A 115,343-nucleotide genomic window follows, 5' to 3' on the forward strand; every position below is an offset into this window, starting at 1 on the left:
ATCATAAAAAAGAAAAGCGAACCGAAGTTCGCTAAATTTTATGGCCAACATTTTGCTGGACATGTATTAACACAACTAATCTCACTTGGGCCTGGACAACCTCCTGTTGCTCCTCCTTTAACTTGCGTTAACCCTAATTTAGAAATAGATTTTTTGTGAAGTTTTAATGACTTCAGATTCTTTTTTTTCATGATATATATGTAAAGGTTAATAATCTAACCAAATTAAGAAAATATCTATATGCAAAAGTTAAAAAATGATTAAGAAAAAGAGAAAAAAGACTTAAAACACAAAAATCCATAGTTAAAAAGACTGTCTAAATTTGAGAGGAGTTAAAGTTACTCTCTTTTTAAAAACTCTGTTAAAAGCAGCTTCAGATTGATAACCAACTTCGTTGGCTATCTCCCCTACCGGCTTATTGCTCTCTATCAAAAGTTCTTTTGCCTGTAACATTCTCCATTGTGTGATATAATTCAATGGGGTTTCTCCCATTAAGTCCCTAAATTGATTACTAAAGCTTGTTCGCGACATTCCTGCGATTCGTGCTAGTGAAACCAGTCTCCAATTCATTTCTGGAGCACTATGAATAGCCTTTAGCACCTTACCTATCCGTTCGTCTTGCATAGCTGCTACAAACCCTTTTTTAGCTTTGTTTCTCTGAATATAAGCCCTTAACGTATGAATAAATAAAACCTCTCCTAGTTTATCTACAATGACCTGGCTTCCTGGTTGTTCATTTCCAGCTTCATGAATTACAAGATTAACAATATTTTCTAACCATGAGAATTCTTTTTTCTCTGCATCAGGTATATGGATAATTTTAGGCATTTCTTTTATAAAAGGATGCTCTATACTTCTATCAAACTCAAAATGACCACATAGTAATGTTGTAGCTATATTATCTCCTTCGAATAAAGGCTTTCCTTTTAAAATAGCTCGTACTACATCCTGCCCGTTTTGTCGTTTACTTGTCTCTAAATCTGCCAACCAATGATTTGTCCCTAAAGGAAAAACAACAATATCACCCGCAAATAGTTGAATAGATTTATCTTTTGTTTTAAGTATACATTGACCCCGTGTTACAATATGAAACTGCGCGAAAGGCCCCTTAGGAATATCCATTCCCCATGGAGAAGAAAAATTTGATTTAAAATATACAGCACTCGATAATTTTACTTTTTTTAAAACATCACTAAATACATCCATAACACAATTTTGTACTATTGAGCAAATATAATTGTTTTTTAAGCACTAAAAACACAAATTATGATTCTATTTTTGTACTAATTATTAATCTACAAAATTATTTTCAATGAAAAAAATGATCTTAACTCTAGTAATTGCTATACTTGGAACAAGTCTGGGAGTAGCTCAAAAAGTAAACGTGAACAAAAATAATGTTGCTAATAATGGATATGATGTGGTCAATTATTTCACAACCAATACAGCAATGAGAGGAAGTATCGAGTTTTCTACTACATACAATGAAGCTACTTATTATTTTGCAAATGCAGAACATCTAAAAGCTTTCAAAGCTAACCCATCACAGTATCTTCCTCAATTTGATGGTTATTGCGCATTTGCTGTAGCGAAAATGAATAAGAAGGTACCTGTTGACCCTAATACATTTAGAGTCGATAATGGAAAACTATACCTCTTCTACAATGATTACTGGGAGGGCAAACCTTTTAATACAATTATACCATGGATTGGGAATGAATCTGAAATGGAAAAATTGGCAAACACGAACTGGAAGTCTCTTAAGAACAAATAATTATGATTTCATAAGATGAGTTCGATCCATTGGTATAAATGCCTTATCGCAAAATGTTAATTGAGGTATTACCGTATATCATCGATATGTATTTTCCTTAATTTAGTGATGAAACTTAAAACTTAAACATCATGTTAAAAACCATCTTAAATTTAAAAGGAACAAAAAGTCTTAAAAAAAGTGAACAAAAAGGAATAAACGGTGGTCGTATTCCGGTGCTTCGAAAATGTTGTAATCCTGCATTACGATGCTGTACTACTTCTCATGTAGCATTAAACAATCCTAGTTGTGGCGCTACTTATATCCCAGGATGCTCATATCATCCATCAAATGGTTGCTGTATCTAGATTTTTTTAAACAGAATAATTCATTCTGTTTTAAGACATTTTGAATTCATTCTCTATTTAGAAAAAGAAAAGTCCTAAACATAAGTTTAGGACTTTTTTTTAAGAGCCGATAGAGGGACTCGAACCCACGACCTGCTGATTACAAATCAGCTGCTCTAGCCAGCTGAGCTATATCGGCAAAAACGGTTGCAAATATAATTTCTACAACCGTTTTTACAAATATTTTTTAAAGAAAATTACAATGCATTTACTTTTTCAACTAAAGCCTTAGCTGTTTTTTCTAAATCCTCACGAAGAGATTTGAAATGTTTTTTAGGGTTTTCAAGTTTTCGTTCATTAGCCCTAGCCATAAATCCATCAAAAGATGTAATTGCTTCATCAATGATTGCTTCTCCAGATTTACCATCTTTACCAGGATTTTCTAATTCCCACATATAAACTTCTTCTATAATATCTCCTAAAACGTAATTTATATCTTTTTTAAGGTCTCTCTTATTTGCCATATCTAATTTGTTTTGTGCAAAATTAGTGTTTTCAATTCAATAATGAGTATGTAAAAGGCGAACTCCTTCTCAAATTTTTATTTTCAGAAAGAGTTAGTTACTCATTTACCATTTCTTTTATTTTTTCTATTACTTTATCTAAATGTTCTGAAGCTTTCATACTATTAAATTTTAGTTGTATGATTCCTTTTTCATCTATCACATAGGTTTCTCTTCCTGGCAGTAATCCCAATAATTCTGATTTCACGCCAAAAAGTTTTCTTAATTCACCTTTAGGATCAGACAAGAACATAAAGGGAAGTGCATATTTACTTTTAAATCTCGCGTGTGATTTTATACTATCGGCACTTATACCTATCACTTCTACGCCTAGGGTTACAAAATCAACATAATTATCTCTAAAGCTGCAGGCTTCTTTTGTACAACCAGGAGTAAAGTTTTTAGGGTAAAAATAAAGTATCAGATTTTTTTTTCCGATAATATCAGAACTTAAAAATTGTTCTCCTTTATCATTCGTAGCGATAAACTCAGGAACCTTATCACCTACTTGCAACCCCATATTCTATTCTCCTTTATAGATTACAAAATTGCGAGGGGTTTCATATAGTGTAACTTCAATATCGTATTGTGAAGCTATCTTTTTACGCAATCTGTTCCATATTACAAAGGCTATATTTTCTACAGTAGGATTTAAACTCTCAAACTCTTCAACCTCTTCATTAAGATTTTTATGATCCATATAGTCTTCGACTTCGGTTTTAATGTACTCTTTTAAAATCTTAAGATCCATCAAAAACCCTGTTTCTGGGTCTGTCTCTCCTATTACTGCCACGATAAGTTCATAGTTATGGCCGTGATATTTTGGATTGCTACACTTGCCAAATATTTGAAGGTTTTTTTCATCACTCCAATCCTTTCTATACAATCGATGTGCTGCATTAAAATGAGCTTTTCTACAGGCTTTAATCCTCATAAGGTTATGTGTGAATAAAATTTTTCAAAAATGATTTTAAACCATTCTGTGTATTGTTCGGGATGCTCTAATATATCGTGTTTAACAGCTTCTATAGACATCCATTTCCAATCGACTACTTCTTCAGTATTAATGACAGGATCTTCTTCATATTCTCCTAATAATACATGATCGTACTCATGTTCTGTAAGTCCATTATCAAAAGGAGCTTTATATATAAACGAGACAGAATCTTTTAATGAGGTGGTAAATCCCATTTCTTCTTGTAATCTTCGTATTCCTGCTTCTACGTTAGTTTCTCCTTCTCTTTGGTGACTACAACATGTATTAGTCCATAAACCAGGTGAATGATATTTATGGTGCGCCCTTTGCTGAAGCATTAATTCGTTTTTACCATTAATAATAAATACCGAAAAGGCTCTATGTAATACAGCTTTTTGATGTGCTTCTAGTTTAGGCATCAACCCGATTTGCTCATCATTTTCATTAACCAGGATAACTTTTTCTTCTTCTTTCATTGCTTTTAGTTGCTCCAAAATTACAAAATCATAAGAGTAATTCATAATCCATCCAGTTTATAGATGTTAATTTAGCTGTATCTGTTCTTAGTGAAAACTTTACTATAAAATTTTTAAATAGTAAAGCAAAAAATCTGCCATATCTCAGAATTGGCTTTAATATTTATTTTAAACTTATTATCCTGTAGTTTTTCAAAAACAGAATTTCTTCAATAAAAAACGCCTCAACAGTATGAGGCGTTTTTTATATATGTATAGAATTTATCGCTATAAAAATTATTTAATGATGATAAATTCGCTTCGTCTATTTAATTGGTGTTTATCTTTTTTACAATTCGATTCATTACCACAGTCATTAACCAATTGTGTTTCTCCATATCCTTTTCCTGTTAATCGATCTGCAGATATGCCATTATTGATCATATAATTTACTGTAGCTTCAGCTCTTTTTTCAGATAAATACAAGTTATACTGATCTTCTCCATGACTATCAGTATGTGATCTAATTTCTAGTTTCATATCAGCATATTGATTCATCACTTCAATCACTTTTGCTAGTTCTACTTTTGCATCAGAACGTATTGTATATCCATTAAAATCAAAGTAAATTGGCTTAAGCGATAATATCTTTGTTAAGTCGTCTCCTACATCTGCAGATTTAATTTTCTTTTCTAATGCAAGTGGAGTATCTATCGTTTGAGATTTATCGGATGTATTCACGAGCTTCTCCAGAGTGCTATACTCTTCTTTCTCTGCTCTTACAAAGTAACTGGTTTCACATTCTACTAATTGTGAATAGGTAGCCTCATCACCCATAACAAAACTTTGTATTAGGTTATTATTGCTATCATATATAGATACTTTGGTTCCTGGCAGTAATTCGTTAGTATCCTTATCAGTAACCAATCCTGCAATTGTAGTTTCACAGAAATCTTTTAAATCTTCTAGCTCTACGAAGCTATAAATATCATCACTTCCTTTTCCTCCTTCACGATTAGATGAAAAGTATCCTTTCTTGGTGTTTTCATCAATTATAAACGCAAAATCATCTTTAGGCCCATTAATTGGTCTACCAACGTTAACTACTAATTTTTCTTTGTCTGTTTGCGGATTAATCTTTGTTACGTATACATCTAATCCTCCTAAACCTACATGTCCATTAGACGAAAAATATAATTCGTTGTCTGCTCCTATAAATGGGAATGTTTCTTTTCCTTCTGTATTAATTCTATCTCCTAAATTTTTTGGCTCTCCAAAACTACCATCTCCATTAATAGCTACTTCATACAAATCAGAAAGTCCTTTTCCCCCAGGCATATCTGATGAAAAATATAGTGTTTTTTCATCACTACTCAATGTAGGATGTGCTACAGAATATTCATCACTATTAAATGGTAAATTTTGCGGTGTTGTCCATCCCCCTTCAGGATTTTTATAGGAACGATATATTTTCAACTTATTTGTTCCTCTTTGATCACGACCTAGTTTTCCTTCTTCAAAATTATTTCTTGTAAAGTAGATAGTTCGTGTATCTTTTGTAAAAACAGGTGTTGACTCGTGAAATTTGGAATTTATTTTTCGATCAAACCTTCTTATTTTCGAAAAGTTATTATTTACAGAATCATATTTTGCTTCAAAAAGATTTAGGAAAGCCTCTCCATTCCATTGATGAATAGCCTTTTTAAATGTTAGTGTATCTCTAGAAGAGCTAAACACTATACTTTTTCCATAAAAAGCGGTTCCAAACTCAACAAAAGAAGAATTCACTGATGCATTTTCTATCTCAAATCTACCTGATTGAAAATCGATACGTTTTAGATAATCAGATCCGTCTAAAAATAACTTTGCACGTTGGTCATTTCCATTAGCTGCTGCAAATTTTTGCATGTACGTATCAGAATCCTGATACCTTTCTACTGTTTTTAGAGTCTGCGCATATCTAAAGTAGTACTCGGGCTCAACTTGATCAGGATAAGAATTCATTAATTCTTCATACCATTTTAGTGCCTCTTCAAACTGGCTATTAAAATAATAACTATCTCCCAGATTCATAAAAAGATCCGCACTTTTATATCCTTTTCTAGCTACTTTAAGATACGTTTCCTGTGCATCAATGTATTGATACTTATCGTATTGCTCTTTGGCTTTTTTGAGTTTTTTTTCTTGAGATAAAAGAGTATTGTTCCCGAAAAACAACAACATAAAAATCAATAATGATTTAAGTAAATATTTCCCCATTTTTTTACTATTACTTTTTAAATACTTAATTAAAAGAAACGCGGTGTCAGCATTCTATTATATTTTTTGAAAAGTTCGAATCGTAGCATTACCTCATAACTTCCATCATTAAATTGTGACTGTCCTAACTCCGTTGTTTCTCGATCATAGGCAAATCCAATCATCATTGAGTCTGATATCTGAAAACCTACCATACCACTTAGTGCTGCACTCCAACGATATGCTGCTCCTAAGGTTAAACGGTCATACAACAAAAAGTTTGCAGATACGTCTACTTGCAATGGCGCTCCAAATACTAGTTTGCTTAAAACGGCAGGTTTAAATTTTATATCATCACTCAAATCAAAAACATGACCAGCTATCAAATAATAGTTGATTCGTTCTTCTGCCAAAAAACTCACTGCCGTACTATTGACATCTGTAGTACTTTCATCAAAATGATCTGTTTCTAATAGATTAGGAGCACTTAGTCCCACATAAAAACGATCTGTATGATAATAGACTCCAACTCCTACATTAGGGCTAAATTTATTATCAATATTGTTTTCGAATAAAGCATCATTACTATTAAACCGGTTTAATTTTTGAAAATCTACATTTAACAAATGACCGCCCGCTTTTAATCCAAAACTTAGTTTTCCTTGTTCTGAAGTAGGAATAGAATAGGAAAAATCAATATCAAAATATGTCTCATCGGTAGGGCCAATCTCATCATTAACAATAGATACACCTAAACCAAGGCGTTCATTACCTCCTATAGGAGTATTAAGAGTAAGTGTTTGAGTACGTGGCGCACCATCTAAGCCAACCCATTGACTACGGTGAAGTCCCATAATACTTAATACTCCACGACTACCGGCATAGGCAGGATTAACACTAATCGTATTGTACATGTATTGGGTATATTGAGCTTCTTGTTGTGCGCAAATAGAAGTTGTAGCAAAACCTAAAACTACAAGCATAAACATTATTGACGATGTATTCATAAGTATTTAATTCGATTTAGGGAATAACAAATATATGATATTCCAGATACATTTATCTATTTATATACAAGTAACCAGCTTTGGACATGTTGATTCCACTAGCGTTTTCATATTCTAAAACATAAAAATAAGTCCCTACTGGCAGTTCTTTATTACGGCCTATTGTAGCTCTTCCTTCGCTAATCCCTTCAAAGAATCTAGTTCCGGATTGTTCATATCGATCCTGTTCAAATATCTTAACTCCCCAACGATTGAATATCTGTAATGTATTATTAGGAAAATTATCTAATCCTACTATTCTAAACTGATCATTAATACCATCTCCATTAGGAGAGATCCCAGTATATACAATAATTTGATCATCAACATCCGCAATTACAATAAATCCATTATTTTCTTCTATTGTTATTCCGGTTCCTATTACAGTTACTGTTGTTGGGTCGGTTCCTTCTGTTTGTAAACTCCCTAACGGAAGTGTTGTATTGTCGATATCTACTATAGTTGCTCCTACGGGAACATTCGCAATATAATCTCCGTTTAGGTCTGTAGTTACGATTTGCTCTACCCCATTAACATCGATAATATTAACATCTACTCCTTCTAAGTCTGGCTCACCAATATCCTGTGTGCTATTATCATTTAAGTCACTATACAAATGACCTGTTATAGTACCATTTGGAGCAGGAACTACTGTTATTGTAATCACTGCATCATCACAAGCTAGTGGGATCGCTATACTACATAGGGTATAGATAATGGTATAGTCACCCGGTGGAGTATTTGGTAAAACTGTAACTTCTCCTGTAGTTGGGTTTAGGCTAACACCATCTCCTGGATTGGGATCTGCGACTGTTGTTATCGTAACATCCACACCTAGTGTAACCCCATTTCCATCTAAAATATCATTGTCATTAACAACATTGATAGAATTACCTCCTGTATCACCATCTATAGTCACCGTATCATCATTTGCTATCAAGCATGATAAAGGTATATTAACGGATAGCATTCGTTTACAACCATTAACCGCTGTTGCTGTAACATCAATGTTTACTCCTGGGGTTATCCCTTCAATACTCCATACATTACCAGAAATATTGTTTACGGTCCCCGAAGTACTGGTCACTGTACCTGAGCTTACAGTTACCTCCAGGGAATATGTTGTTGAATCGGCTGAGCAAGTTGGAGCACTTGTCACGCTAATAGTTGGCGCAGCATTAACTGTAAGTATTCTTTCTTCTGAAGTTTTAGAATCACATGCATATGTCGAACTGGAGACAATTACTCGATATCGATTTCCATCATCAGATGCTGAAGCATTTGTAATTGTTAATGTATTGGTAGTTGTAGTGCTATGAATACCACTATTTGTTAAATCATCCCAGGAACTACCATTAAATAATTGCCATTGATATGTATCTGCATTAGAAGTTAATATGGTAAACGTAGTATCTGTTCCTTCACATATTGTAGAATTAGATGGCTGCGTAGTAATGGTCGGAGCAACTCCAACTGCAGTAAATATTAAAGGAATATTTACACCTCCAACAGACGCGGTGAAAGTAACATTATAATCAATATCATCTACCTTAAAATCATTGATCGTAACAGGCGTAGAAAAATCTATAGTAAGGCTTGCTTGATCTCCTACAGCTACATCTCTTATAGCCATTTTATATCGCTTATTGTCGATTTCTGTTCCACTAGTACTTAAAACATTATCAGGATCTTATAATGCTAATGTTGCAGGAGCCGAACACACCGAAATCGTATAAGTAGAGCTTAGAACTGTGGTTTCATCCCATGGATTAGGAGTCAAAAGACTCCAATCAAAAGTTTGAAAATTACCAAGACATTGTGCTTTAACACCTGTGAATGAAGTACTAAAAAAAAGAAATAATACAAATACTTTAATTCTGAATGTTGATCCAGAATTTCCCCAAAAAGTAATTTTTTTCATATGACGAACATTTATAATATCATTAGCAAAAACTCTACGAAATAAATTTTTACAAATTATTTATAAAACATAATTAATATCACACAATAAAACCGTAATAAAAATATGGTTTTACTATAATACGATTACAAAACTAAGAAAATAAATTTCTTAACTATTTAATAAAATTTATTTTCCAATTTTCTCGATGCAAATCACTTTTAACCGGTGAAATACACATGCTCGCCAAAGTTTATATATATATTTAAAAAAGGAATCCCCTCCTTGTTGTTTAATTCTAATTACGCTTAATATCTCTAATTCTATAAAGCCAAAATCTTCATTTTTCAAGCAAAACATAAGAAGTTTTACGTATATTCCATTAATCAATTCTCCCCAATAACATCTTAATAATTACGAAACTAGATATAAATCTAATCGTTTTAACATTTAACTTTATATCAAATTTTAAAATAATCGATAAAAAATTATTTTCATCGATTAAATACATACAGACAAATCTTCAAATCTATTTTTTCGTACCAGACATTTCAATGTTCCTACACTATGAAATCGTAAGAGCTTTATTGTCTATTTTAATATTATATTTGCATCCTCATTTAGATATAAGGGCAGATAATAAACATATCATCAAACTTATAGGAATCATAAAATGAATAGGCGGCTAAAAGCTTATTTTGATAAGAAATTTGGTGCTATTGAGAGTGTATCTAAATATTTAGAATAATAAACAAAATAAAATGAAATTTATAGACGAAATTGGGAGAAGAAGAACCTTTGGGATCATCTCTCACCCTGATGCAGGTAAGACTACATTGACCGAAAAATTATTACTTTTTGGAGGTGCTATTCAAGAAGCAGGGGCCGTAAAATCAAATAAAGTTAAAAAAGGAGCTACCAGTGATTTTATGGAAATCGAACGTCAAAGAGGTATATCTGTTGCTACCTCGGTATTAGCTTTTGAGTACAAAGGCATTAAGATTAATATTCTGGATACTCCCGGGCATAAAGATTTTGCCGAGGATACCTTTAGAACATTAACCGCTGTGGATAGTGTAATTGTTGTGATTGATGTTGCAAAAGGTGTTGAGGAACAAACCGAAAAGTTAGTTTCTGTTTGTAGAATGAGAAATATTCCTATGATTGTTTTTATTAACAAACTGGATCGTGAAGGAAAAGATGCCTTTGAACTTCTGGATGAAATAGAACAAAAATTAGGCCTTACCGTTACTCCATTAAGTTTTCCTATTGGAATGGGATATGATTTTAAAGGAATTTATAATATTTGGGAGAAAAATATTAATCTTTTTAGTGGAGATAGTAGAAAAAACATTGAAGAGACTATTGAAATATCTGATTTATCTTCTCAGGGTCTTAATGACATAATCGGGGATACTGCTGCAGACACATTACGTGAAGAATTAGAATTGGTAGAAGGTATATACCCAAAATTTGAAAAAGAACAGTATCAAAATGGTGATTTACAACCTGTATTTTTCGGATCGGCATTAAATAATTTTGGTGTTAGAGAATTATTAGATTGTTTTGTTACCATTGCTCCCCCACCAAGACCTAAGGAAAGTGATGTACGATTAGTGCATCCTGAAGAAAAAGATTTTACAGGGTTTGTGTTTAAAATCCATGCGAATATGGATCCAAAACACAGAGATAGACTGGCATTTATAAAAATTGTATCAGGAACCTTCGAAAGAAACGTTCCGTATCTTCATACAAGGCATAATAAAAAGCTTAAGTTTTCTAGTCCTAATGCTTTTTTTGCCGAAAAAAAGGAGATTGTAGATATATCATATCCAGGTGACATTGTTGGATTACACGATACCGGAAATTTTAAAATTGGGGATACTCTCACCAAAGGAGAAATTTTGCATTATAAAGGAGTCCCTAGTTTTTCTCCAGAACATTTTAGGTATATCAACAATGCAGATCCTATGAAGTCTAAACAACTGGCAAAGGGGATTGATCAATTAATGGACGAAGGAGTTGCTCAGCTTTTTACTTTAGAATTGAATGGAAGAAAAATTATAGGAACAGTTGGTGCTTTACAATATGAAGTAATTCAATATAGGTTAGAGCATGAATATGGTGCAAAATGTACTTATGAGAATCTTAATGTTCATAAGGCTTGTTGGGTAGAAGCTAAAGATCAGGACAATGATGAGTTTAAAGATTTTAAACGTGTAAAAAGTAAATTTCTGGCAAAAGATAAACACGATCAATTGGTATTTTTGGCTGATTCTTCTTTTAGCCTACAAATGACACAACAAAAATATCCGTCGATCGAGTTTCATTTTACCTCAGAGTTTTAATCGTCTCTATAGACTGTATCCGAAATTTTGTAACTTTTTTATGACTCTTCCTGGTATACTATATCTAAAATTAAGGCAATAATATACTGAACTCGGAGGATTGGCTAACTTTCTACATAAGTTATCAATTCATCCAAAGGTTTATTAAAATCCGAAAACATAGGATCATTTGGAGAGTTCCCCCAACCAGATTCATGGTTTAATAGCTGTCTAACAGTAATTAATTCTTTATTAGAATTGGCAGGTTATCGTTAGCTGCTTTTTTACTAATTATTTTATTAGATTAGCCAAAAGAATTCACATACACAGGCTTTTCATTTCTAATAACTGCGATACTGGCACCAGGAATATTATATGTAACCATTTGATTTTTTACAACACTATCCAATCCTTCAAAAATTGGATTTGAATTGACAGGTAAATCATCATCTTTTTGGCAGTTAACAAATAACATAAGACTAATTAATCTTAAAATCAACCGAATTGATAATAGCTAGACATTCATAGAAGTGTTTTATACTATGATTTCTATAGATCTAACCATTTATTTCTTAGGTGTTTTTCTGTAAAAAAGAAGCTGTACAACCAACGAATTATATTCTAATGAAGTATCCTAGAATTCAATTACCGTCTAAGCTTCTCCTGTAGGGCCAAAATTCATAGGAATAGGTGCTTGTTCATAATCTTTAATTTCTCCATGAGCAGCTTCAAATCGATTTACATTATCACTAAGCACTTTTAATAATCTTTTGGCATGCTGCGGAGTTAAAATAATTCTGCTTTTCACCTTACTTTTTGGTCTACCCGGCATAATGTTTACGAAATCAACTACAAATTCTGAAACTGAATGGTTAATAATTGCAAGATTACTATATACACCATCTGCAACATCTTCATCTAGCTCTATATTCAATTGATTTTGTTTCTGATTTTTATTATCTGCCATATCTAATTTTATTTTAGAATCGTTTGATCAAAAAAAAGCCTGCCTAAAAAGGCAGGCTATTTATATTAGTTATAATTAACTTCTTGTCGCTGTTCCATTCGTTCTTCAAACTCTTCGTTTGAACCAACAATGATACTTTCATAGTCTCTCATTCCTGTTCCTGCTGGTATTCTATGCCCAACAATCACATTCTCTTTAAGACCTTCAAGGTCATCAATTTTACCGCTTACAGCAGCTTCATTCAATACTTTTGTTGTTTCCTGGAATGATGCTGCAGAGATAAAGGACTTGGTTTGTAGCGAAGCTCTTGTAATACCTTGCAGTATTGGAGTTGCTGTAGCAGGAGAAACATCTCTTGCAGTAACTAAGTTTTTATCATCTCTACGTAAAGCAGAGTTTTCATCTCTTAAATCACGTGGAGAAATTATCTGTCCTTCTTTAAGGTTTTCGCTATCTCCAGAATCTTCAACAACCTTCATTCCGAAGATCTCATCATTTTCTTCGATAAAATCAGCTTTATGTACTAATTGATTCTCAAGGAAAATAGTATCTCCCGGATCCTGAATTCTTACTTTACGCATCATTTGACGTACTACTACTTCAAAATGCTTATCATTAATTTTCACACCTTGTAATCGATATACTTCTTGTACTTCATTAACCAAATACTGCTGTACTGCAGAAGGGCCTTTGATTTTAAGAATATCTTCTGGCGTAGTAGACCCATCTGATAATGGCATTCCTGCACGAACATAATCATTTTCCTGAACAAGAATTTGATTAGAAAGTTTCACAAGATACTTTTTAATTTCTCCTATTCTGGATTCTACGATAATCTCACGATTACCACGTTTGATTTTTCCAAATGATACTACACCATCAATTTCACTAACTACAGCTGGGTTAGAAGGATTACGCGCTTCGAATAATTCTGTTACTCTTGGAAGACCTCCTGTAATATCACCTGCCTTAGCAGATTTACGAGGAATCTTAACTAAGATTTTACCTACCTTAATCTTATCATTATCATCCACCATAAGGTGAGCTCCAACTGGTAAGTTATAAGAACGTAACACTTCATCTCCTTTTCCTAATACATGTAATGTTGGTATCTTTTTCTTATCACGAGATTCAGAAATTACTTTTTCCTGGAAACCGGTTTGTTCATCAATCTCTACTTGATAGGTAATACCTTGTTCAATATTCTCATATCGTACTTTACCAGCAAACTCAGAGATAATTACTCCATTATATGGATCCCACTGACAGATTACATGATCTTCACCTATTTTATCTCCGTCCTGAATAAATAATTGAGAACCGTAAGGAATTAAGTTTGTACTTAAGACAATTTTAGTTTTTGGATCAATGATCTTAACTTCTGATGTACGAGAAATTACTACATCTATCTCATTACCCTCGGTATCTTCTCCTTTAACAGTTTTAAGCTCTTCAATTTCAGCTTTACCGGCAAATTTAGATTTTAATTGATTTTCTTCTGAAATGTTACCTGCAATACCTCCCACGTGGAATGTACGCAATGTAAGCTGTGTACCAGGCTCTCCAATAGATTGAGCAGCTACAACACCAACGGCTTCACCACGCTGTACTGTTTTACCAGTAGCAAGGTTACGACCATAACATTTTACACAAATTCCTTTCTTTGCTTCACATGTAAGTGCAGAACGAACTTCTACAGATTCTACAGGAGAATTCTCAATAATCTTAGCAACTTCATCATTAATTTCTACACCAGCTTCTGCTAATACTTCTTGAGTTAATGGATTAATAACATCCTGCAACGAAGTTCTTCCCACTATTCTAGCAGCAAGTCCTTCTATGATTTCCTCATTTTTCTTTAACGGAGTTACTTCTACACCTCTAAGTGTACCACAATCTTCTATATTAACAATAACATCCTGAGCAACATCAACCAAACGACGTGTAAGATATCCTGCATCCGCAGTTTTAAGAGCGGTATCTGCAAGACCTTTACGAGCACCGTGAGTAGAAATAAAGTACTCAAGGATAGAAAGTCCTTCTTTAAAGTTAGAAAGAATTGGATTTTCAATAATTTCTCCACCAGCAGAACTTGCTTTCTTCGGTTTCGCCATCAATCCACGCATTCCGGTTAACTGACGAATCTGTTCTTTAGATCCCCTTGCACCAGAGTCAAGCATCATATACACCGAATTGAATCCTTGTTGATCTTCTCGAATACGCTTCATAGACAATTCTGTCAACTCAGCATTTGTAGATGTCCAGATATCAATTACCTGATTATAACGCTCATTATTGGTAATAAGACCCATATTATAGTTTGCTACAATATTGTCTACCTGAGCATTTGCATCAGCAATCATGGTATGTTTCTCTTTAGGAATAATAATATCTCCTAAACTGAATGATAATCCTCCCTGGAATGCAAAATTATATCCTAATGTTTTGATTTCATCTAAGAATTCTGCTGTTTCAGGAACACTTGTTACTTTCAAAATATCTCCGATAATATCCCTAAGTGATTTTTTCGTCAATACTTCATTAATATATCCAGCTTTTTCAGGAACTTTCTCATTAAATAAAACTCTACCTGTAGTAGTTTCTATTATTTTAGTTACTAATTCTCCTTCTTCAATATCTTGAGTTCTAACTTTGATATTAGCATTAATATCTAATCTCTTTTCATTATAAGCTATAACTACTTCTTCTGGAGAATAAAACGTTAAGTCTTCTCCTTTCATTTCTAATTCTGGAGTAGATCTACGAGACTTGGTCATATAATAAAGACCCAAAACCATATCCTGAGAAGGAACTGTTACTGGTGATCCATTAGCAGGGTTAAGAATATTGTGTGATGCTAGCATCAACAACTGAGATTCTAAAATTGCTTCTGGTCCTAATGGTAAGTGTACTGCCATTTGATCTCCATCAAAATCGGCATTAAATGCAGTACAAACCAATGGGTGTAACTGTATTGCTTTACCTTCAATAAGTTTAGGCTGAAATGCCTGAATACCCAGACGGTGAAGCGTAGGAGCACGGTTTAGTAATACGGGATGTCCTTTTAAAACATTCTCTAAGATATCCCAAACTACAGGCTCTTTTCTATCTATAATTTTCTTTGCAGATTTTACTGTCTTTACAATACCACGTTCGATCAGTTTTCTGATTACAAATGGTTTATAAAGTTCTGCAGCCATATTCTTTGGAAGACCACATTCGAATAATTTCAATTCTGGTCCAACGACAATCACAGAACGTGCTGAATAATCCACACGTTTACCAAGTAAGTTCTGACGGAAACGCCCTTGCTTACCTTTTAAAGAATCAGATAATGATTTTAACGGTCTGTTAGAATCGGTTTTAACAGCAGAAGCTTTACGTGTATTATCAAATAATGAATCCACAGACTCCTGAAGCATACGTTTTTCATTACGCAAAATAACTTCTGGAGCTTTGATTTCCATCAAACGCTTCAAACGATTATTACGAATAATCACACGACGATACAGATCATTTAAATCTGAAGTTGCAAAACGACCTCCATCAAGTGGTACCAAAGGACGTAATTCTGGTGGAATTACCGGTACAACTTTTAGAACCATCCATTCTGGATTGTTTTCTCTATTTTTATTTGCATCACGGAAAGACTCAACAACCTGAAGACGCTTTAATGCTTCTGTTTTACGTTGTTTAGACGTTTCGTTATTTGCTTTATGTCTTAGTTCATAAGATAGTGCATCAAGATCAATTCTTCTTAAGATCTCGATAAGGCACTCTGCTCCCATCTTTGCGATAAACTTATTAGGATCTGTATCATCAAGATATAGATTTTCCTGAGGAAGGCTATCTAAAATATTTAAATATTCTTCTTCTGTAAGGAAGTCCATTTTCTGAACAGCTTCACCTTCTTCGTTTTTGGCAATACCAGGTTGAATTACTACGTAACGTTCGTAGTAAATAATCATATCTAATTTCTTAGATGGAAGTCCTAATAAATATCCTATTTTATTTGGTAAAGAACGGAAATACCAGATGTGTGCCACAGGAACAACTAAGTTAATATGTCCCACACGATCTCTTCGTACTTTCTTTTCGGTAACCTCTACTCCACATCGATCACAAACAATACCTTTGTAACGAATTCTTTTATATTTACCACAAGCACATTCAAAGTCCTTTACAGGTCCAAAAATACGCTCACAGAACAAACCATCACGCTCGGGTTTGTGAGTACGATAATTGATAGTTTCGGGTTTTAACACTTCTCCCTGAGATGCCGCTAAAATTGACTCAGGAGATGCTAAACCTATAGAGATTTTATTAAATCTCTTTACTGTATTCTTATCATTATTTCTTGCCATAATATATGGTTGCTAAAGAATTATTGTAATTTAAAATTGAATAGTTTCATGTTTCATTCGTACCCTTCGACTTCGCTCAGGGTACGAATTAGCATTTACTATTCTTCTAACCTGATATCCAGACCCAGACCTTTTAATTCGTGCATTAATACATTAAAAGATTCTGGTAATCCTGGTTCTGGCATAGGCTCACCTTTAACAATACTTTCGTATGTCTTAGCTCTTCCTATAACATCATCAGATTTTACCGTCAATATCTCACGTAAGGTTGCAGAAGCACCATAAGCTTCTAACGCCCAAACTTCCATCTCTCCAAAACGCTGACCTCCAAATTGAGCCTTACCACCAAGTGGTTGTTGAGTAATCAACGAGTAAGGACCTATAGAACGTGCATGCATCTTATCATCTACCATGTGACCAAGCTTAAGCATGTAAATCACACCTACAGTAGCTGGCTGGTGGAAACGATCTCCCGTTCCTCCATCATAAAGATAGGTATGTCCAAATCTTGGAATTCCTGCTTCATCAGTAAATTCATTAATCTGATCTAAAGATGCTCCATCAAAAATCGGGGTAGCATATTTTCTACCTAATTTTTGTCCGGCCCATCCTAATACTGTTTCATAAATCTGACCAATGTTCATACGAGATGGTACCCCAAGTGGATTTAATACGATATCTACTGGTGTTCCATCTTCTAAGAATGGCATATCTTCTTCTCTTACAATACGAGCAACAATACCTTTGTTACCGTGACGACCTGCCATCTTATCACCTACTTTTAGCTTACGTTTCTTAGCAATATAAACTTTAGCAAGTTTTATAATTCCAGAAGGTAATTCATCTCCTACAGAGATTGTAAATTTCTCTCTTCGAAGATTACCTTGTAAATCATTTTCTTTAATCTTGTAGTTATGGATAAGATCCGCAACCATACTATTTAAAGCATCATCGGTAGTCCATGTTCCTTTGGTAAGGTGAGCATAATCATCAACACTATTAAGCATTTTTTGAGTATACTTTTTACCTTTAGGAAGTACTTCTTCTCCTAGGTCGTTCATAACTCCCTGAGAAGTTTTACCACCAACGATAGCAAATAGTTTGTCTACCAATTCAGATTTTAGTAATTCGAATTTTGTGTCGTATGATCTTTCTAAAATCTCAATATCTTCTTTATCCTGAGAACGTTTTCTCTTATCTTTTATAGCACGGGCGAATAATTTTTTATCAATTACCACACCATGTAAAGAAGGAGAAGCTTTTAAAGAAGCATCTTTAACATCTCCTGCTTTATCTCCAAAGATTGCTCTTAACAGTTTCTCTTCTGGAGTGGGATCACTTTCTCCTTTTGGAGTAATTTTCCCAATAAGAATATCCCCCGGTTTGATTTCTGCACCAACACGGATCATTCCGTTTTCGTCAAGATCTTTAGTAGCTTCTTCTGAAACGTTAGGAATATCATTAGTTAATTCTTCATTACCTAATTTAGTATCTCTAACCTCAAGAGAATATTCATCAATATGAATTGAAGTAAAGATATCTTCTCGTACTACTTTTTCAGAAATCACAATCGCATCCTCAAAGTTATACCCTTTCCAAGGCATAAAGGCTACTTTCATATTTCTACCAAGTGCAAGTTCTCCTTTTTCTGTAGCGTATCCTTGACATAATACTTGACCTTTTTTAACACGATCGCCAACATTAACGATTGGTTTAAGGTTTATATTAGTACCTTGATTCGTTTTACGGAATTTTATTAATTCATATGTTTTAGAATCACTATCAAAGCTTACCATTCTCTGCTCCTCTGTTCTATCGTATTTAATGGTAATCTTTTGTGCATCTACATATTCAACAACTCCTTCTCCTTCTGCATTAATCAATACTCTAGAATCTGAAGCTACCTGACGTTCTAGTCCTGTACCTACAATAGGAGCATCAACTCTTAATAATGGTACTGCCTGACGCATCATGTTTGATCCCATCAATGCACGGTTTGCATCATCATGTTCTAAGAACGGAATTAAAGATGCAGAAATAGATGCAATTTGATTAGGCGCAACATCGGCATAATTTACATTAGTTGGATCAATTACCGGGAAATCACCTTCCATACGAGCAATTACCTTATCCGCAGTAATATTTCCTTCATCCGTCATAGGGATGTTAGCTTGCGCTATCAATTTCTCCTCTTCCTCTTCTGCACTTAAGTATCTATATTCTGCTACATCAACCTTACCATCAGTAACTTTACGATATGGAGTTTCTAGGAATCCCATAGAGTTTACTTTAGCAAAAACGGCTAATGAGGATATTAAACCAATATTTGGTCCTTCAGGAGTTTCAATCGGACACAAACGACCATAATGCGTATAATGTACATCTCGAACCTCAAATCCAGCACGTTCTCTTGATAAACCTCCAGGTCCAAGAGCAGAAAGTCTACGCTTATGCGTAATCTCTGCTAATGGATTTGTTTGATCCATAAACTGAGACAGCTGATTTGTACCAAAGAACGAATTAATTACAGATGATAAGGTTTTAGCATTGATCAAATCAATTGGTGTAAATACCTCGTTATCTCTAACATTCATACGCTCACGGATGGTACGAGCCATACGTGCCAAACCAACACCAAACTGTTGTGATAATTGCTCTCCCACTGTTCTAACACGACGGTTAGAAAGGTGATCGATATCATCAATCTCAGCTTTAGAGTTAATTAACTCTATTAAGTATTTTATGATGGTAATAATATCTTCTTTGGTAAGCACTTGCTTATCCATTGCGATATCAAGTCCCAATTTCTTATTCATTCTATAACGACCTACTTCACCAAGGTTGTAACGTTGGTCAGAGAAGAATAACTTGTCAATAATACCTCTTGCAGTTTCTTCATCAGGCGGTTCTGCATTACGTAATTGACGGTATATATGTTCTACCGCTTCTTTTTCAGAGTTGGTAGGATCTTTTTGTAAAGTATTATGGATAATTGCATAATCTCCTTTTTGATTATCTTCTTTATGAAGCAAAATAGTTTTTGCTCCAGAATCTATAATCTCATCAAGGTGATCTTTATCCAAAATAGTATCACGGTCTAAAACGATCTCGTTACGCTCAATAGATACAACTTCTCCTGTATCTTCATCCACAAAATCTTCATGCCATGTATTCAATACACGAGCAGCTAACTTACGTCCTAAAACTTTTTTCAATCCGGATTTAGAAACTTTTACCTCTTCTGCAAGGTCAAATATTTCTAAAATATCTTTATCACGTTCAAAACCAATTGCACGGAAAAGTGTAGTTACCGGTAATTTTTTCTTTCTATCGATATAAGCGTACATTACACTATTGATATCGGTAGCAAATTCTATCCAAGAACCTTTAAAAGGAATTACTCTTGCAGAATATAATTTAGTTCCATTGGCATGGAATGATTGTCCAAAGAATACTCCTGGCGAACGGTGTAATTGAGATACGACTACTCGCTCTGCTCCATTAATACAAAAAGTACCGCTGGGTGTCATATAAGGAATTGTACCTAAGTACACATCCTGAACAATAGTCTCAAAATCTTCGTGTTCTGGGTCTGTACAGAATAATTTTAGACGGGCTTTTAAAGGTACACTATAGGTAAGACCTCTTTCTATACACTCCTGCAGATCATATCTAGGAGGGTCTACAAAGTAATCTAAAAATTCTAGTACAAATTGATTACGAGTATCCGTAATCGGGAAGTTTTCCATGAAGGTATTATATAAACCTTCGTTTCCTCTTTCTTCAGATTTTGTTTCTAGTTGAAAGAAATCCTGGAAGGACTTGATCTGAATATCTAGGAAGTCAGGATAATCAGGTCTATTCTTTACAGAAGAGAAATTCAATCTTTCAGTTTGCGTTGCTAACATCAATGGACGGAATTAAATTAAAATTTAAAAAAGGGTGCGTATTTTACAACTTAATGTTTATATACGCAAAATGGTTTAGACCTCATCAGGCATCATTGCATGATGGGTCTAAACCTATATGTCAATATATGGTAAGCTTACTTAAGCTCAACCTCAGCTCCAGCCTCTTCTAATTGTGCTTTAAGAGCTTCTGCTTCATCTTTAGATATTCCTTCTTTGATTGCTTTAGGAGCTTCATCAACTAATCCTTTAGCATCTTTAAGACCAAGACCAGTAAGTTCTTTTACAAGTTTCACAACAGCTAGTTTAGCACCACCTGCAGCCTTAAGGATTACATCAAATTCTGTTTTTTCTTCAGCAGCATCTCCTCCAGCAGCACCACCACCAGCAGCAACAGCTACTGCAGCAGCAGCAGGTTCGATACCGTATTCTTCTTTTAATATACCAGCTAATTCATTAACTTCTTTTACTGTTAAGTTAACTAATTGTTCTGCGAAATCTTTTAAATCTGCCATTTTCTATCGTTTTAAATAATTTTTTTTAATTGAAATATAATTGTTAAAAAGTGCGTACACTACTATTAATTATCCTTCTTTTTCGGATAATGTTTTAAGGATACCGGCTATAGTACCACCACTTGATTTTAATGCTGAAATAACATTCTTAGCAGGTGACTGTAATAGACCAATAATGTCTCCGATAACTTCTTCTTTAGATTTAATATTAACTAAAGCGTCTAAGTTTTCATCACCAACATATACTGCTTCTTCTATAAATGCTCCTTTTAATACAGGTTTTTCGGATTTCTTACGAAACTCCTTAATAACCTTTGCTGGTGCATTACCGGTTTCAGCAAACATAATGGATGTATTACCTTTTAATGTCGTTGGTAATTCTCCAAAATCTTTATCTGAATTCTCCATTGCTTTTGCAAGGAGTGTGTTCTTAACTACTTTTAATGATACATTAGCTTTAAAACAAGCTCTACGTAAATTTGAAGTTGTTCCTGCATCTAATCCTGAAATATCAGCTAAATAGATATTAGTATTATCAGCTAACTGAGCAGTTAAGTCATCAATTACTAGTGATTTTTCTTCTCTTGTCATAATTACCCAGCATAGTTTTTAGTATCAATCTCTACACCAGGACTCATTGTAGAAGATATATATATTGACTTAATATATATTCCTTTTGCAGTCTGTGGTTTCAACTTTACTAATGTTGTTAATAATTCTTTAGCATTTCCAGCTATTTTATCGGCGTCGAAAGAAGATTTACCTATTGCCGCATGAACAATACCTGTTTTATCTACTTTAAAATCAATTTTACCAGCCTTTACATCAGAAACTGCTTTTGCAACATCCATAGTTACTGTTCCTGTTTTTGGATTAGGCATTAATCCACGAGGTCCTAAGACTCTACCTAATGGTCCTAATTTACCCATAACACTAGGCATAGTGATGATTACATCAACATCTGTCCATCCGCCTTTGATTTTATCAAGATATTCATCAAGACCAACGAAATCAGCGCCAGCTTCTTTTGCTTCAGCTTCTTTATCTGGTGTTACTAATGCTAATACTTTAACATCTTTTCCTGTTCCGTGAGGTAATGTTACCACACCACGCACCATTTGATTTGCTTTACGTGGATCTACGTTCAGACGAACAGCAAGATCTACAGAAGCATCAAAATTTACGTTTGTTATTTCTTTTATTAAAGAAGAAGCTTCTTCTACCGAATATGCTTTGTTGCTATCAACCTTAGCTTTCGCTTCTTTTTGCTTTTTAGTTACTTTTGCCATTTTGTAAACGTTTTTGGATTAAAAAGGAGCTTGTCCTTTTACAGTTACACCCATTGAACGAGCGGTACCAGCAATCATTTTCATAGCAGACTCTACCGTAAATGCATTTAAATCTTGCATTTTATCTTCTGCGATTGTACGAACTTGATCCCAAGTAACACTAGCTACTTTTTTACGATTAGGCTCTCCAGAACCTTTTTTCTGTTTTGCTGCTTCCAGTATCTGAACAGCTGCTGGTGGAGTTTTTATAACAAAGTCAAAAGACTTGTCTGTGTACACATTAATTACAACTGGTAATACTTTACCCGCTTTATCTTGTGTTCTACCATTGAATTGCTTACAGAATTCCATGATATTTACTCCGGCAGCACCTAAAGCAGGTCCAACTGGTGGGGATGGGTTTGCCGCTCCTCCACGCACTTGTAATTTTACTACTTTACCTATCTCTTTTGCCATTTTTCTAATTTTAAATTAGAATTGTTCTATAAGTGGAAGCAAAAGAACAACTCTGGATCTATAATGTAACAATTATTATATTTTTTCTACTTGCATATAACTTAATTCTAATGGTGTCTTTCTTCCGAAAATCTTAACCATTACCTCAAGTTTACGCTTCTCTTCGTTTACTTTTTCAACAGTACCATTAAATCCATTAAATGGCCCATCGATAACTTTTACTGTTTCTCCTACTGTATAAGGAATGGCAACATTATCAGTTTTAACTGCAAGTTCATCAACCTTACCTAGCATTCTATTAATTTCTGCTTTTCTTAGTGGAACAGGATCTCCTCCTTTTACTTCACCAAGAAAACCTATTACACCATTAATAGATTTAATTATATGTGGTATTTCTCCAGAAAGGTTAGCTTCTATCATAACATAACCAGGAAAATACACTCTTTCTTTATTTATTTTTTTTCCATTACGGATTTGCACTACTTTTTCTGTAGGAACAAGAATCTGAGAAACATAATCTTCAAGTCCCATATGAGCAATCTCGCGCTCAATATAGTCTTTAACTTTATTTTCCTGACCGCTTACCGCTCTTACCACGTACCATTTCTTCGTATTATCTACTTCAGCCATTTTAAAAATTTAAGATTTAACTAAAGAAAAATAATATTCTATCACATTACTAAATGCAGTATCTATACCCCAAATAACTAAGGAAAAAATAACCGAAAAAATGATTACAATCAAAGTAAGTCTTTGTGCTTCTGCCCAAGGGGTCCAAGTCACATGATTCTTTAACTCGTTATATGATTCTGCAATGTAATTTACTAGTCCAGCCATCTTATTTATTTTTTAAACGAATTAAAAGCAAATTTTAATTTCGTTATAAAACTCATTATTATAACAATCTATATTATATATAAACAATATTGATTGACTTTGCACGGGTTGAGAGACTCGAACTCCCGACACCTGGTTTTGGAGACCAGTGCTCTACCAACTGAGCTAAACCCGTAACATAAGTCAAGGTATTCGTATCAACGAATACCTTAACTTTTATTATACTATCTTGTATTAGTCTAAAATTTCAGTTACCTGACCGGCACCTACTGTTCTACCACCTTCACGGATCGCAAAACGAAGACCTACATTCATTGCAATTGTCTGAATTAGCTCAACAGTAATTGTTAAGTTATCTCCAGGCATTACCATTTCAACTCCATCAGGAAGAGCAATATTTCCTGTTACATCAGTTGTACGTACATAAAACTGAGGACGGTAGTTATTATGGAATGGAGTGTGACGTCCACCTTCTTCTTTCTTAAGGATATACACCTCAGCTTTGAATTTTTTATGTGGAGTTACAGAACCAGGCTTAGTGATTACCATACCACGAGAAATTTGAGTTTTCTCAATTCCTCTTAATAAGATACCAGCATTATCTCCAGCTTCACCTCTATCAAGGATCTGACGGAACATTTCGATACCAGTTATAGTAGAAGTAAGCTTTTCAGCTCCCATACCAATAATCTCTACTGGATCTCCAGTATTAGCGATTCCTGTTTCTATACGACCTGTAGCAACAGTACCACGACCTGTAATAGAAAATACATCTTCAATCGGCATTAAGAAATCTTTCTCAACATCACGCTTTGGTAACTCGATCCAATCATCTACAGCAGCCATTAATTCCATTACAGTATCTACCCATTTTTGCTCTCCATTAAGAGCTCCAAGTGCAGAACCAGATATTACAGGACCGTTATCTCCATCATACTCATAGAAAGAAAGAAGATCTCTTACTTCCATTTCAACAAGTTCTAATAATTCCTCATCATCAACCATATCCACTTTATTAAGGAATACAACGATTCTAGGAATACCTACCTGGCGACCTAAAAGTATATGTTCACGTGTTTGTGGCATAGGACCATCTGTAGCAGCAACTACCAAGATCGCTCCGTCCATTTGAGCAGCACCAGTAACCATGTTCTTTACATAATCGGCGTGACCTGGACAATCAACGTGTGCATAATGACGATTCTCCGTTTGGTACTCAACATGAGATGTATTAATAGTAATACCTCTTTCTTTTTCTTCAGGAGCGTTATCGATTTGATCGAAATCTCTTGCTTCAGAAAGACCTGCATCTGCTAATACTTTAGTAATCGCAGCAGTTAAAGTCGTTTTACCGTGATCAACGTGTCCAATAGTACCAATATTTAAGTGCGGTTTGGAACGATCAAAAGTTTCCTTTGCCATAATTAATTTATTTAATCTAAGTTATATATTAGTGTTCAATTTAAAATTCTGAACCTAGAGCCAATGACGAGATTTGAACTCGTGACCTCTTCCTTACCAAGGAAACGCTCTACCCCTGAGCTACACCGGCTTTTTACACGAATATAATGACAAATCAGAGCACTTTCATTACTATAAGAAAGGAATCCGATCAATCATTACATTTATGTTAAAAATCCAATCTTAATTAGTTCATAATTAAGATTTGCTCTATCTTAAAGCTAAAAACCTCAAAAATAAGGCTTCACTCTCTATGCAAGTTTTTCATCCTGCTTTCTTTTACCGAGTATATAAAATTCAAAGAAAATCATTTATCGGTTAAAGAAAATTCTTAGAGCGGGAGACCAGGTTCGAACTGGCGACATTCAGCTTGGAAGGCTGACGCTCTACCAACTGAGCTACTCCCGCTTTTAGTTCTGAACATAAAAGATCAGAACCGAATTTTATTTTTAACTTCTAAAAAAAAGCATCTTTAATCAATGCTAATTTTTAAATTATGTGGGGAGAGCAGGATTCGAACCTGCGAAGACGTAGTCAGCAGATTTACAGTCTGCCCTCGTTGGCCGCTTGAGTATCTCCCCAATTAAAAAATTCAATATTTCAAAATGAACTTATTGAATTTTGAGTGCGCAAAAATAGTCATTTATTTTACAATTCAAAATTCTATTCAAAAAGCTTTCTTTTTTATTAAAAAAATTAGCTTTTTTAGAGCCGATGGAGGGACTCGAACCCACGACCTGCTGATTACAAATCAGCTGCTCTAGCCAGCTGAGCTACATCGGCTTTTCACTATGTTTTAGAACATAAAAAAGTCCGCTATTTCTAACGGACTGCAAATGTATAGAATTTATTTCTTTCACAAAACTATTTTTCAAAAAAAATAATCAAACATGCGTATTTAATTTTTCTTTACGTTTTCTAAGTTGTCTTTCTAAGGAACTAACACACTCATCCACACCTTCTTCGAAGGATTTATTAACTTTCTTGATTATAAATTCATCTCCTGGCACACTTAATAAAATCTCTGTAATTTTATTTTCTTTACCACTTGTATTCATAACTTTCAAAAATACATCTGCGTGAATTATTCGATTAAAATGAGTCTCTAACTTATCTAATTTAGTTTGAGTAAAATCCACCAACTTTTGATCTGCATTAAAATTTACGGACTGCAAGTTCACTTTCATAGGTTGTTAGTTTAATTAGGTTGAACAAAATTTTAAGCCAAAAAAGATTGATAAAGCTAACAATTCATCTTTTATTTTTTATTTCTTGGATGAGATTGCTTATATACTTTTGTTAACTGAGCTACACTATGATGAGTATATATCTGAGTAGCAGCTAAACTGGAATGACCAAGCAATTCTTTTACAGCATTTAGGTTTGCTCCTTCATTTAGCAAATGTGTCGCAAAAGAATGTCTTAAAATATGCGGACTCTTTTTTACTTTAGAAGATGCCTTACTAAAATAACTATTTATAATGCGATACACAAGTGTTTCGTAGATTTTAACTCCTTTTTTTGTCAAAAGTAAAAAGGAAGGTTCCTGACTTGTAATCAAATCAGATCTTACAGTCAAATACAGTCTTAGCGTATCACAAACCGACGAAAGAAGCGGTAAATATCTTTCTTTATTACGTTTCCCTAAAACTTTTATCTGCTTCCTATCTATATCTATATCCGACAGCTTAAGATCCACTAATTCAATTCTCCTTATCCCTGTGGCATAAAAAAGCTCCACAATCAACCTATCTCTAACACTCTCAAAATCCTGATCGTCTGTCAAACCTTTCAAAACATCTTCTACTTCTTGTGCAGAAAATGGTATTTGAAGCTTTTTAGGTGCTTTTAAAGCTTGATGTTTTGCCAGAGGGTTCTTATCTATTTGTTCTGATTTAAGCAAAAACTTATAATACGTTTTTAGAGAGGATACTTTTCTATTAATCGTTCGATTAGAAATATCATCATTAACAAGACTAACAATCCAGGAACGAATCTGAGCATAGTTTGCTTCAGCTATCTCAGAAGTATTATATTCTATCTGATAGAACTCTAAAAAAGATAGCAAATCTGCTTTATAAGCCGTCACTGTATGCTTAGAATAATTTTTTTCGTGAAGTAAGTACTCTATAAATTCAGAAATGAACATAAAAAAACCGTTAGAAAACAAAAGTATAAAACTTTTGGTATCCTAACGGTTAAAATTTATACTGAAAAACGGTATCTAGTTTCTTATGGTAAAGAAACATTATAAAGACAACGTTATTTACTTTTAAATTTCTTCTTGATCTCTTAAGTGTTGAATATATTGCGCTTTTTGAATCTGCGCTCTTCTTTCAACAGAAGGTTTTGAAAACGCTTGGCGTTTACGAAGCTGACGCATCGTTCCTGTTCGATCAAATTTTCGCTTAAAACGTTTTAACGCTCTATCTATATTTTCTCCGTCTTTAACTGGTATAATTAACATAGTGGCACCTCCTTTCTTTAGAAATAATTAGTGTGCAAAGATAATACAAAACTATTATCCACAAAGTTTTCTTCAATAATATTTAATATTATTTCAAAGACCAAACAGAATAGCCTTTTGGTGGCGCCTGAATCTTAACCCATTTACCTCCCTGAGTAGTCGGTTCCCATCCCGAATGCCCCGTATAGTCTTTAATTTTCTTATTTGACCAATTTGTCTGGATCCATCTTTCTTGCCATGAATTTGAATTATTAATATAAACCACTAAACCATTTTTACCACTTCCTCCATTTCTTCTAGCAATATACTCGTCATTATCTGTCCAAAGGTTTGTTGTACTTCCACCTGCAAGATTGTTATGAATCCAAATTAGATTATTCATTTTATTTTTATCTAACCAGTGTTCATAATCTCTATAAAAAATTGCGGGGTACCCTTCATGGGTCAAAATGTATGCATAAGCCAATATTTTGTTATTAATGATTTCATCAGTATCATGATTAGCAACAAAGGTAACTGCTCTAGAAGCATTTCTTTTCCATAGCATATCTCCACTAAGTGCGTTTAAGTTATTTCCGTGAAACGCATCTTTCATTTTGTAATAGCATCCAAAATCAAATGCAGACATTTGCGCTTGATCTGTCCACCATTTTAATGTATTTACATTTCCATCCCAATACTCCCCTACAGCAAACCCTCCTACTGCATTTCTAAATTCTTTTGGAACCCAAGGTTCGAATCCTTTTACATAATCAAATCTCCAACCATCAAATTTCATTGTATTTTTATAATACTTAGCTACAGAGTTAGGTTTTTTCCATAGCCAATCCTGTACATAAGGTTTCTTATGACTTAAATCAGGGAAACCTCCAAAAAAACCACTGTCAGAGTTATACTTATCATTTGGATGAAAATCATATTTAGTTCTATTAAATTTACCAGATAATGGTGTAAACTTGGTATACGTATCTTTTCCTGCAAATTCATTCGACTCTAGATTTCCACCACTATTATGGTTAAGTACCATATCTGCAATTACACTTAAACTATTATTATGTGCAGTAGTAATTAAACTGGTTAATTCTGAGCGCGAACCAAATCTGGTTTCTGTACTTCCCATTTGGTTATACTCACCAAAATCATAATAATCAAAAGGGTCATACCCCATAGATAACCCTCCATTCATTGCTTTACTAACAGGTGGCAACCAAATAGCATCAATACCTGCATTGCTCCAGCTTCCTACTTTTCCTTTTACAACATTCCACCAGGTACCGCCCGCAGGCACATCCCAATAGAAAGCTTGCATCATTACTCCCGAGCCAATTTGTTTTAGTGCTTTTGAAGAGACTTCTTCTTGCAGATCTACAACCTCTGGCTCTGCTGTGTCTAAAACTTCGTCTTTACTACAACTTATAAACAAAAACGTTATAGTGAGAAACCCATAAAAAAATGTTTTGATTTTCATAATTAACTAATGTTTGTGTTAAATTTTTATCAAATTAAGTATTTTATAAAAGCCGAAAACGATTGAAATTTCACGCAAACGTTTGCGTGTTGATAAAATTTTGAACTTCATTATTTTTTACAAGTAAAAAATATCAACCTACATTATATATTCCAAAAACAATAAAAAAACCTCGAGATTTCCCCGAGGTTTTGGTATTTAAAGTTTTATCTAAAGAATCTATATTATCTACGTTGCAGCTTTATATTCTTTTTTATCAATTATAATCTTAGCAATTACTTCTCTTAATATCTCAGAAGTCCCACCTCCTATTGGACCTAATCGACTATCTCTAAATAGTCTTGCCATTGGGTACTCTTCCATATATCCGTAGCCTCCCAATAGTTGCAGACATTTGTATATTGCTTCATCAGCAATTTTGGTAGAAATTAACTTAGACATACTGGCTTCTTTAACCACATATTTTCCATCATTAAGTCGCTTAGCTACAGAGTAGTTAAATTCTTTACACATTTCTACCTCACTTGCAATATCTGCAACAGTGTGTCTTAATGCCTGAAATTTATCAATTGTCTTCCCAAAAGCTTCTCGCTCTGACATATATTTTATAACATATTCTAATGCATACTCTGTTCGTGCATGTGCATTAACTCCCATTATCAACCTTTCTAAAGCAAAATGCTGCATAATATATGAAAACCCTTTGTTTTCTTCTCCCATTAGGTTATGCGCTGGAATTTTTACATTATCAAAAGCAATTTCTCCTGTATCAGAAGCTTTCCATCCTAACTTTTCTAATTTGGTAGCAGACACTCCAGGCGTATCTCTATCAATAACAAAGATGCTTATTCCTTTATTTCCTAATTCGGGATTTGTTTTTGCAGCAATAACCATATAATCACTATAAACTCCATTAGTAATAAAAGTTTTAGATCCATTAATTACATAATGATCCCCTTCTTTTACTGCCGTAGTTCTCATTCCTGCAACATCAGAACCTCCAAAAGGCTCTGTAATACCTAAACATCCTATTTTCTCACCAGATATACTGGGTTTTAAGTACATTTCTTTAATTCTATGATCACCTTCTTTGTTTATATGGGTCATCGCTAAATATGCATGCGCCCATATAGCAGCAGCAAAACCGCCAGAATTAATCTTTTGAAGTTCTTCTAAAAGTATTATAGTATAAAACAGATCAAGATCTAGTCCACCGTATTCTTCTGGATATGCAATTCCAAAGTATCCCATTTCACCAAACTTCTCCCAAATAAACCGATCAATATCTCCAGTTTTTTCCCATTTGTCTATATGTGGTGTTACTTCTTTTTTCAGAAACTCCCTGAGACTTTGTCTAAATAATTCGTGTTCTTCTGTAAAATACATACTATTCATATGACAACCTTAATTTTTTTTAGTTAACCTATTACTGTGTATAATGATTTGTTTCCTTAATACAATAAAGTCAAAATCCATAAAATGGGCTTATGAATAAATTATCATTTTAGTGATTTATCAAAATTCGCAGTAATTTTTTACTGATTCTTAATTTAATGTCAAATATAGCTTTATTCTATCTATTTTTTTGAGAGAAAAACCTTCAATTTTTCCTAATTCATTAAAGTTTAATATATTCCCGTTGTCTTCAATAAATTCTTTAATATCCAATGCCGTTTCAAAATCAAAATAAGGTATTTCTACTAATTCATTAACCGATGCAGTATTGATGTTTACTTTTTTTATCTTTTTAGGAGTTTTAACAGTAAACATAGATAAAATTTTATCTTTTTGATACTCATACAGACCAGGGACATCTTCAATTTGAATATCTAGAGAAAAGCCCCCTATAGTGTTTCTATATTTAATTATTCTGGCTGCAACAAAATCAGGCAAACCAATACTTTGCTCAAGCTCTTGATTAGAAACTGTGTTTAAATCTTTTTTTTGATCATATGATTTAACAGGGAATTTCTTTTTAGGGTATTTTCTATTTACTGTAGCATTACTCTTTTTTGTCCATTCTGGGAATTTAAACAAAGGAGAGATAATCGCAAGAACTGAATCCGAAACTTGAGTTACTTTTTTAAAATCAGCAATAGAATTGATCCATTTATCATCTTTTCTGTACGCATGAAGCCTATCTAGCTCTCTTGTAGAAAGCCCTAGAACATATCCTTTGTGGTCGGAAATGAAATTTGGATTAAACGATTGTAGACGATATTCTTTTTTTTGTTGTTCGGCAACACTCTTAAGGGAGTCTACCTGTTGCTGAAAAGAGATCAACTCAGCAAAATTATACTTTGGCGAAGGAGATTTTGGATAAAAATAATACCCTATAAGCACAACAAATAGGATAATTGATAAAAGAAAAATCCCATTTCGAAAACGTGAATGTATTTCGAAATGGGATTTTTTATAATTCATAAAAAGAATAATCTTTTTAGCTTTTAGATGCTTTTATAGCCTCAAAATATCGTGCTAGTTGTTTTTTAACTACTGGAAATAAGAAGAATAAACCTACCATATTTGGAAACACCATCGCAAAAATCATTGCATCAGAGAATGCCCAAATAGAGTTCATACTCGCCGCTGCTCCAACTACAACAAAAGTCAGAAATAATAACTTATAAACTAAATCTGCGGTCTTACCTCTACCAAATAAGAATTTCCAAGATTGTAAACCATAGTACGACCATGAAATCATAGTAGACACCGCAAACAATACTACTGCAATAGTTAAAAACACATTAGAATATGGTATATATTTTGCGAATGCCATAGAGGTTATTCCCGCTCCTTCATAAGATACTCCATCAATGAAAACGGCCCCAGAACCATCTCCTCCATACTCAAATGCTCCTCCAAAATTGAAAATAATAATTACTAATGCTGTCATTGTACAGATGACTACAGTATCAATAAATGGCTCTAGTAAAGCAACAAGTCCTTCACTGGCAGAGTATTTAGTTTTTACTGCTGAATGTGCAATAGATGCCGAACCTGCTCCTGCTTCATTAGAAAATGCAGCTCTTTTAAAGCCAACTAATAAAACTCCTATAATACTTCCTACTCCAATAGCGGTTGGGTTAAAAGCTTCGTTAATGATCAAACCAATAGCGTCATCTACTAAAGAGAAGTTACCAAAGATTATATATAAACAAGCTAACAAATATAAGATAGCCATAAAAGGAACTACCTTTTCTGTTACCGAAGCGATACGTTTAATTCCTCCTATAATAATAATTCCTACAAGAATTGCCAGAACTATTCCAATCCAAAACCCTGCTCCTGTACTTTGAAGATCTAAAAGTTCTTTTAAAACAACTGTAGCCTGATTAGATTGCGCTGCATTACCACCACCAAAAGAACCACCTATACAAAATACAGCAAATATAATTGCTGCAATTTTTCCTAGAACTTTGAATCCTCTTTCTTTTAATCCTTTGCTTAAATAGTACATAGGGCCTCCGTATACAGTACCATCTTCTCCTACATCTCTATATTGAACTCCAAGAGTACATTCTACAAACTTGGTAGACATTCCTAATAATCCACAGACAATCATCCAAAATGTTGCTCCCGGACCTCCGAGGGCAATTGCCAAAGCTACTCCGGCAATATTACCATTACCCACCGTACCAGAAACAGCAGTTGCCAATGCTTGAAAATGACTAACTTCTCCTTCTTTTGATTCATCACGTATGGTATCTCTAATATCTCCTTCTACTATATTAATTTCTGGTTTTCCTTCAATACCGTGCCCTTCTACATCATCATATTTACCTCGTACTACATTAATTGCTTTTGCAAAATACCTAAAATTAGGAAAGCCAAAATAGAGTGTAAAAAACAAGGCACTTAATACCAATAATATAATAACGAATGGAGCACCGTCAAAAACTTCAAAAAAGATTACTGCAGAGAAAAAGTCAGATACAGGCTTGAAAGCCTCGTCGATTTTTTGATCTAGACCTTTTTCTGTGGTCTCTTGTGCAAATGTTAAAAATGGAATGATAAGTGCTAAAAGTGAAAGAAGAATTCTCTTCATGATGTTGTGAATTAATTGAATTTAATTGTTAAGAGGTGGGCAAGATGGTAAAAAAAACATTTGTTTACAATTTTTTTAGATGTTAAATATTTCTAATTCTCAAATATCGAACTCCTTATTTAAAAGATTAATTTGTTCTGGGCGACCTAAAACTACTATCCTAGAACTTGGTTTTAATAAGGTATTAGCTCCTGGGTTTACAATATATTCTCCGTCTGGTGATTTGTAACCTATAATAGTGCATCCCGTTCTGGATCTCATATCAATATCAAGGATGGTTCTTTCTATTTTATCATCAAACATATCTTCGAAAGAAATTTCTTCAATATTTATAGATTTTTTGCCTACAATAGAAAGGTTATCCAAAAATTCTATTAAATCGGGCACTACTACTAATGACGCCATATGATCTCCTCCTATACGATCTGGCATAATAACATTATCTGCTCCAGCTAATCGAATTTTCTTATAAGAAGCATCTTGAGAGGCTCTACTAATTATTTTAAGCTCTTTATTAATTTGTCTTGCAGAAAGTACAATAAACAGGTTATCTGCATCTTCTGGCAATGTGCATATTAAACAGGCAGCTCTTCTTATACCCGCTTCTGTTAACACTTCGTCTTCTGTAGCATTACCTTTTAGGAAAAACAGATTTTCATTTTGATATCTTTCTATTACTGCTTCGTCTTTTTCGATAATAACAAATGGCTTATTGTATGCTAACAATTTGGCAGCAGCTTGTTTACCATTACGGCCATAACCAATTATAATAATATGATTCTCAATATGATGTATCATTTTTTGTGTTTTTCGGTATTGAACTCTTCTGGGGTCATTTTTACTTATAATATACTCTGTTATTACGGATACAGAATATGCAAATATGGCTACACTAGTCGAGATAAGAAATACAGTGAATAATTTTGCATTATCATCCAGAGGCTGAACTTCTCCAAAACCAACGGTAGATAAAGTAATAACCGTCATGTATAAAGCATCTACCCAGGAATAGTTAGAAAAAAACCGAAACCCCAGTACCCCGATAGCAATTACTATAATTAATAAAATTAATGCAATATATATTTTTGGCACTCCCCATCTATACATCTTTTTCATAGGTCAAATACTGAAGTTCGTTTAGTATAAACCAAGTCTTTTAATTTTAGCCAAAACGCTAGGTTAAGGTATATTACAAAACCTAAACCTACGGTAGCAAAGGTTAAATAAATAAAGAACAAGCGTACATTTTTAGCTCGCATCCCTAACCTATCGGCTAACCTAGAGGAGACATAAAATCCGTTACGTTCTAAAAATTGTCTTAGATTATAAAGCATATCGCAAAATAATTATATTATCCTAAATTCTATTCACCATTTAATAAATAATTCCCGATTGCACATTTTAAACATGCTTTTTGGTCACAGTATGTATTTTTGAGTTGAATCATAGCTTGAGAATGCATTGCATTTTCAATTGGTACTTTTAAGTCCATAAAATTGCTAATAATGCTGTTTTTTTCAAAAGGTAATTTAGAAATTAATTCAAAAATATCTTCTTCAGGATTTTGTCCTATACTTCTGGCATAAACAAATTTTATAGGAATAATCGTATTGATCAACAACAAGTCAATAAATGATTTTGTTAGTTTCTTCTTACTTGTCTTTGATTCTTTTTCAAAAGTATAATGGTTTTTCCAAAATTCGCTTGTTTCTATACTGAAAAGAGTATAAAAATCATCTATAGTATTACTATTGATCACTTTACTGAAAAGTTGATAGTTTTTAAAATATAACATTGCCAACTGCGACAATCGTATAGTTGGAAAATTAGGCGGTCTCAACCTAAAAAAATGTAATGGTTCTACTCCTTTAGCATTCAATTTAAATTTATTTTTCAAAAACTGATACTCATTCTTCAGGGTATTGAAATACGGTTCTTTTATATCATTTTCTAAGAGACCTGCCTGACCAAAAAACAAGGCTTCCAATTCTTCCAGGTGATCTGTACATTTCCTAAGTACGGTAAAATCTATTGAATTCGCCAAACTCAAAAAAGCGGCTCCATTTGTTTTTAGGCCAAAATTTTTGGACAGCAGTTTAAACAAAACGGCTTCCCAATTATTTGCAGAGTCCTTTAGAAGTTTCAAAATTAAAGTCGATTTCTTTTCTAGTCGCTCTAAATACAACCTTTCTTGCCAATTCGACAGCATAAAACCAGAAACTTCTGGAAGTTGCTTGTCACAACCAATCCATTGTTGAGCACTTTTATTAAAGAGTTTTTTATAGCCAATCATTAACTCTTCTCTCACATACTCTTTAAGTTGTAATGTTGGTATAATCGAGTTGTTTTTTCTATAAACTTCTATATCATCTTCCCAAACCACATGAAGAATTACATTATCATATGCAGGATCATTCTCGTGGTTATGAACATACCAATCACTTGATCTAATATGCACTTCTACATTCCCTGCCCATTGCTGACCTTGAATAATGAGTCTTGCATTAAAAAAATCAGGTCCAGAGTTTTCTATATTATGAGTCCCTACTTGCTGAAGTATAAGCTCCTCATGCCTTGTTGTTTTAAGGTCTACAAACCCGAATTTTTTATATTTCCAAAGGTATTGTAAGAAATCCTCAGTCATATATTCTATATATTATTTATAATTATCAGACCTACCTGTAAACCAACAGGTGGAATTAGCTATTATATATTTCGGGTAGGATAAAAAATAAGGAGAATAGCTTTTCTAAAATTTAGATTATGAAAATACTAAAATTTATTAGAATCTTGTAAGCTCTATCAAATAACATTGACTAATTCTTAAACCAGCATATAAATGACCAATGTTCTAAAGTCTATCTTCATATCTGTTTTCCCTGTAATTGCTCTTTACTTTGCTATTGACAGTGTTATACATCTTATTAATCATGGAGTATCCTATAGATATATAGGACGATTACTAATTTCGTTTTCTATTGCAACACTTTTCATTTTGTTTTTTATAAAACCTGTTGCGCGAACTGATGCCAATCTAAAAAAATACACACTTCCTATAGCTATTGGTTTTCTAATTAGCCTACTATTTGGGGGTATTATTGAACAAGATTTAAATGGATCTCTACCAGGAATCGGTTTGTTTTTAGGATGGGTATTATATATAAGATGGTATTCTACTTTTAATAATAGAGAACAAAATACAGTTATTAAAGTAGGTAACCGGTTACCAGAACTCGAATTACAGGATCCAGAAAAAAATAGTGTAAACACTTCTAAGTTTATAGGTAGCTCATCAATTTTTCTATTCTATCGCGGAAATTGGTGTCCATTATGTATGGCACAAATCAAAGAAATTGCTTTGCAATATAAAGAACTTGAAAAAAGAAATGTAAACATAGTTCTCATTAGCCCCCAGCCTCATAAGCATACCAAGTCTCTGGCAAAAAAATTCGGATTAGATTTCAATTATTTGGTTGATCAAGGAAATAAAGTTGCTAAGCAATTACAAATTTTTTCAAAAAATGGTCTTCCCATGGGTTTCCAGGCACTAGGATATAATAGTGATACTGTAATGCCAACAGTAATCATAACAGACAAAGAAGGAAAAATAGTCTTTGCAGACCTCACTAATAATTATAGAGTACGACCAGAACCAGAAATATTTTTAAAAATTCTCGACCAACAAGATCTTTAATTTAAAATACTAACATTAGTTAGTACCCCCCAAAAAAAGAAGGTTAAAGTTGTTATAAAGACAAAAAACACAGAACTAACTCTATTTAAATAGTACGATTACTACTTAATATTCTTAAAATCAAGTTAATTCCTTACAAAAATGTACTATTGGTAAGATTTTATGTATTAATGGAAAACTTAACCACAAATTCATTTCTTTACTTTGTTATGAATTAAAGGGAAAATTAATTCATTCAAAAATATTAAGATTACAAAACCCTAAGCTAAGTTGAGTTTGTGTTAGGTTATTGATGGTTGCCATTTTTGGCGACCATCTTTATTTTTACACATATTCAAAAAAAATAAGGAAATCAGAATCCAAGCTTTACGAATTCATATCAGGATAAATATCAAACTTATTAAAAAATGCTTTTTTAAATTTTGAAGAATTAGAATAATTAAGCGTATCCATTACTTCACGTATTGATAATCCTTCTCCGATAATCATATTATATGAGATCTCGAGTCGTTTATTATTAAAAAATTCTAATGGAGTCTGATTATGAATTTCTTTAAACATGTTAAAAAAATTCGTGCGACTCATATGTGCCATAGCTGCCAATTGATCAACTCCTACAAAAGGTTCTTTAAGATTATTTTTGAGATAATCACTCACTTTATAAATATTACCAACTTGCCCACAATTGATACTAAAAGGATTACTTTCTGTCTCCCATCGTAATACATCTTTCCAAAAAGTTTCTAATAACCGCACACCTCGAGAAATAAAATAAAGATAGTTCTCTATCTTGTCAACATCAGGTTGTACAATCTGATCAAAAAGACTTGATTGCTTATAAGAAAGGTAAAACTTATTAATATGCTGATGAGAATAACGAATATAATTATCAAGCTTTTCTGCCATATCGTTATTCTTTATAAAAAAAGGCTTGGTATATGAGCTTTTTAATATAATCATAGTAGATTTTACTTCTGCTCCTTTTGGAATAAAGACTTGCTCTCCTTGTCGAGCATCCATACACCTCATATTACCTGGTGTATAACTATCAGAATATCGGCTTATAATCTGATCTTCTTCTAACTGATGATCTAAAGCATATTTCCTAAAGTGAAGTATAATATCTTTTTCATTGATTGGCCGTCTAACATATTCAATATCCGTATTAGCTTTATAATTGTTTATGATAAGAAAAACCTCTGGAGATATTTTATAATACAATAAATATCCTTCTCCAATTTCAGGAGGGAAATAAATTTGATCAGTAGAACTACCTGGGCTTAATTGAGATCTAAAATAGTCACTTAGTTTGTCAATATCAGAAAAATCAAACAAATATTTACACATACCACCATCATTTTACACTTATCTTTTTTAGTCCACGTAGATGTATTCCTGGCAACTACAAAAAATAAATAGACACAAAAACAACCCCTATATTAGCTTACAGAAAAGCTAATAGAGGGGAGAATTATTATTTAAATATAAGAATTTATTTTATATGGCTAATAACATCATACTTTGTTATGATGTGGTGTTTTCCGTTTTCTAACTCTACCAAAACAGCAGAACTTCCGTTTTTAATAAGCTTGGATATCTCATCAAGTGAAGTTTTAGCACTTACAATCGGAAAAGAATCTTTCATAACATCTTTGATCGGTGTACTACCTGTATTTTTATCATCCAAAAAAGCAGTAAAAAGAGCACTTTCGTCTACAGAACCAACAAATCCGTCACTATCAACTACTGGTATTTGCGAAATTTTAAATTTACGCATACGCTCGATAGCATGTGATACCAGTTCTTCTGTTTTAACAGTAACCAAAGGTTTTTCTATATGATTTTTTACTAAATCATCGGCTGTATATACTTCCTCATCTAGAAAACCTCTTTCTCGCATCCAATCATCATTAAACATTTTCCCTACATATCTACTACCATGATCGTGAAATAAGACAACAGCAACATCATCTTTGGTAAAATGCTTTTTTAATTGAAGTAATCCTTTTATAGCTGCTCCTGCACTATTACCCAAAAACATTCCTTCTTCTTTTGCAAGTCTTTGAGTATATACCGCAGCATCTTTATCTGTTACTTTGGTAAACCCATCGATAACTGAAAAATCTACATTTTTTGGTAAAATGTCTTCTCCAATACCTTCTGTGATATAAGAATAAATTTCGTTTTCATCAAAAATCCCGGTTTCATGATATTTTTTAAAAACAGAACCATAGGTATCTATTCCCCAGATTTTAATGTTTGGATTTTTTTCTTTTAGATATTTCCCAACACCAGATATAGTACCTCCAGTACCTACTCCAACAATAAAATGTGTTATTTTACCATCAGTTTGTTTCCAAATTTCAGGACCTGTACTTTCATAGTGTGCTTGCGCATTTGAAGGGTTATCATACTGGTTAACATACCATGAATTTGGAGTTTCTTCTGCCAATCTCTTAGAAACCGAATAATATGATCTTGGATCATCTGGTTCTACATTAGTTGGACAAACCATTACCTTTGCTCCTACTGCTCTAAGGATATCCATTTTTTCCTTAGACTGCTTATCTGCCATTACACAAATCAGTTTATACCCTTTAATGATAGCTACTAAAGCTAGCCCCATTCCAGTGTTTCCAGATGTACCTTCTATAATGGTCCCACCTGGCTGTAATCGACCATCTGCTTCTGCATCTTCTATCATTTTTAAAGCCATTCGATCCTTCACAGAATTCCCAGGGTTAAAAGTTTCATATTTAGCCAACACTAAAGCATCTACATCTTTCACCAGTGTATTCAATTGGACTAATGGTGTATTACCAATAGTCTCTAGTATGTTTTTTGCGTATTCCACTCGATATAATTTACAACCCCATTGGGTATTTTAACATGGCAAAGATACAACCTAGATTATCTATTGACAATTTTTAAGAAAGAATAACAAATTATTGAAAACGGATTGACTTTGTCGGTGATATCTTTGCAATAATATATGAAGGGATAAGTAGCATTAACAAACACAATAACATTGTTCCTAGATTAAGTAACACAATATATCCTATATCAATATAAACCGGTGCCGTACTTACATAATACGTCTCTGGATTAAGCCCTACAACCCCATACTGCTCTTGTATAAGGAGTAAACCTATACCAATAAGGTTACCCCAAAACAGTCCTATCAAAATCAAATATGCAGCATTATAAAGAAATACTTTTCTTATACTCCAATCACTAGTTCCTAAAGCTTTTAAGATCCCAATCATAGGAGTTCTCTCGAGGATTAAAACCAACAAAGCAGTAATCATATTGATACCGGCAACCAAAATAATAATCCCAATAATCCCAATAATATTGAGGTCGAATAGTTTTAACCATTCGAAGATTGTGGCATATTTTAATGAAATTGTCTGGCTATCCAAGGTAGAAGGAATATTTTCATAAATTTCCTGTCCTTTTTTATCTATTTGATCAAAATCATCAATAAAAACTTCAAAATTACCAACCTCATCTGGTTTCCATTTATTCATTTTTATCACATGTCTGATGTCCGCAAAAAGAAAAGTTTCATCAAACTCTAAAAATCCCGAATTATAAATCCCCACAATCTCAAAAGCTCTAATAAAAGTTTTTGAGTTTGAAACTGTGTTCTTTTTCAAAAAATATGTGATTACTTTATCTCCAATACTAAACCCTAAACGATTTGCAATATGTGAAGACAACAGAATTTCTTCATTAAGCTCCCCTGTAAAATCGGGTATTTTTCCTTCTACAAGATATTCTTTAAAAGAATCCCAACTATAATCTTTACCTACTCCTTTAACCACCACACCATCAAAATCCGATGTTGTGCGTATAAGTCCCATTTTGGTTGCTACACCTTGCATATGAACAATTCCTTCAACTTCAGAAAACTCTGGATAGAAATTTTGATCAGAGGATATAGGTATAAGAGATTCTACACTACTGTTATTATCAAAGCTGGAAATTAATACATGTCCATTAAATGCAGCAACTTTTTCTCTTATTTTGCGTTGTAGTCCTACACCAGTAGCAACCGTAATTAGCATCATGACCATACCAATAGCAATAGCAAAAATTGCAATTTTTATAATTGGAGTCGAAATACTACTTTTATGTTCCTTACCTTTGATGAGGCGTTTGGCAATAAAATACTCGAAATTCAAGCTTAACTATGGTTTTTGTTAGAAATGCATTCAAAAATACATTTTTATTCCTTTTCATAATTTTTATTTCTTGTGTAAGTGGAATAAAAACAACTTCGCCCCCTTCTTCTCTAAAAATTGAAAACTCGATATCTGCGGCATATATTGCTCAAGATACTACAAAAATTCAAGAATCTATAGTAGTTGGGGCCAATCTTACGGATGATTATATTCCGATTTTAGAAAATAAAAAAGTAGCTATCGTAGGAAATCAAACTTCTGTTATTTTTAAAGATAGTACTACTAGTCAAAATTATGTACATCTTGTTGATTCTTTATTGTCTAGAAATATTAAAATTCAGAAAGTTTTTGCTCCAGAGCATGGTTTTAGAGGTAAGGCAGATGCAGGAGAATTAGTAGCTGATAGTAAGGATATTAAAACCGGGCTTCCTATTTTTTCTCTACACGGAAAAAACAAAAAACCGTCTAAAGAAGCTTTATCCAATATCGATATCGTTGTTTTTGACATCCAGGATGTAGGAGTTCGCTTTTACACCTATATTTCGACATTACATTATGTAATGCAAGCATGTGCAGAAAATAACATTCCAATTTTAATACTAGATCGCCCTAACCCAAATGCACATTACATTGATGGGCCTACCTTAGAACCTGAACATTCAAGTTTTTTAGGGGTACATCCAATACCATTAGTTCATGGTATGACTATTGGTGAATATGCTAAAATGGTAAATGGCGAAGGTTGGTTGGGAAAAGATTTAACCTGTGAGATCAATATTATTCCTGTTAAAAACTACACTCATACTACTTCATATAGTTTACCAATACGACCTTCACCCAATTTACCTAATGATAAAGCTATCAATTTATATCCTAGTCTTGGTTTTTTTGAAGGCACAACCTTAAATGCAGGTCGTGGTACCGAAACACAGTTTCAAATTTTTGGTTCTCCCGACTTGGTTATAGAAAAATATGATTATGCCTATATTCCCAGGCCAAATTTTGGTTCTAAATACCCAAAACATAGAGGAGAAGTATGTTATGGAAAAGATTTAAGAAAAAATGAATCGTTAGATTCTATAAACTTAGAATGGTTAATTAATGCTTATAAGCATACCAAAATCAAAGAAAAGTTTTTTAACACCAAATCATTCACTATTCACGCAGGGACAAAAAAATTACAACAACAAATTGAACAAGGTCTTTCTTTTCGAGAAATTAAAAGCACATGGATAGAAGATCTTGAAAAATTTAAGGTTAAAAGGGCGCAGTATCTCATCTATCAATAGCATTATTTAACTCTAAAAAACCCCTATTTTCAGGGATGTCAGTATACAGAAGAATTGATACATTTGTATATGTTAAAATTTTTACATCTATCAATTGTGTATGGTATATTCATCCTGCCTTTTATCCTGGGAGCACAGGTAGATAAGAGTAGTATTCCATTTATTCCCGGAAAAGAAAGAAGTATAATTAAGGAAATTCAGCTTTTAATCAATACTCATGGCAAAGAAGAAGAGGCCTATAAAAAAGTTCACCATCAACTCAAGACAAAAGCATTAAAAAGTGGACAATTTAAGGCTGATTTAAACCTGATCCTAACCTCTTATTTTAAAAAGAAAGCTTTAATTGATTCATCTTTCTATTATGCAAAAAGGGTATTGACAATTAAGCATTTCAAAAATGACACTATAAAAAACGAGATTTATGGCCTAACCTACAACATGTTAGGGATACTAAATTCTAAAATAGGCCTTGAAGAAAAATCCAAAAAATGGCATTTAAAAGGAATTAACATTTCGCAAAAATACAATGACAGACGTATCTATTATATTAATTCTTTTGGTCTAGCAAATGCTTATCTATCAACAAAAGAGTATGATAACTCACTAAATCTTTATAAACAATGCCTAGAATATACAGAAGTTCCTGAAATGGTCTATGGAAGCTATGTCAATATGGCTAATATATATGGTTATTTGGAGAATTATGAAGCAACTATTCTATATCTAACAAAGGCACGTGAGATCTGTAAAAAATCCCAAAGTTATCGTTGTATTGGCATTATTTCAAACAATATAGGAATTACTTATAGAAAACAAGGTAACATGGAGCAGGCCTTGATAATGTTTGATGAGGCATTAGAAATTGCAATCACCCATCAATATCCTGAAATAGAAATCACTGGATATCTAGAAAAAGGTCTTGTACTAAACCATCTAAAAAAACATGAAGAAGCTGAGAAGATTATTCTTTTAGCTTTAAACAAGTCAAAAAAACTTGGATTTTTAAACAAACAAAAAAGCATTTTTTTTAGACTAAAAGAGATATCAATTTCTCAAAATAATTATAAGAAAGCACTTTCTTATGCCGAAAAATTCTATGAGCTTACAGATTCTATTTATTTTTTAGAGAATGATAAAGAAATTAATGAATTAGAAGTAAGATATCAAACCCTTCAAAAAGAAAAAGAAATAAAAGTCCTGCAGGTCGAAAATGCAAATCGAGAATTAGATTTAAGGAATCAAGAAGAAGCTCTCAAAAATCTTAGATTACAACAAGAGATTGAAAAAAGAGAAACTCAGAACAAGATTTTATCATTTCAGAATGCTTCAGAAAAAAAACTTAATGAGATTACATTACTAAAAAAAGATCAGGAGATTCAAGAATCTAAATTAGCCAGACAAAAAAGTATTAAAAATAGTATCTTGTACTCTTTTTTGATTCTTCTTATCCCAGTTATTGGTTTATTGTTTACATACTATCAAAAACTTCAGACTCAGAGTGAATTAAATAAAAAGCAAGAAGAAATAAGTGAGCAAAAAATTTCTTCTTTAATTAAAGATCAAGAGTTAAAACTAATTAAAGCGTCTATTAAAGGTCAGGATAAAGAGAGAAAACGTATTGCACTAGAGCTACACGATAGCATTGGTGGTAATCTTGCTGCTATAAAATTACAACTAAATAATACTGTGTTTTATGGAAATAAAAAAACAATAACTACAATTAACAACCAATTAGATGACACTTATGAACAGGTACGTAATTTATCGCATAACTTAACACCTAAAAAATTTAGTGAAAATAACTTTTGTGATGTACTTGAAGAGTATTTTAATAATATTGGCGGTACGACTAGTCTAAACACTTCTTTTGTAGCATACCCAAGAACAGAAATTGATGTTCTAGATGAAACTTTACAAATCGAAATTTTTAAAATTATTCAGGAACTTATTACCAACACTATTAAACATGCCAAAGCTACTTCTATAGAACTTCAATTAAATCTGGTAGAAAATATAATAAATGTACTATTCGAAGATAATGGCATTGGTTTTAACGCAAAAAACAAGGCTACCGGACTTGGGTTTGAGAATATAAAAAATCGATTAAAAAAAGTATCTGGTACTTTTCATATCGATTCCAGAATTAGTCGTGGTACCATTATAGATATAGAAGTTCCGGCATTAACATCAATTAAAGATAAAGTGAGCTACAATCACTAAATCAATCCTAGTTTACCTGATGATAAACAGGATTAGAATTATGCATAGCAAATTTTATCTAAACCTAATTACAAAAATAATAAACCAATGAAATATAATTTAATCATAGCAGATGACCATAAAATGTTTTTGGATGGTTTACTAAGCATTCTTAACTCAGAAAAAGAATATAATATTTTATTAACTGCCAAAGACGGTAAACATATTGCTAAATACCTGGAAATTAATCCCGATGAAAAAATAGATCTTATCATCACAGATATTTCTATGCCAGAGTTAGATGGTATTTCTCTAAATAAGATTATAAAAGAAAGAAAGAAAAGTATACGGACTTTGGTAGTTAGTATGCATAATGATGCTGACATGATTGATAATCTTATTGAGCATGATGTAGATGGGTATGTACCCAAAAATGCTGAAAAAGAAGAGCTTTTAAAAGCTATAAAGACTATACTTAAGGGAGAGAAATACTTTTCAAAAGAAATAAAAGATATTTATTTAGAAAATAAATTTGCCAAAAAGAAGAAGGAAGATATCAAACTTACTCAAAGAGAGATTGATGTTATTACACTTATTGCGCAAGAGTTCACGACACAAGAGATCGCCGATCAATTGTTTTTGAGTAAACATACCATCGAAAGTTATAGAAAAAATCTAATTGCTAAACTTAATGTTAGAAATCTGGCTGGATTGACTAAGTATGCTTTAAAAATGAAGTATATAAAATCTTAATAAAACATAATGATAGACTAATTAATTCGCTATTGAATCTTAGTCTGATTATTATCCTTTATTATTAAATCCATCTCCTAGGCGGTAACTTAGTATAATTCCATGTGTATTATTAATAGGAGTATCTCTTAGTGTTTGATTGTAATTATATAATAATCGTAAGTGGTTAGAAATATAAAACCCTGCAAGAAAATTCATCGAGGAACTCGTTCTGTATCCAGCACCAATTTCAATTTTATTTTTGTAGTTCACTGTCGTATTAATATCTACCTGAATTGGTGCTCCAGAAACATATTTAGCCAAAACGCTGGGCGTTATTAATACTTCTTTAAAGCGCGTTGCAAAAAAACGATATCCCGTATACGCATAATATGGATTCTCTAAATTAATATTGTCTTCAGAAGACAAAGAATCTCCTAATAAATTAGGTGCAGAAACACCAATATAAATATGCTCTCTATTATACAAAACACCTACTCCCAAAGTAGGGATAACAGTATTGATATTATTTGCAAAATTAGGATCATTCTGAATACCCAATTCTAATAAATTTTCATTATAAATCATTGCGCCTCCGGTAATTCCAAAAGATAATACGTTAGGGTTATAAGACCACCATCGTGCCTGGTTATAATTATGGTCAAAAACTATTTTATAGGCATATGCCCCAAACAAGCTTGTAGTTGTAGTTACTCCTACCTGATCACTATAAACTCCTGCCCCTAATCCCATATTTTTAGAGCGTAATGGCGAATTCACTGTTAACCCAATATTTCTGGGGCTACCATCCAATTGATTTAAATATCCTCTATTTGTGAGGGTGATATCAGAATCGGGGTAAAAACCGGCATGTGCTGGATTAATTACTACTGTATTGTAATTATAATTTGCAAAGACCGGGGTTTGTTGCCCAAATATTGAGCATAAAAATCCTTTAGATAGTATTGCAACTATCAATAATATATATACTTTTTTCATAAATTAACGCTTTAATACAAGGAAACCGGTTTGCTTTTTTAAGTTATGTGAGCCTTCTATTTTGATAGTAAAGAAATATGTCCCCTCGGGTAATTTATCTCCTCCCAAACTTCTCTTTCGATTAGCAATTCCTCTAAAAACTCTTGAAGTATTATTATATCCATCAACTTCAAAAACTATATCTCCCCATCGATTATATATCGATACTTTATTGTCAGGATAATTTTCAATATTATAAATCTCCCAATATTCATTGATTCCATCACCATCTGGTGAAAAACCATATCGTGTTTGATCTTCTTCTTGTGCTTCTACATAAACTGTGACTGTATCTTCTTCAATACATCCTAGATCACTAGTAAAAAGAACAGTATAGGTTGTCGTCTGATTTGGGTTTGCTACTGGATTAGCAATATTAGTATTAGTAAGACCAGTTGAAGGTGTCCAAACAAATGTTCCATTATCAGAAGTGGTAGCATTTAATTGTACTTCCTGCCCTTGTATAATTTCTTGATCCTCCCCTGCCTCTATAGTACATATTACAAGGTCGTCGTTATCTTCTATAACAACATCTTGCGCTGTAGTCGTTCCTAGGCTAATACCTGTAGATGGATTACTAATCGTTAGTGTAGCCGTCTCTGTACCTTCTACAAGAGCATCATCAACAATAGTAAAAGTTACTGTACCTGTGGTCATCCCATCAGGAATAGTAACAGTCGTATTACTTAAGGTAAAATCTGAAGCTGTAATTCCTACTCCTGTGGTAGCAAGATCAATAGTTTGAGCACCTACTACAGCTATCGAAGAAGTAGCTGTAACCGTTATTATTGTCCCTGCTGCTTCTGTGCCTGCATTTGCCGAAACCGAAAGACTCACTGTAGGGATAGGTGCTGAATCATTATCCGTAATAACAACATCTTGCGCTGTAGTTGTTCCTAAGGTAATACCTGTAGATGGATTACTAATTGTTAGTGTAGCCGTCTCTGTACCTTCTACAAGAGCATCATCAACAATAGTAAAAGTTACTATACCTGCGGTCATCCCATCAGGAATAGTAACAGTCGTATTACTTAAGGTAAAATCTGAAGCTGTAATTCCTACTCCTGTGGCAGCAATATCAATAGTCTGAGCACCTACCACAGCTATCGAAGAAGTAGCCGTTACCGTTATTACTGTACCAGCAGCTTCTGTGCCTGCATTTGCCGAAACTGAAAGACTCACTGTAGAGATAGGTGCTGAATCATTATCCGTAATAACAACATCTTGCGTTGTAGTTGTTCCTAAGGTAATACCTGTAGACGGATTGCTAATCGTTAACGTTGCCGTTTCTGTACCTTCTACAAGAGCATCATCAACAATAGTAAAAGTCACTGTACCTGTGGTCATCCCATCAGGAATAGTAATAGTCGTATTACTTAAGGTAAAATCTGAAGCTGTAATTCCTACTCCTGTGGTAGCAAGATCAATAGTTTGAGCACCTACTACAGCTCCCGAAGAAGTAGCCGTTACCGTTATTACTGTACCAGCAGCTTCTGTGCCTGCATTTGCCGAAACTGAAAGGTTAACTGTAGAGGTAGGTATTGAATCATTATCTGTAATATCAATATCTTGCGTTGTAGTCGTTCCTAGGCTAATACCTGTAGATGGATTACTAATTGTTAGTGTAGCCGTCTCTGTACCTTCTACAAGAGCATCATCAACAATAGTAAAAGTTACTGTACCTGTGGTCATCCCATCAGGAATAGTAACAGTCGTATTACTTAAGGTAAAATCTGAAGCTGTAATTCCTACTCCTGTGGTAGCAAGATCAATAGTTTGAGCACCTACTACAGCTCCCGAAGAAGTAGCCGTTACCGTTATTACTGTACCAGCAGCTTCTGTGCCTGCATTTGCCGAAACTGAAAGGTTAACTGTAGGAGTAGAGATAGGAGTTCTTACTTCAAAACTACACTGAGTTTCTTTCCCACTATTATCGGTTACAGTTATGGTAACTGTTGTATCTGCTGTAAATAGAGTTCCTGCAACAGGGGCTTGAGTAATCTCTAGATTGGTATCACAATCGTCGGTGGCTACAACATCACCAGTATAATCAGGTAACGGAGATCCTGAACTTAAGGTTTGATCACCTGGGCAAGTAGTGATCCGCGGAGCTTCTGTATCCTTACTAAAGCCTCCAAAAATTATATGTGTATTTCCTATAACTTGATCAAAAACATCCGGTATTTCACCAACAATGACATCATCAAAACCATCACCATTAAAATCTCCAATATTACTTACCGAAGCACCTATATGATGATCACTTATATCAAAATTATTTCCAATGTTCAATCCATTAAAGCCATCTAAATTGTCCAAAAACAGCGTATCCTCCCAATTTTCCTTTCCAAAGACAATATATGCATCACCTCCTCTACCCCAAGGGCCTCCTAGAATTAAATCATCTATCCCGTCATTATTAAAATCACCAGCGGTACTTGAAGAATATCCTGCTTGTCCTATGAATTGCCTTCCATATATTATTGCTCCATTGGTACCATCAATAGTATTGAGGTCAAATGCAGCAGGATACCCTGAAGGAGTGCCAAATATTGCATAAATAGCCCCATGAATGCTTCTTCCATCTACATCAAAACTTGCTTCTGGAGCTGTAACAATAATATCTTTCATATTATCATTGTTGATATCTATTCCTCCTGTTACTGAAGCTCCCAAACGCCCTCCTGGGCCTACAGCATTTATAATAAACCCATTAGTTCCATCTAAAGTAGAGATATCTACCTCTGAAGAAGCGGTTACTCCTGGGCTAAATACAACATACACCTGACCTTCTCTACGAATTCCATTCGGTTCAGCATAAGGAGCTCCTATAATAATATCGTCAAAATTATCTCCATTTAGATCACCAGCACCAGATATATTTATACCAAATTGATCTATAGTATTTTCTTCATTCATAAAAAAACCATTGGTTCCATCTAAAGAATTTAGATTAAAAAAGGATGGAGGAACTCCTGTAGTAGGGTTTCCAAAAACAGCAAAAACTTTTCGAACACCACTTAGTCTTCCTGAAATTAATACATCATCGATATTGTCATTGTTAAGATCTCCTGCAGCACTTACATCAATAGCTGAGAAATTATTTGCAGATATCTCAAACCCATTAGTCCCATCCAGATTAGCTATATCGAATGTAAATGGGAAATTACCATTAATTCCATAAATTAAATACAGACTACCAGAATCACCTATAATCAAATCATCGATATTATCGTTGTTAAAATCACCAACAGCATCAACCAGAAAAAACTCATTGGCCCTTCCATTGGCAGAAGACGGTTGTTTGGTTATTTTAAACCCTTGAGACTCTACTAAAAATAACAAATCAAAGGTAGATGGAAATGGGTCATCAGTTCCATATATAACATACGCTTCTGATTGATCATTTTCTAATCTAAAACTATTGATATCAAAAACACTAGGTTCATTATCCCTAATACACACAATAAAGTCATCTCTCCCATCATTATTTATATCTCCTGCCCCGCTAACAAAAGTTTGACCACGGGGTCCATCCACTACATAAGGACTTGATAACGTAAAACCGTTTAAACCAGATATTTCTGAAACATCAAGTGGACCCGAACACGGAGGCTCAGCAATATCTTGTAAGATAATTGTAAACTCACAATTTGTAGTATTACCTCGTCTATCTGTTGCAGATATAGTAACTAACATTCCGTCAGAAACAGGAGTTCCTCTAGGAGGGATTTGAGTGATCGTAAGGCTATTATTAGGCTGGCAACTATCTGTAATATTTTCGAATAACGGTTGAATATATTCTGGCAAGGTTACATCAGGAGCTAGTGTTTGATTCCCTGGACAGGCTATAGTAGGTGGAGTGAAGTCTATGCTTCCATTTAAGGTACCTCCATAAATTACATATCCTCTTCCTGTAAGATTATAAGAAAATATCGTTTGTGATATTGCTCCAATTATTAAATCAGTTGCACCATCTCCATTAACATCTCCAGCTACACTTACAGCATGCCCAAATCCCTGTCTACTAAATCTTTGATTATCAAATATTTCTATCCCATTAACCCCATCAATCAAGTTAGTTTCAAAAACAGGATTCCAACTTGTATTTTTACCATATACTACATATGCAGCTCCACCCGATCTTACTCCATAGGCACCAATAATAATATCATCAATATTATCACCATCATAATCTCCTGCTGTACTTACTGAATGACCAACATTGCCGAAAGCTTCGTCTCCTAAAATTGTAAAACCGTTATTCCCATCAAGAGAAGAAATACTCATACTAGAGGCATATCCAGTTGTTTTTCCGAAAAGAACATATGCCTTTCCTGCTGATGAAAAAGTATCAACTTCTGCTAAATACGCACCTATAATTACATCATCAATTCCATCATCATTCACATCTCCAGCATATGCAACAGAATATCCAAATCTATCTGAATCTGCTTCACCTATAATTTCGAAACCATTTGTTCCATCCAAATCAGAAAATTCTAAGCTAGATGGAAATATAGTATCACGTCCAAATATCACAAAAGCAAGTCCTGTATTTTCAGTACCATTAGAAAAGTCTGGAAAACCGACTATAATATCATCAATATCATCACCATTTAGATCCCCAGCAGTATTAACAACTCCTTTTCTTTGACGTAAAAGAGTCCCAGATGAGCTTTTATTAATTACAAAACCATCTGTGCCAGTTAAGGTTGCTACATCGAGAACATTGGGAAACGAAGAAGATCCAAAAACTAAATAAACTTTTCCTGCAAGGGCAAGGGTGTTATCTCTGTTTTCAGAATAAATAATAATATCATCAATTCCATCATTATTTATATCTCCGGCAGTATTTATATTAGATCCAAATGTAACATTATCACTTGATCTCAATCTAAATCCAGTAGATCCAGAAATATCAGAAGTTCTTATTAATGCAGGAAATATACTCCTACCAAAAAGTACATAAACACTATCATTACCAGGTTCTCCTATAATTATATCATCAATACTGTCATTATTAAAATCTTTAATAGCTGCTAAAGAAGTTCCTAGCTTACCTAATCTGCTTTCCCCTCGTATAGTAAAACCATTAGATCCATCCAAAGTTGACAATTCAAATGCCAGGTCAAAGGGTGCAGTTTTACCAAATACTATATATACTTCTCCTACATCTTGTTCTACATCATCAACCAAATAAGCACTTATTAGTAAATCGTCAATACCATCTCCATTGATATCGCCCGCACTACTTACGTCAAAACCAGCTTCGTCATCTTCAGAAATACCTTCTAGTGTAAATCCATTAGTCCCATTAATGTATGACAATGGTATTTCAGGACACTCATAAGGAGCATTAACCTGTGCAATTGACAAAAAAAAGTTCCCAAAAACAATGTATATCACCATATAAAACTTTAGTTTGTCTATATCCTGAGCTATATTATTCCTCATCTTTATAATATTATATTGATTACACCTCTCTTTACACAACAAAACTATATTTCTCCTTAGGATTAATACTCACTATAAGTAGGGTTTTACCACATGTAAATACCCCCCTGTTTTCAGGGTGCATATTTTCACCAGAAAAGGTGTATTTCTCAGCAATTGTATCTCTCATCTTTGTACTGTGCTTTTTGGTCTTCAAAACATGTATCAAAAAAAATAGATATAAGAAGTCAATTATAAAATCACAAAAAGAAAAATAAGTACTAACCCTTTAAAACTAAAAATTATGATCTGGGGAATCACATTAATTCTATTAAGTATTATAGCAGTACCATCATTATTGTTATCTAAAAAACCAAACGCGAAAGAACTTTTAGAAAAAATCGAACCGTATCAAGGTTGGATCGGACTTGTATTTTGTTTCTGGGGAATATGGGGAATCATTTCTTCAATCCTTGGTATAGGCTGGCTTGCAACATTCCCTATTCGATGGGTAACCTTTTTGGCAGGTAATATTGTTTCGGCAGTACTAGGATTCATGTTAGGTTTTGGTATGATTAATAAACTTGTACTATCTAAAAATGAAGCAGCCAAAGAGAAAGCCAACCAATTAAGAGCAAAATTAGCTCCAAAACAAGGTAAACTAGGAATCCTTGGTTTAATTGTAGGTGCTGCAATGATCGTATTATCATTTTTGCCTTACTAATATTAACACCTCTATAAAACTTGTTTTTATAGTACTTACAACAGTAACAACTGCCATTTAGCAGAAAAAATCCAAAACATCATGATCATATTTGGAACAGGTTCTTCAACTATTCATCCCACAAAATTAGAAGGAGGAAATTGCCCATATTGTAATACAGAAAACAATATGTGGATACAAGGATATGGAAAATATATTCATGTGTTTTGGATACCGTTCTTTCCTATCGGGAAAAAAGTATACTCGGTTTGCGGTCATTGTAAAGGAGCTTTTGAAGAAAGAGAGCTTCAGAGTCAGCAATTGATACAGAGTTTTAAAGATTATAAAAACAATCAAATAAAAACTCCATGGTATCACTTTACAGGACTTACGATTCTGGTTGTGTTTATCGCATTACTTACTGTACTGCCTTATTTGGTAAAATAGAAACAACGTAAATCATATAATTTTTTAAAATGAAAAAACTCGTTTTTATAATGTTCCTAACGTTTGCATCAGCTATTTCGCAAGAAAATAGTGAGACCCTAACTATTGTAGGAGAAGCGAACAAGAAGATAGAAGTTAACAACTATTATCTTACCATTTCGCTAAAACAACTCGTTGCAAATGGATATCAGCAACTTGAACCCAAAAGTTTATCGCAGGTTAAACAATTATACAGTGATAAGTTAAAGACTATAGGAGTTGATTTTAGTAAGTTTCAAAAGAATGTTCTCTATCAACTGTATGCATCTTACTCAGAAGTGAATGATATTTCATATTACAATTATGCAACAACTTCTGAAGAAGAGGTGATCAAAATCACCAAACAAAGGATGAATGGTTTAACAATTATGCAGGTCGAAGCAGTAGCCAAAGAAAAAAACAATACAGAATGGGCTGCTTTAACACTCACTGCAATTGAAGATGCAAAAGTGAAAGCCAAAAAAACTGCTGATCATCTCAATAAAAAATTGGGGGATATTATAAAGATCGAAAATTCTGATTCCAGAACGCAATACATAAACATGCATAAACCAGGAGAAATTCAAAAACATCTTGTAAAAGTAACTTTTACACTAGAATAATAACGGTGTATATCAATAAATAAATTAACACATAAAATCAAAAAAATGAAAACAAAAATTTTAATCTTAGCTGTTATCCTTGCTTTTGGAAGCAATCTAAATGTCCAAGCTCAAAAATTAAAAAAGTTTGGTAGTTCTATCGAAAAAAAGATAGGTCCAAAAACCATAAAAGTGCCTTATACAGATGTTGTATCTTATATGGGATATGCTGCATCTGGTAATGAAGATGAAGTAAAAGATGGTAAGAAGTTCTATTACATTTATGTATGGATTCCTGCTGTTGCTCCAGAAATTGGTGTAAGAATGATGTCTCCTGTGGGGAAAACCAAAATCAAAAAAGCAACACAATCAGCAGCATATACAGAAAATGCAAAATCAACTGATTATTTTGACACCTATATTACTTTAGAGCGTTCAGATATTATTAGTAAAGATAATATTAATGAAGGTGCGGTAAAAAGCGCTAACTGGGTTACTCTAGAACGTAACGATGATAGCAGCGAAATGCCAAAGCAACCAAGCGGAAGCAGTTATAACTCTCTATTAAGATATAAAAGCGAAGCAAGTGATCCTCTTAAAGCACTAACTGTTGGACTATATCGTATCGGTTTTACTACATACAAAACTGGTGAGGTAAAAGGTACTTTCCTAGCAGAAGTTGCAGCTCCTATCAAATTACCCGGAGTAGTAATGGCAAAAACTATCGAAGACTTGAAAAAGGGGCTATAAAACGTAAATTGGAATAGTGGCACCTACGGTTATTCCTATGCTTTTTGGTTCAAAAAACATAGGAATAACCTCTTTTCGAATGTCTTCTCTCTAAACTACCAATTTTAAGATGCAAGAAAACGACGATAAACAAAATCCTAAAGAAGAAAAAAAAAATCTTCTCGATGATATCCTGGCCAATGCACTCTCTTCTACAAAAAAACATGAAGAAACAAATGCAGGTCTTGAGACCAAACGATGTAAAAGCTGCGGAGCAGCAAGACCCGAAGACACAGATCTTAAATACTGTGATTTCTGTGGAGACCAATTTTACTAAAAATAATAATCTTTTAGAAATATGTCAATTAATGAAACACAAAATAGATGGGATGGATTCCTTAAAAAAATCAAAGATCGATTCGAGGAGATATTAGAAAAAACAGAAGCTGTATTGCCTTTATTATTCGAAGCAACTGATTTTGAAACCACTACATTTCACAATGCCTGGCAAGGAATTTATTCTCAAGCCAATGAACTTATCTGGAAAATAGATAGTACATGGGAAGATAAAGTCGAAGAAGCTTTTGAAGATGCAGGAGCAGAATTTGGTTCTAAAAAATTTATACAAGAAAGAGATAAAGGTTATCTAACAAAATTTGAACTTGAACAAAAACTTAAATCATACGAAGTGAAAATTTTTGCAGATGCTGCAAAAAAATTACTACAAGAAGTAAAAGATACTTTATCCAAAGATTTTTGTTGTACCCAATGTCAAGCTAAACTCCCGGTAAAAGATAATTTTTTCAGATCCTATTACAGTACTTGTGAATATTGTCAGACTGTAAACACATTCGAGCCAGGAACTAAAGCCAGAAACATCGAACATTTTGCTATCCATGCTCTTGGAGAAGAAGCTGCTTTAGAACATTATTTGCATTATGAAGAACTTAAGTTTCAAAATTATGTACAAGACTCAGAAACGTATGGTACCGAGGAATTAGCAACTCTATATCAAAAATATGTAGAAACCTACTTAAAGAAAAGAATCGAAATCATACCAGATTATAAAGATAGGTACGAAAAAGATCTCAAAGCTAAAACTGCATTCTTAACTAACCATTAGTAATCCTAAAAGAAAAAAATATGTCAAATTCATTTAGAAGTCAACTACGTTCGGTAATCGAATGGCAAAATCCTAAACCCGAAACTCTTTTTGAAAAATGGACAGAAAACGGGGACGAAATTAAAAATGCTTCAAAATTAATCGTAGGGCCTGGACAAGGATGTCTTTTTGTATACGAAGGCAAAGTAGAAGGCGTTTTTGAAGAAGAAGGGCTTTACGATCTTAAAACGGGTAACATTCCTTTTTGGACGACCATCAAAAATATCATGTATACCTTTGAGTCTGCTCATAAAGTAGGGATTTTCTTCTATAGAAAAGCAGAAATGCAAAATATACGCTGGGGAACCCCTTCTCCTATCACCTATAAAGATCCTGTTTATAATTTTCCTGTAGGATTAGGTGCTTTTGGTAATTTCTCTTTCAAAATCACTAAACCAGTCGATTTTTTTACCAATGTTATTGCAGGTGACGACTACTATCCTGTAAAAGCGATACAAAAAGTTATCTTATCCAGAATTACTCAACCTATCAGTGATTTTCTTGCCAACGCTTCATTTAGTTATGTAGAAATTGATAAACATCGTAATGAAATCGCATCATTCTCTCAGAATTCGAGTGCACAAATCTTCGATGAATTAGGTTTTGAACTACTTGATTTCAGGATAGAAGGAACCAGTTTTGATGAAGAAACCAAAACAAGAATTGGTCGAATTGCAGATATGAGTGCCGAAGCTCAGGCAATGAAAGAACTTGGTGTAAGCTACCAGGATTACCAGCAACTTGAGGCATTAAAAAATATGGCAAAAAATGAAGGTGGTGGTAATATCGGTATGCAAATGGGTGCTGGATTAGGAATGGGCCAAATGCTCGGAAATATGATGAATAATCAAGGACAGCAATCCACACCTCAACAAAATACTCCTCCTCAATCTGAATCTCAACCCCAAAACGACGACCCAGTACAAAAATTAGAAAAACTTAAGAAAATATTTGATGCTGGCCTAATCGACGAACAGGAATACAAACTGAAGAAACAGGAAATATTATCTCAATTCTAAAAACAAAAATCAATCTTTAAAAATTATACATTATGAGTACAACACATGAATTTACAGATCACGACAAAACAGAACAAGGTCAAAAAGCAATTACACTAGGTATTCAAATAAAAAACGGCGTTGGTTCTGAGAATTATGATTATACAAATCAGGAAGGAGCGGATTTTTCCTGGCCAAATATAGATCAAGATAAAATTGGTCATATTGAGCCTTGGTTATGTTATCAAAAAAACGCTGATAATACAATAGGAGGATGGGTAGATTTAAACAAATTCTCTAATGGAAAAGAAAGAAAACTTAATGCATGTTTATTAAGGTTAGGATTTCCAAAAGAATTAGGGCAAGATCATGAAGAAGCCAAAGCCATAGTAAAAGAAATTCAGAATAATGAAGATTTTGAAGCCGCTGCTCAAAAGTATGGGTTTAAAACTAATGAGCAATTTTCGATTAGAGATCATGTAGAATCAGCCAATATCAAATTAGAAGAAGCAGAATCCCAAGCATATGATGATGCTGACAACTTCTTAAAAGAACAAAAAGCTAAACTGGATGCCCAGATGGATTCTCATATAGAAGCAGCAGAAGCTGGTGGATTATTAGATCCTATTAATGGCATTGATATGGAAACCTGGGCCGCTGCTAATGCAAAAATAGCTGGAGGTATGGGCCTAGAAGAAGTACTTAAAATTGTAGAAACAGAAAAACCAATCTGGGATGAAGTATCTGCAGAATGGACCGCTAGAATGTCTCAGGATACAACTTTTGCTATTTCTAAGGTATATGGTGATGCTTTTATGAATTCGAACATTGGCAAATTTGCAGATGCAGGAACCAATCAAGAATCTGAAACTAGTTCTCCTGCCGGAAACAATGATATTTATGAAGATTTCGAACTTTATATTAAAGTTATGTGTCATCAAAATATGGGAGCGGCTCAAGGAAAAGATGCTGCTTCAATCTTGCAAGAATACGGACTTACAGTTACCGATTGGAGTTCTGTAGGTATGCATTGGACTCCAAAAATGGCAACAGATACTCGTATGGCATTAAAAATGGGAGAATTAATGGAAAAATATAATGCAGAATTTGCTTCGGAAAAAGCAGGAGACGATATCGATTTTTAAAAGAAATAGAGTTTTATGTAAGATGGCCTGGGATTCATCTGTAACCCAATTACACTACATTGCAAATCTGATGAAATCAGGTCATCTTCTTTTAATAATAATAAAAAGATAATCATGGAAAATAATATCAAACAATTCGGAATACATATTAAGAGTAAAGATAGTTACCTGGCATTTGTAACGATTAACAATACCAGCTTTCCAGAGTTTAGACATCTTAACAAGGTTCCATCTGTACTAAGAGAAAATGATCAAATAGAGCTTATTGTATATCTTCAAAATTTTGAAAGTGGATATCTGGTAGCTCAAGCGAGAAAACTGGCTTTGGGAGGGTTTAATGAAGATATAAATTTCAATATAGAGCCTTTAGAAAAAGAAAACATGTATAAGCTTACTACCGATACCACAATACCTGATGGTAGTTTTTTATTTATTTCTACAGGGTGGAATGAAATCTTAACTGTTTTTCTTGGAGATAGTGAACAAGAAGCCATCACTTTCTTTTCTGATACTAATTTAAGGCCAGCATACGCTGCTGTTCCTGATCTTGAAGAAACTATTAAAGCTTTTCCTAATTCTCAGGAATTAATAGACTTATTACCAGGATGGAAAGAAATTAAACAATTAGAGCGGCAAGAATTAGAATATAAATATGTTGAAGAAGCATGGCAAAAATATCAGGAAACCGAAAAAATTTCATTAAAAATAAGATACCTTAAAGATATGCAAATGGCACTTAATGGTTTTCTTGCTAATCATCCCGAAAGTAATAAATCTGAAGAATGCAGAGAAAGACAAATCGAAATTGACACCAAGCTTCCTGAGTTAGAAAAAATGATCTAGTATCTCGATAATTTATAAAAGATAGTTTAAAAAAACTTCAAAACCTATACCTATCATCTTTGTAATGTGAATTTTAGGCTTCAAAATAGGGATCAAAAAAAAATAGATACAAAAAATCATTTATAAAATTAAAAAAATAAGTACTAACACTTTAAAACTAAAAATTATGACCTTGGGAATCATATTAATTGTATTAAGTATTATAGTAGCAGCACCATCATTATTGCTATCAAAAAAACCAGAGGTAAAAGAATTTTTAGAAAAAATCGAACCGTTGCCAAGCTTGATCAGATTTATGATCGGACTTATATTCTGTTTCTGGGGTGTATGGGGAGTAATTTCGGCAATTTTAAATATAGAATGGATAACAACCTATCCTATCTGGTGGATCACCTTATTAGTTGGGAATATTATGGAAGCTGTATTAGGTTTCATGTTAGTTTTCCGCTCAATTAACAAGTTTTTCGTATTCAAAAATGGAGCTACAAAAGAAAAAGCAAATCAATTAAGAGGAAAGTCAGCATCAAAACAACGTAAGTTAGGAGTTTTAGGAATCATTATTGGCTGCTTGCAGATTGTAGCCTCTTTCTTATTCTATATGTAGTAAGAACATAGAAATAAAGAACAAGTAAATCCTGTTTTACAACCAACAAAATCAAACTGTTTTGTTAAAATTGAGAACAATTTCATAATCAATTTAATACGTATCTATAGCAATATAATTAAATGTAAATAAGATATTTAGCTCTAATAATAAACGCTCATATTTTGCAACTAGATTATAAACTATCACAACACTAATCTATAGAAAAAAACATTATGCAATTAAACATCACTACATTCATCCAAAAACAACTTAAAGAAATTATAGATCAAGCTGTTGCTTCAGGAAAAATTAATCCAGAAAAGTTACGAATGATTATCATTTCGCCCAATAAAACTTTTGATGTACTTAAAGTAACCTATAACAACGCCTGGGACGAATATTATTATGGATCCGAATATGATGATACATCGGATATTGGTACAATTTCAATATCCGAATGGTTAGATATTGCAGATACAGCTTTTGAGAAAAGAGAAGGGTTAGATGCTCTTTATATAGATCGTGCGGTAGAACATGACAGAAAATATACAAAGATAAAGCCTGCGCTTACTTTTGACCATATATCTGACCAACTATATAAAAGCTATTTAATATGCTTGCGCGAAGAATTGATTTTACAAATTGAAAATGCTATAAAAAATGTAGCCAGTTCTTATACTCAAAAAGATTTCAAACATGTTGTGGGTTTTGTCACACACAAACTAACTTTTAAACAGGACGATAATGTAAGAATACTGGCTTTTAATCACCCTAATGGTTCTGGTCCATTTTATAATGTGATGCTTACCTTGCCTCAATCAAAATTAACCTATCCATATTTAAAGTTTTATGACACTGGTTTTTATTTGTTTTATCCCAAAAGCAATATATACGAAGGCTCTCAAGAAGAAAGCAATATATACACCTATGACATCAAAAATATCGAGTATGGCTTTATACAATCCAAACATAGAGAAAAAGCTATTTTTAGATTAACCGATGAATTTGAAGATTGGAAACTAGATGGAGGACATATCGAAGAAGAAGAAGGTGATTTACCAGAAGAAGCTTTTTTTAGTGCCTTTGATAAATTCATGGTTCAGTTTCCGGATAAAATAATAGATCCTTCACAGGTTCCAGATCCTATCAATAACGAACCTGACTTCACAAAATGGCTAAACACTATACAGGAACATAATCTGGATATCTCATACAAAGCAGAAGAAAAGCTTTATAACTATGGTGAAGAAGCTTTCAGAAAAACATTAAAACTCTTACCTGATACCAATAAAAACTATTCGGATCTTCAAAAATTCCTAACAGCCAGGTTATTTTCTGAAGGGCGATATGAGGAATCAACAGCAATCCTTAAATCTATAAAACAATTATCAGATCATTATAAAATACATCTGCTAGAAAACTTATATTTCCTGAATCGCAAAGAAGAATTTGACGAGTGTTATGCTTCAATTGAAAGCAAAAGCGCCAAAAAAGATGCATTATTGTCAAAGTGGTTATTTGATATCAAGCTATATCAAGATCAGAAGGATGAACTTAATAGACTAAAAGACGAACTCATTTCTTTTATGTCAGAAAACAAAGGATACACTTCAGCAGCCAGAGCAGCAATAGTATTAACCAAATTATATACAATTCTTGGAGAAAAAGATAATGCTTTATATTGTTTTCAGAGAATTTCTTTCTCTAGTGATATCCACAATACCATATTCAAAAAAGAATTTGCCAATTCTCCTTATATGCTTCAAGTGTATAATGATTATTTAGTAAAAGAGAAAGAAAAAGAAGATTTTAAATCCAGAGTAAAAGTATCTTCTCTTGTTATTCCCGAAACTGATAAACAAGAAATAAAAAAAGTCCCATATGAAGATTGTTATTATCTATCTCATAAAATCGAAGATGTTGATTTAAGTTGGGCCGTGCCTATTAGCAAGAATCAATTCATCGCTGTAAATGATGATAAAGAACTTTTTATAGGAGAAATTACAGATACTTATGAGATCATAAAACATACTATCATTGAGTTAGACAAGGAAAAAAGATATCACTATTCTTATCATAACGAAGTAGTATATGTCTCGGTCTATAATGAAGGAATAGTAAGATACCAAATCCAGGAAAATTCTATTATCCCTATAGAGGGTAGTATTAAAAATATTGAAAAAATACCACAATACGGTAATCTTAATATTTCTGATGGCCACTTGTATGTTTGTAATAATGAATACCTTGAAATCTTTGATCTTTCTAACCCGGATGCTAATCCGATTTCTTCAGACCTATTTATAGAAAGCGGATATAGTCTTCATGTTAACAATAATCTTCTGGTTGTTGGTGCCGGTGCTGGCTTGGTTCTTTTACTGGATATTCAGGATAAAAGCAATCCAACTTATTTATCCAGTATTATAGAAGATAAGACACCCGGAGATATGCATATAGAGTTTTTTGAGCACTATATGGTTACTCGATCTGTAATAGATATAAGTAATCCTGCTGATCCGAAATTTATCTGTCATAACTGGGACGACCTTGCTCCTATTTACTATTTTTCAGAAAAACCTGATATCCCATTATGTAGTACCGGTAATGAGTTTCTATTTACCACGTTATCTAAAGAAGACAATGGTAAGATTACACTTGTAAATTGGTTAGAAAGTCTAAACAAGGAAAATTTATATTGCGAACGATTAACCAGTAATATAGCAACGATGTATGATGGAGATACTGTTATTGGTTTTACTCCATATGATATCTGCATTTTAGAAAAAGATAAAAACCTTGCTCAACAGAAACAGGAATTTAATATTCAGGATATATTAGAAAAGATGGCTATTGAGTGTTTTGAGTATTTGGTAGAAAATTATCCCGATTTCAGTATCGGAAAAGTAGTTATGGAGCACAAACCAGATTATGGAGTGATATCACTTTCTTTTCAGGAGTGCTCAAGCCCTGCGGTAGTATCTAGTTTTTATGAGGAATCTCAACTCCCCATGGTCTATTCTAATTTTAATATTTACCAATATTTCTCAGGTACTTTGGATATGAATTTTGATCCTCAGATCATAAAAATGAACTATGATCTTAATAGTATCATAGATAAAATTATCTCGTATGATAGTTTTAATAGAATGACTGCAAAACATGTTTCAATACTTATAAATAATGAATCCCGATACTTAGAATTCCCTGATCATGACTGGAATCCATATCGTGAAATTAGTTCATCACAAGACCCTGAAACTGCCGAAGGCATTATACTTAGTGGTAATAAAAACTTGATCAAGCAGTTAGAAAGCAGAATGATTACCGAAGAAGGTGTTTTTAAAGAGTTGATATATATACTTAATCTGAAAAAACCTGAAGATGAAATTAGAAATACTTCTGGTTCTTTGAAAAATGGAAAATCTATTTCAAGCAGTTCACCAAAAATCAAACCATCATATATTCAGGGGCCCGTTTTTGGGCCAAAACAAGAAAACGATGATTCAAAAAACATTAATAAATTAAAAAACGAAGCTATTAGAATCATTTCTTCCCATCCTGACCGAAAAATTGTTAGGAACATCATATTTAATGGAGCAAAGTATAGTATCCCAAAACCAGTGTTAGAAAAAACTCCAAATGCTTCTACTATAAAACAAGGTTATATATCAATTCTGGTAAATAATTGGTATGGCCTATGGGATGAATTTTCTGAAGATCCTGAAATTAAAGCATTCTTATTAGATACTTTGGATACCCTAAATGATGAATTCCTAATGGCAAAGTTGGCCTATCGTTATAAAATGTATTCACATGAGTCTATCCACAATCATATCAAAAAATTGTTGACCGATACGTATGATGTTCTAGATTATTATAATTATATCGGTGATGAAGACAGAAATATAATTAATATTTCTAAGCTTCCATTGGTAGCTATAAAACCATTTGAAAAGGAGTTATTAGAAATTTTTGAGCAATTTGAATCTGATACAGATGAAGAGCAAAATCATCGTATAAAAAATATGATCATACCTGTATGTGATATGCTTATCAGGTTAGGCCACGAAAAATTCCCAGAGGAATTGATTTCTAAAGCAAATTCGGCTAAACGATATAATGAAGAATATGATGACGATCTTTTTGGAGATGATGATTATGAAAACGAAGAAACATTTCTATTACAATTATATCGAAAACAACAAGTTAAACACATACTACAAAGTTTTGAATCTGAAGAAGAAAAACCTATTTGGAATAACACTATAGAACCTGAGCCTTATAAAAAATCATGGTATACTACTATAGATGTATTATTTGAACAAGGAGAACATATCTATGGCGAAGATTTTAAAAAGATATTCATCCAAAAACTATCTAATAATATAGCCAAAGATGAAAATTATGATCACGACAGGCTATTAGCTTTCAACTTCATTCATTACACCTATAAACATATACAGAAAAGACCAGAATTGGCAAGTATAGCAGAAATTATTGTTGAAGCTATCACTCAGAACAAAGACAAATTCTCTGAAGAAATTGATTTATACAAAATCAAGGAAAAAAGTAAGTTTGCATTGCTTCAGGCTGCCTGGAATGATTTAAAAAACAAAGATCTCGAATTGGCAGAACAAAAAGGGGATGCTATTCTAAAAATAGATCCAGAATTTGGTCAGGCTTATTTTCTAAAAGCACGCTTGCTTTGGTTAAAAAAAGGAATTCCTGCATATCTTGAAAAACAAGAGGAGTATATTAAAAAAGCTTCTCATGATATAGCTACACTTGCACGGTTATACAATCTAACCGGTTGTGCATTAGATGTAGAGAAACGCTATGAAGAAGCATTACCTTATTTTAAAAATGCTGCACTAACTGCAACCAATGAGCCCATGTATCTTGCCAATATTGCAGAGATATATTATAAGCTTAAAAATCCAAAAGAAGCGTTAAACTATGTGCAAAAAGCTAAACAAAGTGGACATTCTTCAGAAATGATGGATGAAATCTCTACTAATAAAGGAATCATTAATTAAAAAACGCCATGAAGGTACTTATTAGTTTGTTGTTTTTTTCATTAAATATCTTATTCATGAGTTCCCAATCTACATCTCTCGAAAAGGAAATACTAAAATTAAGGAAGCTAGGAAAAGATCATATTATTCAACTAGCTTTAAAAGAATTACAATCAACATCCAAACCAGAAATAACAGAAGATAATTTTCACTTCATACAAGTAATGGCCAGTAACAAAAGAATCAAAGTTCATTTTGGATACAATGTAATCTATTTCCCAAAAAACAGTAGTTACAATACAGACATCATTGTAGAGTTTCCTTCTAAATTGATCTCTATAAACAGTGACAATAATGAAGGAAAGAACACTGCTTTTTATCATCCCACATCAGAACATATGGATGTCATCAATTTTATTCTAAATCGTAATGACACCAATAATGATGTGTTTAACAAAGGCAATAAATCATCTGTTGTTATCTCTATTTATGAAAAAGAAAATCATTATCTGGTATACACCACATCCAGAAACCCTGATCAAGGTGGAATTGAATATATTGAAGAAATACATAAAGAAACCGGAGAAATTCTTTCTACTCTTAGCGGACATTATGATCCCGCACCAGAAACTCCTAATTTAGAAGAAGAAAAACTTATAGAAATAGACAACAAATAAAATAACTCTACGCATTTTTTAACTTAAAAATGAGATTCAAAATTAAGAAGTCAAAACCCACTGAAACACAGAATTCATTATTAGAATAGAATGATTAAATACAATAAATCATTCTATTCTAACAATAAACTCTCATATTTGTATCCAAATTGATAATCGTAGATTATCGCAAAACTAACCTATAGTGTTAAAAAGTGTGTGTGTCTTTATCACTAAAATCAAATCAATTATTTATGAAAACAAAAATCTTAATTTTACTAAGCATATTTGCTTTAGGAACTTCTGTTGATTCTCAAGCACAAAAGCTAAAGAAATTTGGTGGTTTAACCGAAAAAAAGATCGGTCCAAAAACTATAAAAGTGCCATATACAGATGTTGTATCTTATCTTGGATATGCAGCACCTGGTAATGAGGATGAAGTAAAAGATGGTAAGAAATTCTATTACATCTATGTTTGGGTTCCTGCTGTTGCTCCAGAACTTGGTGTAAGAATGATGTCTCCTGTTGGGAAAACTAAAGTTAAAGGAGCTACTGCAGCTGCAGCATATACAGAAAATGCAAGTTCTAGCGATTTTTTTGATACTTACATTACTTTAGAGCGTTCTGATATCATAAGCAAAGATAATATTACAGCAGAAGGAGCAAAAAGTGCAAACTGGACTGTTTTAGAACGTAATGATGATAGTAGTGAAATGCCTAAGCAACCTAGCGGAAGTAGCTATAATTCTTTATTAAGATATAAAAGTGAAGTTAGCGATCCTCTTAAGGCATTAACTGTTGGATTATACCGTATTGGTTTTACAACATACAAAACCGGTGAAGTAAAAGGTACTTTCTTAGCACAAGTTGCAGCTCCAATTAAATTACCAGGAGTTGTAATGGCTAAAACTATCGAAGAGTTAAAAAAAGGACTATAATATATACAACCTAATTTAATACACACACCTACGGTTATTCCCACATGTTTCTTAAAAGAATATGTGGGAATAATTGTTTTATATATTCATCTATAAAGGTATTTTAGACTTCATTTTTTCTACAATATTATAAGCTGCAGGACAAATTGTTACATTTTTCAATGTTAAATTAGATATCTGTTGAAACTTTTTACGATCTGTATGTGGATATTCTCGACATGCCTTTGGCCTTACCTCATAAATTACACAGTAATTATCAGCCCCAAGAAAAGTACATGGAGTTTGTTGTAATATCAAATCTCCATCCTCATCTGTTCTCAGGTATTGTTCTTCAAACTGCCTGGGTTTTATTTTAAAAAATTTCGCAATACGCTCTACATCTTTATCTGTAAATAATGGTCCAGTTGTTTTACAGCAATTCGCACATTCTAAACAATCTGTGTTACTAAACTCTTCATCATGTAACTCCTGCATGATATGATCTAGTTTTTTAGGGGGTCTTTTTTTAAGTTTAGCAAAGAACTTTTTGTTCTCGTTATGTTTATCTTTGGCCAGTTTTGGTAATTGGTCTATGAATTCTTGCATAGTACAAAAGTAAGACTTTTGGGAGTTCTGATTACCAATTACTAACATATTCAGTTTTAATAAAGACCAATTAGAATCTTTAAAAATATTTTAATCCAATACCTAAAAACGTTTTCCATAATCATAAACCGCACCTCATGAATACAGATATCTTCGGAAAAGCCATTAAAGATTTTTATAACAAAGAATACACTGAAGATATTATTGTACAGGCAAATGATTTTGATGATGATCATATTCCTATCCCCTACCTATTTAGAGCTTATGCTGAAATGCCAGAAATAGAACAAAAAGCATTAAAGCTTTCATACGGTAAAGTACTAGATGTAGGTTGTGGTGCCGGAAGCCATAGTTTGTTTCTCCAAAATGATCAAAAGTTAGACGTAAAAGCTATAGATATATCCGAAGGTGCTATCGAAGTTTGTAAAAAAAGAGGAGTACATCATGCCATGGCACAAGATATTTATGATCATAATAATGCCACATATGATACCATACTATTACTAATGAATGGTAGTGGTATTGTTGGTACTTTAGATCACATTGATCGATTTTTTTCTCATATTAAAACACTTATCGCGCCGGGAGGTCAAATTTTAATGGATTCATCAGACATTTCATACCTTTTTCAAGATGAAGATGGAGGCTTTTGGGTAGATGCCTCTGCCGGATATTATGGAGAAATGAAATATAAATTAAAATATAAAAAACAAGAATCAGAATGGTTTGATTGGTTATATATTGATTATAACACACTTCAAAATGCTGCTAACGCCAATGGTTTACTATCAGAATTAATAGTTGAAGGAGAAAATAATGATTATCTGGCGAGATTTACCTTAGCATAATAGCAAAAATCCTTATAATATTATTGATGGTACAATCTTTGTGGCAAAGAAATCATTTAACAAAACAACGTTAAAGTAGAAATAAGACGCGATGTAAATTCGTTTATTTACTAGTCATACCAATTATTGTTTGAATTTATCATAAAAGAAAACAGTAAATGGTATTTTAACCCCTTTAAAAAGAAATCCTGTGCAAATAACAAAGCTGTTTGGTTACCTATTGATCTCTTCTTTTATTCTCATTGGATGTTCTGATGATGACGATACACCAGTTACAAACACCTTACAAGCAAACAATAAAAAACCTCTGGGTAGTTCTGCAAATGATTTACTAAGCGCAACCAATTTTAATAGTTTAACTATTGAGATTATAGCTGTACAAGGGTTCGAACCTACCTCACAGGCAATACAAGGGTTTAGAGAATTTTTACAAGATCGATTATTTAAACCCGACGGAATTACGATCACACAACGTTCTATACCTTCCTCTGGCAAAGCTCCTTTTTCTATTGAAGAGATAGTAGAAATAGAAAACACCACCAGGACACTATTTAATAAGGAAGACGATATCACTGTATATGTATATTTTGCTGATGGAAGCAAAGAAAATGACACCAATGAGCAAGTAACTTTAGGTTCTGCATACCTAAATACTTCGATGGTAATCTATGAAGGTACATTACGGGCATTAAGTACAAGGCCAAATTCTCCATCACTTAGTACTGTAGAAACTGCCACCCTAAATCATGAATTTTCTCATCTAATGGGGTTGGTAAACCTAGGCACTCCTCTGCAATCCGAACATGAGGATCCGGATGCCAGTAATCATTGTAATGTATCAAGTTGTTTGATGGAAGCCGCTATAGAATTTGGGAGTGGGATGATGGGTATGGGTAATGTAATTCCAGAACTAGATGCCCAATGCATTGCTGATCTGCAAGCAAATGGAGGTAGATAAAATAAAAAAGCACCACCTTTTTATTCTGATGATGCTTTCTTGAAAAAAATCACTGGCATTCCTAAAAGTTAATCTTTCTCTTTTCTAATCTGCTTATTTTCTTATTGTCGGCTATCAGAATCAGCCAATTTCACTAGTGAGAATGCTCCTATTGCCATTACAATATCTCTTACCGCTACATCAATATAATGTCCTCCAAACAGTAGAGTTAATGCTATAACTATTAACCACCCCATGACTACATATCCACCTATCTTGGGGCGATAAAGCACCATAATACCTGCTATAATTTCGATTACTCCCACGATAATCATAAACGTTCTGGCTTCAAAAGGCAATATACCCGCGAATCCAGAAGAAATATACTGACTCCAGTCTGTAAGTATATTGGTAAATTTATCTAACCCAGCAACTATAGGCACAAGACCGTATGTGTATTTTAATAGGGTAAAAACTGTCTTAATCTGCGAATCCATAATTTCAAATATTTTTTTGTTATTCGGTTTTTAGATAAAAAATCGATCTTTTGGTTACAAAGTTTTGTAACTTTTTGTGCAGTTTTTCATCTAAGCTATAAATAACAAGCTATGGAGCCCATTAAAATCAATGACTATAAAACTCATAAAATATCAGATTCTGATGTAATATGCCGTATTCATTCTGGAGAAAAAGAATTGTATGAAATCTTGCTAAGAAGAAATAATCAAAAACTATATCGAGTTATCCGAAGCTATATTAACGATCTGACCGAAATTGAAGATATAATGCAAAACACCTATCTCAAAGCCTATGAAAAACTCTACCAATTTAAGCACAACTCGCAATTCTCTACTTGGTTAATCCGAATTGGAATAAATGAAACTCTTGCTCGATTAAAAACAAAAGGAAAATATCATAACGTATATAAATCAGAAAATAGCGTATCGAATGATTTTATTCTCGAGATTCCTGATGCTGAACAATTAAATCCCGAGAAAAAAATGATACGACAAGAAGCAAAACAAATCTTAGAAAAAACTATTGATCTATTAGATGTAAAATACCGAACCGTTTATGTTCTTAGAGAGGTTGAAGGGATGAGTATGGCAGAAATATCAGATTGTTTAGGGCTAACAGTTTCTAATGTAAAGGTTCGTCTACATCGCGCCAAAGATATGATTAGAGAAGAACTCTATGAACTCTCCTTGGATACTGATATTTTCGAATTTGGATTTAGCAAATGTGATACTATCGTAGATAAAGTAATGAATGCTATCTAGTACACCTTTTCTCCGTCAATATAAGTAGCTTTCACTTTTATATTTGGGATTTGATCTTCATCAATTTCCATAATATTATCCTCAAGAATTACAAAATCCGCAAATTTACCTGCAGTAATACTTCCTTTTTCATACTCTTCAAAGTTACTATATGCTGCCCAAAGAGTCATTCCTTTTAGGGTCTCTTCTCTACTAAGTGCATTTTCTTTTTGAAAACCACCTTCTGGATATTGCTTTAGATCTTTTCGGGCTACTGCTGCATAAAAAGTATAGAATGGACTCACATGTTCTACAGGATAATCTGTTCCTAAAGCAATTCTACCTGTTTTTTCTAATAATTTTTTATAAGCATATGCCCCTTTTATACGTTCTTTTCCCAATCGCTCATCTGCCCAATACATATCGCTTGTAGCATGAGTTGGCTGCACACTCATTACCAGATTATTATTAAGGATTTCAAATTCTTCAGAAGCAACAACCTGGGCATGCTCTACTCTCCATCTTCTATCCGATTTATTTTGTAGCACATCATAATACGTTTTCATTACTACTGCATTGGCAGAGTCACCAATAGCATGAGTATTCATTTGAAAAGGTGATCCTGCTAATCGTTTTGCCAGAGTTTTAAATTCATCATTTCCTATGACCATAGCTCCATAATGATTTTCTTTATCTGCATATGGTTGTTTTAATGTAGCTCCTCTAGACCCTAATGCACCATCGGCATATACTTTGAAAGAGGAAACATTTAACTTGTCTGTTTTATGCACCCCATTCTTTAGGTAGTGATCTACATATTTGGGTACATTACTTACCATAGCATACATCCTGATTTTAAGCTCATTCTTTTTCTGTAAGCTATCTACCAGTGTAATTACTTCGGGGCTCAATCCCGCATCATCTACAGTAGTTAATCCATAACCAAAATTAATTTTTTCGGCATCTTTTAAAGCCTGTATTTGCTCCTTTACTGTAGGTTTAGGGATAACTGCACCAATCAACCCCATAGGATTATCGATCAATACACCAGTAAGTTTTCCATCTTTTTGAAGTATCTCCCCTCCTGCTACTTTAGTATCTACAGTAATTTTAGCAAGGTCTAATGCTGTTTCGTTTGCTATCATTGCATGACCATCTACACGGGTTACCGCTACAGGGGTATCAGGAAACAAACTATCTAATTTTTCTTTGGTTGGAAATTCTTTTATTTCCCAGTCATTTTGATCCCATCCTCGCCCCGTAATAAATGACACATTTTTTTCTTTCTGAAAAGCTACAATCCTATCCAATACTTCTGCATAACTTTTGGTGCCCATAAGATCAACTTTTTGTTGTTGTAATCCAAGGCCATAAAAATGACAATGTGCATCAATTAATCCTGGTACTATTGTCTTTCCATCTGCATCCAAAGTATCGGCAGCTGTATATCCCTTTAAGATTTCATCGTTACTACCCACGGCAACAAATTTACCTTCCTTTATTGCAAATGCCTCTGCTTTTGGACTTGTGTCCTCTACAGTGTATACATTTGCATTAATAACCAATAAGTCTACTGCAACCGGTTTCTTGCAAGAAAAAAGTAATACAGTAATAACCAATAGTAGAGATAATCTTTTCATTGTTGTCGAGTTTTTAGAGTTCTAAATGTAAATATATCTAATGTGTGTAGTGGTTAAGATTTTCTTAATATAATCTGGAGTACTAAAAAGCATATACATTCAAACTCTTTTTTAGCAACCCAACATCATAATGAAATTGAAAATAAAAACTTAAATTTCATAAAAATAAAAATATAAAGATCATGTACAACAAATTATATTATATCTTAATACTATCGGTATGCATTAGTTTGAGTTGTAATTCTCAAAAAGATCTAAAACAACTAGATACTCAAGCCATTCTTCAAAAAAGCATAAAAACGTACGACCCCGATAATCATTGGTCGATAACAAATCTAAAAATTCATATACAAGAACCTCGTATATCTAACCCTCACAGATATTCTATCTTAAAAATGGATAATAAAGATAATAGCTTTGAATTAACAAGAAATAGAGGTCAGCATATTTCTACACATATAATTGATGAAAAAGGAATCTCCAGAACACTTTTAGATGGAGAGATTAATACGGATAGTATTCAAATAAAAAAATATCGACTGCAACCGGAGCGAAATCTTAGCTACCAAAAATTTTATCAGCATTTAATTGGTTTGCCCATGTCTTTACATAAAGCTACAGTTGATACTTTTGGTAAAACAAGTAAAGCTATATTTAACGACACAGATAGCTATAAAATTGAACTTGTGTTGAAAGAGGTTATATTTTCTAAATATTGGAATATATATATTTCTCAAGAAGACTATACTCTATTAGGTATCGAAATTGTATTCCCTGATGATCCAACAAAAGGAGAACGCCTTTATTTTTCTGGCAACATTGTTATAGATGGAGTTACAATCCCAAGAATACGGCATTGGCACGAATATGATACCGATGCATATTCGGGATCTGATATCATAGTGAAAGAGGCTGTTAACAACAAGGAACTTCATTAATAGAATACAATAAATTTCTTAAGAGAGGCCTTAGGACTTCTCTAAAAAAGACAATAATGCATTTCGATATGTTAAGCTTATCGGGATATGTCTTTTTTTAATTTCTACATACTCTTTGGTATATGTTTTTATTTTCTCGGTATTTACAATATAAGATCTATGTATACGCATAAAGGAAAAAGAAGGCAATCGTAATACAAGATCACTCATCTTTTCATAAACGGCCAAAGTATTCTCTATTGTATGAATTTTGACATAATTACTTAAGCCTTCGATATACAGTAATTCTGAAAAATTAATTTTAACCATTTTTTTATCAGCTTTCACAAAAATATGATCAACTACAGGTGCAGGCGTAACAGTAGTAGTTGATAAACTAGGATTAATTTTTTGAATGGATTTTAAAAACCGATCAAAAGAAAAAGGCTTAAGCAGATAATCAATTGCACTTAAATCAAATCCTTCTAAAGCAAACTCACGATGTGCGGTTGTAAATACAATTTTAATTTTATTCTCTATGATTTTGGCCAGATTTAAGCCCGATAGTTTAGGCATTTCAATATCTAAGAACATCACATCTACCGAATGATTCTGGATATAATCCAGGGCCTCGAGAGCATTTTTAAATTCTCCCATTAGATCCAAAGTAGAAACATCTCCAATATATTTTTTTAAAATATTTCTTGCAGTCTGTTCATCATCTACAATAATACATCGAAGCTTCATTTGTTTATTTTATTTTTTGCAACTTCCATATTAGATAGTAATTCTTAACACAATAGTATACAATCTTTCTTCATCTTTAATATCTAATTGATATCGATCATTATATAGGATATCTAATCTTTTTTTGATGTTCTGTAAACCAATTCCTTTTAGTGAAGAATCATCTATACTATCTTCTGGTTTCGAATTTATAACTTCATAGATTAGCTGACCATTTGTTACCTCTAATTTAACAATTATATGAGCAATTTTGGTTTCGTTTTTTAAACTATGTTTAAAAGCATTTTCTACAAATGGCACCAAAATAAGAGGAGGTATAGATACCGGATCTATATCTTTGGGGATAGTAACCTGCACATCTACTCTATCTTCGAATCGAGATTTTTCTAGATCAATAAAATCATTTAGCAAACTGATTTCTTTTTCTAAAAGAATAAACCTTTGAGAACTCTCATATAAAGAAAAGCTAAGGAAATCTGATAATTTGAGTATAAGTTCTGGGGCTTTTTTTGAGCTTTCCAAAGATAATCCGTAGATATTATTTAAGGTATTAAAAAGAAAATGAGGATTAATTTGTGATTTTAGATACTTCAATTCTGATTGCAATTTTTCATTTTCAAGGGTTTTAGCCCTCTTTTGCAATTCTGCTACTTTCCAAATAACCGAAATTCCAATAATAAAAATCAAAGGAGAAGCTATGATCATAGAAGCCTGTAAAAACTTGTATGGTAGCCACATTCCAGAATCTGTCATATTAGGATAGAGAATGGATAATATCTCATAATTAATAATTCGTTGAATAAATCCAGAGACTATTAATGTGAGTATAGTATACACAAAATATTTTACCGTTTTACCTTGTAATAAGAGTTTTGGTAATAGAACAAAATAATTAAAATACACAATAATAAGTCGCATGGGCAAATTCATAAGCTCAAAAGCTAATGCTTCTGTATATTTCCCTTTATAACTAGCTTCAACTACGGTGAATATAGCAGTATATACAATCCAAAAACCAATATGAAACCAAATGCTTTTAATCTTCATCGATAACAAAGCTATAGGATTTTTGGTTTTCAGTCCTATCAAAATCCATAATTTATGTAAATCTATAATCTACTTATGTGTAATGAACTGGCATAAGTAAAAAGCGATTACACATCAAAAAAGAGGAGTTTAATATAAAAACGATCTTCTCAATTCCTTTATCAAATACATTCGTTAAAAAGAAAAAAACACTAAGTAATACCAATCTCACATATTTTATTTTTAAAACAAAATAGATGAAAACAGTTTTTTATATCATTTTTTTTACCGGATTCGGTTTTTACGGTATCGCACAAAAACCAATTAAGCAATTAAACAAAAGTTTTATAGCTTATACGATTCCCGAAAAAGACATATTACCAGAAAACGTTGCTTACGATCCTACGGATGCTTCTTTTTATATTGGTAGTACCCGAAAAGGAAAAATTATAAAACGAACCAAAGATGGAGTATATCATGATTTTGTAAAACCACAACAAGACGGTTTACATATGATCATTGGGATGAAAGTTGACCCGGTTCGAAGATATCTTTGGGTATGCAGCTCTGGAGGGAATAACCTTATTGGATATAGTAGAAAAGATAAAAACGAAGGACGCCCAGCAGGGATTTTTAAATATGATCTGCAAACAGGAAAACTCATCAAAAAATATTGGATCGATATCCCGGGAGAGGTTCATTTCTTTAATGACATCGTTTTGGATACATCCGGAAATCTGTATGCTACACATATGTTTTCTAACCCAATACTATATACAATCCAAAATGATAACGATAAATTAAAAGTCTTAACCCCTCTTTCTGAAATAAAATATCCTAATGGCATTACTATTTCTGATAATAACACTTATCTATTTATAGCACATTCTGAAGGAATTCTTCGTATACATATCAAAACCGGAAAAAAACAAAACATACAACATCCCGAAAATAATATAACCGGTAGCAAAAGCATAGATGGGTTATACTTTTATAAAAATTCTTTGATTGGTATACAACCGGATAAAAACTCAGTCAAAAAATTCGTACTCAATGCAGAGCAAAATGCTATTATAAAAACAATACCTCTAGAATACAACCATCCCATGATGAACAATCCTACTACAGGAGTTTTGGTAGATAATGAATTGTATTATATCGCAAACGCTCAATTCGGAAGCTTTAATAAAGACGGATCACTATTCTCTATGGAAAAATTATATGAACCCACCATTTTAAAAGTAAAACTAGATGACTAATAACATCTTATAAAAACATTAATCATGGACAGGAAACAATTTTTAACTACGGGAGTATTAACCACTGGATTATATATTGTAGCTCCTTATGCGATATTTTCGCAAGAGCAAGAAAAGCCACAATTAGACAAAAAAATAGTACAGAATTTTGTTGGTGCCGGGCATAAAAGTTTGGAAACAGTAAAAGAATTATTAGCAGAACACCCTACCTTGATCAATGCTGCACATGATTGGAGAGGTGGGGATTTTGAAACATGTTTGGGAGCCGCAAGTCATGTTGGATATAAAGAACTGGCTCAATACCTATTGGATCATGGAGCTCAAACCAATGTGTTTACCGCTGCTCTTTTCGGAAAGATCGACATCATCAAATCGATACTAGAATTTTCACCTGGAACACTGCATGCAAAAGGGCCACATGGGTACACACTTCTTCATCACGCAGAAAGGGGTGGTGATCAATCAAAAGAAGTTACTGAGTATCTAAAGTCTTTAGGTCTAAAAAAGACAAAAATAGACCTCTTTTAAACAATCAAAAAACGAACAGAAAAATCAAATGAGGTCTATTTTTATCGTATGTATGCTGGTGAGCGTATTATCATCGGCACAGGAAGCTATTGATGTTCCTTTAGGGAATGGCACTATTATTTTGGATGGAAAATTAGAAGAGAATGCATGGAGTGACGCCTTAGAATTTTCTGATTTTAAGCAAATAGATCCCAATATAGGAACTCCTGCATCGGAACAGGTAATAGTAAAAGTTTTATATGATGAGGAGTATCTCTATATAGGAGGAGTTATCAATTTTAGAGACCCTTCTCAGATATTCGCAACAACATTAGAAAGAGATATTGCTCAAGTAAAAGATGACTATTTTCAAATACATCTCGACACTTATAATGATAAAATAAACACACTCATTTTTAGAACAAATCCATTGAGTGCACGACAGGATATGGAAGTAAGCCGTAATGGCGAAGAATTTAATACTTCGTGGAATACCTTTTGGGATGTTAAATCGATTATTACAGAAAAGGGATGGAGTACAGAAATGAGAATTCCGTTTTCATCTTTACGATATGAAAAATCTTCTGAGAATATCATGAGGTTTAAAGCAACTGTAAAATACAAAGAGATCAATGAGCGTATAACGTCTCATCTCAAAAATATCGATATCGGTAACGCATTACATCATTTTACAAATGCTCAGGAAATACGCTTTACAGGTTTATCGGTAACAAAACCACTATATATAACTCCGTATATAAAGGCAAATGCTATTCGGGAAAACCTCATTAATGAAGAAGGAACAGCGTATGAAAGCAATACTACCATCTTAGAGCGCAAACAATATGCAGATCATGAAGTATTAGATAAAGTATTAAGTAATTTGGGGTTGGATGTAAAATTTAAACCTAATGCAAATCATACAATAGATTTTACCTTAAACACAGATTTTGCAGAGGTAGAAGCAGATGATCGAATAGTTAACATTTCTCGTTTCCCGATATTTTTAAATGAAAAACGATTGTTTTTCCTTGAAAATGCAGATATATTCAACTCTAATCAATTTGATCATCGCTTATTTCATTCCAGGCGTATTGGTATTCAAGATGGTGCTTCTATTCCTATTATAGGAGGGGTTCGGTTTACAGGTGGAAATACAAAATGGCAATACGGGCTTTTATCAATGCAAACACATGAGGTAAATGAAGTAGCGGCTTCTGCTAATAAGAGTGTAACCCGAATTAAAAAAAACATAGGAAAACTGGGGTCATATATTGGTTTTATAAATACCAATTCACTAAGCAGTGAAGATCATAACCATTTGATGGCAGTGGATGCAAATATTCGTTTGACCAACACCATTAGAACGCAATTAACAGTGGGTGCAACCTTTGATAAAGAAAAGGGAGATTGGAAACCAATGTATGGTGCTTCAATAAACACATTTAAAAACAATGGTTTTGGGCTGCAATACAGGTTTCGGGAATACACAGAAAACTTCGACCCTAAATTGGGTTTTGTCTCTCAACCTAATACCAAGCGTTTGACATTAAACCATGGGTGGAGAAAATCATTTACCAATCATTCATTCTTACAATTCTTTTCGATAGGTCATTATTTTAGAAAAAACTGGTTGTCTAATTCTGGTCATCACGATTTTTTTCAAACGAATTTATACATGACAGCGATACATAAAAAAGGGCATCGTTTAACTATGTTTTTTCCTATCTATCAAGAAGATAATTTATATAGTGATTGGGAAATAGCAGAAGGAGTAACTATCCCAGCTGCACAGTATAAGATGTGGAAATTTAATCCTATTTTTATTTCCGGGAATGCAAAACCATATAAAATCACACTAGATACAGAAATAGGAGAATTTTATGGAGGAAACCAGTTTACTATGTCATATAATGTTTCTTATGATTTTAGCAAACTCTTTCAAGCTCAATTAGGTGGTACATACAATAGTCTTAGGTTTCCCGAAAGGTATGTTGATGAAGCATCTAGAAAATTAAATTTAAGTAGGTATTTTTCAAGGTTGAAATTCAATTTATCTTCAAAAACCTCTTTAAACTCTTTTGTACAATATGACACACGAAGTGATCAATTAGGGTGGAATCTTAGGTTTAGGTTTAATCCTATAGAAGGTACTGATTTATATGTCGTATATAATCATAATGCCAATACCAACAGGAATGCATTACAACCTAGATTGCCTTTTACAGATAATCAAATACTTATTATCAAATTTTCTAAAACCTTTATACGATAAAAGATTTTAATCTATTCTAAAAATTTATCGCTTACCGCTACCCCTATCTCCTATTTTCCATCGAGGATAAGTTTTAACCACCTCGATCGTTCTGGGCTCAAATAAATTTCATCATGATATTCTGGAGCTAATTGCACTGATAGTTGTCCTGGCTTTATTGGGGTTAATTTCTTTATGGCATTTATGTTTACCAAAAGCTGTCTGCTTAATCGAATAAACTCTTCTGGGTTAATCATAGTTTGTAATTGATTTAAAGAATCATCCAAAGGAAATAATTTTCCATCCAAAAGTTTTGCAAAAACTAATTCGTCTCGATAGAAATATGCTATATCACTTATCTTAACCGGGGTCATACTATTTCCCGATTTTAGCAAAAAACGTTCTTTATACTCAGGTTTTTCTTCTTTTTGTATAAGTTGAAGTAAATCTATATTTCTAATAATCCATTCATCTGCTTCTTTAACTCGGTTTTTAAAGAATTTTCGTAATGCATTTTGTAAATCTTCTTTATTGATAGGTTTTAGTAAATAATCGATTCCTGTTGTTTTAAAAGCTCGTATGGCATATTCATCATAAGCGGTAATAAAAATAATAGGAGCATCGATGGTAACTTCTTTCAATATATCGAAAGAAATCCCGTCGGATAGGTGAATATCCATAAAAATTAAATCCGGATGTTCATTGGATTGAAACCAATCTATACTTTCTGTTACCGTAGAAATTGAAGCAATAACAGAAATATTTGTACTGATCCTAGCAATTAGTTTTACTAGATGATCTCTGGCAGTTGCTTCATCCTCTAATATGATAGTTCTAATTTTCACACACTTAATTTTTTATAATCCATTGATACTAAATGAAAATTTTAAACATTGCTGTTTGTTTCATTGGTTGTTGGTAGTAAAGGTATAGACACTCTAAACTCATCTTTGGTATTCGAAATAATCACCTTATTCTCGGTTAGGAAATCATATCGTTTTGTTATATTTTCTAATCCAGTGCCGGTAGTACCAGCGGTACGTTTAGGATTATTATTATTTATTACTGTAAAGTAGTTTGCTGTTACTTCAAAGTGAATGTGTAACGGTGATTGTTCATCTATTCTATTATGTTTTACGGCATTTTCAATAAGTTGTTGTAGCACTAATGGAGGAACGCTTTTATATTCAAAAAACGCTGAATCTACTGCATCATGTATTTTTAGAGCAGTTTTATAGCGTTGTTCAATAAGTAAAAGATATTGTCGTGCCATCTCGTATTCACGTGATATAGGTATAATTGCCTTTTCATTATTTTGGAGAATATATCTATATACCGATGCTATATTTTTTAGAAATCTTTGTGCCAGTGCACCATCTTCATCAATTAAGTAATATAACGTATTAAAGTTATTGAACATGAAATGGGGATCGAGTTGATTTTTTAGAATTGATAAATTTGCCTTTATAATTTCCTTTTTAAATTGTTCATTTTGTATATGAGAAATATAGTACTGATTTTTCCAGTTGAATGTCAGCAAAATCAGACCAAAGATCATACAAATTGCTAGCCCGGTCAAAGCAGAAAATATTACATGTTGTATCATAGGAGGTTCACTACCCAGAATTAAATAATCTAACCATTTATAAAAATAAAAAAAGATTGTATAGATAACTGTTCCTCCAAAACTACTCCCTAAAAAGATCCAAATAGAGTTTAGGTTTTTTTGCACCAACTTTTTCTGAAGCCTATGAATTACTTCAAAACTTAAGTAAATAATAGACATCCATAACAATAAAAAAAGTAGATCTACTTTAGGAGCTTTTCTAAATTTTGATGCAATTGCTATAATGCTAAACATAACTATCCCCACAATAAAAACGATAACAAGTCGCCATCCCAGTGATAATTTAGGTGTTTCTATATTCATATCGAATCATTTTGCACTAATAAAAATAGGCAATTGAAGACAAAATCTATTTTATGAAAGCAGATTTACTTTACTATTCTATAATCTTGTCGTCATGCTCATATCCTATATTGCATAGTTTATCCTTTAAAAAAATAAGTTCGAGAGTATAATATTAGGGTTCATGATATTCTTCAAAAAAACACAATACAAACGAAGTATTTTTGAGGTATCAATCTCAAAATAATATACAATGAAAACTATATTTTCTTTATTTCTAAGTATTACCTTTTTATCTACTGCATTCATATACTCACAGGATAAAATTGATTTATCAAAGTACAGTTTTCAGATAGAAGACCTCAAAAATGATACATTTCTATCCTTCACAAAACAGCGATTAGAAAACAGTCAATTTGTATTTGTAGGAGAACAGCATGGTATTAAAGAAGCCGGGATTTTTACAAATACAATATACGATATAGCTCAACCTTTTGGTTATCATACACTCTGTATAGAGACAGATGCCATAGCTGCAGAAAAAATAACGGCCATAGCCTCATCTAATGACCCTATCGGTAATGCAAAAAAATTACATCAGGAGTTTCCTTTTGCCATTCCTTTTTATAATAATGAAGATGATTATGATCTGTTTACTAATGTGATTAAAAAGAAAGGAACGCTCTGGGGGATTGATCAGACTTTTATGGTTCAGTTTCGTCTTAATTTTGATTATATTATTTCTACTACATCCAATAAATCTTTAAAAGAAAAACTCAAGGAATTAAAAAAGGAGGCCAATGAGGGTTATCGATATGCTATAGCTAATAAAAAGTATGGAGCTACTTATATTTTTAAATATAATGAAGCTATACATAAATCGTTACTAGAACTAGCTACAGATCCTAAAGAAATCGAAATTTTAAAACAACTCTGGAAAACTAAAGAAATATACGCCTACAATATGATTACCAAAGAGTATTATAAAAACAATAATACTCGGAGTCAATTAATGAAACGTAATTTTTTAAACTATTACAACACAGTAAAAGTTGATAATAACACTCCAAAAGTAATCTTTAAACTAGGTGCCAATCATACAGCAAAAGGGTTAAATCGAACTAATATCTATGACATTTCTAATATGGCCAGTGAAATGGCAATTACCAATAAAATGCACTCGTTGCATTACATTGTGATGGGTATAACTGGAAAAGCAGGTATGGGAAATCCATTTACTCCTAATCCTGTAGTGCCATTTGATAATATTAAAGATTTTCCAGAAGAAATTCAGAAGATAATACCAACTATAACCCAGAAATATTATGTTCTGGATTTAACTTCTTTAAGACCTTATGCCTATTCTAATTTTTCTGATGCCTTTAAGAAAACTATATTTAGATATGATGTTCTTGTCCTGGTGCAAAATGCAGAAGCATTTAAGAGTTTTTGATACTATGACCCTATATTTTATTCTGTGAATTACTTCTATACTATTAGTGCTTTCCTTTTTATCATTCAAAAACCAGAATTGAATCCTATCGAATTTATTAAAAAAACGCGCATAAATTTATGCGCGTTTTTTATTTTATGAATCAAAATACTTTTCGAGATCTAATTACTTATTTTTTGAGATCCAAGTATTGATTTTATTTTCTAACAATGCCAATGGTACACATCCGGTTTCTAACACTTGATTATGAAACTGGCGAATATCAAATTTATCTCCTAGTGCTGCCTTGGCTTTGGCACGAAGTTCTCTTATTTTTAATTGCCCAATTTTATAAGATAATGCTTGACCTGGATTGGCCATATAACGTTCGATTTCTGAAGTAATCCCTGCTTCTGATTCTGCTTCATTATCTAATGAATATTGAATTGCCTGCTCTCGTGTCCAGCCTTTAGAATGCAATCCCGTATCTACGACAAGACGAACAGCACGATGCATCTCTGCTCCTAACATCCCAAAATACTGATATGGATCGGTGTACAAGCCTAGTTCTTTACCCAAAGATTCACTATATAATGCCCAACCTTCACCATAACCACTGTACCATAATGTTTTTCTAAATTTTGGTAATTCTTCACTTTCCTGAGTTAATGAGATCTGATAATGATGTCCTGGTATTGCTTCATGTAAAAACAACGACTCATCGCTATAGGTATTATACTTGGCTACTTCTGGAATCGGTGTATAAAAGATCCCAGGACGCGTACCATCTAATGACCCTGGATTATATTCTGCACTAGCTGAGTTCTCACGAAAAGCTTCTGTTCTACGTACTTCAAATGGTGTTTTTGGTTTTACATCAAACAGTTTTTCAATCTGTGGCTTCATGCGATCATGGATTGCATTAAAATTGTCAATTACTTGCTGTGACTCTGTAAATGGCATCAATTCTTTCTTAGTACGCACATGATCAAAAAATGATTTTAGATCACCGGTATATCCTACTTGCTCTTTAATTTTTTCCATTTCAGAGGAGATCCTGGCAACTTCAGAAAGCCCTAGCTTATGAATCTCATCGGCTGTCATAGTCGTTGTTGTGTACAACTTGATTTGATATTGATAAAACTCTTTTCCGCCAGGAATACCTTCAATACCAGAACTAGCTCTACCCACTTCCATATAATCTGTACTCATAAATTTATGAAGGCTTTTATAGGTAGGAACAATTTTTTCGGAAACCATTTTGCTGTAAGCTTCTGTTAATTGTTTTTTGTCTTCATCAGAAAAATCTTCTGGAAAATTCTTTACAGGAGTATAGAAAAGATGTTGATCCAAGTTCTCAACCGTTAATGCTTCTAATTGTGGAAGCACTTTTACGATCAATGATTTTGGTAACACATACCCTGCAGCCATACCTTCTTTCATTTTTGCTTCGGCAGATGTCATCCAATCAATATATCCTTCCAGGCGTTTTAACCAATTATTATAATCTTCGACAGTTTTAAAAGGTTGTGCACTTGCACCGCTAGCCAATTGTCCCGCAACAAGATTAATAGACCACATTTGATCGATAGGAAAATAGTCTTGCTTAAAATTAAAACTTTCTAAATTCATATCACATTCCCAGTTGAGAATTGCCTTAGTCATCTTCTCGCTTTCTGATAATGTAGCATCATCAAATTGCTCCAATTGCTCTTTATATTTTTTAAAATAAGCTTTAGCTTTACTTACTGTTTCATCTGCAAGAGGGTTAGGGAATTGATCGTTAAATCTATTATCCCCGGCAAAGGTAGCTTGTACCGGATTGAGCTGCAGACCTTCTTCATAATAATTATCTAGCATCTCATTAAATTCGGCACTAACATCTACCTTTTCTACAGGTTCTTTGGTAGTAGTAGCTTCATTTTTACAAGCTGTAAAAATCATAGCAAAACAAGCTATAGAAAGCATCTTTTTGATCATGATATGGTATATTTTTGATTTAGGAATGAAAGATAGGAAAATTAGCATGAAAATAAATGCACCTTAACACTGTAGTAACTTCTCTAGATAAGCGTTGCCCTCACAAGTTTTATGAACTTGTGAGGGCAACGATGTATTGGATTCTGGTAAGTTTTTGGTATGCTTATTTTTCTATGAGTAAAATAGCTTGTTTTCTTTTTCTAACTGAAAATTTCGTTTTTGACATAATTATTTCTTTAAGGCTCTTTACACAAAATACAAAACGCTCAAATACCAGAGAGTATAACATTACATTAAGGACTAATCCTCCTATAACACCGTAGATTCCCTTAAACATTTCTGAATATCCTATAGTATTTGTAGGAAGGTTAACTATAGAATGTAATTTTAGTAAAAATTCTGTTGTGGGAGTTAAAACAAGTGTTTCTTCATTGTTGGCGTATCCAATTAGACTACATATTGCTGCTAAAACATAAAGTAAAATAAATGTAACAATATATGTATGTATATTAATCTTTTTCATCTGTATATCTGGTATTAAAAGTTATAATAAAACTGTTCCTAATACTGTGCAAGATATAGCCGTTTAAGCGTGTATAAAACACCGTAAACGATGAAAATTAGGGTACTGAAAACAGGGATGTTTTATACCCCATTTACTGGTATGTTGTATTTAGAATCTATCAAAAATAAATTAGTATTCTCTAAGGTATTTCTCTTTTTCTTTAAGTGCAATAGCTTGTTTTCCTCTTCCGGTCAGGAATTTTGTTTTTAAGGTAATTCTTTCTTTTAGTCTTTGAAAAAATACAATGAAGTGTAAATGTGGCCCTGTAGCCCAACCTACATCACCACTATATCCTATAAATTGACCTATTTTTATCTCATCTCCGATGTTTACCTGTGCTCCATTTTTTTTAATATGGGTATACTCGGCAAAAGTACCATCACTATGATAGATAAGAATAAAATTGTTATACTTGGCACACTCGGCAGAAGTACAACTTTTACTAAAACTTTCTTCGATATCTACAACTACTCCATCCCGTGCTGCATAAATTTTAGTTCCTACTGGCATTTTAAAATCTAATGCATTTTCATTTTGGTGAGAAGTAGCTCCATTATATCCTTGGGATAACCAATATTCTTCTCCTTTTTTAAATGGTAAGTAATATTTAAAACCGGTATCGTATTTTTTTTGGTTATGATTTCCATGATTATAGATAGATTCATATCCCAGTTTTATGCGTTTTTTTCTATCAATTACCTTTAGGTCGGTAATCGTATGTCTTTTTGTTTTTGCTGGTACTACAAAAACTTTATTGCTCCCATTAGTTGATGTTAGATTTTCTAATCTGAAGTCTATTTTTGCAGATACCGGAGTATATTCATCATTATCCGCCAGGATCTTAAACCCATTTTCTGTTTCTTCATAATAGAGTTTAAAGTTATCCTGGGAAAACATACTCATTGAAAACAGGCAAAAAATAAGAAGTAAAGTACCTTTCATAAGTTTTATTTTATCTAAACAACTACAAAAACTATACCGATAGCAATATGTTAATCAATTAACAAGATATCACCGGTAAAAAACCAAATCATTCTACATCCAATATATGGATAAATGAATGGTATTTTTATTACTATAAGGTACCAAAAATTTTAAATTTATCTAATTCGGGTTAAATTAGTAGTTAAATTTGTATGTAACTCCTCCCAAAACTTGTATATCCTGAACAGGGAAATTCACCCAACGCTCATAATTATCTCCTGCCAGATTGTTTCCTTTAATGAAGAAAGATAGTTTATCACTTAATCGATATCCTAAATTTACATTAGCATCAAAATAGGAATCCAGAGTTACGACAGACTCAGGAACTGTAGGTAAAGAAATGACTTGATTATTAATATCTTTTCGTTCACCAACATAAAACAACTGTGCACCTACATACCATTTCTTATTGATTTGGTAATCCATAAGTACTGAAGCTTTTAGCTCAGGGAGATTCCATGCTTCTTGTTCATCTTCTGAACTATAATTAAAATATTCTGCAGAAGCTCCTAATTTAAACTTTTTGCTAATTTCGAAATTTAGCTCTCCATACCCTACTAGTGTATTAACATCATCATAGCGATACGAGAATGAGTTTCCATAATCAAACCCTTCTCGTTGTAATGTTGGTCTAACGTTATTAACAAATAAAGGTTTTTCATCTTCTGAAATATAACTTCCCCTGAAATTATAACTTACTACATCAGATATTTTCCCTTTCAATCCTATATAAGCATCATATAACATATTTGTAGGTTCTATAACCAAAGTTGGGGATACAAAAGGGTTTTTTTGCACTGCATCCCGATATGTATTTTGTTGTAAATCACCTTCAAGTCCGCCATAGGCAATAACAGCTTCTTCTAATAATCTATAGGAAGCAGTTACTTTAGGATAAATAAAGAAATCATTATCACTATTCTCTGTATCAATACTATAATACACTGCTGCTCCAAGATTTAAGGTAAGGTTATCTCTTAATATTACAAGACTTGGATTGACCCCAACATTTAAAACGCCGTACTCATTTGGTGTCTGGAACGCAAGATCGCGTTCGAAACTTCCTTTTAAATAATCTGCGATAAAATTGGTTGTGATTAGGTTGTCTCCAATTTCGAATTCAAAAGTAGGTTTCGCTATCACATGGTGCTCTACAGAACTTAAAGCATCTCCAAAATACCTATAGTTTAATACTGCTTTCTTAAAATACAAATCATCAAATTGAAGTTTCCCTCCTAATTTTGCTCCAAAATAATTTTGTTGTGGATCAATTGCATTAATCTGTTCTTGTGTTAGTGAAGGAATGTCTGGTAATCCATACCAATTGTACAATTGGTGCTCTGCACCTACTTCTATCCCATATGTATAATTTCTTGTACGAGATGTATAATTAAGGTCAAGAAAAGTATTATAAAATTTATCATCTAATTGCACCTCTTCTATGCCTCCCTGTGACGAATTATGATGCAAATACAATCCAATATTATCTGATCGGTTAAGTTGAAAATTACTATAAAACTCTGCAAGAACCGATGTAAAATTCCCAAATCCTAGTGTAGCATAGTTATCATAGATATCTATGGGTTTTGGTCTATCGATATTGGCTGCCCTTCCTTTTGCAGGTGTATATGTAGATGCTACTGGTACCGAAAAAATACTATATCGTATTTGTTTTTTCTGCTGTGTGACAGAATCATTAAGAACAGGAGTCGATTTTACTTTAAATGCATCACTAATTGTTGGTGTGTACGCTTTTACAATAACTACACGTTCTGTCTCCAGAGTTTCATTTTCTTTTTCCTGAGCGAAGCCTTTTATTCCAATTATAAAAATAGGCGCAAAAAGTAATACTCTGGACCTCACAAGTCCTGAAGACTTATGAGATTTGTTTATTTTCTTAAAATATGTAAACATATAACACAACTCGTTTTAATAACTGATTATTACTGCTCGGTTTGGATGGATGAATTTGTTTTTGCCTCTTCGGCTTTGATTTTTCTGAGTTCGGTTTGTGCTTCATCGATAACCTCAGGGAAATCGGTGAAATTTTTAATTACACTTTCCAAAATATATGTGGCTTGATATGCATCTTTAAGTCCGTAAAAGTTTTTGGCCATAAGCACCAGACCTTTAGAACCATACAATCGATATCCAGGAAAATCTTTAGACAATTTTTGAATGGTTTCATTAGAAACCTTGTAGTTCCCATCTAGGTTTTTAAAATACGCATTATAGTATAATGCTTCGGCAGCCAATTCTCCTGTAGCAATTTTTTGTACCTCGGCATATGCTCTCTTTGCACGTTGCATATCTACAGTCTTAAATGCTGCGCGGGCAGTAAAAATCTTAGCATCACTTTTTACATCATTTTGAATTTTTGGATTCGCCAAAACCTTATCAGCATATTCGATAGTTTTTTGATAATTCAACAATTGATAATAAGACTTCATCAGATTAGATTGTGCAAAAATGATATTTTGTGGATAATCGGCATCACTTTCTAAACGTTCTAACACCGGGATTGCTTTTTCATATTTACGATTCTCCAGATATACTTGTGAGAGTCTTGCCAGTGCTTGTTCTGTAAACTCGGTTCTATCCTGTTGCAATACAAATTCGTAATGTGGGATTGTTGCATCTTTATTTCCTTTTTTGAAATACAGCTGCGCCAGGTGAAAATGACTTTTAAGAGCGTGCAAACCATTAGGGAATTCATTGAGGTATTTCTCAAAACCGCTAATCGCACCATTATCATTATTTTCTACAAATTGTTTTTCTGCAGCTTCAAAAGCCGTATTATCCAGATCGGCATCACTAACATCTACAAAACTTAATCCTTTTACCCAGCTAGCATACTCATTTGTTCTTCCTAAATCTACATAGATTAATCGTGCAGTATTCACAGCCTGGATTGCTTCATCAGTACCGGGATATTCTGCAACTACCTTTTTAAATTTAGACAAAGCTCTGTCTCCTTGATTTCCATTATAATAAATTAGTCCTTGCTTTAGTAATGCTTTTGGCACATATGAACTTCTGGGTACATCTCTAATTAGACGATCATAAGCATCAATACCTCGCTGTGTTTTATTTTCAGAAACATACACATCTCCAAGGGCAAACATAGCATCATCACGATATGTTGATCTGGGGTACATTTTTAAGAACATCTCTAGATCCTGGATCTTTTTATTATGTTTATTCACAAAACCATAACTAATTGCTTTTTGATAATGTGCATAATCAGAATCTGGTCCATTTTTTTTGATTGCCAGATTATAAGCTTCCATTGCCGGCCAGTATTTACTAGAAATAAAATGGCTATCTCCTAATCTTAGATATGTATCTGTTTGTCTTGCTTCATCGGTTTTGTTACTCTTAGAAAAAGTTTCAAAATATTGAGCTGCCTGGGGATATTGTTTCAACTTAAAATAAGTGTATCCCATATTATAATCTATATGCTCATACTCACTGGTCGATGAAGCTCCTGTACTGCCTTTAAATTGTTTAAATCCAATCAAAGCATCATCAAAATTGTTTAGTAAGTAATCACTCTCAGCTTTCCAGTATATAGCTTTTGCTGTAAATGCCGGATCCACTTGTTCTTTTAGAGATTTATCAAAATATACTATTGCTTCTGGGTAATTATTTTCAGAATACAATTCTATCCCACGGTAAAAAGCTACTTTTTGATACACTTCTTTATCTGCAAAGTTTCTACTTCCTTCAAGCAGATCCATCGCTTCTTTATAATTCTTTGATGTAATATAAGAGCTGATGAGCAGTTCTTTGATTTCTTCTTCAAATTCTGTATTAGGATATTGATCTAAATAGGAAAGTAAAACTTTTGGGGCACTCTCGAAAGAGTTTCCTATTTCATAGCTTAATTTTGCATAATTATACGTAGCATCTTCTTTGATTTTAGCTTCAAAATCCATTTCAGAAGCGTTCTTAAAAGCATTTAGTGCTTGTTGTTTTTGATCTGTTTTAAGATAAGATTCTGCCAAATGATAATACGCATTTTGGGCTGTTGCATTACGTCCATCTACAATTTTATTAAATTCTGAAATTGCATTCTGATACGCTCCTTGTTTATAATAAGCATATCCCAATAAATAATAATCTGTATTGTTCCATTTGCCTTTTCGTCCTTTATACTCTTTAAGGTATGGAGTTGCTTTATCATACTCACCAAGGTTAAAATAACTCTCTCCTATAATTTTATTTAACTCAGATCTTTCTGATCGTTTCGATTTAGGTAATTGTACTAATCCTTCATTAATAGCTTCTTCAAAATTTCCTGACTTGAAGTTCATATCACTCTGGAAATATGATAAATTCTTATTGTATTGATCCAGATCCTTTACCTCGTCAAACAATTTATCGGCTTCTTTATAATTATCTCCTTCGTAGGCTATAAATCCAAGGTAATACTTTGCTTTGGCACTATATTCTGGAGAATCTTCTACACGATTTAAAAATTTCTTAGCCTCATTAAATCGTTGAATTTTGAAATAGGCATACCCATTATTAAAATTATATTTCTCCTTTTCTGCCCGGCCTAAATTACCTTCATCAACTTTGTCATACCATTTACGCGCGTATGCATACTTACCATTATCAAAATAGTAAGTCGCTGCATCAAGGTATGCTGCATTACGCTTAATACTTGTAGGGTATTGTACTACAAAATCTTCTAAAAGTTGATCTGCTCCTTTTTGATTTAGCCATACTGCACAATTTGCAATATAATAAGTACAATCAGCATCGATATTCTCATCTGTAGAGGCATCTTTGACCTTATCAAATAAGTTTTGAGCGGCCAAAAATTGTTTATTATTATACAATTCGAGAGCCTGATTATACAGTACTAATTCATTGGTGTAAATTGCGGATTGCTGTGCAGACATATATGTAGACAGAACAATCACAAAAAGCATCGAGGTGATGTATTTGTTCATTTAAGTAAGTATTACAATCTAAAAAGTAAATATCGTTTCCCGCGAATAAATTTTGTGTTAAAGATACCCTAATCTTCTATTTTAATAACGAAATATTTTAGATATAATTACATAGTAAATTTAGAATTGTGAATACTTTATGAATATTAAAACTTTACCTTTGGTGTAATTTACCCTACACAGACCAATAAAAATGATAGTTTTGCCTTCAATTTAAGGTTTGGGTTTTATAGAAATTAAAATATTTATTATGAAACTCTGTTATTTGTTTAGAGTAAATGAACTCATTTAAATTTTTTCCATACCTGATTTTTTTTAACAGAAAACTTTTTACTTTTACCAAGTATATTAATTCAGAACCATAAACTATGTCTAATACGGTATTAAGCCTCAAAAATGCTTCAATTTATCAACGCGAAAGTTTAATTCTTTCTGATGTCAATGTTGAAGTAAATAAAGGAGATTTTGTATATCTTATTGGTAAGACCGGTACAGGAAAAAGTAGTTTTATGAAAACATTATATGGGGATCTTCCTTTGTTAGAAGGCGAAGGAAGTATTGTTGATTTTGATTTACCTACCCTTCAAGAAAATCAAATCCCTTTTTTACGCAGAAAATTAGGGATTGTATTTCAGGATTTTAAATTGCTTAATGACAGAACAGTAAAAGGCAATCTTTTATTTGTCCTTAAAGCTACAGGGTGGACAGATGAAAAGGGAATGGACAGTAAAATTGATGATGTATTGGATAAAGTAGGTATGAAAACTAAGGATTTTAAATATCCATATCAACTATCAGGAGGAGAACAACAGCGTATTGCTATTGCCAGAGCATTACTTAATGATCCCGAATTAATATTGGCTGATGAGCCTACCGGAAATCTGGATCCACAAACATCTGTCGAAGTTATGGAAGTTCTAAGGGATATCAATAAAAATGGTAACACCATACTTATGGCAACTCACGATTATGCTTTATTGCTTAAATATCCATCTAAAACATTAAAATGTGATGGAAATAAAGTATTTGAAGTTGTACAAAGAAAAGGGTAAAAAAGAAATCTATAGGTTTTAATAAATCTAGAGCTTCAAGTTAATTTGTTATCTGTTTTCTACATAAATATTAAGAAGCATACATTTACTTTAGCTAGAGTGACTACCCTACTCGCAATCCATTTTTAACCTTTAAATCAGGACTTAATAAAGTTACTTCTTTATCTTCTCCTACTGCACCTAAAACTAAACATTCACTCATTATATTAGCGATTTGTTTTGGCGGAAAATTGACTACAGCTATAACTTGTTTTCCTATGAGTTCTTCGGGTTGCTGGTAGAGTTGCGTAATCTGTGCAGAAGTTTTTCGCTCTCCCAGTTCTCCAAAATCAACAATCATTTTATATGCTGGATTTCGTGCTTCTTTAAAGATTTCTACATTTATTATGGTCCCCACTCGCATATCCACATTCATAAATTCTTTCCATTCTAAATCTCGATCCATTATTTTTTATTTCAAATTATTTCTTAAAAGTATTGAAGTTCTTTTAAAAAATAACACTTTAAGTATTGATCTTTCAAAAGAGCAGTAAAAACCGTATTGAAACAATGTTTTTTACGTATTTGACCGTTGTTAATTGTATTTTACCGATATTTTATTGTTTTTTACAAGCTTAGTTACAGGAATTATTCTTACATTTGTACCACACAAGTAAAATATTGTATACGATAATTCGCCCCAAAATATAGAATTAGCCCCAAATACCCCAATGCATACCCCAAAATATCGACGATAAATCCCGAGTTAACTCGGGATTTTATTTTTAACACCAGTTATAGTTTAAACTTACTGTAATAAAAAACCCCCGAGTTAACTCGGGGGTTTTTTATTTTTATATGTCTACCTATAAAAGAGTTTAAACGATTTTATTTCGTTTACGTTCAACTTCTGTTAAGTAGATTTTACGCAATCTTAAAAAGTTAGGGGTAACTTCTACGTATTCATCTTTTTGGATATATTCTAAAGCTTCTTCTAATGAAAACTTGATCGCAGGTACAATCTTAGCTTTATCATCTGCTCCCGAAGAACGTACATTTGATAATTTCTTCGTTTTGGTGATATTAACAGTCATATCATCACCTCTAGAATTTTCTCCAATCACCTGTCCTTCATAAATATCTTCTCCCGGATCTACAAAGAATTTCCCTCTATCTTGTAACTTATCAATAGAATATGGTATTGCCGAACCTTTTTCCATAGAAACTAATGAACCATTAATACGTCCAGGAATATCTCCTTTAAGTGGCTGATATTCTTTAAAGCGGTGCGCCATAATTGCCTCACCTGCAGTTGCTGTCAATAATTGATTACGCAAACCAATAATTCCTCTAGATGGTATCATAAATTCACATACCATACGATCTCCTTTGGCTTCCATACTAAGCATTTCTCCTTTACGCATAGTTACCATTTCTACAGCTTTTCCTGATACATTTTCAGGTAAATCAATAGTTAATTCTTCAATTGGTTCACATTTAGTACCATCTATTTCTTTAATGATTACTTGTGGTTGTCCAATCTGCAATTCATATCCTTCACGACGCATGGTTTCAATCAATACCGATAAATGCAGTACACCTCGTCCGAATACCAAAAACTTATCTGCACTATCTGTATCATTAACTCTAAGCGCTAAATTTTTCTCCAGTTCTTTTGCTAATCTTTCTTTAATATGTCTGGATGTTACAAATTTTCCGTCTTTTCCAAAGAAAGGAGAATCATTAATTGTAAACAACATACTCATGGTAGGTTCATCGATAGCGATAGTCTTTAACCCTTCAGGGTTCTCTATATCTGCTACAGTATCTCCAATTTCAAAACCTTCGAGTCCTACCAGTGCACAAATATCACCAGCTTCTACTTTTTCTACCTTCATTCTTCCAAGGCCTTCAAAAGTGTGAAGTTCTTTTATTTTAGATTTTTTTATCGTTCCATCTCGTTTTACCAAAGAAACCTGCATTCCTTCGGTCAAGGTTCCTCTTTGTAAACGTCCAATAGCGATACGTCCTGTAAATGATGAGAAATCTAACGATGTGATCAACATTTGAGGAGTACCTTCTTCAATTTTTGGAGCAGGAATATGCTCAATTACCATATCAAGCAGTGGCTCTATATTATCTGTTTCGTTTTTCCAGTCATCACTCATCCAGTTATTCTTAGCAGAACCATATACTGTAGGAAAGTCTAATTGCCATTCTTCTGCACCAAGTTCGAACATCAGGTCAAATACTTTTTCATGAACCTCATCTGGTGTACAGTTTTCTTTATCTACTTTATTAACCACAACACAAGGTTTTAACCCAAGGTCAATTGCTTTTTGCAACACAAAACGAGTTTGTGGCATAGGCCCTTCAAAAGCATCTACCAAAAGTAATACTCCATCTGCCATATTCAATACACGCTCTACCTCTCCTCCAAAATCGGCGTGACCAGGAGTATCAATAATATTAATTTTGGTTTCTTTATAGATAACCGAAACGTTTTTTGAGGTAATGGTAATTCCTCTTTCGCGCTCCAGGTCATTATTGTCCAAAATTAAATCACCTGTGTTTTCATTTTCACGAAATAATTGACAATGGTACATAATCTTATCTACCAACGTAGTCTTACCGTGATCTACGTGAGCAATTATCGCAATATTTTTTATAGCTGTCATAAACGCCTCATTTTTAAGGCTGCAAAGGTACGAGATATTTTGACAGGTTGTATGCGAAAATTTAATTATTAGAAAAGCTCGGTAATTGATTTCATAAAGCTGATCCATGAAACTCCTTTAAATTCTATATTTTAAGCAGTTAGAAGTAAATTAAAGATGATGAATATTGTGTCATTCAACTCTAATAATAAGTATAAATTAAAAAATAACGATAAGTGATTTTTGCTAAACATTTTTTTTATGAATGATTTGTTTTTTAATCAGACTTCTTGTCGTTATCACTTTTACTAATAATTCTTTCCTTCAAATCCTAAAAGACTTATCTTTGCCTTCTTAAAAAAAACATATGGATCTTTCTGAAATAAAAAACTTAAAAAATCTTGATGCAAATAACTTTTTTCTTCTGGCTGGCCCCTGTGCTATTGAAGGAGAAGAGATGGCATTGCGTATTGCAGAAAAAGTAGTTACTATTACTTCTAAACTTAAAATTCCTTATGTTTTTAAAGGGTCATTTAAAAAGGCTAACCGTAGTCGTATTGATAGCTTTATAGGGATTGGTAATGAGAAAGCATTAAAGATTTTACGTAAAGTTGGAGAAACTTTTGAAATTCCAACGGTTACTGATATTCATGAAAATGAGGATGCAGCACTTGCAGCCGAGTATGTAGATATTTTACAAATCCCGGCTTTTTTGGTACGCCAAACAGATCTTGTAGTGGCTGCTGCAAAAACAGGAAAAACAGTTAACCTAAAGAAAGGACAATTTATGAGTCCTGAAGCTATGCAACATGCTGTAAAAAAGGTAAAAGATAGTGGCAATAATAATGCAATGATCACGGATCGTGGAACTATGTTCGGTTACCAGGATATGATTGTTGATTTTAGAGGAATCCCAACGATGAAACAATATGGTACTACTGTACTTGATGTAACACATTCATTACAACAACCTAATCAATCTAGTGGTGTAACCGGAGGAAGACCTGACATGATAGAAACTATCGCGCGTGCAGGAATAGTGACTGGAGTAGACGGTTTATTTATGGAGACACACTTTGATCCTGCTAATGCCAAGAGTGATGGTGCCAATATGTTACATCTTGATCACCTAGAAAAGCTATTGAGCAATTTGGTTGCCATTAGACAAACGGTTAATCAGTTATAAATTTTTCATTTCTAAAAACATAAGCCTCATTAAGGACTTCTATAAGTACCTGATCATCGATATCCTCTATGTTTTGGTATCGAAGAGATTTCACATATTTTCTTTTATCAGATTCTAGTTTTTCCTGGTGTTTGGTAAAATACTGCGCGCTCCAAAATCCTACATCTACATAGCCTTTGGTTACATTAAGATAACAGATCGGACTTTTGCCCACGTAATAAAAAGGAACTCTCCATTTAAACAACAACTCAACCTTTGGTAATGTCGTTTCAACCACCACCTGTAGATGAAGTAATATAGATTTAAAAGGTTCTGATTGTCTTAAAATATATTCTTCTGCTGGATTCATAAATCAAACATATTTTGAAGTTAAAATACTATTAAATTCACATTTACGAATTTTTAAGTCCTAAAATATCAATAAACAACCTCGGAGCAAGTCTCCTATAGGTTACAAAATAAAAAACAATACTTACGAAAAGAATTTAATAAAAAAACATCAACCTAACTGTATTTAAACGACCCCAATAATACAATAATCTACATTTATTTATGAAAAATCTTTATAAAAAACCTCTGCCGAAGTTCCATAAAACTTAACAAAACCTATCTTTTCATTCAAAAGATATGTATGCCATGTTATGTATAAATCATCATAAGACAAACAACCGTTTCTAAAGGATTAGAAAGAAAAGTCATAGAATCTGCATTATCACTAAGTCTCGAAAAAGGAATAAATGATTACACTATTTGGTCTGCAGTTGGCCTTGCGGTTAGAGAACAACAAGGTCTCAAACCATGTATAGAGTTCTAGTGATTCTTACAAATTGGATTCTATCGAGTATAGGTTTTTATTTCCTTTATATCTATCATCTATTAGAAACATATTCTTTACCATAAGATCCATAAGCAACTTTAGGTTTTTACATTAATTCTGCTAAGATATCCTTCAAAATTTATTGTCAATAATCTAAATTTATTAATTTATAAATATCAATAGATTTTAGCTATACTTTTATAATTTTTCAATACCAAAATAGAAGCTATTGGTTTTGTTTTCAAACTATTTTTGTTTTCAACTTTAATATGTTTTAAAAATCCATTTTATGATCACACAAAAGAAAACTTTAGCACTGTTTTTGGGATTAGGCTTCTCTTTGATTGGTTTTTCTCAAAAGATGACAACAAATTTTGGAGCTCCGGTTGGAGACAACCAAAATTCGCAAACTATGGGCGCAAGTGGCCCAGTCTTACTACAAGACATTCACTTAATAGAAAAACTTGCTGCTTTTGACAGAGAACGTATTCCAGAACGTGTTGTACATGCAAGAGGTACAGGGGCTTTTGGATATTTTGAAGCTTCTGCCGATATGTCTGAACACACCATGGCTGTTCCTTTTCAAAAAGCAGGAAAAAAAACAGAAGTCGCGGTTAGATTCTCTACAGTAGCACACGGTAAAGGATCTGCAGAAACAGCAAGAGATCCAAGAGGGTTTGCAGTTAAGTTTTATACAGAACAAGGTAATTATGATATTGTAGGAAACCATCTTCCTATATTTTTTATTAGAGATGCGATAAAGTTTCCTGATTTCATTCATACCGTAAAACCTTCTCCTGTAACAAATAAACAGGATCCAAATCGATATTTTGATTTTTGGAGTCTTTCTCCAGAGGCAACTCATATGGTTACACGATTATTTACTGATTTAGGAATTCCTAAAGGTTACCAGTATATGGATGGAAGTAGTGTTCATGGTTATAAATGGGTTAATAAAAAAGGAAAAGTGGTTTACCTTAAATATACATGGAAAACCAAACAAGGAGTACAAAACCTAACCCCTGCAGAAGCCTCTGCGATTCAAGCCAAAAATATTGGTCATGCTACCGAAAGTTTACGAAAGGATATTGAGGCAAAAAAATTCCCTCAATGGGATTTATTTGTACAATTCATCAAACCAGAAAATTTAAACAGTTTTGATTTTTGGCCTCTAGATGATACGAAACACTGGTCAGAAGAAAAATTCCCTTTGGTAAAAATAGGGACTATGACATTAAACAGAAACCCTGTTAACTTTTTTGAAGAAGTAGAATCAATAGCAATGGCTCCTGGTAACCTAATTCCCGGTGTCGAACCTTCTGAAGACAAAATGCTGCAAGGACGATTATTTTCATATTTTGACACTCAACGCCATAGACTTGGTGGGAATTTTCAGCAGATTAAAGTTAACCAACCAAAAAACAAAGTAGTTAATTATAATTCTGATAGCTGGAATAGTTCTAGAAATAGTAGTTTTCCTAATCCAGACATAAATTACGAACCTAGTAATCATGTAGCTGTTTCTGAAGATAACAAATACAGAAATGCATCCTACAGCTCTTCTGAAAAAACTATAATTGTGCAAGCTCCAATAGAGAAAACAAATAACTATGGGCAAGCAGGAGAATTCTACCGTTCCTTAACCGATATAGAGAAAGAACATTTGATTTCGAACCTAGCTGGAGATTTAGGTCAGGTAAAAAGTAAAGATATTCAAAAGAAAATGATTACTCATTTTTATCGAGCCGACAAAGATTATGGTATGAGAGTAGCTAAAGCACTTGGCTTTTCTGCTAAAGATTTTAAATAAATAGCAACAATATAATGGCCTTTAAAGAAATATAGTTTTATTTCCTTAAAGGTTTTTATCTCATAATTCTTCCGCAATGACAACAAACATAAATATAATTTTTAGTATACTCTTTTTACTCCTTATTACTCCTAATATTGTAAAAAGCCAAGACTTTACAGCTTTAGAACAAGTTATACGTGAAGGAAAACTAGATGTATTAAAAGAGGCTGTAAAAAGAAACAACGACTTATTAAGTTACCAAAATTCAAAAGGGTATTCATTATTAATACTTGCAACATATAATAATCAGTTAGAAATAGTGAATTATCTAATTTCTCAAAAGATTAATATTAATCTTTCAGATAAATCAGGAAATACCGCATTAATGGGGGTTGCTTTTCAAGGACACATAGAAATTGCAAGAACATTAATAAAGAATGATGTAAAAATAGATCAGCAAAATTATAACGGAGCCACTGCCCTTCATTTTGCTGCGACTTTTGGTAATAAAGATATAGCGGACCTCCTTATAGAAGCAAGAGCAAATAAAACTATAAAAAATAGTTTTGGAGACACCCCTTATGATGTAGCCATTAAGCAAGCCAATACAAAACTCGCGAGTATATTAAAATAAATTATCCTTGTGTTAAAAGAAAAAGAACCTGGTCTATTGGGTTCTTTTTTTATACATCCACACCTCCTATCCTTATTAAGTATTATAGTTTATTGGTGGTTATTTTAGTAGCTTCAGAATATCTTAAAGAACTTAATTCATTCGAAAACTTGCACAATTCAATATTTTGATTTTACTTTGTATTTCAAAGTACTTTTTAATATGAGCACAGAAGAATACTTAAAAGACATCACCGAGATCAAAGATATGATGAACAAATCATCCCGTTTTTTCTCGCTTAGTGGTTTATCAGGAATAATGGCCGGTATCTATGCACTTATTGGTGCTGCTGTTGCTTTTTATTTAGACAGTATTATCGGTAGAGGGTATCTAATTCTAAACAGTAAGCTTTTTTATTATATCCTGATAGATTTAGTCATCATAGCATTACTTAGTATTGTAACTGCTATTATTTTAAGCGTTAGAAAAGCCAAAAAAAATAATGAAACCTTATGGAATAGTGCTTCAAAAAGGTTGCTCACTGCTTTTTTAATCCCTTTAATCACAGGAGGTATATACATTATTATAAAAATATCCAGTCACCACTATGGTCTTACTGGTTCGTTAATGCTTATTTTTTATGGTCTTGCTCTGGTGAATGCCTCAAAATATACCATTGGTAACGTAAAATATTTGGGATATATAGAAATTGTATTAGGTTTGGTCTGTGCGCTCTACCCAGGATATGGTTTTTGGTTTTGGGTGCTTGGATTTGGTGTAATGCACATTATATATGGAAGCTTGATATACTTTAATGAGAATTCAAATTCGAAATCTGCATAGACAAAATATTAAATCTGATACGATACATTAGTTTTGATCTATACCTGAGTATTATCAAATAAGCCTGAATATAAAATTTGAAAAGTCTCTTCCCTTATGGGAATAAAGAATGAAAAATATAATTAACAATATAAACAAAGCTTTTGATCATCGAATTCGATTAGGAATTATGTCGATTTTGATTGTAAACGAATATGCTGATTTTAAAATGCTAAAAGAGCTTCTGGGAGCTACCGATGGCAATCTGGCAAGTCATACCAAAGCTTTAGAAAAAGACGAATATATTATGGTAGAGAAATCATTTATTGGCAGAAAACCTAACACAAGGTACAGTGTAACCAAAAAAGGTCGAGAAGCCTTTAAAAAACATGTAGAAGCTATTGAAAAATTACTAAAACAATAGCTATATTTTTTTATCATTTTACTTTGAATTTCAAAGTACTTTTAACATCGCAATGAGAGCATATATATTAGAAACAATTTATGAATTAAGTAAAAAACCGTATCAGAAATGGTTTAAAAAACAACCTTCCTGGGATATTTCGGCAAAAACACTTATTACGTATCCCAAAGAGAGCCTTGGGTTTCATTTAGGCTGCTTTTTGCTACAACATGATTTTAGTCCACAACCAAAATTAGAAAACCATGATGTGTTTCATGTCTTAACCAGCACAGGTATCTCTGTCCCAGAAGAAGTAGCCATGCAATACTATCTTTTAGGCAATGGTAAACGCAGCATATATCTAATCTCTGTCATTTTTATAGGCACCCTACTTTACCCAGACAAAATCAAGCTTTTTAAAAAAGCATATCGAAAAGGCAAAGCTGCTTATCCTTTTCACCAACTGGATTACAAAAAGCTTTTACATCAACCTGTACAAACCTTAAAAACCACATTTTTAATCTCATCATTATGAAAATCATACAACCTATTAACAAGAGCGCTCTTATCGTAGCAACCATAAGCTTTCTTTTGGGAACTTTACTATTACTGTTTTTTCTAATTTCTCAATCTAGCATAGTTTTAGACATAGGTCTTTTTTACGTCATCATAGCATCAGTTCTTAATGTAATCGTCTTTGTAGGACTCATTACTAATGCCATTATCAACTATCAGTACTACAAAGAGAATCTAACAACAATCATATTGGTTATTCTTAATATCCCAATTACTATTGGATATATCATCATTGTTGCCAACAACCCTTTTCTAACATTTTTTTAATCTCATCATTATGAAAATAGAACACCCTATCAATAAAATTGCTATCACTTTGGCCTTAGTTAGTTTTCTTATCGGAACCTCTCTATTGCTACTTTATATATTCTTTAAATGGAGCACCCTTCTATATATAGGAATTAATTATGTTAGAATTGCTTTCCTTGTTAATGTAATTTTTTTGGCATTTCTAATTATCAATGCATTTTTCTTTTCAAAAGACACCAAAGAGAATCTAATCACAATTCTACTCTTTTTACTTAACATCCCTATTACACTTTTATATATCCAAATCGTATAAATACTAATTATTATGAATATTATAGAAAAACAAATGCCATTCATAAAACTATTTACGTTTTCAGTAACATTTAGTTTACTATTATTGGTAATCAGAGCCTTAAAAACAGAATCTTTTTTTTATCTATTCCTGGTCTGGAACCTCTTTTTGGCATGTATACCTTATGCTATTACGATACTACTAAGCATACGCAAAACAAATCAATTCATTTTCTGGCCAGGTTTTATGATATGGCTGGTATTTTTACCTAATTCTCCATACATCTTAACCGATTTACAACATATTAGATTAAGCAACTTACAATCAGTTTGGTTTGATGTTTTACTTATCCTATCCTTTGCCATCAATGGCTTGATCATCGGCTTTGTTTCTTTATGGATGATGCAGACATTGCTTCAGAAAAAATTTTCTAAAAAAATCACAAACCTCATCTCTTACTGTATTCTGCTATTGTGTGGTTTTGGGATATATCTGGGAAGAGTATTGAGATGGAACAGTTGGGATATACTTCAAAATCCATCAGGGATTTTATCAGATATCATAAAAAGAATCCTATTCCCTACCCAACATATTAATACCTGGGCATTTACGATAGGTTTTGGTGGTTTTTTGATCATCACATACCGAATGATTCAATATTATCAAGAAAAAAATAATTAAAAAAATACAATCACTATAAATATTATATCTATGGAAACCCAAAAACAAAAAAAGTCCTTTGGTCAATGGTTAAAGACCTCAATTACCGTTCGAATGTTAATGGTAGGAATACTAATCTTAGTATTATTAATCCCCCTTTCTTACATTAAAGATTTAATACGAGAGCGCTCCTATAGACAAGAAGAAGTTGTTAAAGAGATCAATCAAAAATGGGGAAATGAAGTATTACTATATGGTCCCATTCTTAAAATTCCTTATCAAATACATACCCTAAAAAAAACCTGGGATGACAAAACAAAATCGTATAACGAAGAAGATATTATTACGATAAAACATGCTTTTTTCTTTCCTAATACATTAGATATAAAAGCTAATATCGAATCTGAAACTTTGGGAAGAAGTATCTATGAGTCTGTAGTGTATACTGCCGATATGAAAATAACAGGTTCTTTTACTACTCCAAATTTTGAAACGCAGGATATTGCAGCGGCAGATATTTTATGGAATAAAGCTACTGTGCAAGTGAACTCAACAAACTTAAAGGGTATACGAAGTAATCTGGAACTAAAACTAGGAACAGACCAGTATCCTTTGCGATCTCGATATGCACAAAACTCATATACAAATACTCTGGAAACTAAATTTTTAAAAGAAAACTCTTTACCAAAAGAGAGTACGATCGATTTTAGCCTAGATCTCCTGATTAACGGAAGTGAACAATTACGATTCATCCCTGTGGGTCGTGAGACCAATGTATCCATGACATCAAATTGGGCCTCACCAAGTTTTAATGGTAATTATCTTCCCAATACTAAGACCAAACAGATCTCTGATCAAGGTTTTAAAGCCAACTGGAAAGTATTACAAATCAATAGAGAATTTGAGCAGGAATTTTTTGGAGAATTACCCCATATTAACGCTTCTGCCTTTGGTGTGAAATTACTGATTCCTGTAGATGAATATCAAAAAAGTGAACGCGCTGCCAAGTATGGATACCTTGTGATTGCCCTTACCTTTCTGGTATTCTTTTTAATCCAGGCAATTAGTAAAATTCATATTCATCCATTTCAATATTTAATGGTTGGATTAGCATTAACCATGTTTTATACATTATTGATTTCTATATCAGAACATTCAAGTTTTTTACAAGCATATGCTATAGCTGGTAGCGCAGTAGTTTTACTAATTTCTATGTATTCGAAAGCAATACTTAAAAGCTACAAATTTATGGGGTTTATAGCCGCTTCTTTAGCAGCACTATATGCGTTCATATTTGTGATCATTCAATTAGAGAGTTATGCATTATTAGTAGGAAGTATAGGATTATTCCTAATTCTGGGAACTATAATGATGATATCACGTAAAATTGATTGGAAAAACGATTAAACTCGAATTATACATTATGGAAATTATTATCAAATACATCGAAATAATAAAACGTATGGATCTACTTATTCACCTTCAAGCTACTGGAACACCTGAAGAGTTTGCTTCCCGGTTAGAGGTTTCAAAAACCAAACTTTATCGAATGATTAAGGTGATAAAAAGACTAAACGCTCCAATAAAGTATGATCATTTCTTACAGAGTTTTGTTTATACAGAAGCTGTAGGGTTTACATTTGGGTTTTACCCAAGATATCAAAATCACAAAAAGTCGCGACCTATTAGGATACGATTTCGAGAATAGATCTTAAGAAATCAACAAACAGTTACTATTAATTTCGGTAATTGGTTTGGTCAAATCAATATTACACTGGTTAGTTAGTTGATAAAAGTCGTGCTTCAGATTTTTGAAGTGCGGCTTTTTTATCTACTTTTAGTTCTTATAAAAAAACAGATGAAAAAAACCATTTATATCTCTATCATAGCATGTACTACATTAAGTATGTTTTCGTGCAAAACAGATTCTAAAAACAATCAGAACCTGACTAAAGAGGTCACATTTACCAAAGAAGGTGAACTTTCTTTATTTGATCTAAAAGATTCAATCCCAAATCCAATAACCAAACTAGATATCGAAATTGCCGACTCCGACTACGAAAGAGAAACAGGTTTGATGTATCGCAAATCTATGCAGAAGGATCGGGGTATGTTATTTATATTTTCTGAAGAAGCTCCACATTCGTTTTATATGAAAAACACAAAGTTCCCTTTAGATATCATATTTATAAATGCAAAAAATAAAGTAGTAAGTATCCAAAAAAACGCACAACCTCTTAATGAATCTTCATTACCATCTGAAGGACCAGCACAATATGTGTTAGAAGTTAATGCTAAACTTACTGATACCTGGAATCTTAAAGCTGGTGATTCTATTTCTTTCACCAAGATGTAAAAAAAACAATCAAACCTCATAGATTTTCTAAAACCTATGAGACCTGATAATAACAATAAACAAAAATCCTTTCTAATTGCTTAGAAAGGATTTTTATAATTATAATTTCAAAAGAGATTACTTCTTCTCTTCGGTTTCTTTTTCTTTAGTCTTTAAACCAACTTTACGTACTGTATCATACATTACCGGAGTTGCGATAAATAGTGACGAATAAGTACCTATAATCACACCAATAATTAATGAGAACATAAACCCTCTTAAAGGCACTGCGAATATAAAGATCGCGATCAGTACCAATAATGTGGTTAAAGATGTATTTAAAGTACGACTTAACGTACTATTTAAAGCTCCATTAACGTTTTTATCTAATGGTCTTCCAGTATGCTCGTTGAAGAATTCCCTAATTCTATCAAATACAACCACGGTATCATTTAACGAGTATCCAATTACAGTAAGTATAGCTGCAATGAATGCCTGGTCAATTTCCATATTAAATGGCATAAATTTATAGGTTAAAGAGAATATCCCTAGTACTATCAATACATCATGGAATACTGCCGCAACCGCACCTAAACTAAACTGCCATCTTCTAAATCGCAATAAGATATATAAGAATACAACTATAAGAGACGCAAATACAGACCAAAATGCTGCTTGTTTAATATCATCGGCAATTGTTGGCCCTACTTTCATAGAATGCATAATACCTACTTGCTTATCATCCCCACCATTAGCAAATTGATCATAAGTTAATCCATCTGTTAAATACGGTTTTAAAGCTGTAAATAATTTGTTTGAAATTTCTGTATCTATTTCCTCTCCTGTTTCATCAACTTTATACTTTGTTGTAATTTTTAGTTGATTATTTGTTCCGTAGGTCTTTGCTTGTGCGCTTTCAAAAGCAGCAACAAGATCTTTCTCTACTACAGCAGGAACAACATCTTTTGCAAAACGAACAGTATACGTTCTTCCTCCTACAAAATCTACACCTTGATCCAATCCATTCGTAAATAAAGAACCAATACCTGCTACGATAATAATACCAGAAATGACATACGCAATTTTACGCTTCTTTAAGAAATTAACATTAACGTTCTTAAATAAGTTTTTGGTTGCTCCTGTAGAAAAAGCCAACTCTTTACCATTTTTACCATAACCATCTATAAATAATCTGGTTACAAAAATCGCTGTAAACAATGAGGTTAAAATACCTATTAATAAGGTAGTTGCAAATCCTTTAATTGGTCCAGTACCAATAACTAATAAAATAAGTCCTGTTAGACCTGTAGTTATATTTGCATCAAGTATTGATGATAATGCATTACTAAATCCATCTTTAATAGCATCTACCTGAGATTTACCTTTTGCTAGTTCTTCTCTAATTCGTTCAAATATTAATACGTTTGCATCAACCGACATACCAATCGTTAATACAATACCTGCAATACCAGGAAGCGTTAATACCGCTTTTAATCCTGCTAATACTCCAAAAATAAATAAGATATTAACCACCAAGGCCACATCTGCAAAAAGTCCTGCTTTACCATAGTAAAACACCATCCAGATCAGAATCAATACTAATGCTATTGCAAAAGACATGACACCACTATCAATAGCTTCTTGACCTAATGATGGCCCTACTACTTCACTTTGTATAATATCTGCAGAGGCTGGTAATTTACCTGCTCTTAATACATTTGCCAAATCCTGACCTTCTTCTATAGAAAAATCTCCAGTGATTTCACTTCTTCCTCCACTAATCGCTCCTGTTGTAACTCCTGGAGCAGAATATACTATATCATCTAATACAACTGCTATCTGGCTACTTTGACTAAAAGCACGACCAGTCATTTCTTCCCATTTTTTAGCCCCTTTACCATCCATTTGCATGGTAACCGTTACTTTACCTAATTGGCTATATTCTTGTCTTGCATCTGTAATAACGCCACCACTTAGTTCTGGCTCATTATCTCTATTTCCTTTTATAGCATATAAATCTAAAAATTCAGAATCTTTTTCAGGTTTTCCCCAGGCAAACTTCACAAAACGTTGCTCTACCGGTAATAAAGCTTTTACCTTAGGATCATTAAGATATGCCATAAACTGGTCTGCATTCTTCTTTTCTACAGTAGCTACTACAGGCCCACCTTGTCTTCCTTGTCCTACAATTAGGTCAAACAATGGATTTACCTGTGCTTCAATATCCGTAGAATCTTCTGCATCTTCTAATAAGTTTTCGATAGCTGCATCAGCATCAGTTGTTGTAGAATCAACTTTTGCAGTATCTACTTGAGTAGAATCCACAACCGTTTCACTAGTTTCAGCAACTTTTTCCTTTATTTTATCTACACCTTCAAGATCTTCTTTAATTAGGTTATTGGCAGCAATAAGATGATTAAAGACTTCTTCCATTTTATATACATCCCAAAATTCTAATTGAGCTGTACTAGTTACCAAACTTTTTACTCTCTCTATATCTTTAGCACCAGGAAGTTCTACCAAAATACGACCAGATTCTCCTAAACGCTGGATATTAGGTTGTGTAACTCCAAACTTATCGATACGCTTACGCAATACTTCGAATGCAGATATTACAGACTCGTCAATCTTACGTTTCAGGATAGGTTTAACCTGCTCATTGGTCATATCATAAGTGATATCATCACTTAGATTTTTGTTTGCAAAAATATCTGGTGATGCTAACTTTGCATCCGGAATTTTTTCAAATTCGGTAAAGAAATCATCGATATAATTATTTTGGCTATTTTTCTGCACCTCATCGGTAGCAAGCAAAGCTTGATTAAACGATGGGTCTTTAGATTTATTAGCTAACCCACTTAAAATATCTTTTACAGAGATCTGTAGAATAACATTAATCCCACCTTTAAGGTCAAGCCCTTTATTAAGTTCTTTATCCTTTGCATCATTATATGTAATACCGGCAAAAATTTCTTCTTTACCAATAGAATCTAAATAATTACGCTCTGCGGTCTCCCTTAATTTCGAATAGTCTTTTACGCTTTCGGGATACTTTTGCTGTGCATAAATTTCAGCTTCTGCCTCTTTTGTGTAGGCCATGTATGTATATGACAATTGGTAAATACATACCAAGCCAAATAATATAGCAAATACCCTAACAAGTCCTTTATTTTGCATTATTTATTTATTTTGGTCAAACCTCTGTTAAAACGAGTAATCATATAATACACTCAAGGTTTGACAATTATTTTTAATTATTTAATACTGTGTGATTAAGCTTCATCAAACTATTGACAAAAGCTCTATTTAAAATATGATTAGTTTTCAGGAATTTCTTAAAAGCTGTGAATTCCAATCAAGAGATTGGTCCAGCTCTTACTTCTGGAATGTTATGCGAAGTATTATCTATTGCAATTGCAATATTTGTATTTACTTTTTGGGCTACCTTTATAAGCCTATCTATATAATCGGTATCTATTCCTTTAGCAAAACTATACGAGTTAGAACCAGAATAGCCATCGCGTTCATGTTTTACTTCTAAAACATACTTACCATTAAAGTCAGCATCAAAATCTGTACTTTTTTGGATCTCATAAACATCGAGATTATAGTCTTTAGAATTTTTATTTAAAGGAAACTGGTTGTCATCTTCATTTTGATCGTAAAAAACATGATCCAGGGCTACATCTTGTGCTTCAGAAAGTATTCTTTTTATATAGTCTACATCTGCATCGCTGTAATAAGCAATTTTAAGCTTGCCGTTTTTTAATCCTTTTGATATTCTGGTGTGTTCAACTCCAATGGATTGCAATTGTTTCTTTACACTTGTGATCGCATTTTCGGCTTCTAGAGAAGTAACATCATCATTAATAAACTCTAATACAATTTCCTGATTAGGTACAACAGTTTGTTGTTGAATAACAACAAGTAATGCTAATGCACTGATTAAAGTTCCGAAGTACCATTTCTTCTTCATTCGGCAAATATAAAAAAATTAAAACTGCATTTCTAAAGTCTTTAAATAAATATCTGTTGCAATCTTTGAACATCAAAACGTATGAGTTTCAATTTTGGTATTTATCGCTATTCAAAATAGCATCAAAACCCGAATTTTGTTCTATAGCAAAGGCTTTATTCATTAGTGAAACGTATATCAGTATAACTATATTAAAACAGTAAGAGCTGCCTAAAAAAGCAGCTCTTACTAAATATATTTAGGATGTATTATAATTCTAATAATCCATTTGTCTTCTTAACACCTTCTGCACTTTCTGCAAGTTTAGCTTTTTCTGCATCGCTAAGTTCTATTTCTACAATCTTTTCGATTCCGTTTCTACCTAATACAACTGGCGCACCAATACAAAGGTCATTTAATCCATATTCTCCTTCTAATAAGGTAGAACAAGGGAAAATTTTCTTTTGATCACAAGCAATTGCCTGCACTAAACCAGATACTGCTGCTCCCGGAGCATACCATGCAGATGTACCCAATAATTTGGTTAATGTAGCTCCACCAACTTTAGTATCTGCAGCTACTTGTTCTATTCTTTCTTCTGAAATAAATTCTGAAACAGGTACACTATTTCTTGTAGCCAATCTTGTTAATGGTACCATACCTTTATCACTATGACCACCAATTACCATCCCATCAACATCAGAAATAGGAGCACCTAATGCTTCTGCTAATCTGTATTTAAAACGAGCACTATCCAAAGCACCACCCATACCAATAATTCTATTTTTAGGAAGGTTGGTTGTTTTATGTACTAAATAGGTCATTGTATCCATAGGGTTACTAACCACAATAATAATAGCATTAGGAGAATGCTCTATTAAACTTGAAGATACTGTTTTAACAATACCTGCATTAATACCAATCAATTCTTCTCTTGTCATTCCTGGTTTACGAGGAATTCCTGAAGTAATTACAGCAATATCACTTCCTGCAGTTTTAGAATAATCTCCTGTAGTACCAGTGATTTTGGTATCAAACCCATTTAAAGAAGCTGTTTGCATCAGATCCATCGCTTTTCCTTCTGCATATCCTTCTTTAATATCTAACACGACTACTTCTGAAGCAAAATTCTTTATTGCTATGTATTCAGCGCAACTAGCACCTACTGCACCAGCTCCTACTACTGTAACTTTCATGGTATATTTTTTTGAATGTAATTAAACTTATTTATTTCGCGAAAATACGAATTCTTTGATGAATTAATTAACAAATAGAGTGTTAATTACCAGCCAAAATTAAGTCCTAAAGAAAGGTTATTATAGTTTTGCAATGTATAATCCAAATTAGCTCTAAAAATACCAAACTGTACTTTTGCACCAATTGATGCTTTAACTCCTTTTGTTTTGTTTTTCACACGTATTGGATCTATTACCGTTTGTGAATTCAGTGGTCCATTTTGGATTTGATAAGTACCTAATAAATCTGCATCACTCGAACCAAAATAATACCCCAGACCCCCATAAAAGTTTAAAACTGGTAATTTGGTGGATACAATACCTGTGATTAACCATGAATTAGTATTTAGACGTACTTCTTGGTCAGCGCCTTCTATCCCACTGCTGGCATTAATATCATAAAAACCTTTTACATTGGTATATCCTAACAAAGCAGATAGCCTAACTGGCCATCTCTTTAGTGGAAAAACCCAATCGGTAAACTCATGTTGAAACGCAACACCGTATAACTGTATTTCGGCATCTTGTACTGCTTTAATCCTAGGTAAAAATCTAAGTTTTATTTCTGTACTTTTTATTAACCCCATTGATCCTTGAATAAATCCGCTTGGTAAAGAATTAATTTCAGAATCTCCAATACCATTTGGCAAAACAACTTCTAATTCTGTAGCTTGACCTCGATTTATTACGACTACTACCTCTTCTTGATTTACACCTAATGCATTTGCAACAGTCTGACTGGTTTGCCCGTTTCTAAATGTTAAATCTGTATAATCCTGCACATTTAGAATAAAAGATTGTTTCTCTTCTCTTATAAAAGAAAGGTTACCTACAATCCCTGCTTCGAAGTGCCATAATTTTTTTGTTTCTGCTGTATTATACCAACCATTTGACATAGCGTTTACTAAAGACTCTCCTGCAGATGCAAAATAATCTTCACTAAATCTCTGGGCATTTTCAATTCCTATTTCAAGAATTTGATCGATATCTGTTTGCGAAAACGTAGCGTGACCTAGAAGTAATGCCAACAGCAAAGTACATTTTTTCATAAGATTTGGGTTTAATGGGCATTGCAATATAAAAAAAATCCGCTATACCTATTATATAGCGGATCTTAAATATAATTTTAAACTATTATTTATGCATCAATATTTGCATACACAGCGTTCTTTTCGATAAACTCTCTACGTGGTGGTACTTCATCTCCCATTAACATAGAAAATATGCGATCTGCTTCTGTAAGATTATCAATGGTAACCTGACGCATCGTTCTAAATTCTGGATTCATAGTAGTATCCCATAACTGCTCTGCATTCATCTCTCCAAGACCTTTATATCGTTGTATTTTCGAACTTTCTCCAAATTCTTGTACAATCAAATCTCGTTGATCATCATTCCATGCATATTGTTTTTTGGCTCCTTTTTTCACCAAATATAATGGTGGTGCAGCTATATAAATGTGCCCTGCCTCAATCAGTTCTTTCATATAACGGAAAAAGAATGTGAGGATCAATGTAGAAATATGACTACCATCTACATCGGCATCACACATAATTACCACTTTATGATAGCGTAATTTTGATAGGTTTAATGCTTTACTATCTTCTTCGGTTCCAATGGTAACACCAAGAGCAGTAAAGATATTTTTGATTTCTTCATTTTCAAAAACCTTATGATGCATTGCTTTTTCGACATTCAATATCTTACCACGTAGTGGAAGAATTGCTTGAAACATACGATCACGTCCTTGTTTTGCTGTTCCACCTGCAGAATCTCCCTCAACCAAAAACACTTCACATAATGCAGGATCTTGTTCTGAACAATCAGAAAGTTTACCTGGTAAACCACCAATACTCATTACCGATTTACGTTGCACCATTTCACGTGCTTTTTTAGCAGCGTGACGTGCCTGAGCAGCAAGAATTACTTTCTGAACAATAGTTTTAGCATCATTCGGATTCTCCTCAAGGTAATTCTCCAGCATTTCAGAAACAGCTTGCGAAACTGCAGAAGTAACTTCTCTATTTCCTAATTTAGTTTTGGTCTGCCCTTCAAATTGAGGTTCCTGAACTTTTACTGAAATAATAGCTGTTAATCCTTCACGGAAATCATCTCCAGCAATCTCAAATTTCAATTTATCTAACATCCCTGAAGCGTCTGCATACTTTTTAAGTGTAGCAGTTAAACCTCTTCTAAAACCTGAAAGATGTGTTCCTCCTTCATGGGTATTAATATTATTCACATAAGAATGTAAATTCTCTGCATAAGAGTCATTATAGATCATCGCCACTTCTACAGGAATATCATTTTTCTCGCCTTCCATAGAAATCACATCTGCTATAATAGCACTACGACTTGTATCAAGAAATCGAACAAATTCTTTTAATCCTTCTTCAGAATGGAAAGTTTCGGTAACATCATTACCTTCATCATCCTGATGACGCTTATCTGTTAATGTAATTTTTATTCCTTTATTAAGGTATGCCAATTCACGCATACGACTTGCCAGAGTATCATAATTATATTCCAGAGTCTGCTGAAAAATTGTGGGGTCTGGTCTAAAAGTAACTATGGTACCATTAAAATCTGTATCTCCTGTAGATTTAACTGGATATAATGGTTTACCTTTTTCATACTCCTGCTCCCATACTTTACCATCTTTATGAACAAAAGCATGCAAGTGAGCTGATAATGCATTCACACAAGATACTCCTACCCCGTGAAGACCACCAGAAACCTTGTAAGAATCTTTATCGAATTTTCCTCCTGCACCTATTTTGGTCATTACAACCTCTAAAGCAGAAACACCTTCCTTTTTATGTATACCTACAGGAATACCCCTACCATTATCTCGTGTAGTAACAGAATTATCTTCATTAATAGTTACCTGTATAGCATCACAATGCCCTGCCAGTGCTTCATCAATTGAGTTATCTACTACTTCATACACCAAATGATGCAACCCTCGAGATCCAACATCACCAATATACATCGATGGACGCATACGTACATGCTCCATTCCTTCGAGTGCCTGAATACTATCGGCGGAGTAATTATTCTTATTAGCTTCTTCGCTCATAAATCCCTTAATTAATTATTTTATTTTTTTGACAACAAACAAAGATAAAAAAAGAGTAAAAGGATCAAAGAGTTTTATCAAGAAGGATTTAACGAGTTATCAACAATTAATTAAGAATAGTACTAGAAAATCAAAAAACGCTCTTAAAAACGATAAAAGACCCCTTAAATCGATTTTTAAGATAATTTGTGTTTTGCCTGATATTTATTAAATCACTCTAACCTCTTTTAAACAAACAAGAATCGACAAATTTCTTTTCGATACCTCATTCTAAATTATAATATAAAAAACCAGTCATCATATTAACGCTTCCTTAATACAATTTACATCAATCTTAACATCTGCTTTATAATACCAAATACAAAACACTGTTTTAGGTGATCGAACAATCAAGTTCATTATTAACCAAATTAAGTATTAACACAAACTTATCTAACAAAAAAGATTATGAAATTCAAAAAAGAATTTAACGCATTTAAAGCTATAGCACTATGCACAGTATTATTTTTTACTTCTTGTCAAAAAGACAACATCAATGAGAACGTAGATGAAAACACAACACCTACGAATGGAAAAACTATTGAAAAATACTTTCAAGGTAATTTAGTTACCGTAGAAGATATAGGAAATGGAGAATTTCTTTATAATTCAGACATTATCCTTTCTGCCAATATGTTATCCGACACGCCTCTTCCAATTTTTGACCCAAAATCACCTCCGAGTATTGAAGGTAATCAAAAATTAGCATTGTGGGGTTCGACTAAAAAATGGCCAAACAACACTGTAGTTTATACATTAGGATCATTAAATAGCACTTTGCGTACTAACTTAACAGCAGCTTTCAAAAGATGGTCTGATAAGACTAATATAAAATTTAAAGAAAGAACTAATGAATCTGATTATGTAACTATTTATGAATCTACAAACGTTTGTTCGGGATGTGGTCGGGCTTCTTTTGGAATACAAAGAAACGGAAGTGTGCAACTAGGTCGTAATGCTAGTGTTAGTCTAATAGTTCACGAATTAGGACACACTCTTGGTTTTGTACATGAGCAAACAAGATCAGATAGAGATGATTACGTTATTATAAAATGGGAAAATATCCAATCGGGTATGGAAGGTAACTTTAGAAAAGATCAAAATGCTCAATTATTAACTGGCTCATTTGACATTAAATCTATAATGATGTACTATTCATACGGTTTTTCTAAAAACGGAAAACCAACCATTACTTTACTTAATGGTCAAACGTACACCGGAGCGCAACAAACTATATCTGCTTTAGATATCGAAGGAACCAACAAAGCATATCCATCTAATGATAACCCTAGTGATCCTTGTGCAGGTGTAAGCCCATGGGTTTCTGGACAATCGTATTCTGAAGGAGATCAAGTAACCTACAGTGGTTATTTATATACTTTACAAAATAATAGCTGGGTAAGTACAGGAAAATGTGGAAATTAAATTAATGCACATTCCTTCATAAAAATAAATCGAATTTGTAAAGAAGGCTACAATTAATTGTAGCCTTCTTTTGCATTTAATTTTGACCTTAATAGTTATTATACAAAACCCCAAGAAATTTTCTCAGGGTCTCACATCTCAATTAACTCAACTTTCAGCTAAAATAAACTGTAATTTTCATATCATATATTGACATCGTCGTAAGCTTCTTCGTGTACATTAGCAATAGCTCTACCACTTGGATCATTCATATTTTTAAATGCTTCGTCCCATTCTAAAGCAATTTTTGTACTACATGCTACCGATGGTTCTTGAGGAACACTCAATGCTGCTGTATCACTAGGAAAATGCCCTTCGAAAATAGTACGATAGTAAAATTCTTCTTTGTTTTGAGGAGTTTGTATTGGGAATCTAAAATGTGCATTTGCCATTTGCTCATCTGTAACTTCGATCTCAACAACTTCTTTCAATGTATCAATCCAACTATATCCTACTCCATCAGAAAATTGTTCTTTTTGTCTCCAGACTACACTTTCTGGCAAATAAGATTCAAAAGCTTTACGAATAACCCATTTTTCCATTCTCTCTCCATTGATCATCTTATCTTTTGGGTTAATTCGCATTGCAATATCCATAAACTCTTTATCCAAAAACGGCACTCGCCCTTCGATTCCCCATGCTGCAAGCGATTTATTTGCTCGTAAACAATCATACATATGTAATTTATTGAGTTTACGCACAGTTTCTTCATGAAATTCTTTTGCGTTTGGTGCTTTATGAAAATATAAATATCCACCAAAAATCTCATCAGCTCCTTCTCCCGATAGTACCATTTTTACTCCCATAGATTTAATAACCCTAGCCATCAAATACATTGGTGTAGAAGCTCTTATAGTAGTAATATCATAGGTTTCCAGATTATAGATCACATCTTTTATTGCATCAAGACCTTCTCGAATGGTAAATTTTATTTCGTGATGAATAGTTCCGATATGATCAGCTACTTTTTGTGCAGCTTTCAAATCCGGTGAACCTTCTAATCCAACAGAAAACGAATGTAACTTTGGCCACCATGCATCTTTGGTGTCATTGGATTCTATTCGTTTTTCTGAATATTTTTTTGCAATAGCAGAAGTTACTGAAGAATCTAATCCGCCTGACAATAGAACACCGTAAGGAACATCAGACATTAATTGTCTATGAACAGCTGCCTCTAGAGCATCTCTAAGTTCATCGATACTGGTTTGATTTTCCTTTACTGTTTCATAATCAGACCAATCTCTAACATACCATCTCTTTAGAGTTTCTTCTTCACTTGATAAATAATGTCCTGGAGGAAACAATTCTATTTTAGTACAAACTCCTTCTAGAGCTTTTAACTCAGATGCCACATAGAAAGTACCATTTTGATCCCATCCCATATAAAGAGGGATAATTCCCATATGATCTCTTGAAATGAAGTACGTATCCTTTTCTACATCATATAATGCAAAAGCAAAAATACCATTAAGGTCATCTAAGAAATCTGTGCCTTTTTGCTCATATAGTGCTAAAATTATCTCACAATCAGATTCTGTTTGGAAATCATACGTTCCTTCGAACTGTTTACGAAGTTCTCTATGATTATAAATTTCTCCGTTAGCGGCTAATACCAATTTATTATCTGCACTAAACAACGGTTGTTTACCAGAAACTGGATCAACAATAGCCAATCTTTCATGTGCTAGTATTGCATTTTTGCTGGAGTATATCCCACTCCAATCCGGGCCTCTATGTCTAATTTTTCTTGACATCTCAAGTAATTGAGGTCGTAACATCTCTGAATCTTGCTTTATATCAAAAGCACAAACAATTCCACACATATTCTTCGTTTTCTATTATTTGAAAAGTCAAAGGTTGATTTATAGTTACAAAATAAAAACAATAAACACTATATGACTTACATATTGAAACAACAAATACAATAAAATATAACAAAAAGAAACTTCATTAAGGATATAATATTATATATACTATCAAATCGTCATCTCAAACATTTAACACAATTTATAGACTCGATTAACATTTCAATTGTAAGTTCAACAATATCTTTACGTCTGTCATAAAAATTAAAATCACCATTATGAAAAAATCACTCTTATTAGTTATTATTATGTTTTTGGGTACGTTGTCAAGTGTAAATGCTCAAAAATTTGTAGGACTGCAGAAAAGTCCAACGGATATTTCTTACGCTAAGAAAGACAGAAATGCCAAACCAGAGATTAAAGTTGTTTATAGTCGTCCACAAAAGAAAGGGCGTAAAATTTTTGGTAGTTTAGCTGCATATGATAAAGTATGGAGAACTGGAGCTGATGAAGCAACCGAAATCAGATTCTCTCAGGATGTAAAAATGGGAGATAAAACTATCAAAGCAGGAACATATTCATTATTTACTATTCCTGGTGAAAAAGAATGGACTATTATTATCAATTCTGATCTTGATAGTTGGGGAGCTTACTCTTATGATAAAAGTAAAGATGTGGCTAGAATTAATGTTCCCGTTGGAAGTGGTGATGAACTAGAAGT

Annotated in this window: 99 protein-coding genes and 6 tRNA genes (1 of these 105 running past the window's edge); 43 read left to right on the forward strand and 62 right to left on the reverse strand. The window is 33.0% G+C overall.

The genetic code is table 11. From position 1 onward, the window contains the following. Window positions 1–303: 303 nt before the first annotated feature. Complete coding sequence (locus Z054_RS29900; protein ID WP_024768868.1) at window positions 304–1,206, reverse strand: AraC family transcriptional regulator; 903 nt, start codon at window positions 1,204–1,206, stop codon at window positions 304–306. Between the two features lie 106 nt (window positions 1,207–1,312). On the opposite strand from Z054_RS29900, the gene Z054_RS0104345 reads away from it, so the two are divergent. Then, complete coding sequence (locus tag Z054_RS0104345) at window positions 1,313–1,774, forward strand: YHS domain-containing (seleno)protein (protein ID WP_024768869.1); 462 nt, start codon at window positions 1,313–1,315, stop codon at window positions 1,772–1,774. Between the two features lie 131 nt (window positions 1,775–1,905). Then, on the forward strand, window positions 1,906–2,121 hold the full coding sequence (locus tag Z054_RS0104350; RefSeq protein ID WP_024768870.1) for a hypothetical protein: 216 nt from the start codon (window positions 1,906–1,908) through the stop codon (window positions 2,119–2,121). A 104-nt stretch (window positions 2,122–2,225) separates the two neighbouring features. On the opposite strand, the gene Z054_RS0104355 is transcribed toward Z054_RS0104350, so the two are convergent. The 9 genes from Z054_RS0104355 to Z054_RS0104395 all read right to left on the reverse strand — a co-directional run bounded on the left by Z054_RS0104355 (window position 2,226) and on the right by Z054_RS0104395 (window position 9,299). Further along, window positions 2,226–2,299: transfer RNA gene (locus tag Z054_RS0104355), tRNA-Thr, on the reverse strand. A gap of 58 nt (window positions 2,300–2,357) precedes the next feature. Continuing rightward, the gene (locus tag Z054_RS0104360) at window positions 2,358–2,624 is read right to left on the reverse strand and encodes a hypothetical protein (protein WP_024768871.1); all 267 of its coding nucleotides are present in this window, start codon (window positions 2,622–2,624) and stop codon (window positions 2,358–2,360) included. A 97-nt stretch (window positions 2,625–2,721) separates the two neighbouring features. After that, window positions 2,722–3,183 (reverse strand): peroxiredoxin, encoded by a 462-nt coding sequence (locus tag Z054_RS0104365; RefSeq protein WP_024768872.1) that lies wholly within the window; start codon window positions 3,181–3,183, stop codon window positions 2,722–2,724. Between the two features lie 3 nt (window positions 3,184–3,186). Beyond that, window positions 3,187–3,597, reverse strand: a complete 411-nt coding sequence (locus Z054_RS0104370) for a 6-pyruvoyl trahydropterin synthase family protein (RefSeq protein ID WP_024768873.1) — start codon at window positions 3,595–3,597, stop codon at window positions 3,187–3,189. Beyond that, window positions 3,594–4,160, reverse strand: a complete 567-nt coding sequence (gene idi, locus Z054_RS0104375) for an isopentenyl-diphosphate Delta-isomerase (protein ID WP_241461386.1) — start codon at window positions 4,158–4,160, stop codon at window positions 3,594–3,596. Before idi ends, Z054_RS0104370 begins: the two co-directional genes overlap by 4 nt. A 231-nt stretch (window positions 4,161–4,391) precedes the next feature. Continuing rightward, window positions 4,392–6,353, reverse strand: coding sequence for an OmpA family protein (locus Z054_RS0104380; protein ID WP_024768875.1), 1,962 nt, complete (start codon window positions 6,351–6,353; stop codon window positions 4,392–4,394). Window positions 6,354–6,382: 29 nt separating this feature from the next. Continuing rightward, complete coding sequence (locus Z054_RS0104385; protein ID WP_024768876.1) at window positions 6,383–7,339, reverse strand: PorP/SprF family type IX secretion system membrane protein; 957 nt, start codon at window positions 7,337–7,339, stop codon at window positions 6,383–6,385. Between the two features lie 52 nt (window positions 7,340–7,391). Beyond that, window positions 7,392–9,011, reverse strand: coding sequence for a gliding motility-associated C-terminal domain-containing protein (locus Z054_RS0104390; protein WP_024768877.1), 1,620 nt, complete (start codon window positions 9,009–9,011; stop codon window positions 7,392–7,394). A gap of 57 nt (window positions 9,012–9,068) precedes the next feature. Then, window positions 9,069–9,299, reverse strand: coding sequence for a hypothetical protein (locus Z054_RS0104395; protein WP_024768878.1), 231 nt, complete (start codon window positions 9,297–9,299; stop codon window positions 9,069–9,071). Between the two features lie 740 nt (window positions 9,300–10,039). On the opposite strand from Z054_RS0104395, the gene Z054_RS0104400 reads away from it, so the two are divergent. Continuing rightward, window positions 10,040–11,626 carry a peptide chain release factor 3 gene (locus Z054_RS0104400; RefSeq protein WP_024768879.1) on the forward strand — a complete coding sequence of 529 codons (1,587 nt, stop codon included), beginning with the start codon at window positions 10,040–10,042 and terminating at the stop codon, window positions 11,624–11,626. A gap of 283 nt (window positions 11,627–11,909) precedes the next feature. Here the strand turns inward: Z054_RS0104400 and Z054_RS31565 are convergent, their stop codons facing one another. The 26 genes from Z054_RS31565 to Z054_RS0104530 all read right to left on the reverse strand — a co-directional run bounded on the left by Z054_RS31565 (window position 11,910) and on the right by Z054_RS0104530 (window position 36,029). Further along, window positions 11,910–12,080 (reverse strand): hypothetical protein, encoded by a 171-nt coding sequence (locus Z054_RS31565; RefSeq protein ID WP_161635242.1) that lies wholly within the window; start codon window positions 12,078–12,080, stop codon window positions 11,910–11,912. A 177-nt stretch (window positions 12,081–12,257) separates the two neighbouring features. After that, window positions 12,258–12,572 (reverse strand): DUF3467 domain-containing protein, encoded by a 315-nt coding sequence (locus Z054_RS0104410; protein ID WP_024768880.1) that lies wholly within the window; start codon window positions 12,570–12,572, stop codon window positions 12,258–12,260. A 65-nt stretch (window positions 12,573–12,637) separates the two neighbouring features. Further along, window positions 12,638–16,936, reverse strand: a complete 4,299-nt coding sequence (gene rpoC, locus Z054_RS0104415; RefSeq protein ID WP_024768881.1) for a DNA-directed RNA polymerase subunit beta' — start codon at window positions 16,934–16,936, stop codon at window positions 12,638–12,640. A 98-nt stretch (window positions 16,937–17,034) separates the two neighbouring features. Next, on the reverse strand, window positions 17,035–20,844 hold the full coding sequence (gene rpoB, locus Z054_RS0104420; protein ID WP_024768882.1) for a DNA-directed RNA polymerase subunit beta: 3,810 nt from the start codon (window positions 20,842–20,844) through the stop codon (window positions 17,035–17,037). Between the two features lie 137 nt (window positions 20,845–20,981). Continuing rightward, complete coding sequence (gene rplL / locus Z054_RS0104425) at window positions 20,982–21,359, reverse strand: 50S ribosomal protein L7/L12 (RefSeq protein ID WP_024768883.1); 378 nt, start codon at window positions 21,357–21,359, stop codon at window positions 20,982–20,984. Between the two features lie 69 nt (window positions 21,360–21,428). Beyond that, window positions 21,429–21,950 (reverse strand): 50S ribosomal protein L10, encoded by a 522-nt coding sequence (rplJ, locus tag Z054_RS0104430; RefSeq protein WP_024768884.1) that lies wholly within the window; start codon window positions 21,948–21,950, stop codon window positions 21,429–21,431. 2 nt (window positions 21,951–21,952) lie between these two features. Continuing rightward, window positions 21,953–22,648, reverse strand: a complete 696-nt coding sequence (rplA, locus tag Z054_RS0104435; RefSeq protein ID WP_024768885.1) for a 50S ribosomal protein L1 — start codon at window positions 22,646–22,648, stop codon at window positions 21,953–21,955. An 18-nt stretch (window positions 22,649–22,666) separates the two neighbouring features. Next, window positions 22,667–23,104, reverse strand: coding sequence for a 50S ribosomal protein L11 (gene rplK, locus Z054_RS0104440; protein ID WP_024768886.1), 438 nt, complete (start codon window positions 23,102–23,104; stop codon window positions 22,667–22,669). 75 nt (window positions 23,105–23,179) lie between these two features. Further along, window positions 23,180–23,734 (reverse strand): transcription termination/antitermination protein NusG, encoded by a 555-nt coding sequence (nusG, locus tag Z054_RS0104445; RefSeq protein WP_024768887.1) that lies wholly within the window; start codon window positions 23,732–23,734, stop codon window positions 23,180–23,182. Window positions 23,735–23,743: 9 nt separating this feature from the next. Further along, window positions 23,744–23,941 carry a preprotein translocase subunit SecE gene (secE, locus tag Z054_RS0104450; RefSeq protein ID WP_024768888.1) on the reverse strand — a complete coding sequence of 66 codons (198 nt, stop codon included), beginning with the start codon at window positions 23,939–23,941 and terminating at the stop codon, window positions 23,744–23,746. Between the two features lie 102 nt (window positions 23,942–24,043). Continuing rightward, a tRNA-Trp gene (locus Z054_RS0104455) sits at window positions 24,044–24,116 on the reverse strand. 59 nt (window positions 24,117–24,175) lie between these two features. Further along, window positions 24,176–25,363, reverse strand: coding sequence for an elongation factor Tu (tuf, locus tag Z054_RS0104460; protein WP_024768889.1), 1,188 nt, complete (start codon window positions 25,361–25,363; stop codon window positions 24,176–24,178). A gap of 58 nt (window positions 25,364–25,421) precedes the next feature. Next, window positions 25,422–25,493 (reverse strand) — tRNA-Thr (locus Z054_RS0104465). A gap of 244 nt (window positions 25,494–25,737) precedes the next feature. Next, window positions 25,738–25,810, reverse strand: a tRNA-Gly gene (locus Z054_RS0104470). A 91-nt stretch (window positions 25,811–25,901) separates the two neighbouring features. Beyond that, a tRNA-Tyr gene (locus Z054_RS0104475) sits at window positions 25,902–25,983 on the reverse strand. Window positions 25,984–26,111: 128 nt separating this feature from the next. Further along, window positions 26,112–26,185 (reverse strand) — tRNA-Thr (locus tag Z054_RS0104480). A 101-nt stretch (window positions 26,186–26,286) separates the two neighbouring features. Further along, window positions 26,287–26,589: a ribosome hibernation-promoting factor, HPF/YfiA family gene (hpf, locus tag Z054_RS0104485; RefSeq protein WP_024768890.1), complete on the reverse strand. Its 303-nt coding sequence runs from the start codon at window positions 26,587–26,589 to the stop codon at window positions 26,287–26,289. A gap of 71 nt (window positions 26,590–26,660) precedes the next feature. Continuing rightward, window positions 26,661–27,551 carry a tyrosine-type recombinase/integrase gene (locus tag Z054_RS0104490; protein WP_024768891.1) on the reverse strand — a complete coding sequence of 297 codons (891 nt, stop codon included), beginning with the start codon at window positions 27,549–27,551 and terminating at the stop codon, window positions 26,661–26,663. A 123-nt stretch (window positions 27,552–27,674) separates the two neighbouring features. Continuing rightward, window positions 27,675–27,869, reverse strand: a complete 195-nt coding sequence (rpsU, locus tag Z054_RS0104495) for a 30S ribosomal protein S21 (protein ID WP_024768892.1) — start codon at window positions 27,867–27,869, stop codon at window positions 27,675–27,677. 88 nt (window positions 27,870–27,957) lie between these two features. Continuing rightward, window positions 27,958–29,337, reverse strand: a complete 1,380-nt coding sequence (locus tag Z054_RS0104500) for an alpha-amylase (protein ID WP_051473666.1) — start codon at window positions 29,335–29,337, stop codon at window positions 27,958–27,960. A 228-nt stretch (window positions 29,338–29,565) separates the two neighbouring features. Beyond that, the gene (locus Z054_RS0104505) at window positions 29,566–30,732 is read right to left on the reverse strand and encodes an acyl-CoA dehydrogenase family protein (RefSeq protein WP_024768894.1); all 1,167 of its coding nucleotides are present in this window, start codon (window positions 30,730–30,732) and stop codon (window positions 29,566–29,568) included. A 150-nt stretch (window positions 30,733–30,882) separates the two neighbouring features. Next, window positions 30,883–31,761, reverse strand: coding sequence for a ComEA family DNA-binding protein (locus Z054_RS0104510; RefSeq protein WP_024768895.1), 879 nt, complete (start codon window positions 31,759–31,761; stop codon window positions 30,883–30,885). Window positions 31,762–31,777: 16 nt separating this feature from the next. After that, window positions 31,778–33,385, reverse strand: a complete 1,608-nt coding sequence (locus Z054_RS0104515; protein ID WP_024768896.1) for an alanine/glycine:cation symporter family protein — start codon at window positions 33,383–33,385, stop codon at window positions 31,778–31,780. Window positions 33,386–33,484: 99 nt separating this feature from the next. Then, window positions 33,485–34,501 (reverse strand): potassium channel family protein, encoded by a 1,017-nt coding sequence (locus Z054_RS0104520; RefSeq protein WP_024768897.1) that lies wholly within the window; start codon window positions 34,499–34,501, stop codon window positions 33,485–33,487. Further along, a complete protein-coding gene (locus Z054_RS32390; protein WP_024768898.1) occupies window positions 34,498–34,719 on the reverse strand; it encodes a PspC family transcriptional regulator in 222 nt (73 codons plus the stop codon). Before Z054_RS32390 ends, Z054_RS0104520 begins: the two co-directional genes overlap by 4 nt. Before the next feature lie 29 nt (window positions 34,720–34,748). After that, on the reverse strand, window positions 34,749–36,029 hold the full coding sequence (locus Z054_RS0104530; RefSeq protein WP_024768899.1) for a DUF2851 family protein: 1,281 nt from the start codon (window positions 36,027–36,029) through the stop codon (window positions 34,749–34,751). Window positions 36,030–36,224: 195 nt separating this feature from the next. Between Z054_RS0104530 and Z054_RS0104535 the strand changes: the two genes are divergently transcribed. After that, on the forward strand, window positions 36,225–37,079 hold the full coding sequence (locus tag Z054_RS0104535; RefSeq protein WP_024768900.1) for a peroxiredoxin family protein: 855 nt from the start codon (window positions 36,225–36,227) through the stop codon (window positions 37,077–37,079). 366 nt (window positions 37,080–37,445) lie between these two features. Here the strand turns inward: Z054_RS0104535 and Z054_RS0104540 are convergent, their stop codons facing one another. The 3 genes from Z054_RS0104540 to Z054_RS0104550 all read right to left on the reverse strand — a co-directional run bounded on the left by Z054_RS0104540 (window position 37,446) and on the right by Z054_RS0104550 (window position 41,266). Continuing rightward, window positions 37,446–38,426, reverse strand: coding sequence for a helix-turn-helix domain-containing protein (locus tag Z054_RS0104540; protein WP_024768901.1), 981 nt, complete (start codon window positions 38,424–38,426; stop codon window positions 37,446–37,448). 145 nt (window positions 38,427–38,571) lie between these two features. After that, window positions 38,572–39,933 carry a pyridoxal-phosphate dependent enzyme gene (locus Z054_RS0104545; RefSeq protein WP_024768902.1) on the reverse strand — a complete coding sequence of 454 codons (1,362 nt, stop codon included), beginning with the start codon at window positions 39,931–39,933 and terminating at the stop codon, window positions 38,572–38,574. Between the two features lie 91 nt (window positions 39,934–40,024). Then, complete coding sequence (locus Z054_RS0104550) at window positions 40,025–41,266, reverse strand: ABC transporter permease (RefSeq protein ID WP_024768903.1); 1,242 nt, start codon at window positions 41,264–41,266, stop codon at window positions 40,025–40,027. 8 nt (window positions 41,267–41,274) lie between these two features. Between Z054_RS0104550 and Z054_RS0104555 the strand changes: the two genes are divergently transcribed. The 3 genes from Z054_RS0104555 to Z054_RS0104565 all read left to right on the forward strand — a co-directional run bounded on the left by Z054_RS0104555 (window position 41,275) and on the right by Z054_RS0104565 (window position 45,507). Further along, complete coding sequence (locus tag Z054_RS0104555; RefSeq protein ID WP_024768904.1) at window positions 41,275–42,555, forward strand: exo-beta-N-acetylmuramidase NamZ family protein; 1,281 nt, start codon at window positions 41,275–41,277, stop codon at window positions 42,553–42,555. A 69-nt stretch (window positions 42,556–42,624) separates the two neighbouring features. After that, complete coding sequence (locus Z054_RS0104560; protein WP_024768905.1) at window positions 42,625–44,775, forward strand: tetratricopeptide repeat-containing sensor histidine kinase; 2,151 nt, start codon at window positions 42,625–42,627, stop codon at window positions 44,773–44,775. Between the two features lie 87 nt (window positions 44,776–44,862). After that, window positions 44,863–45,507 (forward strand): response regulator transcription factor, encoded by a 645-nt coding sequence (locus Z054_RS0104565; protein WP_024768906.1) that lies wholly within the window; start codon window positions 44,863–44,865, stop codon window positions 45,505–45,507. Between the two features lie 51 nt (window positions 45,508–45,558). Here Z054_RS0104565 and Z054_RS0104570 read toward each other — a convergent pair whose 3' ends face one another. After that, entirely contained in the window at window positions 45,559–46,485 is a 927-nt protein-coding gene (locus tag Z054_RS0104570; RefSeq protein ID WP_024768907.1) for a PorP/SprF family type IX secretion system membrane protein, read from the reverse strand. Window positions 46,486–46,488: 3 nt separating this feature from the next. Continuing rightward, a complete protein-coding gene (locus Z054_RS0104575) occupies window positions 46,489–51,981 on the reverse strand; it encodes a T9SS type B sorting domain-containing protein (RefSeq protein WP_035090539.1) in 5,493 nt (1,830 codons plus the stop codon). Between the two features lie 283 nt (window positions 51,982–52,264). On the opposite strand from Z054_RS0104575, the gene Z054_RS0104585 reads away from it, so the two are divergent. The 13 genes from Z054_RS0104585 to Z054_RS0104645 all read left to right on the forward strand — a co-directional run bounded on the left by Z054_RS0104585 (window position 52,265) and on the right by Z054_RS0104645 (window position 65,802). Further along, complete coding sequence (locus Z054_RS0104585) at window positions 52,265–52,684, forward strand: hypothetical protein (RefSeq protein WP_024768909.1); 420 nt, start codon at window positions 52,265–52,267, stop codon at window positions 52,682–52,684. 81 nt (window positions 52,685–52,765) lie between these two features. Then, the gene (locus tag Z054_RS0104590) at window positions 52,766–53,110 is read left to right on the forward strand and encodes a zinc-ribbon domain-containing protein (RefSeq protein ID WP_024768910.1); all 345 of its coding nucleotides are present in this window, start codon (window positions 52,766–52,768) and stop codon (window positions 53,108–53,110) included. 50 nt (window positions 53,111–53,160) lie between these two features. Next, window positions 53,161–53,751: an SIMPL domain-containing protein gene (locus Z054_RS0104595; RefSeq protein WP_024768911.1), complete on the forward strand. Its 591-nt coding sequence runs from the start codon at window positions 53,161–53,163 to the stop codon at window positions 53,749–53,751. 45 nt (window positions 53,752–53,796) lie between these two features. Then, a complete protein-coding gene (locus Z054_RS0104600) occupies window positions 53,797–54,480 on the forward strand; it encodes a Lipl32 family lipoprotein (RefSeq protein ID WP_024768912.1) in 684 nt (227 codons plus the stop codon). Window positions 54,481–54,589: 109 nt separating this feature from the next. Then, entirely contained in the window at window positions 54,590–54,796 is a 207-nt protein-coding gene (locus Z054_RS0104605; RefSeq protein WP_024768913.1) for a hypothetical protein, read from the forward strand. Between the two features lie 21 nt (window positions 54,797–54,817). Next, a complete protein-coding gene (locus Z054_RS0104610) occupies window positions 54,818–55,582 on the forward strand; it encodes a hypothetical protein (protein WP_024768914.1) in 765 nt (254 codons plus the stop codon). A 20-nt stretch (window positions 55,583–55,602) separates the two neighbouring features. Next, window positions 55,603–56,640, forward strand: a complete 1,038-nt coding sequence (locus tag Z054_RS0104615) for an SPFH domain-containing protein (RefSeq protein ID WP_024768915.1) — start codon at window positions 55,603–55,605, stop codon at window positions 56,638–56,640. Window positions 56,641–56,672: 32 nt separating this feature from the next. Then, a complete protein-coding gene (locus tag Z054_RS0104620) occupies window positions 56,673–57,764 on the forward strand; it encodes a DUF6620 family protein (protein ID WP_024768916.1) in 1,092 nt (363 codons plus the stop codon). A gap of 114 nt (window positions 57,765–57,878) precedes the next feature. Continuing rightward, window positions 57,879–58,607 (forward strand): hypothetical protein, encoded by a 729-nt coding sequence (locus Z054_RS0104625; RefSeq protein WP_024768917.1) that lies wholly within the window; start codon window positions 57,879–57,881, stop codon window positions 58,605–58,607. 166 nt (window positions 58,608–58,773) lie between these two features. Further along, window positions 58,774–59,211 (forward strand): hypothetical protein, encoded by a 438-nt coding sequence (locus Z054_RS0104630; protein WP_024768918.1) that lies wholly within the window; start codon window positions 58,774–58,776, stop codon window positions 59,209–59,211. A 215-nt stretch (window positions 59,212–59,426) separates the two neighbouring features. Beyond that, a complete protein-coding gene (locus Z054_RS0104635) occupies window positions 59,427–64,229 on the forward strand; it encodes a hypothetical protein (protein ID WP_024768919.1) in 4,803 nt (1,600 codons plus the stop codon). Window positions 64,230–64,285: 56 nt separating this feature from the next. Continuing rightward, complete coding sequence (locus Z054_RS0104640; RefSeq protein WP_024768920.1) at window positions 64,286–64,885, forward strand: hypothetical protein; 600 nt, start codon at window positions 64,286–64,288, stop codon at window positions 64,883–64,885. 233 nt (window positions 64,886–65,118) lie between these two features. Continuing rightward, complete coding sequence (locus Z054_RS0104645; RefSeq protein ID WP_024768921.1) at window positions 65,119–65,802, forward strand: Lipl32 family lipoprotein; 684 nt, start codon at window positions 65,119–65,121, stop codon at window positions 65,800–65,802. A gap of 90 nt (window positions 65,803–65,892) precedes the next feature. On the opposite strand, the gene Z054_RS0104650 is transcribed toward Z054_RS0104645, so the two are convergent. Further along, the gene (locus Z054_RS0104650; RefSeq protein WP_024768922.1) at window positions 65,893–66,387 is read right to left on the reverse strand and encodes a YkgJ family cysteine cluster protein; all 495 of its coding nucleotides are present in this window, start codon (window positions 66,385–66,387) and stop codon (window positions 65,893–65,895) included. A gap of 137 nt (window positions 66,388–66,524) precedes the next feature. Between Z054_RS0104650 and Z054_RS0104655 the strand changes: the two genes are divergently transcribed. Beyond that, window positions 66,525–67,235, forward strand: coding sequence for a class I SAM-dependent methyltransferase (locus tag Z054_RS0104655; RefSeq protein ID WP_024768923.1), 711 nt, complete (start codon window positions 66,525–66,527; stop codon window positions 67,233–67,235). Window positions 67,236–67,425: 190 nt separating this feature from the next. Continuing rightward, entirely contained in the window at window positions 67,426–68,193 is a 768-nt protein-coding gene (locus Z054_RS0104660; protein ID WP_051473667.1) for a hypothetical protein, read from the forward strand. A gap of 101 nt (window positions 68,194–68,294) precedes the next feature. On the opposite strand, the gene Z054_RS0104665 is transcribed toward Z054_RS0104660, so the two are convergent. After that, window positions 68,295–68,669, reverse strand: coding sequence for a hypothetical protein (locus Z054_RS0104665; RefSeq protein ID WP_024768925.1), 375 nt, complete (start codon window positions 68,667–68,669; stop codon window positions 68,295–68,297). 111 nt (window positions 68,670–68,780) lie between these two features. Here Z054_RS0104665 and Z054_RS0104670 point away from each other — a divergent pair, with 111 nt between their 5' ends. After that, window positions 68,781–69,452 carry an RNA polymerase sigma factor gene (locus Z054_RS0104670; RefSeq protein ID WP_024768926.1) on the forward strand — a complete coding sequence of 224 codons (672 nt, stop codon included), beginning with the start codon at window positions 68,781–68,783 and terminating at the stop codon, window positions 69,450–69,452. Here the strand turns inward: Z054_RS0104670 and Z054_RS0104675 are convergent. Then, window positions 69,449–71,071 (reverse strand): amidohydrolase, encoded by a 1,623-nt coding sequence (locus Z054_RS0104675; protein WP_024768927.1) that lies wholly within the window; start codon window positions 71,069–71,071, stop codon window positions 69,449–69,451. The two genes, Z054_RS0104670 and Z054_RS0104675, sit on opposite strands and share 4 nt — an antisense overlap. A 182-nt stretch (window positions 71,072–71,253) precedes the next feature. Here Z054_RS0104675 and Z054_RS0104680 point away from each other — a divergent pair, with 182 nt between their 5' ends. Further along, window positions 71,254–72,009 (forward strand): DUF6503 family protein, encoded by a 756-nt coding sequence (locus Z054_RS0104680; protein ID WP_152538466.1) that lies wholly within the window; start codon window positions 71,254–71,256, stop codon window positions 72,007–72,009. A gap of 30 nt (window positions 72,010–72,039) precedes the next feature. On the opposite strand, the gene Z054_RS0104685 is transcribed toward Z054_RS0104680, so the two are convergent. Further along, window positions 72,040–72,735 (reverse strand): LytR/AlgR family response regulator transcription factor, encoded by a 696-nt coding sequence (locus Z054_RS0104685; protein WP_024768929.1) that lies wholly within the window; start codon window positions 72,733–72,735, stop codon window positions 72,040–72,042. 30 nt (window positions 72,736–72,765) lie between these two features. Next, on the reverse strand, window positions 72,766–73,824 hold the full coding sequence (locus tag Z054_RS0104690) for a sensor histidine kinase (RefSeq protein ID WP_152538467.1): 1,059 nt from the start codon (window positions 73,822–73,824) through the stop codon (window positions 72,766–72,768). Window positions 73,825–74,018: 194 nt separating this feature from the next. Here Z054_RS0104690 and Z054_RS0104695 point away from each other — a divergent pair, with 194 nt between their 5' ends. Genes Z054_RS0104695 through Z054_RS0104705 form a run of 3 tightly spaced genes read left to right on the forward strand, consistent with a single transcriptional unit; the run spans window position 74,019 to window position 77,802 of the window. Beyond that, entirely contained in the window at window positions 74,019–75,020 is a 1,002-nt protein-coding gene (locus tag Z054_RS0104695; RefSeq protein ID WP_024768931.1) for an SMP-30/gluconolactonase/LRE family protein, read from the forward strand. Between the two features lie 24 nt (window positions 75,021–75,044). Beyond that, window positions 75,045–75,548, forward strand: a complete 504-nt coding sequence (locus Z054_RS0104700) for an ankyrin repeat domain-containing protein (protein WP_024768932.1) — start codon at window positions 75,045–75,047, stop codon at window positions 75,546–75,548. Window positions 75,549–75,576: 28 nt separating this feature from the next. After that, complete coding sequence (locus tag Z054_RS0104705; RefSeq protein WP_152538468.1) at window positions 75,577–77,802, forward strand: carbohydrate binding family 9 domain-containing protein; 2,226 nt, start codon at window positions 75,577–75,579, stop codon at window positions 77,800–77,802. A gap of 50 nt (window positions 77,803–77,852) precedes the next feature. On the opposite strand, the gene Z054_RS0104710 is transcribed toward Z054_RS0104705, so the two are convergent. Both Z054_RS0104710 and Z054_RS29905 read right to left on the reverse strand, forming a co-directional pair. After that, a complete protein-coding gene (locus Z054_RS0104710) occupies window positions 77,853–78,626 on the reverse strand; it encodes a LytR/AlgR family response regulator transcription factor (protein WP_024768934.1) in 774 nt (257 codons plus the stop codon). 41 nt (window positions 78,627–78,667) lie between these two features. Beyond that, entirely contained in the window at window positions 78,668–79,711 is a 1,044-nt protein-coding gene (locus Z054_RS29905) for a sensor histidine kinase (protein WP_024768935.1), read from the reverse strand. A 232-nt stretch (window positions 79,712–79,943) separates the two neighbouring features. Between Z054_RS29905 and Z054_RS0104720 the strand changes: the two genes are divergently transcribed. Further along, the gene (locus Z054_RS0104720) at window positions 79,944–81,143 is read left to right on the forward strand and encodes a hypothetical protein (protein WP_024768936.1); all 1,200 of its coding nucleotides are present in this window, start codon (window positions 79,944–79,946) and stop codon (window positions 81,141–81,143) included. Between the two features lie 165 nt (window positions 81,144–81,308). Here Z054_RS0104720 and Z054_RS0104725 read toward each other — a convergent pair whose 3' ends face one another. From Z054_RS0104725 to Z054_RS0104745, 5 genes are all read right to left on the reverse strand, one after another. Further along, the gene (locus Z054_RS0104725; RefSeq protein ID WP_051473668.1) at window positions 81,309–83,102 is read right to left on the reverse strand and encodes a DUF885 domain-containing protein; all 1,794 of its coding nucleotides are present in this window, start codon (window positions 83,100–83,102) and stop codon (window positions 81,309–81,311) included. Window positions 83,103–83,265: 163 nt separating this feature from the next. Further along, window positions 83,266–83,625 carry a hypothetical protein gene (locus Z054_RS0104730; RefSeq protein WP_024768938.1) on the reverse strand — a complete coding sequence of 120 codons (360 nt, stop codon included), beginning with the start codon at window positions 83,623–83,625 and terminating at the stop codon, window positions 83,266–83,268. A gap of 171 nt (window positions 83,626–83,796) precedes the next feature. After that, window positions 83,797–84,609 carry a M23 family metallopeptidase gene (locus Z054_RS0104735; protein WP_024768939.1) on the reverse strand — a complete coding sequence of 271 codons (813 nt, stop codon included), beginning with the start codon at window positions 84,607–84,609 and terminating at the stop codon, window positions 83,797–83,799. Between the two features lie 177 nt (window positions 84,610–84,786). Then, the gene (locus tag Z054_RS0104740) at window positions 84,787–86,565 is read right to left on the reverse strand and encodes a TonB-dependent receptor (protein ID WP_152538469.1); all 1,779 of its coding nucleotides are present in this window, start codon (window positions 86,563–86,565) and stop codon (window positions 84,787–84,789) included. A 29-nt stretch (window positions 86,566–86,594) separates the two neighbouring features. Then, window positions 86,595–89,612: a tetratricopeptide repeat protein gene (locus Z054_RS0104745; protein ID WP_024768941.1), complete on the reverse strand. Its 3,018-nt coding sequence runs from the start codon at window positions 89,610–89,612 to the stop codon at window positions 86,595–86,597. 368 nt (window positions 89,613–89,980) lie between these two features. Here Z054_RS0104745 and Z054_RS0104750 point away from each other — a divergent pair, with 368 nt between their 5' ends. Then, window positions 89,981–90,664, forward strand: coding sequence for a cell division ATP-binding protein FtsE (locus Z054_RS0104750; RefSeq protein WP_024768942.1), 684 nt, complete (start codon window positions 89,981–89,983; stop codon window positions 90,662–90,664). Window positions 90,665–90,767: 103 nt separating this feature from the next. Here the strand turns inward: Z054_RS0104750 and Z054_RS0104755 are convergent, their stop codons facing one another. Together Z054_RS0104755 and typA are read right to left on the reverse strand one after the other, a co-directional pair. Next, window positions 90,768–91,109 (reverse strand): tRNA-binding protein, encoded by a 342-nt coding sequence (locus Z054_RS0104755; RefSeq protein ID WP_024768943.1) that lies wholly within the window; start codon window positions 91,107–91,109, stop codon window positions 90,768–90,770. A 412-nt stretch (window positions 91,110–91,521) separates the two neighbouring features. Beyond that, window positions 91,522–93,321, reverse strand: coding sequence for a translational GTPase TypA (typA, locus tag Z054_RS0104760; RefSeq protein ID WP_024768944.1), 1,800 nt, complete (start codon window positions 93,319–93,321; stop codon window positions 91,522–91,524). Between the two features lie 346 nt (window positions 93,322–93,667). Here typA and kdsA point away from each other — a divergent pair, with 346 nt between their 5' ends. Continuing rightward, window positions 93,668–94,486: a 3-deoxy-8-phosphooctulonate synthase gene (kdsA, locus tag Z054_RS0104765; RefSeq protein ID WP_024768945.1), complete on the forward strand. Its 819-nt coding sequence runs from the start codon at window positions 93,668–93,670 to the stop codon at window positions 94,484–94,486. On the opposite strand, the gene Z054_RS0104770 is transcribed toward kdsA, so the two are convergent. Then, complete coding sequence (locus Z054_RS0104770; RefSeq protein ID WP_024768946.1) at window positions 94,473–94,835, reverse strand: DUF1801 domain-containing protein; 363 nt, start codon at window positions 94,833–94,835, stop codon at window positions 94,473–94,475. The two genes, kdsA and Z054_RS0104770, sit on opposite strands and share 14 nt — an antisense overlap. A gap of 757 nt (window positions 94,836–95,592) precedes the next feature. On the opposite strand from Z054_RS0104770, the gene Z054_RS27870 reads away from it, so the two are divergent. The 11 genes from Z054_RS27870 (at window position 95,593) to Z054_RS0104825 (ending at window position 103,066) form a co-directional block, all read left to right on the forward strand. Beyond that, window positions 95,593–97,113 (forward strand): catalase, encoded by a 1,521-nt coding sequence (locus tag Z054_RS27870; protein WP_035090544.1) that lies wholly within the window; start codon window positions 95,593–95,595, stop codon window positions 97,111–97,113. A gap of 76 nt (window positions 97,114–97,189) precedes the next feature. Next, window positions 97,190–97,729, forward strand: coding sequence for an ankyrin repeat domain-containing protein (locus tag Z054_RS0104780; protein ID WP_024768947.1), 540 nt, complete (start codon window positions 97,190–97,192; stop codon window positions 97,727–97,729). A 201-nt stretch (window positions 97,730–97,930) separates the two neighbouring features. Further along, window positions 97,931–98,551 carry a hypothetical protein gene (locus Z054_RS0104785; RefSeq protein ID WP_024768948.1) on the forward strand — a complete coding sequence of 207 codons (621 nt, stop codon included), beginning with the start codon at window positions 97,931–97,933 and terminating at the stop codon, window positions 98,549–98,551. A gap of 109 nt (window positions 98,552–98,660) precedes the next feature. After that, window positions 98,661–98,954 (forward strand): winged helix-turn-helix domain-containing protein, encoded by a 294-nt coding sequence (locus tag Z054_RS0104790; protein ID WP_024768949.1) that lies wholly within the window; start codon window positions 98,661–98,663, stop codon window positions 98,952–98,954. 52 nt (window positions 98,955–99,006) lie between these two features. Next, window positions 99,007–99,468 (forward strand): Coq4 family protein, encoded by a 462-nt coding sequence (locus Z054_RS0104795; protein ID WP_024768950.1) that lies wholly within the window; start codon window positions 99,007–99,009, stop codon window positions 99,466–99,468. Then, entirely contained in the window at window positions 99,465–99,776 is a 312-nt protein-coding gene (locus Z054_RS0104800; RefSeq protein WP_024768951.1) for a hypothetical protein, read from the forward strand. Before Z054_RS0104795 ends, Z054_RS0104800 begins: the two co-directional genes overlap by 4 nt. Before the next feature lie 10 nt (window positions 99,777–99,786). Further along, complete coding sequence (locus tag Z054_RS0104805) at window positions 99,787–100,071, forward strand: hypothetical protein (protein ID WP_024768952.1); 285 nt, start codon at window positions 99,787–99,789, stop codon at window positions 100,069–100,071. A gap of 12 nt (window positions 100,072–100,083) precedes the next feature. Next, entirely contained in the window at window positions 100,084–100,731 is a 648-nt protein-coding gene (locus Z054_RS0104810; protein WP_024768953.1) for a DUF1361 domain-containing protein, read from the forward strand. A 30-nt stretch (window positions 100,732–100,761) separates the two neighbouring features. Next, the gene (gene creD / locus Z054_RS0104815; protein ID WP_024768954.1) at window positions 100,762–102,117 is read left to right on the forward strand and encodes a cell envelope integrity protein CreD; all 1,356 of its coding nucleotides are present in this window, start codon (window positions 100,762–100,764) and stop codon (window positions 102,115–102,117) included. 16 nt (window positions 102,118–102,133) lie between these two features. Then, window positions 102,134–102,418 (forward strand): hypothetical protein, encoded by a 285-nt coding sequence (locus tag Z054_RS0104820; protein ID WP_024768955.1) that lies wholly within the window; start codon window positions 102,134–102,136, stop codon window positions 102,416–102,418. A gap of 150 nt (window positions 102,419–102,568) precedes the next feature. Continuing rightward, on the forward strand, window positions 102,569–103,066 hold the full coding sequence (locus tag Z054_RS0104825; protein ID WP_024768956.1) for a DUF192 domain-containing protein: 498 nt from the start codon (window positions 102,569–102,571) through the stop codon (window positions 103,064–103,066). 117 nt (window positions 103,067–103,183) lie between these two features. Here the strand turns inward: Z054_RS0104825 and secDF are convergent, their stop codons facing one another. The 5 genes from secDF to gyrB form a co-directional block, all read right to left on the reverse strand. Further along, window positions 103,184–106,222 (reverse strand): protein translocase subunit SecDF, encoded by a 3,039-nt coding sequence (gene secDF, locus Z054_RS27875; protein ID WP_035090547.1) that lies wholly within the window; start codon window positions 106,220–106,222, stop codon window positions 103,184–103,186. A 178-nt stretch (window positions 106,223–106,400) separates the two neighbouring features. Beyond that, a complete protein-coding gene (locus Z054_RS0104835; RefSeq protein WP_024768957.1) occupies window positions 106,401–107,021 on the reverse strand; it encodes a hypothetical protein in 621 nt (206 codons plus the stop codon). 248 nt (window positions 107,022–107,269) lie between these two features. Then, a complete protein-coding gene (mdh, locus tag Z054_RS0104840) occupies window positions 107,270–108,196 on the reverse strand; it encodes a malate dehydrogenase (protein ID WP_024768958.1) in 927 nt (308 codons plus the stop codon). 86 nt (window positions 108,197–108,282) lie between these two features. Further along, entirely contained in the window at window positions 108,283–109,284 is a 1,002-nt protein-coding gene (locus tag Z054_RS0104845; protein ID WP_024768959.1) for a DUF6588 family protein, read from the reverse strand. Between the two features lie 89 nt (window positions 109,285–109,373). Further along, the gene (gyrB, locus tag Z054_RS0104850; protein WP_024768960.1) at window positions 109,374–111,314 is read right to left on the reverse strand and encodes a DNA topoisomerase (ATP-hydrolyzing) subunit B; all 1,941 of its coding nucleotides are present in this window, start codon (window positions 111,312–111,314) and stop codon (window positions 109,374–109,376) included. A 447-nt stretch (window positions 111,315–111,761) separates the two neighbouring features. Here gyrB and Z054_RS0104855 point away from each other — a divergent pair, with 447 nt between their 5' ends. Beyond that, entirely contained in the window at window positions 111,762–112,778 is a 1,017-nt protein-coding gene (locus Z054_RS0104855; protein ID WP_024768961.1) for a M12 family metallopeptidase, read from the forward strand. A 182-nt stretch (window positions 112,779–112,960) separates the two neighbouring features. Here the strand turns inward: Z054_RS0104855 and asnB are convergent, their stop codons facing one another. Further along, the gene (gene asnB, locus Z054_RS0104860) at window positions 112,961–114,640 is read right to left on the reverse strand and encodes an asparagine synthase B (protein WP_024768962.1); all 1,680 of its coding nucleotides are present in this window, start codon (window positions 114,638–114,640) and stop codon (window positions 112,961–112,963) included. A gap of 260 nt (window positions 114,641–114,900) precedes the next feature. Here asnB and Z054_RS0104865 point away from each other — a divergent pair, with 260 nt between their 5' ends. Then, on the forward strand, window positions 114,901–115,343 hold the 5' portion of the coding sequence (locus Z054_RS0104865) for a DUF2911 domain-containing protein (RefSeq protein WP_024768963.1). 91 nt of this gene lie beyond the right edge of the window; the window shows 443 of its 534 coding nt (coding positions 1–443); its start codon is at window positions 114,901–114,903; the stop codon falls past the right edge of the window.

This window comes from Aquimarina macrocephali JAMB N27 (assembly GCF_000520995.1).
Lineage (GTDB): Bacteria > Bacteroidota > Bacteroidia > Flavobacteriales > Flavobacteriaceae > Aquimarina > Aquimarina macrocephali.

Coding starts and splice junctions, on each gene's coding strand:
- Z054_RS0104515 (WP_024768896.1), bottom strand. CDS start 33,385: ATGAAGAGAATTCTTCTTTCACTTTTAGCACTTATCATTCCATTTTTA.
- Z054_RS0104585 (WP_024768909.1), top strand. CDS start 52,265: ATGATCTGGGGAATCACATTAATTCTATTAAGTATTATAGCAGTACCA.
- Z054_RS0104385 (WP_024768876.1), bottom strand. CDS start 7,339: ATGAATACATCGTCAATAATGTTTATGCTTGTAGTTTTAGGTTTTGCT.
- Z054_RS0104605 (WP_024768913.1), top strand. CDS start 54,590: ATGCAAGAAAACGACGATAAACAAAATCCTAAAGAAGAAAAAAAAAAT.
- Z054_RS0104600 (WP_024768912.1), top strand. CDS start 53,797: ATGAAAACAAAAATTTTAATCTTAGCTGTTATCCTTGCTTTTGGAAGC.
- rplL (WP_024768883.1), bottom strand. CDS start 21,359: ATGGCAGATTTAAAAGATTTCGCAGAACAATTAGTTAACTTAACAGTA.
- Z054_RS0104695 (WP_024768931.1), top strand. CDS start 74,019: ATGAAAACAGTTTTTTATATCATTTTTTTTACCGGATTCGGTTTTTAC.
- Z054_RS0104620 (WP_024768916.1), top strand. CDS start 56,673: ATGAGTACAACACATGAATTTACAGATCACGACAAAACAGAACAAGGT.
- Z054_RS0104800 (WP_024768951.1), top strand. CDS start 99,465: ATGAAAATCATACAACCTATTAACAAGAGCGCTCTTATCGTAGCAACC.
- Z054_RS0104565 (WP_024768906.1), top strand. CDS start 44,863: ATGAAATATAATTTAATCATAGCAGATGACCATAAAATGTTTTTGGAT.
- asnB (WP_024768962.1), bottom strand. CDS start 114,640: ATGTGTGGAATTGTTTGTGCTTTTGATATAAAGCAAGATTCAGAGATG.
- Z054_RS0104825 (WP_024768956.1), top strand. CDS start 102,569: ATGAAAAAAACCATTTATATCTCTATCATAGCATGTACTACATTAAGT.
- Z054_RS0104680 (WP_152538466.1), top strand. CDS start 71,254: ATGTACAACAAATTATATTATATCTTAATACTATCGGTATGCATTAGT.
- Z054_RS0104790 (WP_024768949.1), top strand. CDS start 98,661: ATGAAAAATATAATTAACAATATAAACAAAGCTTTTGATCATCGAATT.
- Z054_RS0104345 (WP_024768869.1), top strand. CDS start 1,313: ATGAAAAAAATGATCTTAACTCTAGTAATTGCTATACTTGGAACAAGT.
- Z054_RS0104810 (WP_024768953.1), top strand. CDS start 100,084: ATGAATATTATAGAAAAACAAATGCCATTCATAAAACTATTTACGTTT.
- Z054_RS0104670 (WP_024768926.1), top strand. CDS start 68,781: ATGGAGCCCATTAAAATCAATGACTATAAAACTCATAAAATATCAGAT.
- Z054_RS0104595 (WP_024768911.1), top strand. CDS start 53,161: ATGTTCCTAACGTTTGCATCAGCTATTTCGCAAGAAAATAGTGAGACC.
- Z054_RS0104490 (WP_024768891.1), bottom strand. CDS start 27,551: ATGTTCATTTCTGAATTTATAGAGTACTTACTTCACGAAAAAAATTAT.
- typA (WP_024768944.1), bottom strand. CDS start 93,321: ATGACAGCTATAAAAAATATTGCGATAATTGCTCACGTAGATCACGGT.
- Z054_RS0104410 (WP_024768880.1), bottom strand. CDS start 12,572: ATGGCAGATAATAAAAATCAGAAACAAAATCAATTGAATATAGAGCTA.
- Z054_RS29905 (WP_024768935.1), bottom strand. CDS start 79,711: ATGAATATAGAAACACCTAAATTATCACTGGGATGGCGACTTGTTATC.
- Z054_RS0104645 (WP_024768921.1), top strand. CDS start 65,119: ATGAAAACAAAAATCTTAATTTTACTAAGCATATTTGCTTTAGGAACT.
- Z054_RS0104855 (WP_024768961.1), top strand. CDS start 111,762: ATGAAATTCAAAAAAGAATTTAACGCATTTAAAGCTATAGCACTATGC.
- Z054_RS0104500 (WP_051473666.1), bottom strand. CDS start 29,337: ATGAAAATCAAAACATTTTTTTATGGGTTTCTCACTATAACGTTTTTG.
- mdh (WP_024768958.1), bottom strand. CDS start 108,196: ATGAAAGTTACAGTAGTAGGAGCTGGTGCAGTAGGTGCTAGTTGCGCT.
- Z054_RS0104570 (WP_024768907.1), bottom strand. CDS start 46,485: ATGAAAAAAGTATATATATTATTGATAGTTGCAATACTATCTAAAGGA.
- Z054_RS0104835 (WP_024768957.1), bottom strand. CDS start 107,021: ATGAAGAAGAAATGGTACTTCGGAACTTTAATCAGTGCATTAGCATTA.
- Z054_RS0104755 (WP_024768943.1), bottom strand. CDS start 91,109: ATGGATCGAGATTTAGAATGGAAAGAATTTATGAATGTGGATATGCGA.
- Z054_RS0104655 (WP_024768923.1), top strand. CDS start 66,525: ATGAATACAGATATCTTCGGAAAAGCCATTAAAGATTTTTATAACAAA.
- Z054_RS0104630 (WP_024768918.1), top strand. CDS start 58,774: ATGACCTTGGGAATCATATTAATTGTATTAAGTATTATAGTAGCAGCA.
- Z054_RS0104380 (WP_024768875.1), bottom strand. CDS start 6,353: ATGGGGAAATATTTACTTAAATCATTATTGATTTTTATGTTGTTGTTT.
- Z054_RS0104725 (WP_051473668.1), bottom strand. CDS start 83,102: ATGATCAAAAAGATGCTTTCTATAGCTTGTTTTGCTATGATTTTTACA.
- Z054_RS0104685 (WP_024768929.1), bottom strand. CDS start 72,735: ATGAAGCTTCGATGTATTATTGTAGATGATGAACAGACTGCAAGAAAT.
- secE (WP_024768888.1), bottom strand. CDS start 23,941: ATGGCTGGACTAGTAAATTACATTGCAGAATCATATAACGAGTTAAAG.
- Z054_RS0104625 (WP_024768917.1), top strand. CDS start 57,879: ATGGAAAATAATATCAAACAATTCGGAATACATATTAAGAGTAAAGAT.
- Z054_RS0104720 (WP_024768936.1), top strand. CDS start 79,944: ATGAAAACTATATTTTCTTTATTTCTAAGTATTACCTTTTTATCTACT.
- Z054_RS29900 (WP_024768868.1), bottom strand. CDS start 1,206: ATGGATGTATTTAGTGATGTTTTAAAAAAAGTAAAATTATCGAGTGCT.
- tuf (WP_024768889.1), bottom strand. CDS start 25,363: ATGGCAAAGGAAACTTTTGATCGTTCCAAACCGCACTTAAATATTGGT.
- Z054_RS0104610 (WP_024768914.1), top strand. CDS start 54,818: ATGTCAATTAATGAAACACAAAATAGATGGGATGGATTCCTTAAAAAA.
- Z054_RS0104590 (WP_024768910.1), top strand. CDS start 52,766: ATGATCATATTTGGAACAGGTTCTTCAACTATTCATCCCACAAAATTA.
- Z054_RS0104745 (WP_024768941.1), bottom strand. CDS start 89,612: ATGAACAAATACATCACCTCGATGCTTTTTGTGATTGTTCTGTCTACA.
- Z054_RS27870 (WP_035090544.1), top strand. CDS start 95,593: ATGATCACACAAAAGAAAACTTTAGCACTGTTTTTGGGATTAGGCTTC.
- Z054_RS0104365 (WP_024768872.1), bottom strand. CDS start 3,183: ATGGGGTTGCAAGTAGGTGATAAGGTTCCTGAGTTTATCGCTACGAAT.
- Z054_RS0104705 (WP_152538468.1), top strand. CDS start 75,577: ATGAGGTCTATTTTTATCGTATGTATGCTGGTGAGCGTATTATCATCG.
- hpf (WP_024768890.1), bottom strand. CDS start 26,589: ATGAAAGTGAACTTGCAGTCCGTAAATTTTAATGCAGATCAAAAGTTG.
- Z054_RS0104740 (WP_152538469.1), bottom strand. CDS start 86,565: ATGTTTACATATTTTAAGAAAATAAACAAATCTCATAAGTCTTCAGGA.
- Z054_RS0104650 (WP_024768922.1), bottom strand. CDS start 66,387: ATGCAAGAATTCATAGACCAATTACCAAAACTGGCCAAAGATAAACAT.
- rpsU (WP_024768892.1), bottom strand. CDS start 27,869: ATGTTAATTATACCAGTTAAAGACGGAGAAAATATAGATAGAGCGTTA.
- rpoB (WP_024768882.1), bottom strand. CDS start 20,844: ATGTTAGCAACGCAAACTGAAAGATTGAATTTCTCTTCTGTAAAGAAT.
- Z054_RS0104370 (WP_024768873.1), bottom strand. CDS start 3,597: ATGAGGATTAAAGCCTGTAGAAAAGCTCATTTTAATGCAGCACATCGA.
- creD (WP_024768954.1), top strand. CDS start 100,762: ATGGAAACCCAAAAACAAAAAAAGTCCTTTGGTCAATGGTTAAAGACC.
- idi (WP_241461386.1), bottom strand. CDS start 4,160: ATGAATTACTCTTATGATTTTGTAATTTTGGAGCAACTAAAAGCAATG.
- Z054_RS0104665 (WP_024768925.1), bottom strand. CDS start 68,669: ATGGATTCGCAGATTAAGACAGTTTTTACCCTATTAAAATACACATAC.
- Z054_RS0104350 (WP_024768870.1), top strand. CDS start 1,906: ATGTTAAAAACCATCTTAAATTTAAAAGGAACAAAAAGTCTTAAAAAA.
- Z054_RS0104615 (WP_024768915.1), top strand. CDS start 55,603: ATGTCAAATTCATTTAGAAGTCAACTACGTTCGGTAATCGAATGGCAA.
- Z054_RS0104530 (WP_024768899.1), bottom strand. CDS start 36,029: ATGACTGAGGATTTCTTACAATACCTTTGGAAATATAAAAAATTCGGG.
- Z054_RS0104635 (WP_024768919.1), top strand. CDS start 59,427: ATGCAATTAAACATCACTACATTCATCCAAAAACAACTTAAAGAAATT.
- Z054_RS0104520 (WP_024768897.1), bottom strand. CDS start 34,501: ATGAAAAAGATGTATAGATGGGGAGTGCCAAAAATATATATTGCATTA.
- Z054_RS0104575 (WP_035090539.1), bottom strand. CDS start 51,981: ATGAGGAATAATATAGCTCAGGATATAGACAAACTAAAGTTTTATATG.
- Z054_RS0104795 (WP_024768950.1), top strand. CDS start 99,007: ATGAGAGCATATATATTAGAAACAATTTATGAATTAAGTAAAAAACCG.
- Z054_RS0104735 (WP_024768939.1), bottom strand. CDS start 84,609: ATGAAAGGTACTTTACTTCTTATTTTTTGCCTGTTTTCAATGAGTATG.
- Z054_RS0104730 (WP_024768938.1), bottom strand. CDS start 83,625: ATGAAAAAGATTAATATACATACATATATTGTTACATTTATTTTACTT.
- rpoC (WP_024768881.1), bottom strand. CDS start 16,936: ATGGCAAGAAATAATGATAAGAATACAGTAAAGAGATTTAATAAAATC.
- Z054_RS0104805 (WP_024768952.1), top strand. CDS start 99,787: ATGAAAATAGAACACCCTATCAATAAAATTGCTATCACTTTGGCCTTA.
- Z054_RS0104640 (WP_024768920.1), top strand. CDS start 64,286: ATGAGTTCCCAATCTACATCTCTCGAAAAGGAAATACTAAAATTAAGG.
- Z054_RS0104535 (WP_024768900.1), top strand. CDS start 36,225: ATGACCAATGTTCTAAAGTCTATCTTCATATCTGTTTTCCCTGTAATT.
- Z054_RS0104750 (WP_024768942.1), top strand. CDS start 89,981: ATGTCTAATACGGTATTAAGCCTCAAAAATGCTTCAATTTATCAACGC.
- rplJ (WP_024768884.1), bottom strand. CDS start 21,950: ATGACAAGAGAAGAAAAATCACTAGTAATTGATGACTTAACTGCTCAG.
- rplA (WP_024768885.1), bottom strand. CDS start 22,648: ATGGCAAAAGTAACTAAAAAGCAAAAAGAAGCGAAAGCTAAGGTTGAT.
- Z054_RS32390 (WP_024768898.1), bottom strand. CDS start 34,719: ATGCTTTATAATCTAAGACAATTTTTAGAACGTAACGGATTTTATGTC.
- Z054_RS0104395 (WP_024768878.1), bottom strand. CDS start 9,299: ATGAAAAAAATTACTTTTTGGGGAAATTCTGGATCAACATTCAGAATT.
- nusG (WP_024768887.1), bottom strand. CDS start 23,734: ATGGCTGAAGTAGATAATACGAAGAAATGGTACGTGGTAAGAGCGGTA.
- Z054_RS0104780 (WP_024768947.1), top strand. CDS start 97,190: ATGACAACAAACATAAATATAATTTTTAGTATACTCTTTTTACTCCTT.
- Z054_RS0104390 (WP_024768877.1), bottom strand. CDS start 9,011: ATGGCTATAAGAGATGTAGCTGTAGGAGATCAAGCAAGCCTTACTATA.
- rplK (WP_024768886.1), bottom strand. CDS start 23,104: ATGGCAAAAGAGATAGGTAAAGTAGTAAAATTACAAGTGCGTGGAGGA.
- Z054_RS0104820 (WP_024768955.1), top strand. CDS start 102,134: ATGGAAATTATTATCAAATACATCGAAATAATAAAACGTATGGATCTA.
- Z054_RS0104400 (WP_024768879.1), top strand. CDS start 10,040: ATGAAATTTATAGACGAAATTGGGAGAAGAAGAACCTTTGGGATCATC.
- Z054_RS0104770 (WP_024768946.1), bottom strand. CDS start 94,835: ATGAATCCAGCAGAAGAATATATTTTAAGACAATCAGAACCTTTTAAA.
- kdsA (WP_024768945.1), top strand. CDS start 93,668: ATGGATCTTTCTGAAATAAAAAACTTAAAAAATCTTGATGCAAATAAC.
- Z054_RS0104845 (WP_024768959.1), bottom strand. CDS start 109,284: ATGAAAAAATGTACTTTGCTGTTGGCATTACTTCTAGGTCACGCTACG.
- Z054_RS0104785 (WP_024768948.1), top strand. CDS start 97,931: ATGAGCACAGAAGAATACTTAAAAGACATCACCGAGATCAAAGATATG.
- secDF (WP_035090547.1), bottom strand. CDS start 106,222: ATGCAAAATAAAGGACTTGTTAGGGTATTTGCTATATTATTTGGCTTG.
- Z054_RS0104700 (WP_024768932.1), top strand. CDS start 75,045: ATGGACAGGAAACAATTTTTAACTACGGGAGTATTAACCACTGGATTA.
- Z054_RS0104675 (WP_024768927.1), bottom strand. CDS start 71,071: ATGAAAAGATTATCTCTACTATTGGTTATTACTGTATTACTTTTTTCT.
- gyrB (WP_024768960.1), bottom strand. CDS start 111,314: ATGAGCGAAGAAGCTAATAAGAATAATTACTCCGCCGATAGTATTCAG.
- Z054_RS0104540 (WP_024768901.1), bottom strand. CDS start 38,426: ATGTGTAAATATTTGTTTGATTTTTCTGATATTGACAAACTAAGTGAC.
- Z054_RS0104510 (WP_024768895.1), bottom strand. CDS start 31,761: ATGAATTATAAAAAATCCCATTTCGAAATACATTCACGTTTTCGAAAT.
- Z054_RS31565 (WP_161635242.1), bottom strand. CDS start 12,080: ATGTTATTTGTTAACTGCCAAAAAGATGATGATTTACCTGTCAATTCA.
- Z054_RS0104555 (WP_024768904.1), top strand. CDS start 41,275: ATGGTTTTTGTTAGAAATGCATTCAAAAATACATTTTTATTCCTTTTC.
- Z054_RS0104560 (WP_024768905.1), top strand. CDS start 42,625: ATGTTAAAATTTTTACATCTATCAATTGTGTATGGTATATTCATCCTG.
- Z054_RS0104360 (WP_024768871.1), bottom strand. CDS start 2,624: ATGGCAAATAAGAGAGACCTTAAAAAAGATATAAATTACGTTTTAGGA.
- Z054_RS0104505 (WP_024768894.1), bottom strand. CDS start 30,732: ATGAATAGTATGTATTTTACAGAAGAACACGAATTATTTAGACAAAGT.